Genomic DNA, 113,572 nt, shown 5'->3' with positions numbered 1-113,572 from the left:
TTCGTTGAAGGTCGATGTCGTCGCCTTCTCAGGCACACCGGAGGCGGCGCGCATCGTGCGCAAGGTGATTGCCGAGCGGACCGGGCCGATCGTGCCGCTGGTCAGCGAGGTGCTCAACCCGGCGGCCTATGCGCATGAGCGCGCGGTCTGCGTCGACACGACGGCGGCAGGCGGCAATGCCAGCCTGCTCGCCGCCGCATAGGGCGTATCGATATTCAGGTGATGCCGGTCTGCAAACGATGGCGTCCTGCGCTTCCGGTGCTCACGTACTTTAAGTACGCTCCGCTCCGGTTCTCGGAAGCCACCTTGTTTGGTCGCTTCGCGCCCGTCTTCGACTCCGACTCGGCCTGACCTGAATCTCAACACGCCTTTACCGGTCAGTGGAGATAGACTATGCGCCTTCGACGACCGAAAAGCCCTCGAATTGCGGATGGCCGAGATAGTGGACCTTCGAGCCGCCGGCATTGCGATGGGCGGCGCGGAAGTTTTCCGATTTCGTCCAGGCGACGAAATCCTCCTGGCTTGCCCAGACCGTGTGCGAGGCAAACAGCGTATAGCCCTCGGTCTCGTTGACCGGGCCGCGCAGCAGGTGGAATTCCCTGAAACCCTGCATTTCGGAAAGGCTGGAATCGCGGTTCTTCCAGACGTCCTCGAAGGCTTCCTCGGAGCCGTTCTGGACCTTGAAGCGGTTCATGGCGATGTACATTGGTTTCCTTTCATGGCGATGAGCGGGATTGATGGTCTGAAGGCGGCGGCTCTCAAAACGGGCCGATCGCGCCGGTGAACTCCAGGCGGTTTCCGACCTTCGCTGGGATGGGAGGGAAGGGCGCCGCCTTGCGCACGAAGCCAAGGACGATCTGATCGAAAGTCTCCGAGCCCGAGCTTTCGACGACACGCAGTTCGTCGATGGTGCCCCGCCTGCCGATGACGAAGGTGACGACCGTGTTGCTGCGCGCCGCCGCCTGCAGCGAAGGGGGCACGGCCCGATAGACGCGGCCGAGCTTGCGGATCACATCGCTGCGGTAATTGTCTTCCGCCTTGGTGCCCGCCTCGTTCTGCCTCTTGCCCTGGCTGATTGCTGGCTCGGGCCGGGTTTGACCATCCGCTGCGCCGCTCTTTTCAGCAGCGAGCGGGTTGGGGGTCGCTGGCCTTGCGGCCGGGACCGGCGGCTGCGCGGGCGTTGGCGGATGGCTGGCACTTTCCTGCTGTTGGGCGGGGGCGGGCTCGGGAGATTTCGTGTCCGGCGCTACGCTGTCGGAGTCGTTCCGAGGCGCGTCGGCAACGAGTATGTCCGGATCGACCGGGGGCTTCCTGGGCTCGGCTCGCGTTTTCGCGGCTTCGACCGGCGGTGTCTTTTCGGCCGGCGATGCCGCTTTGGCTGGCGGCGTCGGTTTCGCCGGTGGCCGGGGCGGCGGCACCAAGGCCACATTGATCGCCTGCCGCTCAGGATTGAGCGCGCTGCCGGCGACTTTGGCGCCGGATCGATCGCTGCCTTCCGCTTGCGTCGGATCCTGCAGATCCGACTTTGCCGACGGCGACACAAGCAAGGCTGCCGCCACCGCGCCGTGAACCAGGCATGAGGCCGCGATCGCCACCGTCCACTTGCCATGTTCGCCACGCGGCCGCGGTCCGGCCAACGCCTCGCCGGGAGCGGCCGTCAAAACGCTGTCGGTGTCGGGAATGTCGTCGGTGTGCTGCATGGCGCGGGCCGGAAGCTGCCGCGACAAGCGGGAAATTGTCAAATCAAGATCGGTTGCCGCAAGCGGCGCGACACGGATCCCAGGCAAAGGCCAGGGAACGGCGTTGCGCGCGAGTGCCGGCTCCGTGCCCATGGCCGGTTCAGACGCCGAAAGCGATGCTGGTCCTGGTCGAGGTCTTCAGCGCCCGCATGCAGGCCGCCGGCTCGACACCGTTGCCGGCGCATTCGGTCGCGCTGTTGATCAGCACGCGGCTGAGCTTGCCGCAGTCGGCGCCGGCGAGATCGAAGCGCGTGACCTTGGTCTTGCCGGCCGGCAGGTCCTTGAAATCGAGCACGGTGAGGCGATCGACGACGCCGGTCTCGTTGAACAGCGCGATCTCGAAAGCCGCCTTGGACAGATCGGCGCCGAGCGCGTTGTTGACGACGAAGGTCAGCCGGCAGCCTTTTTCCGAAGGCTGCGCGGCGTTGAGCTCGAGGCTCAATGCCGAACCTGGGGCCGGAGCCGGCGCGGACTGGGCCCACGCCGGCACCATCGCGAACGTCGAGGTCAGCAGACGAAAGGATGCCGTCAAGCGTTTCATATCTCTCTCAACCCCCAAAGCGCATGGTTGCCGCCAGCTTCAGCGTGACGCCGGGTTCGTAGAGGACGGCGGTCGTGCTTCCGTTGAGCGGATTGGCGTATTTGACGTCGAACAAATTGTCGGCGCGGAAGTCGAGCTTGAGATTGTCGGTCGCCTGGTAGCTGGCGAAGGCGTTGACCAGCGTGTAGTCCTTGGCCACCGGATTGCCCTTCGGCTTGCCGTTGTACTGCACCTCGCCGCCGACGGTCAGCTTATCCTCGAGGAAGCGCAGGCCAAGCTGGGCCGTCACCTGCGAGGAGGGGACGGAGGCCAGGTCGGCGCGTTCCCCGTCGTAGGAGATGGTGTGGCCGTTGATGATGGAGGCCGACAAGCCGGCATAGCCCCAGCCGGCGTCGTAGACGCTTTCCAGCTCGAAGCCGTTGATCTTGGCCTTGGCGAAGTTCTGGTACTGGAAGCAGATCGGAATGCCCGGGCCGAACGGGCAGCCGCTGGTCGGATCGAAGGGCGAGAGCGTCACGCCGTCGATATAGTCGTCGACATTGTTGTTGAAATACGCTGCCTTCAAACGGAATGCGTCGCCGCCCTCGATGATGTCGTTCTGCTTGTAGTTGACACCGAACTCGACGGTCTTGCCGGTCTCGGGTTTCAGGTTCGGATTGGGCAGGAACGGGAAGCTGACGCCGGCCGGATGGTTGCCGCTGATCAGCGTCTCGGTCAGCGAGGGCGAGCGATAGCCTTCCGCATAGGTGCCGTAGAACTGCAGGCCGGCCAGACCGGCGCTTTCGAAGGGCGAGACGCCGACGGTGATGCGCGGCGAAACCCTGTCGCCGGAGGTCTCGTTCGTGTCGTCCTTCAGGCTGTAATTGTCGTAGCGCAGGCCGCCAATGACCTCGAGCCACTCCCAGGTCAGCTTGTCCTGGATGTAGGCGCCGGAGACGTTGCGTTTGCCCGACGGCGTGTAGAAGCTGTCGCCACCGGCCGTGCCGCCGGTATCGACATCGTCGCCGACCCAGTCGCCGCCATAGGTCAGTTCGTGTGCGACGCTCGCCGTCTGGAAGCGCGATGTGTTCCAGATATCGATGCCGGTCGTGCCGACATCGAAGGTGGACAGCGATCCGGCCGGCAGCACCACGGGCAGGCCGGTGACCGGGTCGAAGCGGTTCTGCGCGGTAAGCGTCGTCAGGTCGAGCAGGGTCTTGTTGTAGGAGGCGTTGATGTGGAGGTCGAGCCAGCTCTTGGCGTCGTCGGTGATGTTGTAGCGAGCCGTGAAGGTGTTCGACTTCAGGTCGACGTCGTTGGCCGGCACGCCGCCACTGGTTTCCGTCCAGCCGTCGCTCGAGCCGACCCAGCCGAGCTTCAGTTCGCTGTTCTCGGTCGGGCGTATGGTGGTCTTGAGCAGGCCGCTCAGCACATCGAAACCGGTGCCGGCAACGGTGTCGCCGCCGCCGTTCTTGTAGTCGCCATAGTCGCGGTAGACGATGTTGCCGAGAACGTCCCAGTTCTCGTTGATCTTGTAGGCGCCGGTGGCGCTGGTGGTCCAGCCCTTGCCGTTGCTTTCATAACGCCCGGTCAGCGAGCCGGCCCAGGTCTCTTCCGGCTTGAGGAAATCGGCGGCGTCCTTGGTGTCGAAGAAGACGACGCCGCCGATGGCGCCGGAACCGTAGGTGTTGGCGGTCGGGCCGCGGATGACGTCGACCGACTTGATCAGCTCGGGATCGACATAGAAGGTCGACTGCGTGCCGTGGTCCGAGCGCTGGAAGTCCTGCCTGGCGCCGTCGACGATGACCGCGACGCGGCCGAAATCCTGCAGGCCGCGGATGTTGATGCTGGAACTGACGCGGCGCGCGTCGGCCTGCACGGTGACGCCGGGCACGCCGAGCAGCATCTCGTTCGGCGTCGTCGCCATGCGGCGATCGAGCTGTTCCTGGTCGACATGGCTGGCCGAGGCCAGCGACTGGATCGCCGTCTCGCCGGTGCGGCTGATGACGAGGATCTTGTCGAGCAGAGTTCCTTCGGCTGCGGCCTTCTCGTCAGCCTTCTTCTGATCCGCCTGCTGCTGATTGGCCGCCGGCTGCGTGGCCTGCTGCGCTTTGGCCGCGGGCGCGCCAAGCGCGATCGCCGCCGAACCGGTCATCAATATCGCCACTGCCCGCGCCAACGGGCGGAAGCCCGCGCCTGTGCTGTCGCCCGCCAGGCCCGTCCGTCCCCAAATCACCAACCCCATGCCCCAACTCCAGATTTTCAGGCTCGTAGCTGGCTGGCCATTGGCTCGCTCGCATTTTTGATCACGTCCGGCGTCTTAAATGTTGACTCATTTAGTCCGGTAATGCACTGACTAGTAAACATGATTATTCGAGTCAAGAATTTAATCGGCATTTTATGAGGGCTGCGGCCACGGTGGCCGGCAGAGGAAAGGGACCAACCGATGAACACGCACAATCCCAACGATTTCCGCTATCGCGTCCGCCGCCCGGAGGACACGCAGATGCGTTACGAAAGGGTGCCGCTGGCGGTGAGGACGCTCTCCAGCAACACGCTGTTCCAGGGCGAGCACGAGATCGGCATCGAGCATCACGGCGCGCTTTACCGCCTGAAGATCACCCGCCAGGGCAAGCTGATCCTCAACAAGTGACCGCCATCGGCGGGCGATAGACGAACATCAGGCAATACAGGTGAACGACATGGACCAGCGCGTTAAGCCGTCGCCGGAGGAAATCCGGCGGGCAAGGCAAGACAATCCGAAAATACGGGAACGCGATCTCTCGGCGCAACTTGGCATTTCGGAAGCGGAGCTGGTCGCGGCGCAATGCGGCGTCGGCGCTGTCCGCGTCGAGCCGCGCGTCAACGATCTGCTGACCGGCCTCGAGGCGGTCGGCGAGGTGATGGCGCTGACCCGCAACGAAAGCGCCGTGCATGAAAAGATCGGCGTCTACGACAAGGTCGTCACCGGCAACCACAACGCCATGGTGCTTGGCGAGAACATCGACCTGCGCATCTTCCCGAAAGTCTGGGCACATGGCTTTGCCGTCGAGAAGCGCGACGGCGGCGAAATCCGCCGCAGCCTGCAGTTCTTCGATGCGTCGGGCGAGGCGGTGCACAAGGTGCATCTGAAGCCCGCATCCAATCTCTATGCCTACCAGAAACTGGTGGCGAGCCTGGAATCGTCGAACCAGGAACCGGCCGTCGCGATCCTCCCAAGCGCGCCGGAAGGGGAGGATGAGGCGCAGGGATCGGTCGCCTCGACCGACGATCTGCGCGACCGCTGGAGCCGGCTCACCGACGTGCATCAGTTCTTCGGCATGCTGAAGACGCTGAAGCTCAGCCGCCGCCAGGCGGTACGCATGGTCGGACAGGACTATGCCTGGTTGCTCGACAACGACGCGGTCAGCGCCATGTTCCACCACGCGGCGGCGGGCGGGATGCCGATCATGTGCTTCGTGGGCAACCGCGGCTGCATCCAGATCCATTCCGGCCCGATCAAATCGGTCAAGCCGATGGGGCCGTGGATCAACGTGCTCGACGAGACCTTCCACCTGCATCTGAGGACCGACCACATCCACGAGGTCTGGGCGGTGCGCAAGCCGACCAAGGACGGCCATGTCACCTCTCTGGAGGCCTATGACGCCAATGGCGGCATGATCATCCAGTTTTTCGGCAAGCGTCACGAAGGCGAGAACGAACGCGAGGACTGGCGGTTTCTCGCCGAGAACCTGCCCCGCATTCCCAATCCGACCGCTGCATGAGGTAGCACCCAATGCGCTTTGTTCCCAGTTTCCGCACGGCGCTCGCGCCGATGCTCGGCGTCCTGCTCGCCGTCGCCATGCAGCCGGCCAAGGCCGAAGGCACCACTGTCTTTGCGGACACCTCGCGGATCGCCTCGATCGGCGGCTCGATCACCGAGATCGTCTACGCGCTCGGCGAGGAAGGCCGTCTCGTGGCCCGCGATTCGACCAGCAACTATCCCGAGGCGGCGGCGAAGCTGCCCGATGTCGGCTATATGCGCGGGCTCTCGCCCGAGGGCGTCCTGTCGGTCAATCCGAGCGGAATCCTGGCGCTGCATGGCAGTGGCCCGAAGGAAGCGGTCGACGTGCTGAAGAAGTCGAGCGTGCCTTTCATCGAGGTGCCGGACCACTACAACCACGAGGGCATCCTCGAAAAGATCCGTATCGTCGGCAAGGCGCTGGGTGTCGACGCCAAGGCGCAGAAGCTCGCGGCGGAGACGGACGCGAAGCTGACAGCGGCGGAAAAGCAGACGGCTGCGATCAAGGAGCGCAAGCGCGTGCTGTTCGTGCTGTCGACGCAGGGCGGCAAGATCCTTGCCGCGGGCAGCGACACCGCGGCCGACGGCATCATCAGGCTTGCCGGCGCGGTCAACGCGGTCGAGGGTTTCTCCGGCTACAAGGGGATGACGGACGAGGCGATCGTCAGCGCCAAGCCGGATGTGATCCTGACGATGAAGGGCGGCGGACCGCCGATCTCGGAAGAGGAGCTGTTTGCCAACCCAGCCGTGGCTTCGACACCGGCGGGCACGAACCGCAAGATGGTCAGCATGTGGGGCGGCTATCTGCTCGGCTTCGGCCCGCGCACCGCCGAAGCCATCCACGACCTTGCGGTCGAGCTCTATGGCAACCAGGTCGTGGACTGAGCGGCGATGGCCGAACAGTCGATAGCAGGCGCGCCGGGCCGGGCGATGGCAGCCGATGGCGACCGCTCTGCGCGGGCAAGGTTCGTCATCGTGCTCTTGTGCGTGGCGCTGGCCTCTTCCGTATTCCTGTCGCTGACGGCGGGCGCTTCCGACGCATCGGCCGTCCGCGTCGTCCGCGACTGGTTCACCGGCGCCATGCCGGCCGATGCGGCGCTGGCTGCGCGCGACCAACTGATCGTCTGTGACATCCGCATGCCGCGCGTGCTGCTCGGCGTGCTGATCGGCGCAGCGCTCGCCGTCTGCGGCGCGGTGATGCAAGGGCTGTTCCGCAATCCGCTTGCCGATCCCGGCCTGATCGGCGTTTCGGCCGGCTCCAGCCTCGGCGCGGTGGCGATCATCGTGCTCGGCACCACATGGCTTGCGCCGGTCACGCTTGCATTGGGCACGCTCGCGCTGCCGCTGGCGGCATTCTTCGGCGGCCTCTCGGTGACGTTGCTGCTTTACGCCATCGCCACGCGCCAGGGACGGACGTCGGTCGCCACGATGCTGCTTGCCGGCATCGCCATCAGCGCCCTTGCCATGGCGTTGACCGGCGTCCTGATCTTCATGGCCGACGACCGGCAGCTGCGCGACCTGACTTTCTGGCAGCTCGGCTCGCTTGCCGGCGCGACATGGCCGAAGATCGGCACCGTGGGGCCGGTGATCGTGCTGGCGCTGTCGGCGATGCCGTTCCTGTCGCGCGGCCTCAACGCGCTGGCGTTGGGCGAAGCGACGGCTGGCCATCTCGGCATTCCGGTGCAGCGGCTTAAATACACCGCCATCGTGGGCGTGTCGGCGGCGGTCGGCGCCTCGGTCGCGGTCAGTGGCGGCATCGGCTTCATCGGCATCGTCGTGCCGCATGTGCTGCGGCTCGCGATCGGCCCGGACAACCGCTATTTGCTGCCGGCCTCGGCCTTGCTCGGCGCCTCGTTGCTCTTGCTTGCCGACTCGGTCGCCCGCACCATCGTGGCTCCCGCCGAGCTGCCGATCGGCATCGTCACGGCGGTCGCCGGCGCGCCGTTCTTCCTGTGGATACTGCTGCGCAAGCGCGGCGTCATCGATTTGTGAGTTTGCCATGATCGAAGCGCGCGACATCTCGGTGGCGATCGGCGGCAAGCGCATCGTCTCGCATGTCGATTTCGCGGCGCGGCCCGGCGAGGTCTCGGCCATCGTCGGACCGAACGGGTCCGGCAAGACGACGCTGCTCAAGGCACTGACCGGCGAGTTCGCCTATGCCGGCGCCGTCATGCTCAACGGCCGCGACCTGTCGGCCATGAAGCCGGTGGAGGCGGCGACGCTACGCGCGGTGCTGCCGCAATCGACGGCGCTGTCCTTTCCCTTCACCGTGCGCGAGATCGTGCGCCTCGGCCTGATCGGTGGGCGCTCCGGGGTGCTGCCCGGCGAGGATGCGCGTTTGCCCGAGCGGGCGCTGGCGCGCGTCGATCTCGACGGATTTGCCGGCCGTTTCTACCAGGAGCTTTCCGGCGGCGAGCAGCAGCGCGTGCAGCTTGCCCGCGTGCTCTGCCAGGTCTGGGCGCCGGTGCTCGAGGGCAGGCCGCGTTATCTGTTCCTCGACGAGCCGGTCTCCAGCCTCGACGTCAAGCACCAGCTCATCATCATGAACATCGCGCGCGATTTCGCCCGGCGCGGCGGCGGCGTGGTGGCGATCCTGCACGACCTCAATCTGACGGCCATGTATGCCGACCGGATTTTCGTGCTGCGTGACGGCGAGCTTGCCGCTGCCGGCCCCCCGGCGGACGTGCTGAACGACGAGCTGATCGAGAGGGTGTTCGACTGCAGGCTGAAGGTCGGGGCTCTGCCGTCAGGAAATATGCCGTTCGTGTTGCCCCAATCGGCTGCGTAGGGCTTTCCCGCCTTCGTCATCCACGGGCGGAACGGGAGCGAAGCGGACGCCGCCCAGAATGACGAAGTCATGGGCGGCGTCGCACCAGTAAATCGCGGGCGGCGGCGCCGTTCGAGAATCAAGCCGCTAAGGCGAGCTCAAGCCGCCGGGGCGCGCCGCTCCAGAAGGTCGATGCCGAGCAGATGGCGCACATTCGGACGCGCGGCGACGAGATCGGCGATCGTGTAGCGGGAAAGCACCGCGAAGAAGGCGTTGAGCGCCTCGCGCAGCGCCGAATTCAGGGCGCAGCTGTCGACCAGCGGGCATTCGGCGGCGTCGTTCTCGAAGCACTCGGCCATGGCAAAGCTCTCTTCGGTGACGCGCACGACATCGAACAGATTGATCTGCTCGGCCGGACGGCCGAGACGCACGCCGCCATTGCGGCCGCGGACGGTCTCGACAAGACCGGCCTCGACCAGCGGCTGCAGGATCTTGAACAGGAACAATTCGGACACCGAATAGGCGGCGGCGATCTCGGGGATGCGGCTCAGCCTGTCGGTATTCGCGGCGCAATACATCAGGATGCGCATCGCGTAGTTGGTCTGGCGCGTGAGCCGCATGGTATCCTCGCGAAATATTAGCTTGGGCCGAATATGGCCCATAGTTTGGAACAATTCCAGACTGGACCGATACATAGCTGAATAATCGTGTCAACTTTTTGTGCATGCGGCACATCTGACGGCGCGGTACGCCTCACAAGCTTCGAGCGAGCGTTTTGATGGCGCAGCCACTAGATAGATGCGGGTGCAAACAGGAAACGGCCTCTCCATGTCACAATCAGCTCCGGCCCTGGCGCCGGTTCGATTCGACGGCGACGCGCAGGCGAAGCTTGCGGCATTGCGGCGGACCAAATTCATTGCCGCCGCCGCGCTCGCGCTCTGCATCCTCGTCTTTGCGCTCGCCAAGTCCTTCCAGGGCAGACATCCATGGCTCGGTTTCGTCGCCGCCTTCGCCGAGGCGGCGACCATAGGCGGCATCGCCGACTGGTATGCGGTGGTGGCGCTGTTCAGGCGGCCGCTCGGGCTGCCGATCCCGCACACGGCAATCATTCCGGAGAACCAGCACCGTATCGCCGACAATCTCGGCCGCTTCATCGAGGCCAATTTCCTGGCGCCGGAGCCGGTGCGAAAAAAGCTCGCCGAGGTAGACTTCGCCGCTCTGGTCGCCGACTGGCTGGCCGATGCCGAGCGTGCCGCCGGCCTGTCGCGATTCGTCGCGCGGCTGGTGCCGCAGACATTGACGGCGGTGGAGCAGTCCGGCCTGCGCGATTTCGTCACCAGCCGCATGCTGGAGCAGATCGAAAAGGTGCCGCTGGCGCCGCTCGCGGCGGATCTCTTGTCGGCGCTGACCGACGACCGCCGCCACCAGAAGCTGTTCGACGAGTTCACCAGGGTGATCGGGCGTTTCCTCAACGACGAACAGGCGCTTGAGACGATGCGCGAAAAGATCCGCGAGGAACTGCCGTCGCTGTTCAACCTGTTTCGCGCCGATGCCTATCTCTTGAAGAAGATCGTCGCTTCGGCAGGTTCGCTGCTCGATGAGGTGCGGGCCGATCCCGACCATCCGATGCGCGCCGAATTCGACCGTTTCGCGCTCGGCTTCATCGAGCGGCTCAGGATCTCGAAGCAATATGCAAGGCGCGCCGAGAAGCTGAAGCGCGATTTCCTCGGCCGTCCGGAGGTGAGGGTACTGGCCGGCGATGCCTGGACGAGCCTGCGCCTGTTCATCGAGCAGGACGCCAATGCGCTGAATTCGACGATACGCGAGCACCTCGCCAGCATGTTCGTCGAGGTCGGCAGGCATCTGGCCGACGACGCGCAGATCAGGGCCGACATGAACCAGGGTTTTGTCGTGGCGCTGGCCTCGTTCGTGGAAAGCCAGAAAAGCGGGGTGTCGACATTCATCGCCGACCAGGTGAAGCGCTGGGATCTGGCGCAGCTGACGCGGCTCATCGAAATGAACATCGGCAAGGACCTGCAATATATCCGTTTCAACGGCATGATCATCGGTGGGCTTGCCGGCCTGGCGCTCTACACGGCGGAGCGGCTGTTTCTGGTCAATTGACGCGCGCCCAAGGCGCACTATTCTCCTTCGAGGGCGCTGCAGAGGCGGCAAAAGGGAGGCACAGCATGGCAAAACAACCGGATACCGACTCGTTCCTCGACATGTTCAGCAGGTTCGGCCGCGACCTCAAGCTGCCGAATGTCGATGTCCAGGCGATCCTCGATCACCACCGCAAGAACCTCGAAGCGCTGGAAAAGTCGGCGAGGGCAGGCGCGTCAGGCGCATCCTCGGTGCTGGCGAGGCAGCATGAGATGGTGCAGAATGCCATGCATGAGATCACGCGGATGGCGCACAACTACCAGACGCCCGGCAATCCGCAGGAGCTGATGAGCAAGCAGGCGGAATTCGCTCGCAGGTCGTTCGAGACGACGCTGAAGAATGCCAGCGAAGTGGCTGACCTGGTGCGGAAATCCAGCACCGAATCGGTGGAAATCCTGCGCGACCGGATCAGGGATGCGATGTCGGAGATCCGCGCCGGATACGAAAAGAAATAGGCTGTCCGGCGTTTCGGACCCATCATCGATCGACATGCGATGCAACCGGCTAAGGCGTCCGAGCGTTCTCGGCCTGCCGCAAAAGCATCAACTCTACCGGCGAAAATCGCGGAGCGGCGAATTGACAGAGGCCGCCGCTTCATGGTCGGGAGACAGGCAAGAGTGATGGGAAAGCCGGAATGACGGAAACACGGCCGAGAACGCCGCCGACCTTCGAACAGTTGCGCACGATGTCCGGGCAGGAGCTCGGCGTGTCCGACTGGACGACGGTCGACCAGCAGCGCATCGACCAGTTCGCCGAATGCACGGGCGACCACCAGTGGATCCATGTCGATCCCGAACGGGCGAAAAGGCAGAGCCCGTTCCGCACCACGATCGCGCATGGCTACCTGACCTTGTCGATCATCGGCGCGCTGGCGCTGGAGATGGGCATCGTGCCGGAAAACACCCAGGCCGCCTTCAACTACGGCTTCGACAAGGTGCGCTTCCTGGCGCCGGTCAAGGCTGGCGCGCGCATCAGGCTGCGCACCACGCTGCTTTCCATGGAGGACCGCGGTCCCGGCCAGTATCTGATGAAGGCCGCCAACACCGTCGAGATCGAGGGCGAGCAGAAGCCGGCGCTGACCGCCGAAACGCTGGTGATGATGTATGAGCGCCGCAAGCGGGCAGGGGCTTAGAGGCTGTTTGGAAATTCTACTCTGGCGGCCATCTGGTGGCGCTTTCTGCGCTTCCGGTGCTCACGGACGCAGAGTCCGCTCCGCTCCGGTTCTCGAAATCGCCCCCATATGACTCGCCAGAGCGAATTTCGAAACAGCCTCTCGGCCGTAGTCACCCTTGATAGCCGAGGCAGATCGCGCCCAGCGCGACAACGCCGCAGGCCGCAATGCGCTTCGGAGTCAGCGTCTCTCCAAGGAACAGGCGTCCGATCAGCGCCGCGAAAACCACGCTCGTCTCGCGGATTGCCGTGATCGGGCCGGCCGGCCCGAGCGCGAAGGCCGCCACCACGGCGCCATATGCAATCAGGGCGAAAATCCCGCCGCCAAGCGCCTTCAGTGCGTCGGGCGAACGAAAATCAACGGTGAGCTTGCCGCGGCAGACGATAAAAGTGACCGGCAGCAGCGCGCCGTAGATCAGCAGAACCCATGCCGTGTAGGCGCCTGAGCTTCCCGCCGATCGCACGCCGATGGCATCGACCGTCGCATAGGCGGCGATGATTGCGCCGGTAACGAGCGCATAAAGGATCGATGTCGTCGCCGCGCGTCCCTTGCCAAGCGAAAGGCTCATGATGCCGAGCGCGGCAAGAACGACGCCGAGGGTCTGGTGAGTGCTCAAGCGCTCGCCCGCCAGAACGAAACCGCCGAGCGCCACCAGGAGCGGCACGGAGCCGCGGACGATCGGGTAGACCTGGCCCAATTCACCATAACGGTAGGCTGCCACCAGAAAGAGGCTGTAGCCAACCTGAAGGCAGGCTGAGAGCAAGATGTAGGGCCAGGCCGACGCCACCGGCAGCGGATGGAAGATCGCCAGCGGAATGGCGACGATCGTCGCCGAAAAGCTCATGACAGTGACGGTCCAAAGCCTGTCGCTGCCGGTTCGCAGAAAGGCGTTCCAGCCGGCGTGCAGGATCGCGGCGAACAGCGCCAGACCTATGATGGTCGCGCTCATTGCCGTTTCTCCGGCGCGGCAAGAATGGCCATGGCCGCGTTGCGGGCATCGCGAATGGCGGCGCCTGGCTGGCCCATCCGAGCCATTAGCGTCGCCCCCTCGATCAGCATCAGCAGGATGGCGGAAACGCTGTCGGCGTCGTCGGCGGACATCATCTCTTCGAGGATCAGTCGCATGCGCTGCCTCAGGCCGTTTTTTTGCCTGACGGCGACCTGGAACACCGGATGCGCCGGATCGCCGAACTCCGCCAGGGCATGCGCGAACAGACAGCCGTGAAAGTCGGCGCTTTCGAACCAGCGACCGTACCAGTCGAATATCGTGCCTATCTTCTGCGCCGGCGTTGCCGCCTGTTCGGCGAGACGATCCAGCTGGCGGTCGAAGCGCGCGGCCCGGTAGGCCAGGACCTCGACCATCAAATCGTCCTTGCTGGGAAAGTGCCGGTACATCGTCATCTTGGCCACGTCGGCTTCGGCGATGATGCGGTCGATGCCAGTAGCGTGGAAGCCTACGCGCTTGAACAACCTATAGGCGGTTTCCACGATGTGCTGGCGCTTATCGATCCTGGTTGGTTCGGTCATGGCACTATCAGTGATGAGACAGGTCTGTCTATCTATGCCTGCGCGATGACAACATGTCAATTGCCAGCTGCACCGGTGCCGTTAGGCGCTGCAACGGCATTCGGCGACGCCGAGCCGGGCAGAGAAGCCTCACCGAGCGAGGCCTCTCCGCCTGTCATGCGTCAGGCCGCGTTCGCTCGTTTCTTCAGGATACCAAGCGCGGTCAGCGTGATCCCGCCCATGAGCGAGCAATAGCCCGCCAGCGGCCATGCCGTATCGCCACCCAACAAGAAGATGAACAGTGTTCCCGCCGTCGCGACGATCACGCTCTGCGCGCAGAAATAAAGCGCGACCGCCGTCCCTGCTGCCTCGCCGAACGGCGCCAGCGCGCCGTTGGCGGTGACCGACGCAGTCAGGACGATGCCGATGGCGATGATCCACATCGGCATGACGAAGCTCACGAAGGACGGCTCGGCCAATGACTGGCCCATGGCCAGCAACCCCGCGCCCAGGAGCAGCATCGCCATGCCGCGCCTGACGCTGCCTTCGATGCCCCAGCGAGCGACGAAGCTCCTGGCGAAGCGTGTGGCGACGATCATCACCAGTGCCGCGCTGGCGAATGCGAGGCTGAAGCCGAGCTGCGAGAAGCCGGCCTTGTCGATGAGTACTCTCGGCGCGGTCGAAAAGAACACGAAGAACGAGCCCATGGCGGTGGCGAAGGCCAGCGTGTAGGTCCAGAAGGCGAAGCTGCGCAGGATCGGCGCGAAACCAGCCCTGGCAGCGCCGTCGATCAGCGGGCGCGTTTCGCGCCATCTCGGCCAGGCGTTGAGCGTGGCGGCGGCGGCAAGAATGCCGAGCGCGACGAAGATCGTCCGCCAGCCGAAGCTGTTGGCGATCAAAGCGCCGGCGATCGGCCCCAGCGCCGGCACGAAGGAGAGCAGCGAGCCGAGCGTGGCGTAGATGACGGCGCCTTCCGGCCTTTGCGCATAGACGTCCCGGACGGTGGCGAAGACAGCGACGAGCATGGCCGAGGCGCCCACGGCCTGCGCGATGCGCAGGGCAAGGAAGACCGGTGCAAGCGACGTGGCGGCGAGCAGGAAGGAGGCAGCCATGAACGCCAGCGCGCCGCCGATCAGTACCGGGCGCCGGCCGATCCTGTCGGAGATTGGGCCGAAGGCAAGTTGGCCGAGCCCCAGGCAGATCATGTAGAGACTGAGCGTCAGCTGCACCACGGCCGGCGAGGTGCCGAGCGCGCCCGGCATGATCGGCACCACGGGCAAGTAGATATCCATGGCGAGGGAGGCCAGGACGTCGAAGGGAGACAAAAGCAGCAAGGCTGCTGGCATGGACAAGGTCCATGTCGGCTGGTTCGGAGAAGACATGAGGAGAGTTCCGCTCAAATGGTGACATTCGGCGGCGATCTGCCTTGAGTCTTTTCTGACGCAATTCCGGACGGGAGGCTACGGCGAAGCGCCGAGCCTAACCGTTTTACACGTTTCCTGGAATTGCTCACGGGAATGACGGGACAGACTGCCGCAACAACGAAAAGCTGTTGCGGCTTACTTGTCTGCTGACTTGCTGGATCCCATGGCTGTCGGTCCCGATGACGATGCGCATGCCCGCTGGCATGCATGTTCGCGGCTTCACTACCAGCCAAAGACTGCTAGGGCAACCGACGGTAGCGCCTACGCCGCCTTGCGGCGAGATGCCATGACCGCTCTTTCCAGAACGGTGAAAATACGCTCGTCGCCGCACTGGGCGACGTTGAAGCGCATGAAGCGGCCGGCGGTATGCGACAGGCTGAAGGCATTGCCGGGCGCTAGCACGACATCGTCCGAAAGCGCGTGGCGGGCGACATCGGCGGCGTCGATGCCGTCGGGCAGGCGGCACCAGAGGAACATGCCGGCAGGCTGGTCGATCCAGGGCGCGATGCCCATCGCCTTCAGCCTGCCGGCGGTCTCGGCCATGGCGCGCGACAGGCGCGTGCGCAACTGCTCGACATGCTTGCGGTAGCTGCCGTCCTTCAACAGGGTCAGCACCAGTTCGGCGGAGAGCCGCGCGCCGCCGAATGTCGTGGCGATCTTGAGATCGGTCAGGCCTTCCATCCAGTCGAGTGGCGCCGCGATGAAACCGCAGCGCACCGAGGCCGACAGCGTCTTGGAGAAGGAGCCGATCTGGACGACGCGCTGCAGCCCGTCGAAGGCCGCGAGCCTTGGGGCAGGGCTGTGTTCGAAGTCGGCGAAGATATCGTCCTCGACGATGGTGAGGTCCGCCTGGTCGGCGAGCTTCAGCAGCCGATGCGCGGTGACCGGCGACAGGATCGCGCCTGTCGGGTTGTGGATACCGGAATTGGTGATGTAGAGGCGCGGGCGGTGCTCGGCGAGCGCCTCGGCGAAGAGCTCGATGTCCGGCCCCGAAGGCGTGTAGGGGACGCCGACCACCTTGGCTTGATGCGCGCGCAGCAGCGCATGGAAGTTGAAGTAGCAGGGATCGTCGACCAGCACCGCATCGCCCGGCTCGAGCAGGAAACGGCACAGAAGGTCGATCGCCTGGGTGCCGCAATCGGTCAGCATGATCTGGTCCGGCGAGACCTCGACGCCATGCTCGGCCATGCGCCTTGCCAGCAACTGGCGCAGCGGCGGCAGGCCAAGCGGCGTGCCGTAATCGGCAAGCACCACGTCGTCAGCGCGGGCGGCGCTTCGTAGCGCCCGCCGCAAGGCGGCCTGCGGCATCCAGGAGGCGGGCAGCCAGCCGCAGCCGGGCTTCAGCATCTCCTCGCCCGCTTCGAGCGATTGCCGCGACACCCAGAGCGGGTCGACGGCGCGATCGAGCCGAGGGCCGATCTCGGCCAGCGATAACGGTGCAAGCTGGCCGGCGGCGTAGAAACCCGAGCCCGGGCGCGAACGGATCGTGCCCTCCGCCGCGAGGCGCTCATAGGCCTCGACGACGGTCGATTTCGAAACCTGCATGGATTTGGCCATGGCCCGTATCGACGGCAGGCGGGCTCCGGGCGTCAGCGTGCGCGCCGCGATCCGCTGGCGGATAGCCGCCATGACGGTTTCGACGAGGGTGGCGACACTGGCATTTGAGCCTGGTGCGTCCATCTGTACTTCCCTGCGGACCATTACAGTTTTGTAGAATTGTATCTCATTGTATCTGGCAACACCATGGCCTGCGCCGGTACGGAAGCGCAAACGGAGCAGGTCCATGGAAAAGAGTTTCGACGGCTGGCTCAGCGGCTTCATCGGCGTTCTGATCTTCAGCGGATCGCTGCCGGCGACGCGGGTGGCGGTGATGGATTTCGACCCGACCTTCCTGACAGCGGCCAGGGCGGCGATCGCCGGTCTGCTCGGAATCACGATGCTGCTGCTGTTCCGCGAAAAGCGTCCGGAGCGCAGCGACCTGATCTCGCTCGTCGTCGTTGCGCTGGGTGTCGTGGTCGGCTTCCCGTTGCTGACGGCGCTGGCGCTGAAACATGTCACTTCGGCCCATTCCATCATCTTCGTCGGTCTGCTGCCGCTGGCGACCGCGATCTTCGGCGTGCTGCGCGGCGGCGACCGTCCGCGCCCGGCCTTCTGGCTGTTCTCGTGCCTGGGAAGCGCCTTGGTCGCCGGCTTTGCCCTGGCGCAAGGCGTGACCGCCTCGCCGGTTGGCGACGGCCTGATGCTCGGCGCCATCATCGTCTGCGGGCTGGGCTACGCCGAGGGGGCCAAGCTGTCGCGCAAGCTCGGCGGCTGGCAGGTGATCTGCTGGGCCTTGGCGCTGTCGCTGCCGGTGATGCTGGCGTTGAGCTTCGCGACGCTGCCGCCATCCTTCGCGGCCATCGGTTCGGGCGCGTGGATCGGCCTCGCCTATGTCTCGCTGTTCAGCATGCTGATCGGCTTCATCTTCTGGTACCGCGGCCTGGCGCAAGGCGGCATCGCCGCCGTCGGGCAACTGCAGCTGCTGCAGCCCTTCTTCGGCCTGGCGCTTGCGGCGAGCCTGCTGCACGAGCAGGTCAGCCCGATGATGGTGGTCGTGACGCTCGGGGTCGTGGCCTGCGTGTTCGGGGCGAAGAAATTCGCGAAGTAGGAACCCTACTGATTTGTTTTGACGCAATTTCGGACGGAAAACCGTTTCACACTTTTCCTGGAATTGCTCAGAACTTCGTCACCACCCCGATGCCAATCCCCTCGAAGCCGCCCATCGCCATCAGCGCAGCGGGCGCTTCCTCGAGGCTGATCTTCTTCCCGACCAGCAATTCGGGCTTCAGCTTGCCGGTGCGGATCATCTCCATCATCGCGTTGTAGCGGTAGGCCTGCATGCCGTGGCTGCCGAGGATTTCGAGCTCGAAGGCGATCACCTTGTCCATCGGAACCTGCGGGCGTGCGTGCTCGCCCAGCATCAGGCCGACCTGAACATGGCGGCCGCGCCGGCGCAGATTGGCGATCGAGTTGAAGGAGGTGGTCGGGTGTCCGAGCGCGTCCATCGACATATGCGCCCCGCCATTGGTGATCTGCTTGACGGCCTTGACGACGTTTGGCGTCGTCGAGGCGTTGATCGTCGCCACCGCGCCGATCTTCTTGGCGAATTCCAATTTCTCATCCGTCAGGTCGATGGCGATGACATTGGCGCCCATGGCGCTGGCGATCATGATCGCCGACAGGCCGACGCCGCCGCAGCCATGCACCGCCACCCATTCGCCGGGCGTCACCCGGCCCTGGTCGACGATGGCGCGAAACGAGGTGACGAAGCGGCAGCCGAGGCTTGCCGCGGTGGCGTATTCCATCTCTTCGGGCAGGCGCACGAGATTGGTGTCGGCATGCTCGATGCCGACATATTCGGCGAACGAACCCCAGCCGGTGAAACCAGGCTGCGTCTGGTGTTCGCAGACCTGATGGTTGCCGGAGGTGCATTCGAAGCAGCGGCCGCAGCCGACCGCGAAGGGAACCGTGACGCGATCACCTGCCTTCCAGCGGCTGACCTGTTTGCCGGCGGCGACGACGACGCCGGCCAGCTCATGTCCAGGAACATGCGGCAGCGTGATGCCGTCGTCATGGCCCATCCAGCCATGCCAGTCGCTGCGGCAAAGGCCTGTAGCCTCGACCTTGATGATGACGCCGTCGGCGGCCGGCTTCGGGTCGGGAACGGTCTGGATCGTCGGCGCCTGACCGAATTTCTCGAAGACGACGGCTTTCATCGGCAAACTCCCAACATTGCGTATTTGAGCTGACGATAGCCGATTCCACCGCCGGTTGACCGGAAATCGATTCTGCCAGGGCCGCGGCTGGCGGCCTGATCATCTACTCCGGCTGTTGGCGGAAATCGGCGAGCCGCGTTTCGCCGGGCGCAAGCAGGCGTCCGTCCTCCGCATGCACCTCCAGGCGCCGGATCGGCTTGCCGCTCTCGTTGTCGACCATGAAGGTGTAAGGCTCGCCCGGCCCGGAGAAATAGGTCTCGCCCCATTGGCGCAGCGCGACCAGGACATAGAACAGGCCACGGCCCTTTTCGGTCAGCACATATTCATGATGCGCGCTGCCATCCGGCGCCGGAACGGTTTCGAGGATGCCGTGCGCAACCAGATTGCGCAGCCGCGCCGACAGGATGTTCTTCGCCACGCCAAGGCTCTTCTGGAATTCGCCGAAGCGCCGCATGCCGTCGAAGGCGTCGCGCACGATGAGCAGCGACCACCAGTCGCCGATCGCATCAAGCGGCCTGGCGATGAGGCAGTCCGCGCTTTGATGGCTCGTCCGTTTAACCATGCAATTCGTCCAGATTTCCGATTTGTGGTTGCAAGATAAAACCTTGTTCTCTATTCCGCAATGGTTTCAAGTTGAAACCGAACGGAGCCAGCACGATGAACCTGCAGCTGCAAAATGCCGATCTGCGACGGTTGGAAGAAGGCGCGGTAGAGAAGCCAAAGCCAGGATTCCCGCGCGTCACCGCGCTCATCTTTGCAATTGCCTGCGGCCTGAGCGTCGCCAATGTCTATTTCGCGCATCCGCTGCTCGACGCCATCGCGCATGACTTTTCCATCGACCCAGCCTCGGTCGGCGTCGTGGTGACGGTGACGCAGATCGGCTATGCGCTCGGCCTGTTCTTCATCGTGCCGCTCGGCGATCTCTTCGACCGCCGCAAGCTGGTCGCCGCCCAGGCCGTGCTTTCCGCTCTGGCGCTGGTCCTTGTCGGCTTTTCGCCAAGCGCGGCGGTCCTGCTCGCGAGCCTTGCGGCGGTCGGGGTGCTCGCCGTCGTCGTGCAGGTCCTGGTCGCCTATGCCGCCGACCTGGCGGCGCCGGCCGAGCGGGGCCGGGCGGTGGGCACTGTCACCAGCGGCGTCATAACAGGCATCCTGCTGGCGCGCTTCGTCTCGGGACTGGTCGCCGATTTCGCTGGCTGGCGCTCCGTCTATCTCGTCTCGGCGGTGCTGACGCTGGTGATGGCGGCGATCCTGTTCCGGGTCCTGCCTCGCCATGAGGCCGCGCGGCCGCGTACATCCTATGCGGGCCTTCTGGGTTCGGTGCTGCGGCTGTTCGAGGAGGAGCCGCTGCTGCGGGTGCGCGCGGTGCTCGCCATGCTGATCTTCGCCAGCTTCAACGTGCTGTGGGCGCCATTGGTGCTGCCGCTGGCGGCCCCGCCTTTTTCGCTGTCGCATACCGAGATCGGCCTGTTCGGCCTGGCGGGCGTCGCAGGCGCGCTCGGCGCGCGCTGGACCGGTACGCTTGTCGATCGCGGACAGGGCCAATTGGTCACCGGCCTCAGCCTGCTGCTGATGGCCGCCGCCTGGCTGCCGATCGCCTTCATGGGCACGTCCTTGTGGTTGCTGGTGCTGGGCATCGTCATGCTCGATCTCGCCATCCAGGCGGTGCACGTCACCAACCAAAGCCTGATCTTTGCCCGCCGGCCGGACGCCCGCAGCAGGCTGGTCGGCGGCTATATGATCTTCTATTCGCTGGGCAGCGCGCTCGGCTCGATCGCCTCGACCATGACCTATGGCGCCTGGGGTTGGATCGGCGTCTGCCTGCTTGGCGCGGGCATCGGCCTGGCGGCGCTGGCGTTCTGGGCCGCTACGTTGCGGGTAGGGCGCTAAGCCGGGCTACTCCGCATCGATCTGGTTCTGCGGCGCAGCCTTCTGGAATGCCGGCAGCGCCATGCAGGCGGCGTTGATGCGCGCGATAACCGGATAGGGCGCCATGTCCACGCCGAAGCGGGCGTTGCTGGTGACCTGCGCGGCAAGGCAGATATCGGCCAGGCCGGGCGTGTCGCCATGGCAAAACGCGCCAGTCTCGGGCGATGAGGCCAGAATCTTTTCAAGCGGCTGGAAACCTTCGTTCACCCAATGCCTGAACCAGTTGACGACATCCTCGTCGCCGGCGCCGAACAAACTGCGAAGCGAGGTCAGCACGCGCAGATTGTTCACCGGGTGGATGTCGCAGGCGATCATCTGCGCCAGCATCCTGACACGAGCCCGACCGAGCGCATCCTTCGGCAGCAGCGGTGGCTCCGGCTGGATTTCGTCGAGATATTCGATGATCGCCAGCGATTGCGTCAAAAGCCTGCCGTCGTCCAGCACCAGCGCCGGCACCAGACCTTGCGGATTGACCGCGAGATAGGCGGGCTCGAGATGCTCGCCATGGCGCAGATGGTGCGGCACATAGGTGTAGTCCAACCCCTTCATCGCCAGCGCAATCCGCACCCGGTAAGAGGTGGAGGAGCGGTAGTAATTGTGGAGGACGAGGTCGCTCATCACCTCGGCTGCCCGATGCTCACCGCGATCTCGCCGATGCCGTCGACACCGCCGGTGATCCTGTCGCCGGCCTGGACCGCGCCGACGCCGGCCGGCGTGCCGGTGAAGATCAGGTCGCCAGGCCGAAGCTCGACCGCCTCGCTGCAGATCGAGACGATGTCGGCGATTGGCCAGATCAATTCGGCAAGATCGCCGTCCTGTTTCACCGCGCCGTTGACGGCGAGCCAGATGCGGCCTTTCTCCGGATGCCCCGATTTCGCGGCCGGAACCAGCGGGCCGCAAGGCGCGGACTGGTCGAACGCCTTCGACCAGTCCCAGGGCCGCGCAGCTTTCTTGGCCTGATCCTGCAGGTCGCGACGGGTCAGGTCGACGCCGACGCCATAGCCCCAGACATGGGCGAGCGCTTCTGCGCGCGGAATGCGGAAGCCGGCCTTGCCGATGGCGACGACCAGCTCGATCTCGTGATGCAGGTTGGAAGTCAGCGGCGGGTAAGGGATCTCGGCGCCGCTGTCGACCACCGCATCGGCGGGCTTGGTGAAGAAGAAGGGCGGGTCGCGCTCGTCATTGCCGAGCTCGCGCGCATGCGCGGCGTAATTTCGGCCGACGCAGAAGATACGGCGCACGGCAAACCGCTCCGCCGAGCCTGCGACGGCAACCGAAGCAATCGCCGGTGGCGGAAGGACGAATTCTGGCATGAGTTTTCTCTGGGTTGGCATGAATCGTGCGCACCTTCCGCCGATTTTGACGGATGGGCAAGACTCGACCTCCCGGCACATCGGCCTGTCGTTTCAGTGACAATGCGCTGGATCATTGGGCGTATACTATTTGCCAATAATCTGAGCACGGTCACCGGGTTATCCTGTGGCGGCCGAAACCGAACCGATGCCTGAACCCGTGCAATGACCCCCGTCAGCGATCGCGCCCGCTTCCTGATCATCGACGACCACCCGCTGTTTCGCGAGGCGCTGCACAGCGCGGTGCAGATGGCCTATCCGGACGTCGACACGGTCGAGGCGCGGGCGATCGCGGAAGCGATCGAGCTTCTTGCCGACGCCAAGCCGTTCGACCTCGCGCTGCTCGATTTGAGCATGCCCGACGTGCATGGCTTCGAGGGCTTGTTGCAGCTCAGGACCCGCTATCCGCGGCTGCCGGTGGTGATCGTGTCCGGCTATGAGGAGCCGAAGATCATTTCCGAGGCGCTGTCCTACGGCGCCGCCGGCTTCATCCCGAAATCGGCCCGCAAGAGCGATCTCGCCGCCGCCATCCGCTCGGTGATGGACGGCGCCGTCTATGTGCCGGAAAACTACGAGGGCCAGCCGCCCGATCCCGACAGCACCGACCGCGCCGACATGGTGCAGCGCCTGGCCAGGCTGACGCCGCAACAGCTGAGGGTCCTGCAGATGCTGCGCCAGGGCATGCTCAACAAGCAGATCGCCTACGAACTGCAGGTGGGCGAGACCACCGTCAAGGCGCATGTCTCTGAGATCCTGCGCAAGCTCAACGTCTATAGTCGCACGCAAGCGGTGATCGAGGTCTCGAAGCTGGACAATGCGGAGCTGTTCAGGGATCAGGCTGGGTTTTGAGGCCGTTGATGGCCCCGATTTTCATGCAAATTTAGTTCGTTAAGCAATGTGTATGTATGGACTTGTGCCAAAGTCCATGTCTCCCTCCATGCTTAGGCATATGCACCACCTATATTCCAAATCTATGAAATAGTGGTGCTGAGGTATTTCTATGAGGTATGGTATAACATCGACCATGATTTCGATGCGTGACTTGAGTGCAAAATTGGTCAAGCTATCCCCAACATATATGGCGTCTCCAAAAAGTCTGTGTTCTGAGGCGATTTCCTTAAAGAATGACAAAAAATCCGATTCGCGCTCGGTGATTTTCGTTGTCTGTTTTGGGAGCTTTTTCCAATCGATCTTTGATCCGGAGGTAGGGAAATTTCTTTTCAGAAGTTGAAAAAAAGGGGAAGAGTGGCCTAAATCGATCAGTTCTCCTGAAGAAAAAAGATATTCTAATGATTTTCTGATTTTTTCATCATGGGTAGTCAAACGTCTCTCCGATCACTACTGACGATCGATAATTCTTCTCAAATAAATTTCCAGCCAAAGTATATCGGCTAAGCCAGCAGATGCGCGAGCAGCGCGCGCAGTTGCGCCGGCTTCAGCGGCTTGCGCATCAGCTCGATGCCGGCGGAGCGGGCGGCCTTGGCGACGAGCTCGGAGCCGTCGGCGGTGACGATCAGCGCCGGCACGGGGCGGCCGAGATAGTCGCGCACTTCGGCGATCGTCGCGGTGCCGAGGTCGCCGCCGTCGAGATGCTGGTCGGCGATGATGATGTCGGGCACCCAGGCGGTGTCGCCGAGCAGGTCGAGCGCATCGTCGGTCGAGGTGGCGGCGCGCACCAGGCATTGCCAGCGCTCGAGCAGCGAGGTCATGGCGGAGAGCACATCCAGATCGTTCTCGACCAGCAGCACCCTGGTGCCGAACAGGCCGTAGCCGCGCGGCCGCTCCATGTCGGCGGCGGCCATCGCCGGTTCGGCCGTGGCCATGCCGACCGGCACGTCGATATGGAAGATGGTGCCGCGCCCGACCTTCGAGGAAAAGGTGATGGGGTGGCCGAGCGCCGCCGCCATGCGGCGCACGATCGCGAGGCCTAGGCCAAGTCCGCCGGCGATCGCCGTATCGCCAAGCGTCGAGGTGCCGCGGTGGAATTCCTCGAACACCGCCTCGCGCTGATCCTCGGGAATGCCGCAGCCGGTGTCGGCGACGTCGATGCGGATGGTGTCGCCACGATGCCTGGTGCCGACCAGCACGCCGCCCGAGCGGGTGTAACGCAGCGCATTGGAGAGGATGTTCTGCAGGATGCGCCTGAGCAGCGTGCGGTCGGAGCGTACGACCACGTTCACCGGCCTGAATTTGAGCGACAGGCTTTTCTTTTCCGCTTCGGGCAGGAAATCCGAGCGCAGCGAGGAAAACAGCGCTTCCAGGCTGACGTCGACGATTTCCGGCTCCACCACCCCCGCGTCGAGCTTCGAGATGTCGAGCAGCGTGCGCAGCAGGTCTTCCATCGTCTCCAGCGAGCGCTCGACCTGGCGCACCAGTTTCGTGCCTTCCTCGCTGGTCTGCACCTCGGCCAGCGCCGAGACCGACAGATGCGCGGCGTTGAGCGGCTGCAGAACGTCGTGGCTGGCGGCGGCGAGGAACCTGGTCTTGGAGAGGTTCGCCAGTTCGGCGTTCTCCTTCGCCGCGCTGAGATCGATGTTCGACTGCTCGAGCCGGCGCAGCGTCGCGTGCAGTTCCTCGGTGCGGTTGCGTACCCGATTTTCCAGCGAGATGGCGGTCTGGAACAGCGAGAAGGCGTTGCCCTGCTGGTCCATCGAACGCTCGACGCGGCTGACGAGGGCTGCGTTGATCTTCTTCAGCCTTTCGAGGTCGTTGATGTCGCGAAGCGGCATCTCGCTCACTCGGCTGCCTGGCGCTCGCCGAAGGCGATGCCGGTAAAGGTCTGGTTGAGGTGCATCGAGCGATACTGCTCGCCATAGGTGCCGAAGCCGATGACCTTGTTGGTCCGGTAGAGTTCCGAAATCTCGCGGTAGACCTGGCGGTTGCGCGCGTCGAGCCGGCGCAGCACACAGTCGAAGCCCAGGATCATGTCGATGCCGCCGAGCTTGCGTTCGGCATCCTGCAACGCGGCACGCGTCGATTCCACCATGTTCTTCGGCTGGGCGATGGACAGGACGACGCCGTCGTCGATGGCGCAGAAGAACGACAGCGAGCCGTCGACATGCATGCGCTGGATGGAACGGCAGTAATATTCGCCGGCCACCTTCACCACGACGGGATGGGACGCGAAGCTCAGCGGCGTCAGCGCCTGGGGCACGGTGCCGACGGAGGCCGCGTATTCCTCCGCCGCGTTGGTGGCGTTGAATTCGCGCACGATGCGGTGGTCCGGGTCGGACGCCGTCACCACCAGCTTCTCGTCGGTCGGGATGAAATTGTCGGTCTTGAAGACGTGGAAAGGGATTTCTGTCGCAACTAGCACGATGATGGCGCTGTCGGACGTGACCTTGCCGTTCGAGATCAGGCTGGTCGTCTCGAATTTCAGGTCGTCGCCAGCCGAGCCGCCGATCAGCGGGATGTCGTCCAACCCCCAATGGATGGCCGAGGTCACCGCTTCCTCGGCATAGGAAAGCCCGTCGATGAAGCAGAGGGCGAACACGCTCTTCGCCCGCTCCTGGCCGGCGCGGCTGCGCAATAGGCGCCGCAGCTCCACGACCTCGCCGGTGATCCCGTCCATGCTGGAGGAGGAGAGGTTCTCGACGGTGGTGCTGACGGTCGAAAACGACGCCGCCGGCAAAAGCAGGGCAAGGGCATGCCCTTCCTCCAGTCCCTGCGGCGTGATTTCGCCGGCGGTCGAGCAGCCGGCATAGGCGAGCGACGGCGCATGGACTTTCAGCGCTTGCGCGAGCGCAGCCGCGTCGACAAGGCTTTGGGAGAAGAACAGAAGCGCAAAGCCAGCATTGCCCTCCGCCGCTTCGGCCGCGATTGCCCGGGCAAAGGCATTCGGGTCGGGCTCATCCGTGGTGAGCGCCGAAAGGCCCGATGCATAGCGGGTGCTCGAACTGGCCAGCTGCCTTCCTCCGCAATTTCCTCCGACGCTCTTTTGTGCGTGTCTTTTCTTATGCGTGTCAGGCACGCTTCGCGTCGAAGGCATCTTTGCCTTCAATCCCGGTTTTGGCAATGGGGCCGGTTGCTGCGCTGCACATAGCTTTTGCCATGATCGAAAGTACAATGGAACCGGCGCTGGCAGGGCTGTTTTGGCCGTTGTACGGTGCACGAATAACGCATTGCCGAACCACAAGCGCGGCATTCGGCAATGACCAAGGTTGATACCCAGGGAGGTTGCATGTCGGACGTGTCGTTGACTGTGAATGGGAGGCGGGTCAGCGGGAACGCCGAGGACCGAACGCTTCTGGTGCATTTCCTCAGGGAACATCTCGGACTCACCGGCACACATGTCGGTTGTGACACCTCGCAATGCGGCGCCTGCGTCGTGCATGTCGACGGCCGGGCGGTGAAGTCCTGCTCGATGCTGGCCGTGCAGGCCTCGGGCTCGACCGTCGTCACCATCGAGGGGCTCGCCGACGGCGCCGAACTGCATCCGGTGCAGGCCGCGTTCAAGGAGCATCACGGGCTGCAATGCGGCTTCTGCACGCCGGGCATGATCATGACCGCGACCGACATGATCGCGCGCCACCCGCAAGGCCTCGACGAGGCGACGGTGCGCGCCGAGCTCGAAGGCAATATCTGCCGCTGCACGGGCTACCACAACATCGTGAAGGCGATCCTCGCCGCATCGGAGACGATGGCGAAGGGCGCCAAGGGCAAGGCGAAGCAGGCAGCATGAGGAAGCGAATAGCGAATAGGGAGTAGCGAATAGTCGCCGTCTTCACGGCCGACCTTCGCTCCATTCGTTCCCCTACTCACTATTCGCTACTCACTACTCACTAAATTCCGGAGGAATTTCCTATGGGTATCGAAGGCGTCGGCGCCCGCGTGGCGCGCAAGGAAGACAAGAGGTTCATCACCGGCGGTGGCCGCTATGTCGACGACATGGTGGTTCCCGGCATGAAACATGCCGTGTTCGTGCGCAGTCCGCACGCGCATGCGCAGATCAAGAAGATCGACGTGAAAAAGGCGCAAGCGATGCCGGGCGTCGTCGGTGTGCTCACCGGCAAGGAGCTCAAGGCCGACGGCATCGGCAATTTGATCTGCGGCTGGATGATCCACTCCAAGGATGGCACGCCGATGAAGATGGGCGCCTGGTCGCCCTTAGCCGTCGACAAGGTGCGCTATGTCGGCGACGCGGTCGTCATCGTCGTCGCCGACACCAAGGGTCAGGCACGCGACGCCGCAGAGGCGGTCGAGATCACCTACAAGGAACTGAAGGCCGTGGTCGACGCCACGAAGGCGATCCAGTCCGGCGCGCCGCAGATCCATGCCGAGGCGGAGAACAACCTGATCTTCGACTGGGAGCTCGGCGACGGCAAGGCGACCGACGCGGCGATCAAGTCGGCGGCCCATGTCACGCGCATGAAGATCGTCAACAACCGGCTGGTGCCGAATGCGATGGAGCCGCGCGCGGCTCTCGGCCATTACGACAAGGCCGAGGACCACTACACCTGCTGGACGACGTCGCAGAACCCGCATGTCGCGCGGTTGGTGATGAGCGCCTTCTACAACGTCGCGCCGGAAAACAAGCTGCGCGTGATCGCGCCGGATGTCGGCGGCGGCTTCGGCTCCAAGATCTACATCTATCCGGAAGAGATCGTCTGCCTGTGGGCCTCGAAGAAGACCAGTGTACCGGTCAAATGGGTGGCCGACCGCACCGAAAGCTTCCTCTCCGACGCGCATGGCCGCGACCATGTCTCGACGGTGGAGATGGCCTTCGACAAGGACAACCGCATCACCGGCCTCAAGGTCGACACGATCGCCAATCTCGGCGCCTACATGTCGCTGTTCTCGTCCTGCGTGCCGACCTATCTCTACGCGACGCTGCTGTCGGGCCAGTACAATATCCCGGCGATCCACGCCAATGTGCGCACCGTCTACACCAACACCGCGCCCGTCGATGCCTATCGCGGGGCAGGGCGGCCGGAGGCCACCTATGTGCTGGAGCGCATGATGGAGACCGCCGCGCGCGAGCTTGGCGTGTCGCCGGCGGAACTCAGACGCCGCAACTTCATCACGTCCTTCCCGCACCAGACGCCGGTGATCATGGCGTATGACGCGGGCGATTATAACGCTTCGCTCGATGCGGCCATGAAGGCCGCCGACTATGCCGGCTTCACCAAGCGTCGCGCCGACGCCGCCAAGCAGGGCAAGCTGCGCGGCATCGGTATGAGCTGCTACATCGAGGCCTGCGGCCTGGCGCCGTCATCGGCGGTCGGCTCGCTCGGCGCCGGCGTCGGCCTCTGGGAATCGGCGGAGGTGCGCGTCAATGCCGTGGGCACGATCGAGGTGCTCACCGGCTCGCACAGCCATGGCCAAGGCCATGAGACGACCTTCGCGCAATTGGTCACACAGCGCTTCGGCGTGCCGATCGACTCGGTCTCGATCGTGCATGGCGACACCGACAAGGTGCAGATGGGCATGGGCACCTACGGCTCGCGGTCCGGCGCCGTCGGCATGTCGGCCATCGTCAAGGCGCTCGACAAGGTCGAGGCCAAGGCCAAGAAGATCGCCGCGCATCTGCTGGAAGCCGACGAGGGCGACATCGTCATCGAGAATGGCGAGGTCAAGGTCGCGGGCACCGACAAGAGCCTGCCATGGTTCCAGGTGGCGCTTGCCTCCTATACCGCCCACAATTTGCCGGCGGGCATGGAGCCTGGGCTCAAGGAGACGGCCTTCTACGATCCGTCCAACTTCACCTTCCCGGCCGGCTGCTACATCTGCGAGGTCGAGATCGATCCGGAAACCGGCACGACGGAAATCATCCAGTTCGTCGCGGCGGACGATTTCGGCAACATCATCAATCCGATGATCGTCGAGGGGCAGGTGCATGGCGGCATCGCCCAAGGCGTCGGCCAGGCGCTGCTGGAAGGCGCGCATTACGACTCCAGCGGCCAGCTTCTGACCGCAAGCTACATGGATTACACCATGCCGCGCGCGGGCGACCTGCCGTCGTTCAAGGTCTCGACCTCGAACACGCCATGCCCGGGCAATCCGCTCGGCGTCAAAGGCTGCGGCGAAGCCGGCGCCATCGGTTCGCCGCCGGCGGTCATCAACGCCATCACCGATGCGCTCGGCGTCGTCGACATCGCCATGCCGGCGTCGCCCGCGACGGTGTGGGCAACCATCCGCGCGACGAAGCACTGAGGAGGAACGAGCATGTATTCGGTCAATTACCATCGCGCTTCCTCCGTTGCCGACGCCGCCAGGCAGCTCAAGAACGGCGACGCCAAGTTGCTGTCCGGCGGCATGACGCTGATCCCTGCGATGAAGACGCGGCTCGCGTCGCCATCGGACCTTGTCGATGTCTCTCGGCTGAAGGAACTGCAGGGCGTCAAGGTGTCCGGCAAGACAGTGACGATAGGCGCCGCGACGACGCATTACGACGTCTCCACCGACGAGAAGCTGAAGAAGGCATGCCCGGCGCTTGCGCATATGGCATCGCTGATCGGCGATCCGGCGGTGCGCCACAGGGGTACGATCGGCGGCTCGATCGCCAACAACGATCCGGCGGCCGACTATCCGGCGGCACTGCTGGCGCTGGGCGCCACGATCGTCACCAACAAGCGCGAGATCGCGGCGGACAAATTCTTCAAGGGTCTGTTCGAAACGGCGCTGAAGGAAGGCGAGATCGTCACCGCGGTGAGCTTCACCGCTCCGGCCAAGGCGGCCTACCAGAAGTTCCGCAATCCGGCTTCGCGCTACGCCATCGTCGGCGTGTTCGTGACCAAGGGCAAGGACGGGGCGAGGGCGGCAGTGACCGGCGCCGGCGAAGACGGCGTTTTCCGCTCCAAGGAGATCGAGGCGGCGCTGGCGAAGAATTTCGACGCCGCCGCGCTCGGCGGCCTCAAAGTGCCGGCAAAGGGGCTGATGAGCGATATCCATGCCTCCGCCGACTACCGCGCCAATCTGATCGCGGTGATGGCCAAGCGCGCCGTGGCCGCCGCCAACGCCTGAACAGCGACGCCGCGGATGAAAGAAGGGGCCGCCTTGGCCCCTTTTTCTTTAGCCGCGGCAACGGCTTAGCCGGAAACGCCTGTCGAATTGCAGCTTCGCACTTGCACAAAGTTATCCCGCACTGCAAAATAAATCCGGCGGGAATACCAGATGGTCCAAGACGCGGGCAATGCTTCGCATGCGGACCTCGAGTTGCGAAGGCACGGTATGACCGACATCTCCGCAGCGTCCGTTGTCCTGCCACGGGCCACAGCCGACAAAGCGGCGCGGACAAGGCTGGCCTATCTCGACGGCTGGCGCGGCCTGTCAATCGCTCTTGTGCTGATCGGGCATTTTTTTCCCGTTCCCGGCATCAATCTCGGCGTTCTCGGTGTTGAGTTCTTCTTTGTGCTGAGCGGTCGGCTAATGGGCGAAATCCTGTTCATCGAGCGTTTTCCGCTGAAGAAATTCTTCAAGCGCCGCTTCTCGCGCATCTATCCCGCGCTGCTTGTGTTCGTGATTGCCGCGATGATCGGCCTCGCCGGCACCTATATCGCCTTCAAATGGAAGGCGGCGCTGACGGCGCTGACCTTCACCTACAATTACGCCGGCATCTTCATCAACCGGGCCGGCGCGCTCGACCACATCTGGTCGCTCTGCGTCGAGGAGCATTCCTACATCCTGCTCGCGCTGATCAGCGTGGTGGTTACCGGCCGCGCTAATGTCATTCGGCTCCTTCTGGTGCTGGCGCTGCTGGCGATGGCCAACGGCGTCATTTCGTACGGCGTTCTCGGCATGGGCTACGAGACCACCTACTGGCGCACCGACGTGCATATCGCCTCGATCCTGCTTTCGGCCGCGATCTGCCTGCTCAAGGCCGACGCCCGCCTGCCGGCTTTCCTGCAAAGCCAGCATGTGGCTCTCGCGGCCGCGGCCGGCGGCGTTCTGCTGTTCAGCAACCCAATACCGACGAGCCTGCATTACACCCTCGCCGTGCCGCTTCTGGCGCTGGCGGTCAACACGCTCGACTTCGCCGGCGGCACTCTCAGGGGGCTGCTGTCATCGCGGTCGATGGTGATGCTCGGGCTATGGTCCTACTCGCTCTATCTCTGGCAGCAGCCTTTCTACAAATTCGTCGATGAGCGCGGCAGCGCGCCGATCCCGATGCTGGCGGCTGTCTTCGCTTGCGCGCTCTGCAGTTATTACGTGATCGAGAAACCAGCCCGCGGCTGGCTCAACCGCAATTGGTGAGCATCCCTCAGATCGTGTTAGCCGACGGCAGTCTTTCATTTATAAGCTAATTATAGAATTCTAATTTAAGTCGGAGAATATCGCATATCTGCTCGATGATCGCTGCGACAAGCAGCATTAGACATTGGTACTAAGGAAGGAATTCTTTGTTGCCGCTCTCGTTTCTCCTTCTAGGTTTTCCAGATAGGACAACGGGAGGAAGACATGACAACGACCACTGTCGAAGGAGCGGGCGGTTGGCTCGATCGCTCTCACACGGTTGCGGAGCCGGGATTCAGCCGATGGATGGTGCCCCCGGCGGCGCTTTGCATTCATCTGTGCATCGGTCAGGCTTACGCGTTCAGTGTGTTCAACCTGCCGATGTCGAAGCTGATCGGCATCACCGAGTCGGCGCCTGACGACTGGAAGCTGACAGGGCTCGGCTGGATATTCTCGATCGCAATTCTGTTCCTTGGCATTGCAGCTGCCTTCGGTGGTGGCTGGCTCGACCGTGTCGGACCGCGCAAGGCGATGGTCGCGGCCGCCTGCTGTTTTGGTGGCGGCTTCATCATCTCTGCGCTCGGCGTCTATCTGCACCAGCTCTGGATCATCTATCTTGGTTATGGCGTGCTTGGCGGCATCGGTCTCGGCCTCGGCTACATTTCGCCGGTGAAGACGCTGATCACCTGGTTTCCGGATCGGCCAGGGATGGCGACCGGTATGGCGATCATGGGCTTCGGGGGCGGCGCCTTCATAGCCTCGCCGCTCTCGGTTTATCTGATGAACCTGTTCTCGACGCCCGAACATATCGGCGTCGCCGAAACCTTCATCGTGCTCGGCATCACCTATTTCATCTTCATGATGATCGGCGCCACCATGGTAAGAGTGCCCCCGGAAGGCTGGCGGCCCGTCGGCTGGACACCGCCCGCAACGCAAGGCGCGATGGTCACCAGCGCCAATGTCCATCTCGACGATGCGCTGAAGACGCCGCAGTTCTGGCTGTTATGGGGTGTGCTGTGCCTCAACGTTACGGCCGGCATCGGCGTGCTCGGCCAGGCCTCGGCCATGAGCCAGGAGATGTTCCCGGGACGCATCACGGCGGCGGCGGCCGCAGGCTTTGTCGGCCTGCTTTCGATCTTCAACATGCTCGGCCGCTTCTTCTGGGCCTCGGCCAGCGATTATATCGGCCGCAAGATGACCTACGCGATCTTTTTCGTGCTGGGTGTGATCTTGTATGCAGCCGTGCCGTGGACCGGAAAATCCGGCAACGTGTTCCTGTTCGTGCTGTTCTACGGGATCATCCTCAGCATGTATGGCGGCGGTTTTTCCACCGTTCCGGCCTATCTGCGAGATGTCTTCGGTGTGCGCTATGTCGGCGCCATTCATGGCCGGTTGCTGACGGCCTGGTCGGTTGCCGGCGTGCTTGGCCCGGTCCTGGTCAACTATATCCGCCAGTACCAGATCGACGGCGGCGTGGCGAAGGCCGACGCATATACGGTGACCATGTACATCATGGCCGGTCTGCTCGCCGTCGGCTTCCTACTCAATTTGATGATGCGGCCGGTGGCCGAGCGCTTCCACATGAAGCCGGAAGCGGCGAGGGCATAGGAGATCGAGATGGCACAGGACAACGCCAATACCGTCAAGCTGACGCTCGCCTGGCTGCTGGTCGGCATACCTCTGGTCTGGGGCTTCTGGACAACGGTGGTCAGCGCCGTTCCATTGTTCCGGTAGACCAGGCGTCAACCGGCGAGGCCGGTGCGGCTATCTTTCTGCGCCGCGAGATAGCGGCGAAGCCCGGCTTCGCCGCGCGGCGTCGTCCAGCGATGATTCCAGGCGAAGGCGGGTCTGAGCAGCGGCGCGAGCAGCTTGAGGATCGGTCTCTCGACCGTGACCTGCCAGATCAGGTCGACATGCGTGCCGCTTCCCGACGGCGACAGTTCGGCCCGCCAGAGCCCGTCGAAGTCGCCGAAGGTCTTCACGACCACCAGCCATCCGGGATCGAGCTCGGCGGCCTCGATGATGAAGTTCAGCTCATAGGGCAGGGCGCCGCGCGCTCTCGCCCTGGCGCGGGCGCCGACCACGCCCTTGCCCTTCTTGTCGAGCGGCTCGACCTCCTTGTAGGCATCGCCCCACCAGAGCGGCAGAAGCTGAGCGTCCGACAGCACGTCCCACACTTCCTGCGGCGTGCCTTCAGGGATGTCCCAGCTCTCGTCGAAGCGGAGGACATTGCTTGGCATGATGTCGCGCCCCAGCCAACGGAGCGTCTATATTAGCTACGGCTTGTTTTCATGGCCAGCAGCGTTCACGCGGCGATCGGTTTAGCCCAATAGCGCACCGACTTCTTGCCGCCGTGGATCACCGCATCGCCGACCTCGGCGAAGCCGAGTGCTGCGTGGAAGGCGTCGGAAGCCGGATTCGGCGGATCGGCGTTGACCTCACAGGTGACGATCGTGTGGCCGGCGCGCCGGGCCTGCTCGAACAGATCCTCGTAAAGCCGGCGGGCATGGCCGCGGCCGCGGGCGTCCGCGGCGACGACGACGCGATCGACATAGACGAAGCGCGGATAGCGCTCGCGAAACCAGAGGAAGTTCGGGCTGTCGTAGCTTGCGTCCTGGTCGAAGCACATGATGAAGGCTTCGAGCGCGCCGATGCGGCGCGTGTAGAACGCTTCGCCGAGCAGGAACGAAAGCCGTTCCGGCTCGAGCCAGGACAGCTCCGCCGCATGCTCGTTGTTGAGGGCGAGGATCGCGGCCTCGGCGGCGGGCGAGACGTGTTCGATCGGCGGCAATTCCCTGGTCATCGCCTTTGCCATCAGGCCCGCGCGGCCGCGATCGTCGCCGCCACCAGGGCTTGGTCGGTCACGGTGTTGCGGTATTCGCGGTCGAGGTCGGTGCCGCCCATGCCGACATCCGGGTTGCGGTAGCGCATGGCGCTCGGCACGTCCGCGAGTGCCGCGAAATGCATCTCGGTCAATCCGGTCCGCCTGCGTACCTCGCCGATCGTGTCGGGCGCGAGCGCGCCGCAGCCGAGGATGATGATGCGCGAGCCGGCCAGGCGGACGAGCTCCGCCAGAAGCTCGACGCCTTCGACCGCCGTGTCGCGCTGGCCGCTGGTCAGCACGCGGCCGACCTTGCAGCGGATGAGGGCTTCGAGCGCGGCGGCCGGATCGCGCGTCATGTCGAAGGCGCGGTGGCAGGTGACGTTGAGCGGGCCGGCGGCCTCGACCAATGCGCTCATGCGCGCCTCGTCGATGGCGCCGTCGGCGGTCAGGCAGCCGACGACGACGCCGGCGACGCCGAGCTCGCGCAGGGCTTCGACATCGGCCAGCATCGATCGGTATTCGGCCTCGCTGTAAAGGAAGTCGCCGCCGCGCGGCCGCACGATAACATGGAAGGGAATGGTCGCGCTTTCGAGCGCGGCGCGCACCGTGCCCATGCTCGGCGTGATGCCGCCCTCGACCAGGCTGGCGCAGAGCTCGACCCGGTCGGCGCCGGCGGCCTGCGCGGCAAGCAGCCCGTCAATGCCTTCGACGCAGATTTCGATCAGGGGTTTTTGCGTGTCCGCCACCGGTTTCCATCCATGCCTTCGATGAGATGGGCAGCCCTAGCACCGGGCGAGCCGCCGCGAAAGCCGCAACGATCGGTCCAGCCATGGAAGTCGCCAGCCATGCAACTCGCTTGACAACGCATAACTGCAAAGTTATGGGTAACTCATAACTGGAAAGTTATTGATTGACGCGAGCCAGGCGGCCGCAAGAATCCGAGGAGACGAATGATGGAAGCAAGATTGAAAAACCCGGTGATGCTCATTCCCGGCGCGCTGCAGGCGCTTCTGGCGCTCGACAAGTCGACCGAAGCCGGCGAGGTGCCTTATGTGACGCGCAAGCTCGTCCACCTGCGCGCCAGCCAGATCAACGCCTGCGCCGTCTGCGTCGACATGCATGCGCGTGAGCTGAAGAAGGCGGGCGAGAAGGACGAGCGGATCTTCGCTGTGTCGGCTTGGCGCGAAACGCCGTATTTCACCGACGCCGAGCGTGCGGCGCTTGCGCTGACGGAAGCAGCGACGCGGCTGGCCGACCGCTCCGACGCGGTGCCGGACGATGTCTGGGACGAGGCGGCGCGCCATTATGACGACAAGGCGCTCGCTGCCCTGGTGATCCAGATCGCGCTGATCAACGCCTTCAACCGCCTGAACGCCACCACCAGGCAGCCGGTGGGCGCCTGGGGATGAGGCGAGAGGTCCGCTTCGAAGCGGTCGCCCTGCCGGCTACTGCTTCAGGATCGTGTTCTTGGCGCCCTGTTCGACCTGGTCGATCACCAGAAGCTTCACCGGATCAGTGCCGATATTGGTGGCCTGGTGCCATTGGCCGATCATCTCGACGATGAAGTCGCCTGATTTGTAGGTGTTGGCGGCGCCGGTCTCGACATTGGTGACCTTGAGCGTGCCTTGCTCGACATAGGCATAGCGTGGGAAGGGGTGCTTGTGCACGGGCAAGGTCGCCCCCGGCGCGATCTGGTAGGACGAGACCTGAACCTCGACATTCTTTTGCGGCAGGGTGATCGGCTGGCCGGACGCGGTCGTGGTCTTAGACGCCAGCGGCGTGACGACGACCGGCGTGTTCGAGCTGTCCAAGGCGTTGGCCGCGGTCGCATAGACGGTGGCTATCGCCAGCAGCGCCGATATCGTGATGTTGCGCATGATCCCCTCCAAAGTTGGCGCACCATCGCCCGACGGAAATCGACGCGCAAGCACCCTTTTGCACGCGCCTAATCCTGGGGCGCCGCGGTCTAAACTGCTCTGGAAGACGTGAAAGGCCCCGGACATGCCGGGGCCTGAGCACTGTACCGTCGCCTCAGCCGTTCGGCCGGCTGTTTCGCCACGCGATGGGATCAGGAGCGTGCCGGAAGGTGATCCGACGGATCAGCTCGGCGCCTTGCCGCCGTTCTTCTTGCAGGCCGCGCGGAATTTCTCCCGGTCCTTGCCGTGGAGGCCTTTTTGATCCGCGAGGGTCGAGCATTGTTTCGAGATCGCGGTCTTTTCAGGCGTCATGGCGGTTTTCGGCTTCTTCGTGGTTGGCGCCGTGGTCGTTGTCGTGGTGGCGGCGGGCATCGTCGCCGTGGTCGACGTCGCCGCCATGGCACCGGTGGCGACAAAGCCCACGAGAGCGAAAGAGGCAAGAAGACGTGCTGCGGTTTTCATTGCGATCTCCAGTGTTTCGAGTGTCCCCCAAGCGCGGGCTAGCATCTGACTGAGGCTCCACCGTGCCGAGCCGCCCCGCGGGATGGACACTTTGTCGTTACCGGGATGTGGCGCCGGATTCGCACGCCATCGCGCCGCGGTGAAACGCTGCGAGCCGTCACACGGCCGGGCTATCCTGTTGTTTGGCAGGTCCGGGCCTCGGCGGCCTGAGCAGCAAGGCGAACGGCACGAGCAGCGCCGTCGCTATCGCGCAATAGAAGAAGACGTCGACATAGGCGAGCAGCGAAGCCTGGCGGCCGATTTCCTGCCCAATCCATCCGACAGCCTGCTGCCTGGCCTCAGTCAGCGGCGAGCCCTCGGCGACGAAGTGGTCCGTCACCTGGCGGAGCGTCTGCTGATAGGCTTCGCTCGACTGCGCCGTGTGGCCGACCAGCACCGACTGGTGCAGCTGGGCGTTCTGGGCAATGACCGTGTTGGACAGCGACACGCCAATGCTGCCGCCGATGTTGCGGGCGACATTGATGAGCGAGGACGCCTGGTCGGTCTTTTGCGGCGGCAGGCCGACATAGGCGGCGGTCGAGATCGGGATGAACAGGAACGGCAGGCCGATCATCATGTAGATGCGCGCATAGGCGAAGAAGCCGAAGCTGGCGTCGGGCGTCAGCGAGGTCATGTGCCAGAGCGCGACCGCGACCACCGACATGCCCATCATGATGAGGTAGCGCGGCTGGACGACGCCGGCGGCAAAGCCCGAGACCGGCATCAGCATGAGCATGGCGATGCCGCCCGGCATCATCGACAGGCCGGAAAGGGTGGCGGTGTAGTCGAAGGTCGTCTGCTGCAGTTGCGGCAACAATTGCGTGCTGCTGAACAGCACCGCGCCCACCGCCATCATGACGAGGAAAGACATGCCGAACTGCCGGCTGAAAAGCAGGCGGATGTCGACGATCGGTTCGCGCCTCGTCCATTCCCACGGGACAAGCAGCAGGAACGACACAGCCGAGATCACGGCGAAAGCGGTGATGAAGGCCGAGGCGAACCAGTCGTTGCGCTGGCCCTCGTCGAGGAAGACTTCGAGGCAGCCGAGCGCCATCGCCACCAGGATGAAGCCGATCCAGTCGACCTTCAGCCCCTTGCTCAACCGTTCGCGACGCTCGCGTTCGAGAATCTCGGGCTCGATCACCAGCCATTGCACGAGCGCCAGCGACATGATGCCGAACGGCACGTTGATGAAGAAGATCCAGTGCCATGAGAAATTGTCGGTCAGCCAACCGCCGATGGTCGGCCCGACCGTCGGCGCGACGATCACCGCAATGCCGTAGAGGGCAAAGGCCTGCGAACGTTTCTCAGGCGGAAACGTGTCGGCGAGGATCGATTGCTCGCTCGGCGCCATGCCACCGCCGCCGAGCCCCTGCAGGATGCGGAAGGCGATCAGCGTCGGCAGGTTGGGCGCCAGCCCGCAGAGCAGCGAGGCCAGCGTGAAGGTCGCCACGCAGATCATGTAATAGCGCTTGCGGCCGATGACACTGGTGAGCCAGCCGCTGACCGGGATGATGACGGAGTTGGCGACGAGATAGGTGGTGATCACCCATGTGCTCTCGTCCATGCCGGCGGCCAGGCTGCCGGCGATGTTGCGCAGCGCGACATTGGCGATCGAGGTGTCGAGCACCAGCATGAAGGTCGCGATCGAGACGACGATCGCGATCAGCCAGGGGTTGCGCCGACCGGCCGCCGATCGGCTTTGGTCGCCATGGGCTGTTGCGGCATCGCTCATCTGACCTTGACCGTCGGCACCACCGACATGCCGGGGCCGAGATAGATGCCGGGCGGCTGGTCGAAGACAATCTTGACCGGCACGCGCTGCACCACCTTGACGAAATTGCCGGTGGCGTTTTCGGCAGGCAGCAGGCTGAACGCCGTGCCGCTGCCTGCCTGGATGCTGTCGATATGGCCGTGGAAGGTCTTTTCGGGATAGGCGTCGATGGCAATATCGACGGGCTGGCCGGGCCGCATCAGATCGAGCTGCGTCTCCTTGAAATTGGCTTTCACCCAGACATCGTTGGGCACGAACATCATCAACACCTGGCCGGGCTGCGCATAGGTGCCTTTCGCCGCCGTGATGTTGGTGGCATGGCCGGCGACGGGCGCCGTGATCATTGTACGGGCGAGGGTGGTCTTGGCCTGGTCCTCGCTGGCCTCGGCCTGCCGAAGCTTGGCTTGCGCGCTCTTGCCTTGCGCCTGCAGAACCGCAATCTGGCTTTTCGCCGCCTCGGCATTGGCGTTAGCGGCATCCAGCGCCGCCTGGTCCTGGCGCAAGGTCGAAGCGGCCTGCTGCGCCTGTTGTTGCGTCGCCGTGCCCTTGGCCAGGAGCTCGCGGTTGCGCTGGTCCTCAGATCTGGCGAATTCGAACGCTGCCTGCGCCTGCGCCACCTGCTTGCCGGCGGCATCGATCTTGGCGTCCTGCGCCTGGGTCTGGGCCTGCACGTTGGCGATCTCGGCCTGCGCCGCCATCACGCCGGCTTCCGCCTGTTTGAGTGAGGCCTGATAATCGCTGTCGTCGATGCGCAGAAGGACGGCGCCGGCCTCGACCGGCTGGTTGTCGGTGACGGCGACGTCGGTGATGCGCCCGGCAATTTCCGCGCCGATCGTCACGGTGCGCGCGTCGATGAAGGCGTCGTCGGTCCATTCATAATGACGTGCGTTGGTCCACCAGATCACCACGGCCGCGATGACCAACAGGATGAGGATGGCAACGATCGCCGCTACATAGGGGTGACGTCTGAGGAGGCCGGGCTTGCTGCGATCGGACGGATCGTCATTCGCCTGTGTGTCTTGCGCTTGCTTGTCGTCGCTGCGCTTGCCTTCGACGGGCTTTTCTTCGTCCGGGCGGTGCTGATCGGACCGGGGCTCAGCCCGCGCTTCGTCGGCGGGAGCGGCTTCGCGCTCTTTTCTGTCGGTTTTTGCGTCCAAGGCAACGGATCCCAGATATCGTTGGCCCCCTCGCAGCAGGGTCAACGAGTGGTTTCCGCAAAGGTTCCTGTCGCCGGATGCCGGGCAGTGGCCGCCTGTCGGCCGTCAGCCAGCCATCCAGCCGCCATCCACCATCAGGTTGATGCCGGTGACGTAGCTGGCCATGTCGCTGGCGAGAAACAGCGCCGCGCCCGCCACGTCGTTGGGATGGCCGAGCCGCGGCCAGGGCGTGCGGCGGCGCGAATAGTCGAGCGCGTCAGGGTCGTTGGCGACGCCCGGCTTGCCGGTGATGATCTTGCCCGGCGCGATCGCGTTGCAGACGATGAGGTCGTCGGCGTGGTCGACCGCGATCTGGCGCGTCATCTGCACGATGCCGCCCTTGCTCACCGAATAGGGCAGGTCGCCTGGGCAGGCGACCATGCCGTGCTGCGAGGAGATGTTGATGATGCGGCCGCGCACATCGTCGACCGGCGCCTGGGTGAGCATCTGCATGACGGCGCGTTTGTTGCAAAAGAAGAAGCCGGTCAGGTTGACGCCGATGACGCGGTGCCACTGTTCCGGCGTGGTCTCGATAAGGTTGGTGCTTGTGTAGATCGCGGCATTGTTGACCATCACGTCGAGCCGGCCGAACTGCGCGACCGTTGCGCCGACGAGCGCGTCGACGGCGTTCCAGTCCGAGATGTCGGTTCTAATGTAGATGGCGGCGCCGCCGGCCGCGCGGATCATGTCGACCGTGCCCTGGCCGCCCTCGATCGGTTGTTCGACCGTGTCGGCGACGACGATGCTGGCGCCTTCGGCGGCGAATTTCAACGCGATGGCACGACCGATGCCGGAGCTCGCTCCGGTGACGATGGCGGTCTTGTTGACGAGCAAGGCCATGGTGTTCAGCTCTCCTGGGCGACGATCTTTCCCTGCGCCGGGCCGCCCAGCCGCCCGTCGCGCACGATCCCGCGACCGCGCAGGAAGACATTGGTCAGCCGTGCTTTCACGGTCCAGCCGTCGAAAGGCGTGCAGCCGGCCCGCGACACCTGATCGGCATTGGCGATGGTGCTTGACTGGCGCGGGTCGAGGATGAGCAAGTCGGCATCGTATCCGATTGCAATGCGGCCTTTGCGCCGGCCGAGGCCGAAGCGCTCGGCCGGGTTGCGGGAGCACATGCGCACCAGGTCGGGCAGAGCAATCAGCCCTTCGTCGACCAGTCTCAGCATGGCGGGAAGCAGCGTCTGCAGTCCCGGGATGCCGCCCGGTATGTCGGCGAAAGCAGCATAAGTCGCTACCTTCTCGGCCGGCGCGTGCGGGGCATGATCGGTGGCGACGATGTCGATCAGTCCCGCGCTCAGCGCGGCGCGCAGCGCATCGACATCGTGCGGCGAACGCAAAGGCGGCGAGGCCTTCAGATTGGCGCCTTGCGCCTCGTAATCCTGCGCCGTGAAGAACAGGTTCTGTGGTGTGGTTTCGACGCTTGCGTCGGCGATGCCGCGCAACCGGCTCCAGGTCTCGACGCCCAGCTCGGAATTGATCTGCCGGACGTGGACTTTTGCTTCGGTCGAGGCGGCGGCGACCAGCGCGCGGGCGATGCCGTTGGCCTCGGCCAGCGGCGGCCGGCTGTCCAGGAATGCAGCGATGGTGCCGGAACGGTCGCGCTCGGTGCTGCCGGTCAGGATCGACTGGTCGCCGGGCGAGATGCCGATCAGCGTGTCGGCGCCGGCGAACGCCTTCAGCGCTTCGGCAACCGCGTCGAGCGAAGCAAAGAGGAAAGCGTCCGGCACGTCGGCGGTGAACAGCTCGAATGACACCGGCGCGAGGTCGAGCAGGCGAGGGACAAGCGACAGGTCGCGGCTGATCACGGCCTGCAGGCCGACGTCGACATGGATGCGGCCTTCGGCCGTCGCCATCTTGTCGGCGAGTTGCTCGGGCGTGGCCGTCCACGGCTCGTCGGTCGGCATGTCGAGCACCGTCGTCACGCCGCCGAGCGCTGCCGCGTGGGTGCCGGAGGAGAAATCCTCCTTGTGGGTCAGGCCAGGGTCGCGCAGATGCGCGTGCGCATCGACGAGGCCGGGCAGTACGAAGCAGCCGGAGGCGTCGATGACCGTGCCGGCTTCGGCGGCTTCGCCGGAGCCGATAATTGCCGCGACCTTACCCCCGGCAATGCCGATATCGCCTCGGCTGAGACCGTCGGCATTCACCAGCGCTGCACCGCGGATCAGCGTTTCGAACATCTCTCAGCCGCGCTGTTCGAAGCGGGCGTGGTTGGCGAGCCAGAAACGCGCGATATCCTCGCGCCGCATGAAGGCAGCGCCGCTGCTGTTCTGCACGTGCTCGATCACTTCGCGGAGGCCCGAGGCGCGGTTGGGCTGGCCCATCCACCGCGCGTGGATGCCGATGGTCAGCATACGGCCGCCGGTCTCATCCGCCTCGTCGAGCATATAGTCGATCGCCGAGCGGCAGTCCTCGGCGAAATCGCGCGGATTGCTGTAGCCTGGCGCCACCAGATAGCGGCTGTCATTGAGCGCCTTGGAGTACGGCACGACCAGGATCTCGGTGCCCTTGTGGTCGAGGAAATAGGGCAGGTCGTCGTTGCAGGGGTCGGAGTGGTAAAGGAAGCCGCCCTCCTTCACCAAAAGGCCGCGGGTGTTGACGCTCGGCAGCGAGCGACAGTTCCAGCCCAGCGGCCGCTTGCCGAGCAGCTTTTCGTAAAGCGCGATCGCCTCATGCAGATGGCGCTCTTCCTCGCTGCGCTCCATCGTCGTGTAGTCGATCCAGCGCAGGCCGTGGCCCATCAGGTCGTGGCGTCGCGCCTTCATCCACTCGACCAAAGGCGGGTTGCGCTGCAGCGCTACGGCGCAGGCGGAAAAGGTGACCGGGATGTCGTAGCGGTCGAACAGCCTGGCCAGGCGCCAGACGCCGGCGCGGCTGCCATATTCGAAATGCGTCTCGGTGCCGAGGTCGCGCACCGGCATGCTGCCGGTAAGATTGTACTCGCCCCAATTGTCGTTGCGGCCGTCTTCCAGCCAGTTGTATTCCGACCCTTCCTCGTAGTTGAGCACGAGGTTGACGGCGAGCTTGACACCGCCCGGCCAGGTGACGAAGGGCGGATGCGGGCCGTAGCCGATAAAGTCGCGCGGCTGCTGCGCTTGCTGCGGATCGGTCGGCATCTGTCGTCCTCCTTCGGCCTGGTTTGGCTCAGCTTTCGTTGGCTGCAATCCAGTCCATGTAGGCGTGGAAGGTTTCCTTGCCGGGACGCGGCCGCCATGCTGTGTCGCGCATGATGCGGGCGATGTCGTAGGCGCCCCACATGCCGCCTTTCAGCGCCGTATCCTGGACGATATTGGCGTTTTCTCCGGCCGTCACCTCGGCTTTCAAACCGGGCACGCTTTCCTTAGCCCAGCCGATGATCTCGCCGATGGTCTGGCTGGAACCGGAGCCGATATTGTAGTGGCGGTAGTTGAGGTGTGGCGCGTCGATCAGCGCGAGGATCGCGGCGGCAACGTCGGTCGAGGCGATATAATCGCCGGCGGGTTCGAGGCTGTTCGGCCGGATTGTCTCACCTGCGAGCGCCATATGCGCGACGCGGTTGGTAACATGGCGGAAATTGCGGCTCTCGGTCGCGCGGTCCATCGGGCCGTAGACCGAAGCAAGCCGCACCGAGATCGCCGACAGGCCGAACAGGTCGGCATAGCGGTTGGTCACCATCTCGGAGGCGAATTTCGAGATGCCGTAGAGCGTCAGCGGCGCGACATAGCCGTCTTCCGGCAGCGGCTCGCTGCTCCAGTCAGGCCCGTTGTGGCGGTAGACGGAACCGGAACTGACATAGACGAAGCGCTTGAGATCCGGTCTCGTGCGCGCCCAGTCCAGCATCCGCACCGTGCCCATGAGATTGACGTCGACGATGCGGGCCGGGTCCTCGGCCTCCGGCTGGCGTTTCGCCTCCGAGGCGCTGCCGCGCGAGATCGGCGTGATCGTCGCGCCATGAACGATCGCCGTGATGCCTTGCTTGTCGAGCGTGTCGGACCAAGCCTTCTGGTCGAGGATATCGGCGGCGATCACTGTCAGCCGGTCGCGCACCGGGGCGAAATGCCTTTCGGCCGCCGCGTCGAGGCCGGAGCGGTCGAGGATCACGGCGCGGGCTAGCGGATCGCGGTCGAGCCATGCGCGCGCGACCACACTCATGACAAAGCCGGTGCCGCCGGTGACGAGCAGGGTCATGGGAGCTCCTTTGAAAGGGTTTCGGGCTCAGCGCGTCGCATAGCCGCCGTCCACGAGCATATCGGATCCGGTGACGAAGGATGCGTCGGCGGAAAGCAGGAAAGCCGCCGCCGCGGCGATTTCTTCGGGGTCGGCGATGCGGCCGAGCAGATGGGCAGGCCCGAGGCCGGCATTGGCCGCGTCGAAATCGGCGAATCGGCGCAGCAGTCGTGTGGTTGCGACGGCGCCTGGCGAGAGGCTGTTAACGCGGACTTTCTCGGCGGCGTGATCGACGGCCATTGCCTTGGCGAGGTGGACCAGCCCGGCCTTGGCGGCGCAATAGGCGACGGCCCTGGTGGTGGCGACGCGCGCGAATTGCGAGCCGATGAAGACGACCGAACCGCCGCCGCCGGCAGCGATCAGCGGCACGGCGAACTTGCTCATCAGGAAAGCGCCGGTCAGGCCGACATCGATCTCGTGCCGCCACGCGCTTTCGTCGAGATCGACGACGGTGGCGCTGGTCGACGGCGCTGCAGCATTGTGCACCAGCCCGTCGAGCCGGCCGAATCTTTGCCCCGCGAAGTCGACGGCCGCTTCGGCGGAGGGAGCCTTCGTCACATCGCACTGGCAAGCGGCCGCGGAAGGGCCGAGCGCTTCGGCAAGCTTCGTCGCGGGCTCGAGATCGTAATCCGCGCAGACGATGCTTGCGCCTTCGGCAATGCAGCGGCGGGCGATTGCAGCGCCAATGCCGCTGGCGGCGCCGGCGATCAGGATGACTTTGCTCTCGAGACGCTTCATGTCTGTCATCAGACCTGCTCCTCGATCGCCTGCAAGGCCGTGGCGCCGACAGGCCGACGAAGAAGATTGTAGCAGGCAGCCATCGCCACCAGCACGGCGCCGCCACCGAGCAGCAGGAACATGGCCGGCGCGCCCATATGCTCCATTAGGCCGGCGGAAATACCGGGCGTCGCGACATTGCCGATCGAATAGAGCAGGAGCAGCGTGCCGGAAGCGCCGACCATGTGCCGGCTGTGCAGTTGCGAAGCGCCGAACGCCATCGCCACGGGGTAGACGGTGAGGGCCGTGCAGCCATAGAGGAAGAACAGCACGAAGAGCAGCGGCACCGAAAAATTGCCGAGCCAGGCGATCGCGGCGCAGAGCGCTACGGACAGGACGCCCTGGACAAGCAATATGATCCGGCGTTCAAACCGGTCGGACAGCCAGCCGACCGGGGTTTGCGCCAGCATGCCGGCGATGCTGATGGTCGTGACCAGCCCGACGGTCGTTGCCGCCGACAGGCCGATCTGCGTCCCGTAGATCGGCGTCAGTACGAAGATGTTCATGTTGGTTATGCCGCCCTGGAAAATCGCGACCACCGTTACCGGCGCCAGCCGGAAGAGCGCCAGCGGGCCGAGGCGCTTGACCGGCCTCGCCGAACTTGCGTGCTCCGGATCGGTGGCCGGCAGCGCCGGCCAGCGTCCCCCGACGAATTTGGAGACCAGCGCCAGCAGCACCGTCGCGGCGGCGACCGGGAACAGATGGGGCGATTGCGGGCCGACCAGGGCGACCAGAACCTGACCGAGCAGCACGGCGATCGCCGTCGTCAGCATATAGATGGAAAACAGCGCGCCGCGATTGTGATGTTCGGCGTAAAGGTTGATCCAGCTTTCGCAGACGACGAAGAGGGATGCCATCGCCATGCCGCCGAGAAGGCGAAAGCAGATCCAGCTTGGCAGGAAATCGGTGAAGGCGAAGCCGGAAGCCGCCAGCAGCGCCAGCACCAGGATCGCCACGAAGGTTCGCTCATGGCCGTATCGGGCGACTGCTGGGCGCGTGACCAGGCATCCGACGAGGAAGCCCACGGGATAGGCGGTCAGCACGATCTGCACGACCTGGGGAGAAATGCCGGGCTTGCCGAGATGCAGCGACACGGCGGTGGTCAGCATTGCGCTGCCGATACAAGCGAGGCAGATGCCGACCATGATCGGCAGCATGGCACGGGAGCGCTCTGCATTTTGCCAAAGCCTCATCGCGGATTGAGCGATCGACCTCATGAATGCGGCTGCGGCGGCTCCCTGGCGGCACCGTTGACCGACGGCAGCCCGACTGGAAGCTACACTTTATGGTGACTGCCACAAACGAAGATTGACGCGGCTATGGCTTAAATTTTTTTGGCCATGCCAGCAAAGGAAAGCGGCGTCTCGGCGCGGCGCGGGCTTTACAGCGGTTTTGCACCCTCCTTACCATAGGCAAAAACCAGATCTGGAAACCAGCGAAAGGGAACGTCATGACGATCGAACGCCTCGAAAACGGCCAGCGCTTCTGCCGGGTGCTCCGCTACAACGGCACCGTCTATGTGGCCGGCCTGACCGCTGATGACCTTTCCGGCGACACTACCAGCCAGACCAAGCAGATCCTCGCCAAGATCGATGCGCTTCTCGCCAAGGCCGGCAGCGACAAGTCAAAGATCTTGAGCGCGCAGATCTGGCTCCGCGACATCGCCGATTTCGAGATGATGAACACGGCCTGGGATGCGTGGATCGACCGGAGCGCCATGCCGGTGCGCGCCACGGTGGAGGCGCGGCTTGCCGGCGACCAGTATCGCGTCGAGATCATGGTGACGGCGGCGGTCGGCTGAGCGGGCCGGCGAGGCCAATTTGAACAGAAGAGCTGCCCAATGCATGAGCTGGTGATCAAAGGCGGGCGCGTGGCGCTCGACGACGGCTGGGCCGAGTGCGACATCGGCATCGACGACGGCCGGATCGCCGCCATCGGCAAAAGCCTGTCCGGCGAGAAGTCGATCGATGCGGGCGGCCGCTGGGTGATGCCCGGCGGCATCGACGCGCATTGCCATCTCGACCAGCCGGTCTGGGGTGGCGCCGGCAATGCCGACGACTTCTATTCCGGCACGATCTCAGCGGCTTTCGGCGGCACCACCTGCATCGTCCCGTTCGGCATGCCTGAACAGGATATGACGACGATTGGCGCCATCGACCGGGCGCTGGAGCGCGCGGCGGGACGCGCCGTGATCGACTACGGGCTGCATGCCGTGGTGACCATGGGCACCGGCGCGGACGTCGACGCCCAGCTCGACCAGCTTGCCGGGCGCGGCATCGCCTCGGTCAAGCTGTTCATGACCTATCAGGGTTTTGCCGTCGATGACGACCTGTTCTTCAAGGTCCTCGATACAGCTCGACGGTTGGGCTGGATCGTCATGGTCCATGCCGAGAACGATGCCGCGATCCGGCGCACGCGGCAGCGGCTGATCGATCTCGGCCGCACGGATATCCGCTACCATGTCGTCGCCCACAGCGAGACGATGGAGCGCGAGGCGACGCATCGCGCGCTGGCCTTCGCCGAGATGACCGGCGCGCGGATGACCATCGTGCATGTCTCGTCCTGGCAGTCGGCCGAAGAGGTGGCGCGGGCGAAGGTTCGCGGGGTCGACGCCATCGCCGAGACCTGTCCGCAATATCTCTTCCTCGGCGCGGCCGATCTCAATCGGGAGGCAATCGATGCGGCCCGCTTCGTCTTTTCGCCGCCGCCGCGTTCGCCGCGCAGTCACGAGCATCTGTGGCAAGAGCTGATCAATGGCGGCATCGATCTCTGGTCGTCGGACCATTCGCCATATTACTTCGCCGACAAGATCGGCCGCTCCCAAACGCCCGGCTTCACCACGACGCTGAGCGGCATTCCCGGCATCGAGACACGCCTGCCGCTGCTGTTTTCGGAAGGGCTGCTCACCGGCCGGCTGTCGCTCGATCGCTACCTCGACCTCACCGCCCGCAATGCCGCCTCGATCTACGGCTTCGCCGATCGCAAAGGCAGCATCGCCGTCGGGCTCGACGCCGATCTGGCGCTGTGGGATCCGACGGCGCGCTGGACGCTCGGGCACAAGGCGCTGCATTCGCGCGTCGATTTCACGCCCTATGAGGGCAGGGTTGTCACCGGCAAGCCAACCACCGTCCTGGTGCGCGGCGTGCCGGTTGTCACCGATGGCAAGCTGCAGGCCGAACCTGGGTTCGGGCGTTTTGTGACGCGGACCGCTGCCGATCCGGCGCATCTTAGAAAACCAGTCGAGGATTGGACGCCATGGCTCGATGCCTGACTATCGCCGTTTGCCAGACCGGGCCGATCCAGCGCAGTGCCACGCGCGCCGAGACGGTCGGGCGGCTGGTGCACCTACTTGAGAAAGCTGCGGCCGCCGGCGCCGAGATCGCGGTGTTCCCGGAAATGGCGCTCACCACTTTCTTTCCGCGCTGGCGCATCGACGCCCGAGCCGAGATCGATGCCTTCTTCGAAGCCTCGATGCCGGGGCCGGAGACGCAGCGGCTCTATGATGCCGCCGCGCGCCTGAAGGTCGGCTTCGCGCTCGGCTATTGCGAGCTTGCGCACGAAGAAGGTCGCACGCGCCATTTCAACACGATGGATCTGGTCGGGCCGGACGGCGCCTTCATCGGCCGTTACCGCAAGATGCACGTGCCCGGTTCGAGCGAACCGGAAGAAGGCACGACCACGCATCTTGAACGGCGTTACTTCGAACCGGGCAATCTCGGCTTCCCGGTCTTCGATTATCGCGGCGTTCGCGTTGGCATGGCGATCTGCAACGACCGCCGCTGGCCGGAAACCTATCGCATGCTCTGTCTCAACGGCGCCGAGGTGGCGCTGCTTGGCTACAACACGCCGCTCTTGCTCGATGAGGCGCCGGCGCTGGCGCATCTGAGGATGTTCCACAACCATCTGCCGATGCAGGCCGGCGCCTACCAGAACACGCTTTGGGTCGCTGCTGCCGCCAAGGCCGGTCTGGAAGACGGCCAGGCGCTGATCGGCGGCTCCAGCATCATCGCGCCGACCGGTGAGATCGCCGCGCTGGCGATGTCGCTCGACGACGAGGTCATCGTGCATCGCGCCGATCTCGACCTGATCGAGGTCTGCCGGAAGGTGAATTTCAACTTCGCGCTCTATCGTCGGCCGGACCAGTACCGCCTGATCGCGGAACCGGGCTGACGCGGATATCCAAACCAGTGGAACGTAGGGCGATGCGCCAGGCATCGTTCCTTTTGGGCAATGACAACAAAATTCTGACGTGATCTGCTCCCGTGACCACATTAATTTGCTGTCAACGCCGTTGCCGCGGCGACAACAAAAGGGCCGGAACGCGGCCGACAACAGGGGAATTTACAGATGCCGGATAAGGGCAGGGCGGATGCCTTCGACTACGTGATCGTCGGGGCGGGTTCGGCGGGCTCGGTGCTGGCTGCCCGGCTCAGCGAAGATCCGGATTGCCGCGTACTGTTGCTGGAGGCTGGCCCGGCCGACCGCAGTTTTCTATTCGACATGCCATGGGGCTACAGCCTACTGATTTCTTCTGATCGTTACAAATGGGACTATAGCTCCGAGCCCGAACCCTTTCTCGACGGCAGGCGGCTCATTCAGCCGCGCGGTCGCGTGCTCGGCGGCTCCTCCTCGATCAACGGCATGATGTATGTGCGCGGCCATGCCCGTGACTATGACGGCTGGGCCCAGTCGGGCAACAGCGGCTGGAGCTATGCGGACATGCTGCCCTATTTCCGGCGGGCTCAGGGGCATGCCGAGGGCCAGGACGACTATCGCGGCGGCGACGGGCCGCTTGGCGTCTCCTCGCCGAAACTTGGTCCTTTGGCGGAGGCCTTCATCCAGGCCGGCGTCCAGGCGGGATATCCGTTCACGCCCGACAGCAACGGCTATCAGCAGGAAGGCGTTGGCCCCTACGACCGCACGACGCGGAACGGCCGCCGCTCCTCGACAGCGCGGGCCTATCTCGATCCCGCCAAGGGCAGGCCAAACCTCCGCATTGCGACCCAGGCGTTCGTTCAACAGATTCTCCTGACGGGCAATCGCGCCATCGGCGTCGCCTATATCCACAAGGGCAAACGGCTGGAAGCACATGCCGAGCGCGAGGTCATCCTCAGCGGCGGCGCCATCAACAGCCCGCAACTGCTGCAGCTCTCCGGCATTGGTCCGGCCGATTTCCTGGGCAAGCTCGGCATCACGCCGCGCCATGATCTGCCGGGCGTGGGCGCCAATCTGAACGATCATCCCGACATCGCCATCCAGCACAGATGCAAGCAGCCGATCAGCCTCGCGCCTGTTGTCCAGGCGCCGCGCAAATATCTTGCCGGGATGCGCTGGTTCCTGTTTCACGACGGTCCTGCGGCGAGCAACCACTATGAAGTCGGCGGTTTCATCCGCACTCGTGCGGGCGTCGAGCATCCCGACCTGCAGCTGAGCTTCCTGCCGCTGGCCGTTGCGCCCGGCACCGTGGAGCCGATGCGAGGCCATGCCTACCAGGCCCATGTCGACCTGATGCGTCCGAAAAGCCACGGCAGCGTCATGCTGCGCTCGGCCGATCCGCGCGAGCATCCAGCCATCCTGTTCAACTACATGGCCGATCCGCAAGACCGAGCCGACATGCGCGACGGTTTTCGCCTGCTGCGCGAGATCATGGCGCAAAAGGCCTTCGCGCCATATGACGGTGGCGAGCTTTTCCCTGGCCCTTCCGTCAGGACGGACGACGAGATCGATGCCTGGGTGCGTGGTGCGATGAAGACCTGTTTTCATCCCACCGGCACATGCAAGATGGGCATGGGGACGGATGCGAAAGCCGTGGTCGACGACAGATTGCGCGTCCACGGTCTCAAGGGGCTGCGCGTGGTGGATGCCTCGATCATGCCGACGATCGTCAGCGGTAACACCAACGCCGCGACCATTGCCATCGCCGAGAAGGCAAGCGACATGATCCGGGAAAAGGCACCATTGCCGCGCAGTGACGCTCCGGTGTGGATACACCCGCACTGGGAACAGACGCAGCGCTAGAATGACGGGTAGCTCCAAGGGTGCGATGAATGCGCAAAAGCAGTGAGCGCGGCTGACATGACGGAAACCGACGTGATCATCATCGGCGGCGGCATGGCCGGCGCTGGCGCCGCCTTCGAGATTTCGCGCGACAAAAAGGTTGTGCTGCTCGAGCGCGAGAGCCATTGCGGCTATCACACCACGGGACGCTCGGCGGCGAGCTTCACGGAGAATTACGGCAACGGCGTCATCCGCCGCATCGTGCTCTCAAGTCGCGCCTTCCTGACCGAGCCGCCGACGGGTTTTTGCGATTATCCGCTGCTCAGCAAGCGCGGCATGATCACCGTGGCGCGCGCCGACCAGCTCGACCTTTTGCGCGAGGATATGGCGGCGGCGCAGGCGCTCGTTCCCTCGATCGTTGCGATGACGCCGGACGAGGCGATCGCGCGCGTGCCGGTGCTGCGCCGGGATTATCTCGCCGGCGCCTATATCGAACCGCATTCGATGGACATTGATGTCAACGGCCTGCATCAGGGTTTTTTGCGCGGCGCGCGGGCGCATGGCGCGCGCGTCGTCACCAAGGCCGGCGTAAGGACTATCGGCCGGCAGGGCGGTCGATGGCGGGTCGAGACGGAAGCGGGGACATTCCTTGCGCCGCTGGTCGTCAATGCGGCAGGCGCCTGGGGCGACGAGATCGCGGCGATGGCCGGCATGCGCCCGGTCGGCCTGCAGCCGAAGCGCCGCACCGCTTTCAACATTCCGGCACCTGAGGGTGTCGATATCAGCGACTGGCCGCTGGTCAACGATGTCGGCGCGGAATTCTATTTCAAGCCGGATGCCGGGCAGCTGTTTGTCTCGCCGGCAGATGCGACGCCGTCGGAGCCGATGGACGCCTTTGCGGAAGACATCGATGTCGCGATCGGCGCCGAACGTCTCGAACGGGCAACGACGATCGAAGTGCAGCGGGTGTCGCGTTCCTGGGCAGGCTTGAGGACGTTCGTCGCCGACGGGTCGCCGGTGGTTGGGCCCGATGACGAATTTCCGGATTTCGTCTGGCTGGTCGGGCAGGGCGGCTACGGCATCAAGACGTCGCCGGCGCTGTCGCGGGTCTGCGCCAGCCTGATCGCCGGCGGCGGCCTGCCGGACGATGTCGCAAGGCAAGGGGTATCGCTCGAAGAGCTCACGCCGCATCGGCTTCGAGGCGTCAGGAATGAAGCAATGCAGGCTGTTTCATGAGCAGTGCCGTCCTTACGGCCGGCGGTGAACTGGCGGGGCGTGTCCTGGATACGCTCGCTGAAGCCACGACCGATGCGCCGGGGATCACGCGCATTGCTTACGGACCGGGCGAGCGCTTCGCTCATGATCTCGTGCGCAATGAGGCGGAAAAACTCGGTGCCGTCGCGCGCGTCGATGCCGCCGGCAATCTCTATTTGACGCTTAGCGGCCGTAACCCCGAACTGCCGGCGATCGTCATCGGCTCGCATCTCGACAGCGTGGCGCATGGCGGCAATTTCGATGGCGCCGCCGGTGTCGTGGCAGGCCTGGCGGTGATGGCCGAGCTGGTCGGGCAAGGCATCCGATTGCCGCGCGACCTCGTCGTGCTGGCGACACGCGCCGAGGAAGCCGTCTGGTTTCCGCTGTCCTACCCGGGCAGCCAGGCGGCGCTTGGCCTGCTGGAGCCGCAGGCGCTCGAAGCCAGGCGTTCCGACAGCGGCCACACGCTGGCCGAGCACATGCGCGAGGAAAGTTTCGACCCCGACGCCGTGCGGCGTGGTGTGCCCGGCATCGATGCCGCGCAGATCGCGGCGTTTATCGAGGTCCATATCGAGCAGGGACCGCGGCTGGTCGCCGTCGAAGCGCCGGTCGGCATCGTTACCGGGATCGCCGGCGGCTTCCGCTATGTCGATGCCAAGTGCTTCGGCGCCTATGCCCATTCCGGCGCCGAGCCGCGCTTCGCCCGGCGTGATGCCGTGCTTGGCTTTGCCGATCTGATCGCCGGCCTCGAGGCGGAGTGGGACGCGCTCGAACGCGAAGGGCATGAGGCCACCATCACCTTCGGTCGCGTGCAGTCCGATCCCACGCAGCATGGCGGCAGCCGGGTTCTGGGCGAGCTCGGCTTCACGCTGGATGTACGCAGCGCCGAAGCAGCCGTGCTGGATCGCATCGAAAATCGGCTTCATGGCATTCTCGCCGAAGTCGGTAGCAAACGCGGCGTCGCCTTCGAGCATGGGCCGCGCTTTACCTGGGAGCCGGCGACGATGTCGCCGGATCTGATCGGCAGGCTCGACCGCGCCGCTACCGAACTGCAAATGCGAGCGCCACATGTGCCTAGCGGAGCCGGGCACGATGCAGCCACCTTTGCCGGCGCCAACATTCCGACCGCGATGCTGTTCGTGCGCAATGAAAACGGCAGCCACAATCCGCATGAAGCGATGGAGATCGCCGACCTCGACCAGGCGATCCGTCTGCTTTTGCGTTTCGTCACCGACTTCGACACGGACCAGCCATGAACCTTGCCAAGACCGCCTTGCTGGTCATCGACCTGCAGAACGAATACCGCCCCGGGGCTGCATGGTCGGTCGTCGGCTACGACGCGGTGCTCGCCAACGCCGCCGTGCTGATAGAAGCCGCCCGCAAGGCGGGAATGCCGGTCATTCATGCGCAGGCCTGGGTGAAACCGGAAGAACGCGACGGCTATGCGCGGCAGGAAGAAATCCTGACTGAGAAATTCCGCTCCGCCGTCGCCGGCAGCGAGGGCGCGGATATCTGCGCCGAAGTTGCTGCGCTGCCGGGCGACATCGTCATCCACAAGCACTGGCCGAGCGCGTTTCGGCGGACCGATCTTTCGCAACGGCTGGCCGCGCTTGGCATCGAAAACCTTGTCGTCGCCGGCGTGCTGACCGACAGTTGCGTGACCGAAAGCGTCTTCGACGCGGTCTATCAGGGTTTTCGCGTCTGGTTGGTCAAGGAAGCCTGCGGCAGCATGACGGAGGCCATGCACCGCACCGGCATGCTCGACATGGCGAACCGGCTCTATGGCGGCGGCATCCTTCGCCTGCCCGAGGCGCTGAAGGCGCTTGCCGGCCAGCCCTTCGACGGCTGGCGCTGCACACGGCCGGTGGAATTCGCCTACGCGCTGGAGAGCGTCGACCGGATCTATGAGGCGCTGTGATCGGCGCCGCAGTTGTATGCGCCTCTGACCACCGTTTTTGAAGCCGAAGGTTTTAGAACCGCCCCCGGCAGCGCACCGGTCGCCCGGCCGCCGCGCCAGACGGAAACGCCGTTGACGAAGACATGGTCGATGCCGGCAGCCGGCCGGCGCGGCTCCTCGAAGGTCGCGGTGTCGATGATCGTCTCGGGATCGAAGATGACGAGGTCGGCGAAATTGCCTTCGGCCAGTAGTCCGCGCTCTGCGATACCGAATTCCTTCGCGGGCAGACCGGTCATGCGGAACACCGCTTCTTCCAGGCTGAGCAAGCCGACATCGCGCGCGTAGTGTCCGAGCACGCGTGGAAACGTGCCCCAGAGGCGTGGATGCGGGTGGATGTCGTGCGGCAGGCCGTCCGAGCCGATCATGGTGCGCGGATGCGCGATGATGTTGCGCACGTCGTCCTCGTCGAGTTGGAAATAGACGGCGCCCGCCGGCAGCAGACGCTCACCGGCCTCGCGCTCCGTGCAGTTCCATTCGCGAGCAATGTCGGCGATCTCACGCCTTGCCATCTCCGGATGTGGATCGGACCAGGTGACGAGGATCTTGAGCCCGGTGTCGCAGCGCTCCAGCCGAAGCACGGTCGAGCTCGCGGCATAGGGATAGACGTCCATGCCGATGTCCATGGTCTCGCGCGCCCGGTCGATCCGTGCGAGCGAGGGCCGGCTTTTGCCGAAATTGGCGCGGCCGGTGCACTGGTGGTGCGAGATGAACAGCTTGCCGCCGGCGTGATCGACGATGTCGATCGCTTCCTCGATCGCCTCGTCCATCGTCTCGAAATAGTTGCGCGTATGGGTGACATAGGGGCCGCCGAGATGCGCAGCGGTCGCCGCCAGCGCCTTGACCTCCTCGGTCGAGGAGTTGACGGCCGGCGGGTAGTCGAGCCCGGTGCTGAGACCGAACGCGCCCTCGGCCATGGCCTCGGCAACCACCTCCTGCATCGCCGCCGTTTCCGCTTCGTTGGCCGGCCGATCGGTCACCGGCATGCAGCGCTGGCGCAAGGTGGTGTGGCCGACGAGCAGGGCCGCGTTGGTGGCGATGCCGCGCCGCTTCAACTCGGCGACATAGTCGGCAAAACGGTCGAAGCGGAAATTCTCGCGGCCGCCGACCAGGGTGAAGGGCGGCGGCGGTGTCTTGTCGAGCAGCAGCGGCGCCAGGCTGACGCCGCAATTGCCGGCAATCACCGTCGTCACGCCCTGGCTGATCTTCGGGTCCATGCCGCGCGGCGCCAGCAGCGCGCCGTCGTCATGGGTGTGCACGTCGATGAAGCCCGGCGCGACGATCTTGCCCCTGGCGTCGATTTCCTCGATGCCTTGCGCGTCATCCAGCCGGCCGATGGCGGCGATACGGCCCATCGCGACGGCAATGTCTGCCTCGAAGCGGTCAGAACCGTCTCCGGAAATCAGCGTTGCGTGACGGATGAGGAGATCATAGGGCATCAGGCGACTTCCTAGCTTTCCGGATTGGCGGCGATCTCTTCTCGGCGGCGCGCGACATAGGCGTCGAGCTCCTCGCGGATCGCGGTGTCCATGACCGGCTCCTCGTAATCATGCAGCGCCTGCTGCCAGAGCTCGGTCGCACGTTCGAGTGCGTCCTTGCCGCCAGCTTCCTCCCAGGCGCCGTGGTTCTGCCAGTTGGAGAGCATCGGCTGATAGAAGGCGGTGGTGTAGCGCGACATGGTGTGCTCGGCGCCGAAGAAATGGCCGCCGGCCGGCACCGACTTGATCGCCTCGAAGCCTAGGTCGTCCTCCTGGAACGGCAGCGGCCGCAGGAACTCCATCATGTTCTGCAGGATCTCGACGTCCAGCACGAGCTTTTCGTAGGACGCCGTCAGGCCGCCCTCCAGCCAGCCGGCGGCATGGTAGATCAGATTGGCACCGCCGAGCACCGCGCCCCACGTCGCCATCTCGGTCTCGTATGCGGCCTGCAGGTCGACGACATTGGAGGCGTTGGCGTTGGAGGTGCGGTAGGGCAGGTTGTAGCGCCGCGCCAATTGCCCGGCGATGATATTGGCCTTGGCGTTCTCGGGCGTGCCGAAGGCCGGCGCGCCCGACTTCATGTCGACATTGGAAGTGAAGGCGCCGTACATCACCGGCGTGCCCGGATTGACGAGTTGCGTCAGCACGACGCCGAACAGCGCCTCGGCGTTCTGCTGGCAGAGCGCGGCTGCAAGGGTCACCGGCGTCATGGCGCCCATCAGCGTGAAGGGCGTGACGGTCACCGGCTGGCCGTGCTCGGCCATGGCGATCAGGCCCTCCGCCATCGCGTCGTCGAACAGGCGCGGCGAGTTAATCGAGATGATCGTCGTAACACCAGGCGAAGCCCGCATCTCCTCGACGCTGATGCCGCGCGCGATCGCCATCATGTTGATGCCGTCCATCGCCCTCGCGCGGCCGATCGCGGTGCAATGGAAGGAGAGGTCGCTCAGCGTCAGATTGGCGTGATAGGTGTCGAGATGGCGCGCATTGGCCGGCAGTTCCATCGGCGCCACCACCTGGTTGCCGATGATGTGGATGGCGTTGAAGTGATGCGCCAGCCGGATGAAGTTCTGGTAGTCGGGGAGATTGCCTTGGCGGCGGCCATTGATGCGGTCATGCACGTTGGGCGGGCCGGCGACCAGTCCGAAGACCAGCGAATTGCCGCCGAGATGCACCTGCTTGTCGGGGTTGCGGCTGGTCAGCGTGAAGGATGAGGGAATTTTGCGCAGCGCTTCGGTCACCAGGCTTTCATCGATCCTGATGGTCTTTTCCTCGCGATCGACGATGGCGCCGGCCGCGGCGAACAGGTCCATCACCTTCTCGCTCATGACGCGGATGCCGAGCTCCGACAGAATGCGCATCGAGGTCTTGTGCAGCTGTTCCATGCGCTCCTCGTCGAGAAGCTGCATGGGCGGGTAGGGGTTTTTCACGCTCTGCCAAGGCAGTTGCGCGATGCCACCACCGCTGCGCCCGAGTTTCGATCGGCGACCGCCGCCACGCCTGTCCTGTGACATCGGACTACTCCCTCCCGGCGTTCAATAGCCGCGTTCCGGATTGACCACATTCTCCAGCGGCTCACCTTCGCGGTAGCGCGCCAGATTGTCGGCGAACATGCGCACCGACTTGATATCCCAGCCGTCATAGACGGCCGCGCAATGCGGCGTGACGGCGACGTTGTCATAGCCCCATAGCGGGTGCTCGGCCGGCAGCGGCTCGGTGGCGAAGACGTCGAGCGCCGCGCCCTTGATCCGCTTGTTGTCGAGCGCGCTGAGCAGGGCGGCTTCCTCGACGACGCCGCCGCGCGAAATGTCGATCAGCACGGCGGTCGGCTTCATCGCGGCGAAGGCCGCCTCGCCAAGCAGGCCGCGCGTGCTGGGCAGAAGGGGCACGCAGCAGACGATGAATTCGGCCCGGCCGATCAACGCCAGCAGCGCGTCGGGACCATGCACTTCGTCGAGCGATGGCATCGGCTTCGGTCGCGCGCGAATGCCCAGCGTGCGCATGCCCATCGCCTGCGCGCGGCGCGCGACGGCTTCCCCGGTCTTGCCGAGGCCGACGATGAGGACGGTCTTGCCCTCGATTGGCTCGACGCGGCCGCCGCCCCATTGGCGGGCCTGCTGCCGGCGTTCGAAACCACGCAGGTCGAGCGAGAAGGAGAGCATAGCGCCGAGCGCATATTCGGCCAGCATGCCGGCGGCGACGCCGGCCGAATTCGTCACCGTCACATGCGCGGGATCCCAGCGCCCGAGATGATCGGTGCCGGAGCCGCCGATCGACACCCATTTCACCGTCGGGCTCTCGACGAGAGCCTGGCGCGGATAGCGCGGCGTGCCGTCGAAGCGGATCGAATAGACCACCTCCGCGGCGGTCCGCTCGATCAAAGCGGGAAGGCCGGCATAGGTGTCGCAAGCATGGACATCGAGGCCCGGATGGGTCTCGGCGAGCACGGCAAGCGCGCCCCCCGGCTTGTCGGTGTGCAGGATGATTGTTGGGCGCGCCGACATCGCGACCTCAATTGCGGCCGATATGGTCGGCGGCGCTGCCGAGGGTGGCAAGCAGCGCCTGGCCGTTTTCCAGCGTCACATTTTCATGCGGCGCGCGCAGATTCAGCCAGCGCCGGTCGCCGGACTTGACCGCGAGCACCGCCTTCATCGCCGGGATCAGCCCGGCATCCTGGATCACCTTCCGGAACGCCTTGATGGCGGCATTGGCCTCGGCGACGTCTTCGCCCTTGCGGGCCGCGTCATAGAGGCGGCGGATGGCGGCGGCGTTCAGATTGACCGTGGCCGAAATGCAGCCGGCTGCGCCGCTCGCCAGACCCCTGGTGAGTTGCGCCTCGGAGCTCGGAAACACCGAAATATCGGGCGCGGCGGCGATGACGGCGGCGGTGTTGTTCCAGTCGCCGGCGCTGTCCTTGTAGGCGACGACCGTGTCCGGAAAGGCCTTGCTCAGCCTGGCCGTCAGGGCGGGGCTGACCGGCACGCCGGAATTCTGCGGGATGTGATAGAGGATCACGCGCATCGAGGGCTTTGCCACCTTCTCGATCAGTTCGCTGAAATAGCGCGCCTGACCGTTGTCGCCGGCGCCGGTGTAGAAGAAGGACGGCAGCACCATGACCGCGGCGCAGCCGAGGCCAACGGCATGCGCCGACAATTCGACCGTTTCGGGCAGCGCGGTGACGCCGGTGCCAGGCATCAGCCGGTCCGGCGCGATGCCGGCCTCGACCAGCCATTCCAGCGCCTGCATGCGCTCGCTGAGCGAAACCGAAAGCGCTTCGCCCGTCGTGCCAAAGGGCGAGAGGAAATGCGCGCCCTGGCCGAGCACCCATTTGGCGTGGGAAATCCAGAGGTCGCGCGCGATGCGGTCGTCGTCTTCGAACGGCGTCAGGATCGGGGCGATGGTTCCTTGCGGGCGGGTCATGAATATCCTCTACGCGTGATGCTGGTCGATGTGTCCGGCCACCGTCGCCACGGCGCGGGCGAAGTAGGCCGAAGCGGTGATGTCGAAGAGTATGTCGAAACCCGTCGCCGAACGGAACGTCACGGCTTCGATATGGCCGACGCGGGTCTGGGCGATATCTTCGGCGCCGAATTTTTGGGGTCTGAGGTCCAGCGCGCAAAGGCCGCTCATCGCTTCGGCAAGGCAAGGACCGGAAAGGCGCATCCACGCCCAACCCTCCTCTCGCCATGATGAATAGCCTTTCGGCGCCGCCGCGGTCAGCCAGGCGACCTTGAGCTGCGCGAGCGTCTCGCCCGTGCCTTCCGCGAGAAGCAGGATGTCCTCATTGCCGAGGCGCAGGACCCGCATGCCGCGATGCTCACCGATGCGATTGACGATGGGGAGGGGAACGCCTTGTGCGGCGAGCCAGGCGGCGCTGCCGCCGCCTTTCAGGCCGAAGCGCGGCTTGTCCGTGAGATCGCTCAGCACGACCGCGCCGGAAACCAGCTTCGTGCCTTCGGCCGCGCCGCCAGGCATGAAGGGATAGATGCTGGCAGCGGTGGCCATCTAGATCTCCTGCCGCGCGTTGGTCGGGTCGAAGAAGGCGTGGGCGACGACCGGCACCTCGACCAGTTCACCGTCGCGGCACTTCACCGTCACGCGGCTGCCTTCCGCCTGGTCGTCGACATGGACATAGGCGAGCGCGATGTGATGCCCGAGCGATGGCGAATAGCCAACCGACGTGATCTGCCCGACAGGTGCGCCGCCGCGCAGCACCAGGCAGCTTTCGCCGGGGATGTTCCGGGCGCTGGCGGGGAACTGCAAGCCGACCAGCCTGCGGGTCTGCCCGAGCCTCGCGCGCATCTCGATGGAGCGCTTGCCGACGAAGTACGGCTTCTTCTTCGAGACCGCCCAGCCGAAACCCAGCTCGTCCGGCGTGGTGATCGCATCCGTGTCCTGGCCGATCAGGATGTGGCCTTTCTCCAGGCGCAAGATGCGGGATGCTTCCAGTCCATAGGGGCGCAGGCCATGCGGTTTGCCCGCCGCCATCACCGCGTCCCAGAGGCTGGGCGCCAGGCTCGAGGGGCAATGCAATTCGTAGCTGAGCTCGCCGGTGAACCCGATGCGCATCACCCGCACCGGGACGCCTGCGACAGTGCCGTCGCGACCGCTCAGATAGGGGAAGGCATCGCGGCTGAAATCGATGTCGCTGTCCAGCGCCTCCAACACCAGGCGCGCCTTGGGTCCTGTGACGTTGAGGCCGCAGAAGGCGCCGGTCAGGTTGAGCACGTCGACCTTCAGACGCCACTCGGCGTTCCAGAACAGCATGTCGGCATAGACGCGCGCCACGGCGCCGGTGGTCGCCGTCACATAGAACTGATCCTGCGCCATCCGGTAGGCGACGCCATCGTCGATCACCGAGCCCATTTCGTTGAGCGTCAGGCAATAGCGGACACGGCCCACGGGCTGGTTGGCATGCGCCATCGTGTAGAGGCGGTCGAGAAACTCGCCGGCGTCCGGCCCGCGGATCTCCAGCTTGCCCAGCGTCGAGACGTCGAGCAGGCCGACGCCTTCGCGCACGGCGAGGATTTCCTCGCGGATCGCTTCCTCGGCGCTGCTTGCTTCGCCATAGTAATAGGGTCGCCACCATGCGCCGACCGGCTTCATCGCGGCGTTCAGCGCGATGTGCCGCGCATGCAGTGCGGTGCGGCGCTCCAGCACCTCATGGTGGCCGGCGAGCACGCCGAGCGTTTCCGGCCCGACGGGAGGACGCGCCGTGGTGATGCCGATCTCGCCGACCGTTCGGCCAGTTGCCTCGGCGAGGATGCGGGCGGTGGCCAAGGCCGAATGACGACCCTGGCTCGGGCCCATGCCGACGGTGGTGAAGCGCTTGACCAGCTCGATCTCTCGATAGCCCTCCTTGGTCGCATTCTGCAGATCCTTGACCTGCAGGTCTTCGTCGAAGTCGACGAAGTCGCGCCCCTTGGGATCGGCGGCGATCGGCTGCACATAGCGCGGCCGTAAGCTCTTCGGCGTGATTGGAGCTTCTTCTGCAACTGCATGGCCGAGATGCGTAAGGGCGACTGCCGACGCGCGCCGGCCACTGGCGATGGCGTCCTGCAAGTCGTCCGTTCCGGCAACGGCGCCGGCGAGATGGACGGGACCTTTCGGAAGGGTGATCGTCATCGCTTCCGTGCTGGTGTCATAGCCGAGCTTGCCGCCGGCCTGACAAGGTAGTTGCCATGCCGGTGCCTGGCCGATCGAAACGGCGAGCAGGTCGCAGGCAATCCAGCTCCCGCCGACATGGACGCGAGCAAGATGGCGGTTTCCGGCCGTGCCTTCCGCCGCCTCGACGGTCGCGCCTCTGCGGATGGCGATGCCCTTGCCGCGGAGCTCGGCTGCCAACGGGCCGGCCTCGCCAGCCGGTCTCGGATCGACAAGCTCGACCACCGATACGCCTGCATCGAGAAGGTCGAGGGCCGCGCTGTAACCATCGTCATTGGCGGCCAGCACCACGGCGCTCTGACCGGGCCGCACGCCATAGTGGCGGATTAGGCGCTGGGCGGCACCGCCGAGCATGATCCCCGGCAGGTCGTTGTTGCGGAAGACGGCCGGCTGCTCGATGGCGCCGGTCGCCAGGATCACCTCCCGGGCGCGTGTCCGATGGAGGCGGTCGCCCTCAATCAGCGGCAGCCAATTGTCTTCGTACCAGCCATTGCAGACGGTGCCGGTCAGCACCTTGAGATTGGGCAGCGCCGCCAGCCGCGACGACAGGCCGGAGAGGATGGCCGGATCGTAGCGGCCATAGCTCAGCGCGCCGCCGATCTCCGGATTCTCGTCGCACAGCACCACGTCGGCGTCGGCTTCGGCGGCGGCGAGCGCGGCGCTCAAGCCCGCCGGGCCGGCGCCCACGACGAGCACGTCGCAATGCAGGTGCGTCTTGTCGAAATGCCGGTGCGGCGCCTTGGTGTCGACGACGCCCAGGCCCGCCTTGCGGCGGATGATCGGCTCCCAGAATTTCAGCCAGCTGTCGCGGCGCGGACCCACGAAGGTGCGGTAGTAGAAGCCGACCGGCAGGAAGCGGCCGAACCTGTCCATGACGGCGTCGCGGTCCCGCTCGAGCGAGCCATTGACGTTCTGCGCGCTGACCCGCAGCCCTTCGCTGATCGGCGTGCGTTCGGCGGCGGCGTTCGGTTCGGATGGCAATTGCACCAACGCGTTGGCGTCGGCCCCGGTCATCGACAGGATGCCGCGCGGGCGGTGGTATTTGAACGAGCGCGACAGCACCCATTGGCCGGAACCGGCGAGCGCGCTGGCGATGCTGTCGCCTTCATAGCCTTCGAAGGGCTTGCCCTCGAAAGTGAAGCGGATGCGGCGGCTTCGATCGATGCGGCTTCCGAAAGGGGCGGGCAGCCGGTTCATGCGCGGTCCCGCAGTTGCGAAGCGTCGAAGGTGCGGATGATCTCGTTGCTGACGAGATCGCGCTCGGCCAGGAAGAAGTAATTGCTCGGCACATGCCGCCACCACTCGACCACAATGCCTTTGCGGTTTTCGGCGCGGAACAGATGGCGCGACCATTCCCTGTCTGCGGTGCCGTTCGGATCGGGCCGCGCACGCACCGGCCCGAACGACTGGAACTCGTCGATGTTGCGCGGGCCGTTCATCGGGCAGGTCAAAAGCTTCATCGTCAATGGCTCGCGGCGGTCGCGCCCATTTCATTGAGCAGCCGAAAGGTCTCGAAGCGCTCCAATGCAAATGGTTTCAGGATATCGGGCACGCTGCCGTCGGTGATGGTCTGCGCCATGCGCTTGCCAGCGACGGGCGTCGCCTTGAAGCCCCAGGTGCCCCAGCCGCAGTCGAGCCACAGATTGGCAAGCGGGCTCGCGCCCATGATCGGGCTGTAGTCCGGCGTCATGTCGGTGATGCCGGCCCATTGCCTGAGCAGCCGCACGCCCTGCAAGAAGGGGAAGAGGTGGACCGCGCCTTCGGCGAGATGCTCCTTCATGTCGAGCGTCGAGCGCGTCGAATAGAGTTGGTAGGGATCGGAGCCGCCGCCGATGACGACCTCGCCGCGCGACGACTGCACGAGGTAGGTGTGCAGCGACACCGACGAGACCAGTGTGTCGAGCCAGGGTTTCAGGGGCTGGGTCACCATCGCCTGCAGCGGATAGCAGCGGATGGGAAGCTCGACGCCGGCCATCAGCGCCACGTCATAATTCATGCCGCCGGTGGCGATCAGCACCTGGCCGCAGGCGACGCGGCCACGGTTCGTCTTGACCGCCTGGACCCGGTCGCCGACCACCTCGAAGCCCTGCACTTCGGTGCGCTGGTGGATCTCGACGCCACGCCGCGACGCCTGGGCGGCGTAGCCCCAGGCGACGGCATCGTGGCGCGCCGTTCCGCCGTCGGCATGCCAGAGCCCGCCGAGGATTTCGAGCGGGCCGCCATAGTCCATGTTGAGAAACGGACAGAGTTCCTCGACGCCCTTCTGGTCGACGACCTCGGTGCGCGTGCCCATGTGCTTGCCCATCTCGGCGCGCATGTGGAAGCTGCGCATCGTTGCCTCGGTATGCGCCAGCGTGAGCTGGCCGCGCTGCGAGAACATGACGTTGAAGTCGAGCTCCTGCGACAGGCGCTCGAACAGCTCGACGCCTTCCTTGTAGAAGGCGATGCCTTCCGGCGTGATGTAGTTGGAGCGGATCGTGGTGGTGTTGCGCGCCGTGTTGCCGCCGGCGAGGTAGCCTTTCTCCAGCACCGCCACGCTGTTTATGCCGTGATACTTGGCAAGATGGTGCGCGCAGGACAGTCCATGTCCGCCGCCGCCGATGATGACGACGTCGTAGGCCGGCTTCAGGTCAGGTGTGGCGGGAATGTCGCCGCTGACTGGATAGTCCCTGCTGAGACCGTATTTCAGGAGCCTGAGGGGCATTGCGGGCTCAGCTCGAAGTCTTGGGAGGATCGTAGAGCAGCGCCGACAGATCGGAGAAGCGGCTGTCGCGGTCGCCGAGGGAGAGCACCGCGTCGCGGATCGCGGCGGCGCGGTCGGATCCGAGCACCGGCGCGGCGAACTCCATGTATTTGGCCTCGAGGTCCTGCCTCGACATCGGCGCTTCCGGGCCGCCGCGCGCATGCACGTCGCCGGATGCCAGCACACGTCCGTCCGTCGTCGTGATGACGACGTCGGCCCAGCGTCCGGCCGGGAAGCGGGCGCTGTGGCGCTCGCTTTCGGTCACGGTGATGCGGGTGAGCATGTCGGCGACCGCGGCGTCGGCGAGCCCGGCCCCGGAAATATGCTCCAGCCCGATGCGCCCATGAAGGATGAAGGTCGCTACGGCGAAGCGCAGGCTGTACTGCGCCTTCGAGGTGGTATCCGGCATGCCGTCGAACAGCGTCGCCGCATAGTGGAAGCTGTTGACCTGGACGTGGGCGATGTCGGAGGGGCCAAGATTGTGCGCCAGGCTGAGACCGCGCACCGCGTCGATCGCCGCATGCGCCCAGCGGCAGATCGGGTAGGGTTTCACATATTGATGAAGGGACTGCCAGAAGACGCCAAGATCTTGCCAGTGCATCGCGACATCCGGCGCCTCGACGGTGATCGCCGGCGCACCGGTGAAGCCGCGTTCGGCCAGCACCGCCGCCGAGAGGCCGATGAGGGCGCCCGGGCCGGAGCCGTCATGCAGCATGGTCGGGGTGGCGATCTCGCGCATCATCTGGCTGCGCGGGCCGTGATACTCGGCAATGCCGAGCGCCTCGCGCAATTGCGTTTCGTCGAGCCGCCGCAGGCGTGCCGCCACCGCCGCCACGCCCAAAGCGTTCCAGGCGCCGGACGTGTGGTAGTCACTGACCGTCGCATGCAAGGCGATGCCGGCCCGGCCGGCGACTTCGTAGCCGATGACCAGGGACGCTAGCGCTTCCGGGCCGGTAAGGTCCGGCCGTGCCTCCGCGAGCGCGGCAAGCGCCGGTACCACCGCGACGCCGATATGGCCCTTGGTGGGGCTGTAGCCGTCGTGGCCGTCGAGGTTGTCGGTCTGCGTGGCAACGGCGTAGGCCGCGCCGGCGATGCTGGCGCGCCGCCCGTCGAACAGCAGGCGGGCCGAGTATTGCGGATCGTTCGAGCCATAAAGCAGCATGGCGGCATCGCGGGCGATTCGGCCTGCTTCCATCGGTCCGGCGGCAACGGCGATGCCGAGCGTATCGAGCAGGAGGTAACGCGCCTGTTCCAGTACCGGCTGGGGAAAGACGGAGGCGGGACGCCGCAGCACGAAATCGGCAAGGCGGGTGACCGTATCGGAACTGACGACAGGCCCCTCACGCCGGTATGACGGCACAGCCACGCGCTTATCTCCCCTGTCTCTCCACAACATCATTAAATTGGGTTCATCGCGCAGGCACGCGATTAGTTTGGCGGCTTTGGCCAAAAATATTGATGCCATGTCGCTTGTCTGCGATTGAATGGCCGGTTGCCCATGCGATAGCTATGGCGATTACTAGAGCAGTTCACCGTTTCACGGAAACGGCGAACCGCCCTAGCGCTTTGTTTTGACGCAATTCCGGACGGAAGGTTACGGCGAAGGCGCCGAACTTAACCGCTCACACTTTTCCTGGAATTGCTTTTAGGAGACCGGGATGAAGCCGCCGCCCCCCTTGAACTATATCCGCTCGTTCGAGAGCTCGGCCCGTCATTTGAGCTTCACCACGGCGGCCAAGGAACTGGGCTACACGCAAGCGGCGGTCAGCACGCATGTGCGTGCGCTCGAGCAATATATCGGTCGGCAACTGTTCATCCGTTATCCGCGCAGCCTGAAGCTGACCGAGATGGGGGAGGCGTTCCTGCCGACCTTGCGCCAGGCGCTCGACCAGATCGACCAGGCGACCGAGGCGATCGTCGCATCTTCCCGCAACCGAACAGTGGTGGTCTCGTGTCCGATGAGCCTTGCGGAGAACTGGCTGGCGGGCTGCATGGCGGCGTTCCGGAAAAAGCACCCCGAGATCGAGATCGTGCTGCACGGCACGATCTGGGAAGACTTGAGCGAGCAGATCGCCGACATCACCATCTCGACGCGGCGCTTCGACGACAGGCCGCCTTCGGCGATCCCGCTCTGGAACGACGAACTGGTCCTGCTCTGCGCTCCCAGTATGCTCGAGGGCGAGCATGCGCTGAAGACGCCGCAGGACATGCTCAAGGTGGACTGGATCTTCGTGCATGGCCGCCAGGAATACTGGCAGGTGGTGACCGAGGCGCTCGGCGTCGACATGGAGGACCACGACAAGGGCCTGTCGACAAACGCCTCCAACATCGCGCTCGAGCTCGCCGCCATGGGGGCCGGACTCGTCGCCACGCAGCGCTCCCTGTCCCATGCCTACATGGATCGCGGACTGCTCGTCGAGCCGTTCCCCATCCGGCCGCCAAGCCCCTGGAATTACTACCTGACCGAGAGCCAGCTCTCGAAGGGAAACATCGCGCGCACGGTCAAGGAATGGATCCTTTCCAGGGCCAGGGAGGACGCCGCGCGGCCGTAACCTTCAAAAATTTGACGGGCCAATGGCATCGTTTTTTTAGGCCTTCAAGGCCGGTTTTCTGCGGTTCGTGAAGGATCGAGCCCTTCCGGGATTTTTGCATCGCCCCTAACATGCGTAGCCGCAAGGGGAATGTAACGGGCGGAAAGCCCTGAACCGGAGAACAACGATGACAATGTTCAAGAGCAACGGTGACCGCGTCCCGGCGGTCATCGAAAGCTACGCAGCCGAAGTCAAAAGCGGCAAGATGGACCGCCGCGAATTCCTGGCCATGGCGAGCGTGATGGGCGCTTCCACGGCGCTCGCCTATTCGATGGCCGGGGTCGAGCCGGCCAAGGCCGTTACGATCGTGCCCGGCAAGAAGGGCGGGATTCTCAGGATGCAGATGATCATCAAGGACATGAAAGATCCGCGCGCCTGGGACTGGTCGGAAATCGCCAACGTCATGCGTCAGTGCAACGACTACATGATCCGCTACACCACCGACTTCACCTTCGAGGGTCATCTGGTCGAAAGCTGGGAGGTGAGCGACGACGCCACCGAATACACGCTGCATCTGCGCAAGGGCGTGAAATGGTCGAATGGCGACGACTTCAACGCCGACGACATCGTCTACAACATCGCACGCTGGTGCGATAAGGCGGCCGAGGGCAATTCGATGGCCGGGCGCATGAGCTCGCTGATCGATGCCTCCACCAAGAAGGCGGCCGCCGGCGCCATCACCAAGGTCGACGACCATACGGTGAAGCTGAAATGCAATCAGTCCGACGTCACCATCATTCCGGGCTTTTCCGACTATCCGGCGGTCATTGTCCACCGCGACTTCGACAAGAACGGCGCCGACATGCTGAAGACGCCCGGCACCGGCCCGTATGAGCTGATCTCCTACAAGGTCGGCGAGTCCGCCTCGGTGCGGCGGCGCAAGGACTTCACCTGGTTTGGCGGCGAGCCCTATCTCGATGGTGTCGACTGGACCGACTACGGGTCGGACGCATCCAACCCGGCTATCGCCAGTGCCTTCGAGGCAGGCGAGATCGACTGCAACTACCAGACGGTCGGCGGCACGGTGGATCTCTACGACAGCATGGGCCTGGTCAAGGAACCGGTCGTCACCGCCGGCACCATCGTGCTGCGCACCAACGTGACCAACAAGCCTTACGACGACAAGAGGGTGCGCAACGCCATCCAGCTCGCGGTCGACAACGAGACGGTGCTGAAACTCGGCTATAGCGGCCTGGGCCAGGTCGCTGAAAACCACCATGTCTGCCCGATCCACCCGGAATACTACGATCTGCCGAAAGTCCCGCGCGATCTTGCCAAGGCAAAGGCGTTGATGGCCGAGGCCGGGCAGACCGATCACGAGTTCGAGCTCATCTCCTACGACGCCGACTATGTGAAGGACCCGGCCGACGTCGTCGCCGCGCAGATGCGCGACGCCGGATTCAAGGTCAAGCGCACCATCATCCCGGGCTCCTCGTTCTGGAACGACTGGACGAAATACCCATGGTCGACGACCGACTGGGGCATGCGGCCTCTGGGCGTGCAGGTGCTCGCGATCGCCTATCGCAGCGGCGAGGCGTGGAACGAGTCCGGCTACGCCAATCCGGACTTCGACAAGAAGCTCAACGAGGCGATGGCCATCGCCGACCCGGCCAAGCGCAAGGAGCTGATGAAGGACGTGGAGTTCATCCTGCAGGACTCCGGCATCCTCGTCCAAGCGTTCTGGCGCTCGCTCTACCGCCACCATGCCACCTACGTGAAGAACCTCGGCATGCATCAGACATTCGAGCTGCAGTTGGACAAGGTCTGGCTGGACAAGACCTGAACCGGGCGGATCAAAGCAATGGTTCAGGGGCGCAATTTTGCGCCCCTGACTTAGCCGGCGACTGCAATCGATCGGTCAGCTAAATGAAGTCCCAAAGCGCTGCCAGAGAGCGCGAAAACAAGTCGCCGAACCAAGGGAAGAAAGCTCAACTATGCGTACTCATGCACAAGCCGTCGTCATTGGCGGTGGTCTGATCGGCTGCTCGATCCTTTATCATCTCGCCAAGTTCGGCTGGACGGATGTCGTCCTCCTGGAGCGCAGTGAGCTGACCTCCGGCTCGACATGGCACGCGGCGGCCAACATCCATGGCCTGCATGATTCCACCAATATCAGCCGGCTGCAGCACTACACGATGGCGCTCTACAAGGAGCTGGAAGCCGAGACCGGCCAGGGCTGCGGCATCTTCCAGCCGGGCTCGCTCTATCTCGCCCAGACCGAGGCGCGCGAGCACCAGCTCAGGCTCCAGGAAGCCAAGGCGCGGCGCTACAAGATGAATTTCTACGAGGTCGGCCGCGACGAGGCGGAGCGGCTGCATCCGCTGGTCGATTTCGACGGCATACGCTGCATCATGTATGAGCCGGAGGGTGGCAATGTCGATCCGTCGGGCGTCACGGCGGCTTATGCCGCGGGCGCGCGCCAGCGCGGCGCCGAAATCCATCGCTTCACGCCGGTCACGGCGACGGAGGCGCAAGCGGACGGCAGCTGGATCGTGCGCACGCCGAAGGGCGACATCCGCACGCAATGGGTGGTCAATGCCGCCGGCCTGTGGGGCAGGGAGGTCGCCGCCATGGCTGGGCTGCAACTGCCGCTGATCCCGACCGAGCACCAGTATTTCGTCACCGAGACCATTCCCGAGATCGCCTCCATGGGCCGGCGCCTGCCGTCGGTCGCCGACCGCGACGGCGAATATTATCTGCGTCAGGAAGGCCTGGGGCTGCTGATCGGCGCTTACGAGCGCAACATGAAATTCTGGGCCGAGGAAGGCACCCCGCTGGACTTCGGCCACGAGCTGTTCCCCGACGACCTCGACCGCATCGAGGAAAACATGATGCGCGCCGTCCAGCGTGTCCCGGCGGCCGCTACCGCCGGCGTCAAGAAGGTGATCAACGGTCCGATGATCTGGTCTCCCGACAGCGCGGTGCTGTTCGGGCCGGTGCCGGAGCTCAGCAACTATTTCTGCTGCAACGGCATCATCCCCGGCTTCTCGCAGTCGGGCGGCATGGGCAAGCTCGCCGCCGAATGGATGATCGAGGGCGAGCCGACGCTCGACATGTTCGGCTGGGACATGGCGCGCTTCGGTCATTGGGCCGGCAAGGCCTTCACCAAGGCGCGCGTGCAAGACCAGTACAGCCACCGGTTCAAGATACATTTCCCGAACGAGGAGCGCGCTGCCGGGCGTCCGGTGCGGACCCGGCCGGTCTATGAAATGCAGAAGGAAATGGGCGCTGTGTTCGGCCTCAATTTCGGCTGGGAGCACCCGCTGTGGTTCGCGGCCGATGGCGAGCCGCGCGAGGAGACGATCGGCTTCACGCGCCAGAACTGGTGGGCGCCGGTCGGCCGCGAAGCCCGCATGCTGCGCGAGCATGCCGGTATCATCGACATCTCCAATTTCGCCAAATACGAGGTGAAGGGCCCAGGCGCGGAAGCCTGGCTCAACGCGCTCTTCGCCAACCGCATGCCGACCAAAACAGGCAATTCCTGCCTGACACCGCTGATCGGCAAGCGCGGCGGCATTGCCGGCGACTTCACCGTGACGAGGCTGGCGGAAGACGAGTTCATGGTGATCGGCTCGGGCATGGCCGAGCGCTTCCACCAGCGCTTCTTCAAATCGGTGCCGCTGCCGGCAGGCACGACCTTCCGCTCACGCACCGAGGATCTCGGCGGCTTCAATGTCGCCGGGCCGAAATCGCGCGAATTGCTGCAGCGGCTGACCAATGACGATCTGTCGAACGAGGCTTTCCCGTTCATGCGCTCGCGCCAGATCACCGTCGCCGGCGTCGATGTTGTGGCGCTGAGGGTCTCCTTCACCGGCGATCTCGGCTGGGAGCTGCACTGCAAGGCCGCCGAGCAGGTCGAGCTCTATCGTGCGCTGCTCAAGGCCGGCGCGGAAGTCGGCGCCGGGCCGGTCGGCTCGCGGGCGTTGATGTCGCTGCGCGTCGAAAAGGGTTACGGCAGCTGGAGCCGCGAATACTCGCCGGAATACTGGCCGCAGGAGGTCAAGCTCGACCGGCTGATCAAGACGGACAAGGAATTCCTCAACCGCGAAGCCTATCTCGCCGTCGCCGAAAAGCCGGCTCGGGACGAGCTGATCATGCTTTCGGTTTCGGCCAAGGATGCCGACGCCACCGGCGGCGAGCCGATCTTCCTGCCGGACGGCACGCCGATCGGCCAGGTGTCGTCCGGCGCCTATGGCTATTTCGTCGATCAGTCGCTGGCGATGGGCTACGTCAAGGCGGGAACCGCCAAGGCCGGCGACAAGGTGACCGTCGCCATACTGGGCCGGCCGCATGACGCGGTGCTGCTTGCCCACCCGCCCTTCGACCCGGAAGGCAAGCGGCTGCGGTCGTAAGCCGCGAACGCCCGGCGGCTGGAGGCACACGACATTCGAAGAGGACTCAACCAACTAAAAACAAAGGGGAATCGCATGATCAAACGGCATTTGCTGGGCACGATGCTTGCCCTGGTCCTGACGTCCGCAGCGCATGCTGCCGACGTTAAGGTGGTCAACAACGACGCGTGGTTCGCCGAAGGTCCGATCTGGTATCAGGACAAGCTTTTCTATGTCGAATACGGCCGCGGCACGGTTACCGTCTGGGACGGCAAGAAGAATGACATCTTCTGGAAGATGGATGGCTGCGGCCCGTCGGCCGTGCTGCCGACGACGCGTGGTGAGTTCCTCGTCACCTGCTACGACAACAACACGATCGGCCGCATCGCGGCCGACGGCAAGACGCTGCCGGCCTATGACAAGGACACGGACGGCAAGCCGTTCAGCGGACCGAACGATTTCGCGCCCGACACGGACGGCGGCGTCTACTTCACCGGCTCCGGCAAGGGCGGCCCGCTGATCGACGCTTCGGCCTATTACATCGGCAAGGACGGCAGCGTTAGGAAGGTCGCCGGCGACCTGCACAATGCCAATGGCCTCGTCATGTCGAACGACGGCAAGATCCTCTATCTGGTCGAGACCGAGGACAACCGGATCATCGAATTCGACGTTTCGTCCGACCACAGCTTAAGCAATCGCCGCGTTTTCATGCGGCTGGACGATCTCTTCCCGAACCAGCCGCATATCTGGCCCGACGGGATCAAGATGGACAAGGAAGGCGAGATGTATATCGGCCAGAGCCCGCGCTCGCTCGACGCGCCAGGCAAGATCATAGTCGTCGACAAGGACAAGTTGTTGCGCACGCTTTCGGTACCGTCGCCATCGATGCCGAACTTCGCCTTCGGACCGGACGAGAAGATGCTCTACGTGATGGCGCTCGACCAGATCGAGGCAGCACCTTGGCACGGCAAGGTCTACGAGGTGCCGAACAAGTAAGGGGATTTGCCGGCGGCTCGCGCCGCCGGCCCATTCCTTGTGACGCAATTCCGGACGGAAAACCGCTTCATACTTTTCCTGGAATTGCTTCAGCCGCCGAACCGGCTCCGCCAATGCCGGGCGAGGTCGGAGCGGCGGCAGACCCAGATGTCGGGGTTGGCGGTGATCTTGTCGAGGAAGCGCTCCAGCCCGATCATGCGGCCCGGCCGCGCCGCCAGCCGGCAATGCAGCGACACCGTCATCATGCGCGGGGTCGTTCGGCCTTCCTTGAGCAGCCAGTCGACGCCGTCGCTGACATATTCGAAGAACTGGCTGCCCGTCTCCAGCCCCGAGCCGCGCGAAAAACGGCTGTCGTTGTTGTCGAAGCTGTGCGGCACGACGAGGTGCCGCTTGGCGCCAACATCGACGAAATAAGGCAGGTCGTCATTGTAGTCGTCGCAGTCGAACAGGAAGCCGCCATGTTCGACCACCAGCCGCCGCGTGTTGAGGCTCGGCCGACCGGTGTACCAGCCAACCGGATCGATGCCAGTGATCTTCCGCACCGTGTCCACCGTCATGGCGATATGCTGGCGCTCTTCCTCTTCGGTGAGCGGCGCGTAGTCGATCCAGCGCCAGCCATGGCAGACGATGTCGCTGCCAAGTTCGGCGATCGCCTTGCCTGCGGCCGGGTTGAGCTCGAGGGCGCGGCCGACGACGTAGAAGGTGGGAACGACGCCCTTGTCCTGGAACAGCGAGATGAGGCGCCAGACGCCGACGCGCGAGCCGTATTCGTAGAGCGATTCCATATTGCGGTTGCGCAGGCCGGGCACGGCAGGCGACACGGCAAGATCCGACAGGATCGCCTCGGAGACGCCGTCGCCTTCGCCGATCGAGTATTCCGCGCCTTCCTCGTAGTTGACGACGATGTTGAGCGCCAGTTTCGCGCCGCCCGGCCACTCAGCTTGCGGAGGCCGCTCGCCATAGCCGATCAAATCGCGGGCGGGCAAATAAGGCGCGTCTGACGTCATGAAATCCCCTCGGATGAAGCCGTTACCAGGATTGGCGGCCGCGCATGGCGGTCAGGACGCGCAGCGTGCGGTCCATGATCTCCTGCGGCCCGACTGTTATCCTCAGGCAATCGGTCAGGCCATAACCGGCGAGGCCGCGCGCGATGATGTCGGCGCCGCGCAAGGCCTTGTCGGCGGCCGCCGCTGCCGCGGCGTCGGCAAAGCGCACTAGCACGAAATTCGTCCGGCTTTCGGGGACCTCGTATCCGGCGGCGCGCAAGCCTTGCGCGAAGCGATCGCGGATGTCCGATGTGAGCGCCACGATGCCGCGCGTATAGGCCTGGTCCTCGACAGCCGCGACGGCCATGGCGAGGCCAACCGTCGAGACCTGGTTGGAATTCTGCATCTTGCGCACTTCGGCGGCGATCTGGGGCGCGAACAACCCCCAGCCGACGCGCGCGCCGGCCAGCCCGTATGCCTTGGACAAAGTGCGGAGGACGACGGTGTCGCCGCGCCCGGCCAGCGCGAAGACGGCTTGCGGATCCTGGTCGTCGAATTCGCCATAGGCCTGGTCGATCACCAGGAGAACGTCACCGGGCAGGGCCGCGCGAAGGCGCAGGAGCTCAGCGTTCTTGATGCGCGTGCCGGTCGGGTTGCCCGGATTGCAGACGAACACGATGCGCGTCGCGGGCGTGAGAGTCGCCAGGATCGCGTCGATCGAGATCTCATAGCCGCGCTCCGCGGCCTTGACGTAGGCCGCCCCGACGCGCGCGGCCGCCGAGGCCGCGAAATTATAGGCATAGTCCGTGCTGAGCACGTCCGCGCCGGGACCGGCGAAGGCCGCGATGATGCAGGCGATCAGCTCCATCGAGCCCGCGCCGCACAGGACAAGATCGCGCTCGACCCCATAGGCCCTGGCGATCGCATCGCGCAGCAAGGTCCAGTCCGGGTCCGGATAAAGGTGGCTGCGCGCCACTGCGGCCCGACCGGCTTCGATGGCGCTTGGGCTGGGTGGAAACGCGCTCTCGTTCTGAGCCAGCGTCGGCCGGTCGTAGCCGCCGAAATTCGCCAGCGCGAAAGCGGACATGGCCTCGATATGGGCGGTGGCTTTCAGGGGCACGGCATAAAGGTCCGGCTATCGGCTGTCGGCGAGGTTTTCCGCAGCGAGGCTAGGGCATGGTGGCCGAACGGCAAAGCAAAATTCGCCGGCACAATGGGTAAGGGAATCTGGCCCATGCGGGATGGGTGGAGACAATACCGCAGCAACTCCTTGCGCCGCGGTTCCCCCCACACTCTGAAACCCTGATTCAATGCTTCAGCATATCCCGGTTGAAGGTGATTACCGGCGGCTTCCACCCGCCACCACCCGGCATGTCCAAGGAGGCATCATGGAAACTCCGTTCGATTTCGGCGGTATAGGTGCCGTCGTTCTCGAAGCGGTCCCATAGAATGAAGCCAATGATGAGCGCGATGACGAACAACGGCCAACGCATCGGACAGTCCCTCAGATGCCCGATCGATATTATCTGCCTGCGCATCGAGAAATACAAGCCGTTGCTAATATATTGCGACTAAACCTGACATCCGCTTATGACGGGGAACTGCGGTGACGGAGCGAAGCGCGTCCTATGCCGGTCCCCGCCGGGCGTTTCCCGAGTAGATCGGTGCCTAGCCATGTCGGGCACAGGCCGTAGGTCAGCCGATTTTCGGCCGTTCCTGAAAATTCTGTATACCTTGAGAAAATTTTGGCTCCCCGGGCCGGATTCGAACCAGCGACCAACCGGTTAACAGCCGGTTGCTCTACCACTGAGCTACCGGGGAACGGAGGCTCTGACGTGAGTGGCGCAGCCTATAGCAAACACCCTTCGGCTTTGCAAAGCAGCATTTCGCAATTTTTCTCCAGTTTTTGATGCGGCTATTTGTGCCATCGTTCGGCATGCCCACATATGAAGGGCTTCACACCGGCACGGAACAAAGCGGCCGGTATCGCCTTGGACATGAGTTCGGCAGCAGATGGGAACTGGTTTGAATGACCGCAGCGGACGATGACAGCGCCCCGGCGCGGAAGATTTCGATCTTCGGCCGCGAGTTCACGATGCCGCGCTCGCGCGGCTGGCGAATCGCGATCGGCATGCTGCTCACCCTTGGCGGGCTTCTGGGCTTTCTGCCGATTCTCGGCTTCTGGATGATTCCGCTCGGCCTTCTGGTTCTGTCCTATGAATTCGCGATGATCCGGCGCCATCGTCGGCGTTTCATCGTCTGGTGGGAACGCCGGCGCCGGCCCGACTGAGAACCTGCGGCGGCTCCGCCGCAGCGATGCCGGGACCAAGCGACAACCGATTGGTAATCACCACTTTCGCCGTCACATGCGAAAGCGTCGGGAATAACGCGCGGGCGCTTGACGACCTTTAAGCGCCAACATAATGAGTTCGCTCGGAACGCCGGGAGCATTGCGAGGCCTCGTGGCGGAGTGGTTACGCAGAGGACTGCAAATCCTTGCACCCCGGTTCGATTCCGGGCGAGGCCTCCAGATGCTTGCGGGTTCCAGCGCAATCGCGCCGGAGCAGGGGTTCCAGTCGAAGTTTTGGCCGCGCGTCCGGCGCGGGGAGCGGATTGTTGGGACATGAACGCTGATTTCTCCGAACGCCGCGTGAAGATGGTCGACGGCCAGGTCCGCACCACCGATGTGACCAGCGCGCCGCTCATCGAAGCGATGCTTTCTGTCCCGCGCGAGGCCTTTGTCGGCGCCGGACAGCAGGATCTGGCCTATATCGACGAAGACATCCGCATTTCCGATGGCGCCAATGGCGCCGGCGCGCGCTACCTGATGGAGCCGTCGCCGCTCGCCAAGCTTTTGCAACTGGCCGAAATCGATGCCGGCGATTCGGTGCTCGATGTCGGTTGCGGCACCGGCTATTCCGCCGCATTGCTGTCGCGGCTCGCGCGTTCCGTCGTGGCGCTGGAGAGCGATCCCGCGCTGGCGGAAGCGGCAAAATCCACGCTTTCCAGCCTTGGCTGCCAGAACGTCACGGTGCTGAGCGGGCCGTTGCCGCAGGGGCAGGCCGCCAAGGGGCCTTACAACGTCATCTTCATCGGCGGCAGCGTCGAGGAAGTGCCGCCGGCGCTGCTCGACCAGCTTGCGGAAGAAGGACGCCTGGTTGCGGTCGAAGGACAGGGCAACTCTGGCGTGGCCCGGCTGTTTTTCAAAGCCGGGGGGGTTGTAACCGGAAGACGGGCCTTTAATGCGGCAATTAAGCCACTACCGGGCTTCGAACGTGCTCACGCGTTTGAATTCTGAGCGTTTTTGCCTTGCAGCGAGAGTGCTGTCATGATCGCTTGCGCCAGACAATCGTTGCTGATTGGTTAACCGGGTGTTTTCGGGAGGCTGTCAGCGGGGGAACGATAAACAACGCGGCGCTGGCCGATCCGTAAGGGTAGGCCGACGTGGCGTGGTTCCCATGCAAAACGAATGAGGGAAATAACGTGCCGCCTCTACGCAAGAGTGTTTTAGTAGCTATCCTTGTTTCCGCCACGGCGCTTTCGCCGTTGGCCGCTTCCGCCGAAACCATTACGGGCGCTCTCGCCAAGGCCTATCAGTACAATTCGCAGCTCAACGCGGCACGCGCCGGCGTGCGCGTCACCGATGAGGGCGTGGCAATCGCCAAGTCGGGCTGGCGCCCGACCGTCACCGGTTCGAGCAGCATCGACTACACCAGCACCCACGCGCAGGGCTCGACCCAGAACATAACCACCGGCAACTTCGGCGTTCAGATCAACCAGACGCTGTTCGACGGCTTTCAGACCAGGAACAACGTCGCCGCGGCGGAAGCGCAGGTGAAGGCTTCGGTCGAAAGCTTGCGCAACACCGAAGAGAATATCCTGTTCAACGCGGCAAGCGCCTATATGGACGTGATTCGCGATCGCCAGGTCGCGGTGCTGACCGAGCAGAACCTGCAGTTCCTGACCGAGCAGGCGCGCGCCGCAAGGTCGCGCTTCGAGGTCGGCGAGGGCACCCGCACCGACGTCGCCCAGGCCGATGCCTCGCGCGCCACGGCCGTGGCGCAGCTCAGCGCCGCCCGCGCGACGGCGCTGGCGAGCGCCGCCACCTATCATCAGATCGTCGGCGACGAGCCGGGCAAGCTTAAGGCGGCATCGCCTGTGGCCAAGTTGTTGCCGTCGAGTGTGGATTCGGGCCTGGCCATCGCCTCGGCCGAGCATCCGGCCATTCTTGCCACGGAGCATCTTGTCGACGCCGCGGCATTTGTGGTGAAATCATCGGAAGGTGCGCTGCTGCCGCAAGTGACGGCTTCGGCCGGCATTTCGGACAATTACAGCCACTCCGCTCCTGACATCAGGAGCACCAACGGCACCTCGACCTCGGCCAATATCGGCGCCACGCTGACCATTCCGATCTATTCGGGAGGACGGACCTCGGCGCTGGTGCGGCAAAACAAGGAATCACTTTCGGAGGCGCGCATCCAGATCGACGTTACCCGTGATCAGGTGCGCCAGGCTCTGGTCACCGCATGGACGCAGTACACCTCGGCGCGAGAAAGCGTGGATGCCAACAGGCAGGTGATCGATGCCGCGCAACTGGCGCTCAACGGCGTCATCGAGGAGCGCAATGTCGGCCAGCGCACCACGCTGGATGTGCTCAACGCGCAGAACGCGGTTATCACCGCCAAGATCAATCAGGCGAGCTCCGAGCGCGACGTGGTGGTGGCGAGTTATGCCATTCTCCAGGCGATGGGCCGGTTGTCGGTCGATCGCCTTGGCCTGGCGGTCACCAAGTACAGGCCGGAAGAGCATTACAACGCCGTCAAGGACAAGTGGTTCGGACTGCGCACGCCCGACGGGCGCTGATTCCCAACAGCATGCTTCCGGCAAAACGCCGCGTGTCCGATGGACGCGCGGCGTTTGTATTTCCGGGAGGCTCATCGGGTTGCGAGCCGCCTAATCTGTTGAAATCCAAAGAGTCCCCAGATTGGGGATTCTCGGATGACGATCGGTCGGTTACGCTGTCGCCATTGATTCGAATTCCGACCCGGACAGGAACGGAATTCTCGAATGGGTCAGGTTCTTGAACGGGGCAGTTCTTGAACAGGTCTGATTCTTGGACAGGTCACTAGGGCGGCGGATGTGACGATGGCGACGGCAAGCAGCGCGCAGCGCGAACCTTCCATGGAAGAGATACTCGCTTCCATCCGAAGGATCATCGAAGACAGCGACACCGGGCGCAAGCAGCCGGCCGAGGCCGGCGAGCTGCGCCAGGATCTGGAGCCTGCCGCGGTTAGCGCTCCCGCCGTGGAGGTCGACGCCTTTCGTTCCGAATTGCATGCCGACGCCCGCAAGCCGGCGACACTGGCGGAGGTCCAGGCCCAGCTTGCGGCGGCCGATCCGGCGATCGCACGCGTCGAGGCTCGGCCCGAGCCGGTCAAGGCGGCTTCGGTCGATGCCGGGACTGCTGAGCCGAGCGCGCAAGCGGCCACGAGCAGGCCGGCCGCGGCAAATGCGCCGCAGTCGGCCGAGACCATTGTCGCCGATTGGCGGCGCGAAATAGCGGCGGTCGGCGGCAGCACGGTTACCGCGAGACCGGCAGTCCGGGTCCCGGAAGCCGCGCCGAAGGTCGAGATCGAGAAGGAAGAGCCGGCATTTGAAGCTGCCGCGCATGCCGGCGCTGCCCGGGCATCCGAACCGGAGGCGCAGCCGGCCCGGCCCGCGATCCTTTCCGAGCGTACGGGCAGGCAGGTCGCCGCGGCCTTCGGCGAGCTTTCCGACGCCTTTGCCAGCCGCGGCAAGAAGAGTTTCGACGAGATGGCCGAGGAGATGCTGCGGCCGATGCTGCAGGATTGGCTCGACAACAATTTGCCGACGCTGGTCGAAAAGCTGGTGCGCGAGGAGATCGAGCGCGTGGCGCGCGGAGCGCAGTAGGCTGCCGCAACACCCGGGCTGAAAAGCGTCGCCTTCCGGGCGGCGCTTTTGTTTAGGGCTGCCCAGGTGAGCGCGTTGCCCCATTCGGCCGGGATTGCCGCTGGTCGCGGGCAGGCCTATCTGTGGCAGTGATCGCTGCTCTCGCGGTTGACTCGGCCAAGACCTTCCGATTTACACCGGACGCTTGTTCCCGACAGTTCGGACTTCCTCCATGCTTGAAAAGACATACGACGCCAAAGCCGTCGAGCCGAAGATCGCCAAAATCTGGGAAGAGGCCGACGCCTTCCGGGCCGGCGCCGGCGCGGAGGAAGGGGCCGAAGCCTTCACCATCGTCATCCCGCCGCCGAACGTCACCGGCTCGCTGCATATGGGCCATGCGCTCAACAACACGCTGCAGGACATCCTCGTGCGCTTCGAGCGCATGCGCGGCAAGAACGTGCTTTGGCAACCCGGCATGGATCACGCCGGCATCGCCACGCAGATGGTGGTCGAGCGCCAGCTCATGGAAAAGCAGATCCATCGCCGCGATCTGACGCGTGAAGAGTTCATCGAGAAAGTCTGGGAGTGGAAGGCCGAATCCGGCGGCGCGATCTTCAACCAGCTGAAGCGGCTCGGCGCCTCGGCCGACTGGTCGCGCGAACGCTTCACCATGGACGAAGGCCTGTCCAGGGCCGTGCTGGAAGTCTTCGTCACGCTCTACAAGGAGGGCCTCATCTACAAGGACAAGCGCCTTGTGAATTGGGACCCGAAGCTGCTCACCGCCATTTCCGACCTCGAGGTCGAGCAGCATGAGGTGAACGGCAATCTCTGGCACTTCCGCTATCCGATCGAAGGCGAGGCGTTCGACCCTGAGAACCCGAAGACCTTCATCACGGTCGCGACGACGCGTCCCGAGACGATGCTCGGCGATACGGCGGTCGCCGTGCATCCGGGCGACGAGCGCTTCACCGATCTGGTCGGCCGCAACGTCGTGCTGCCGATCGTCGGCCGCAAGATCCCGATCGTCGCGGACGAGTATTCCGACCCGGAAAAAGGCTCCGGCGCGGTCAAGATAACGCCGGCGCATGACTTCAACGATTTCGAGGTCGGCAAGCGCCACAAGCTGCCGGCGATTAACATCCTGACGGTCGAAGCGGACATCAAGCTGAAGGACAATGAGGATTTTCTCGCCGGTCTAGAGGTCACGCCGGAGCGGCAGGCGGTGTGGGACGAGCTCGACGGGCTCGACCGTTTCGCCGCGCGCAAGAAGGTCGTCGAGCTGATGGAAGCCGGCGGGTTCCTCGACAAGATCGAGCCGCACCGGCATGCCGTGCCGCATGGCGACCGCGGCGGGGTGCCGATCGAGCCGTTCCTGACCGACCAGTGGTATGTCAACGCCGCCGAGCTCGCCAAGCCGGCGATCGCCTCGGTGCGCGAGGGCCGCACCAATTTCGTGCCGAAGAACTGGGAAAAGACCTATTTCGACTGGATGGAGAACATCCAGCCCTGGTGCATTTCGCGCCAGCTCTGGTGGGGACACCAGATCCCGGCTTGGTACGGGCCGGACGGGCATGTCTTCGTCGAAAAGACCGAGGAAGAAGCACTCGCTGCCGCAATCGAATATTACCTGGCGCTGGAAGGGCCGTGGAAGGCCTGGGTCGAGGACAAGCTCGAGAATTTTCAGCCGGGCGAGATACTGACCCGCGACGAGGACGTGCTCGACACCTGGTTCTCGTCGGCGCTGTGGCCGTTCTCGACGCTCGGCTGGCCCGACAAGACGCCGGAGCTCAAGACCTATTACCAGACCGACGTGCTGGTGACCGGCTTCGACATCATCTTCTTCTGGGTTGCCCGCATGATGATGATGGGTCTGCACTTCATGGACGAGGAGCCGTTCCACACCGTCTATGTGCACGCGCTGGTGCGCGACAAGAACGGGCAGAAGATGTCGAAGTCGAAAGGCAACGTCATCGATCCGCTCGACCTGATCGACGAATATGGCGCCGATGCGCTGCGCTTTACGCTGACCGTGATGGCGGCTCAAGGGCGCGATGTGAAGCTCGATCCGGCGCGCATCGCCGGCTACCGCAATTTCGGCACCAAGCTGTGGAACGCGACGCGCTTCGCCGAGATGAACGAGGTCGCGCGCAACGACGATTTCTGGCTGAACGACGCCAAGCTGCCGGTCAACCGCTGGATCCTGACCGAGCTGACGCGGGCGGCGCGCGCGGTCACCGAAGGCATCACCAGCTATCGTTTCAACGAGGCGGCAGGCGCCGCCTATCGGTTCGTCTGGAACCTGTTCTGCGATTGGTACCTGGAACTGTTGAAGCCGGTGTTCATGGGTACGGACGAGGCCGCCAAGGCCGAGAGCCGGGCCTGTGTCGCCTTCGTGCTGGACGAGATCTACAAGCTCCTGCATCCGATGATGCCGTTCATGACCGAGGAACTGTGGGCGCAGACCGCGGGCGAGGGCAAGCAGCGCTCATCGCTGCTTTGCCATGCCGCCTGGCCGTCGCCCGATTTCGAGGACGAGGAGGCTGCCGCCGACATCAACTGGCTGGTCGATCTTGTCTCGGGCATCAGGTCAGTGCGTTCGGAAATGAATGTGCCGCCGGCGGCGATCGCGCCGCTGATGGTGATCGGCGCCAACACGCTGACGCAGGAGCGGCTGGAGCGCCACGCCCAGGCGATCAAGCGGCTGTCGCGCGTCGGCGACATCGCGCTCGCCGATGCGCCGCCGAAAGGCTCGGCCCAGATCGTGCTCAACGAGGCGACGGTGAGCCTGCCGCTCGGCAGCCTGATCGACCTCCAGGCCGAGGCCGCGCGGCTGCAGAAGGAACTGGCCAAGGTGACCGAGGAGATCGCGCGCCTGCACAAGAAGCTGTCGAACGAAAAGTTCGTCGCCAACGCGCCGGAAGAAGTGGTCGAGGCCGAGCGCGAGAAACTCGCCGAATATCGCGAGGCGCAGGAGAAGCTTTCGGTGGCTTTGGCGAGGGTCCGCGACGCCGGCTGAGCGGCAAGATTCGCCCTTACTCCGAGGCCCTTTCCTGTACGTTAGCTGCCTCGAAAATGAGCGTGCCGCTACGTTAATTTTGACGTAAACGGAAAGTTTGCGCCCCATTGTTGCCATAATGTAACAATGGGGCCGCCTGGCCCAGAAAATGCCCATTTTTGCCCTGTTTTAGGCAGGTTCTTCAGATTTTTTCGATCATTTGACACTGGTTGGCGCGATTTGGGCGCCAATTGCGGCGCCCCCCGCCATGGCGAAAATACGTGCTGTCAAGATGTACATGTACAGCTCTTGAAAACGTTGTTGCGTCATTAACCCGAATTGGTTCTAGCTTGAGCCACTTGTATTTCGGGGAGGGATTTCCATGAACATCTTGCGGCTCAAAGCTCTGGCGGGGGCTGGCTGCTTTTCGATCGCTTTGATCGGTGCCGCGATGCACCCCGCGCATGCCGGCGGCCTGGAGCGCGGCGGCTACGACATCGACCTGCTTTTCGATCCGGCGCCGGTCGCGACGGAAGCTGAAGCGACCTATGTGATGCCGGATCGCAAGTACAAGAATGCGAAGGGTCCGGGCGGATCCGATTTTGGTCTAGGGACCTCCGCCGATGGAGCCGAGGACTACTGGGTTCCTCGCATTGGAGTGAAGGCTCAAGTTGTCCAGGGCGTCGACTGTATGGTCGACTATTCGCAGCCTTGGGGCGCACATACCGCACCGGGACTTTGGAATGGCGCGGAGTCCAACGTGGAAACCGATATCAAGAGCAACAACTACGCAGGTACCTGCTCTTACAAGTTTGATGTCGGCAAGGGCCAGCTCCGTTTTATTGGCGGCGTGTTCTACCAGGATATTTCTGGCTTCAAAGAGAGCTTGCTGGCGCCAGTTCCGGGCTTGATCGGCCGTGTCGATCTCGAAGCCAACGGCTGGGGCTGGCGCGCTGGTGTTGCGTACGAGATTCCCGACATCGCGTTGCGCGCAAGCTTGGTTTACAATTCGCGGGTCAAGCTCGACAACATCTCGGGCACGCTCGATCTCACCAGCGTTGCCAAGGGCATCACCCCTATCTACGGCGAAAACACCTACATGCCGGATTCAGTCGAACTGAAGTTGCAGTCGGGTATCGCGCCTGGCTGGCTTGCGTTCGGTTCAATCAAGTGGGTCAATTGGAGCCTGTTGCAGAGCGTCGCGATCTGCCCCCAGGGCACGCAAGCCATAGCAGCGTGTTACACGGGCTCGCCGGTCGAGGCGACGTCGCTCGACCTGATGTATCGTGACGGCTGGACCGTTTCGGGCGGTATCGGTCACAAGTTCAACGACCAGTGGAGCGCCGCCGGCCAGTTGACCTGGGACCGCGGCACCTCGCACGGCTACGGCGCGCAGACCGACACCTGGACGATCGGCGGCGGCGTGGCCTACACGCCCCAGCCGAATATCGAAGTTCGTTTGGCGGGCGCGATCGGCGTGATGACCAGCGGCCATTCCGGGACGGTGACGGCCGAAGGCTATACGGCTGGCACCGACGCCAGCTACGACTTCGGCAACGATCTCGTCACGGCGATCTCAGGTGGAATCAAGATCAAGTTCTAAGTTTCTGAAAATTCATCGAAAAGGCCGGGCATTGCCCGGCCTTTTTCGTTGTGTCGATGGCGCTTCAGCCTGGTTCCGCCACCCGCTGTTGTAGATTCGCCGCGCAACCGGCGGCCGATACGATTGTGACGTTTCGGCAACAGTTTATGAACAACCCCCGCGCTAAAAGACTTGCCGAGGGAACTGCCCATTTCCCGCCATAAACCCGGAGCACCCGAGATATGTCCCGGGATGCGTGCCAGGTTGGCGCGGCGAGGGGGCCGGCCGCGGGGTGTGCGGTAAGGACGATGATGGACGCCAAGGCAATCTCGAAGGCCAAGCTTCCCAGCCGCTACGTGACCGTTGGTCCGGCGCGCGCGCCGCATCGTTCGTATCTCTATGCCATGGGCCTCTCGGCGGCCGAGATCGCGCAGCCCTTGGTCGGCGTCGCCAGCTGCTGGAACGAGGCGGCGCCCTGCAACATCTCGCTGATGCGCCAGGCGCAAGTGGTCAAGAAGGGCGTCGCGGCCGCCAACGGCACGCCGCGCGAGTTCTGCACCATCACCGTCACCGACGGCATCGCCATGGGCCACCAGGGCATGAAGTCGTCGCTGGTGTCGCGCGAGGTCATCGCCGATTCGGTCGAGCTCACCATGCGCGGCCATTGCTACGATGCCCTCGTCGGGCTCGCCGGCTGCGACAAGTCGCTGCCCGGCATGATGATGGCGATGGTGCGCCTCAACGTGCCGTCGATCTTCATCTATGGCGGCTCGATCCTGCCCGGCAGCTATCGCGGCCGGCAGATCACGGTGCAGGATGTGTTCGAGGCGGTCGGCCAGCATTCGGTCGGCACGATCAGCGACGCCGATCTGCTCGAGATCGAGCAGGCGGCCTGTCCTTCGGCGGGTTCCTGCGGCGCCCAATTCACCGCCAACACGATGGCGACCGTTGCCGAGGCGATCGGCCTCGCGCTGCCCTATTCCTGCGGCGCGCCGGCGCCCTACGAGATGCGCGACCGCTTCAATTTCGCCTCGGGCGAAAAGGTCATGGAGCTGATCGCCAAGAACATCCGGCCGCGCGACATCGTTACGCTGAAGGCGCTGGAGAACGCGGCGACCGTAGTGTCGGCCACCGGCGGTTCGACCAACGCGGCGCTGCATTTGCCGGCGATCGCGCATGAGGCAGGCATCAAGTTCGACCTGTTCGACGTGGCGGCGATCTTCGAGAAGACACCCTATATCGCCGACCTCAAGCCGGGCGGCAAATATGTCGCCAAGGACATGTTCGAGGCCGGCGGCATTCCGCTGCTGATGAAGACGCTGCTCGACAACGGCTATCTGCATGGCGATTGCATGACGGTCACTGGCCGCACTTTGGCCGAAAATATGGAGCACGTTTCCTGGAATGAGAGCCAGGATGTTGTGCGTCCCGCCGATCGGCCAATCACTGGGACAGGCGGCGTTGTGGGCTTGAAGGGCAACCTTGCCCCCGAAGGCGCGATCGTGAAGGTCGCGGGCATGTCGGAGCTGAAATTCTCAGGCCCGGCGCGCTGCTTCGATTCGGAAGAGGAGTGCTTCGAAGCGGTCACGCAGCGCAATTACCGGGAGGGCGAGGTTCTCGTCATCCGCTATGAGGGGCCGCGCGGCGGTCCGGGCATGCGTGAGATGCTGTCGACGACGGCCGCGCTCTACGGCCAGGGCATGGGCGGCAAGGTGGCGCTGATCACCGACGGGCGCTTCTCCGGCGCCACGCGCGGCTTCTGCATCGGCCATGTCGGGCCGGAGGCGGCGGTCGGCGGGCCGATCGGACTGATCAAGGATGGTGACGTGATCTCGATCGACGCCGTGATAGGCACGATCGACGTGGCCCTGTCGGACGCCGAACTGGCGGCCCGGGCGAAGGGTTGGAAGGCGCGCAAGACCGACTATCAGTCCGGCGCGATCTGGAAATATGCGCAGACCGTAGGGTCGGCCCGCGACGGCGCGGTGACCCATCCGGGTGCGGCAGAAGAAACGCACTGCTATGCGGACATCTGAGGTGTTGAGGTCATCTGTCTTTTCGGCACTGGTCGCGCTTGCGACCTTGGGCGCCGTCGGGCAGGCCATGGCCTTCGACGACAAGGTGTTCGACGACAAGACCGGCGTGAAGCCGCAGTCGAGCCCTTGGGCCGTGTTCCAGTTCGGCTTTTCCGCCTACAAGAACGGCCATAAGGACCAGGCGGTCGAGGCCTATAAATATGCCGCCGAGAACGGCCAGATCGGCGCCACCTGGAAGCTTGCGCGCATGTATGCCGAAGGCGACGGCGTGACGCGCGACGACTACGCCGCCTTCAAGTTCTTCTCGGAAATCGTCGATCAGGACGTCGAGCCCGGCTCGCCGGAAGAAAGCTATGTGTCGGACGCCCTGGTGGCGCTCGGCGACTATCTGCGCAAGGGCATTCCCGGCACCCCGGTCGAGGAGAACGACGTCGCGGCGCAGGAATATTACATGCGCGCCGCCGCCAACTACCGCAATCCGAACGCCCAGTTCGAGATCGGCCGGATGTTCCTCAAGGGCGAGGGCGGCGTGAAGGCCAGCGTCAAGCAGGCCGGGCGCTGGCTGCAGCTGGCGGCCGAGAAGGGTCATGCCGGCGCGCAGGCGACGCTCGGCAACCTCCTGTTCCAGAGCGGCAAGGTCGTGCGCGGCCTGGCGATGATGACGGCCGCACTCGAGCGGGCTCCGGCGGCCGACCAGCCCTGGATCCGCAACATGCAGGAAGAGGCGTTCGCCGCGGCAGGCGAGGCCGATCGCCGGACCGCGATCTCGCTCGCCGACGATATCCTGACCAAGGGCAACAACGGCGACCAGTAAGCGCCGCTCTAACTCTTTTTACGCAATTCCGGACGGAAAACCGCTACGCACTTTTCCTGGAATTGCTCTGGCGGGAAAATTCAAAAAGATGCCAGTCAGTTCTCGGTCGGCTCCGTCGGCGCCGGGCCGGGCGTCGGGGTCGAGATCGACGTCGGGTGCGGCTTTGGCGCTTCCCCCGGACATTCGTCCTTGATCCTGGTCCAGGACGTGTTGTTGAGGACCATATCGCAACGGGCGAGGTGGCTTTCGCCGTCCAGCGTCAGGCACGCCGTCTGGCCGACATTGAAGGAGTTGCCGTTGGCAAGACAGGTTGGCGCCGCCAGCGATGACGTCGGCGCGGCAAGCGCCAAAGCAAGGCCGAGCGGCCAGATAAGATAACGGATCGCCATTCAACCCCCACAGCAATCCGTATCAAAGACCGGATTTGTGGCGATATCTGGTCCAGAAACGTCTCAGGCCGGCTGCAGGCTGAGCTCGATCGCGACCGGCACGTGGTCGGAAGGTTTTTCCCAGGCGCGGACGTGCTTTTCCACCGAGGCCGACGAGAAACGGTTGGCGGCTTCCGGCGAGAGCAGCAGGTGGTCGATGCGGATGCCGTTGTTCTTCTGCCAGGCGCCAGCCTGATAATCCCAGAAGGTGTAGACGCCGGCCGAGTCGGTCACCGTACGCACCGCCTCGGTGAAGCCGAGATTCTTCAGCCGGCGGAAGGCTTGCCTTGTCTGCGGCTGGAACAGGGCGTCGCCCAGCCAGTTTTCGGGAAACCGGGCATCGGCGGGTTCGGGGATGACGTTATAGTCGCCGGCCAGCACCAGTGCCTCTTCGAGGCGCAACCGCTCCTGCGCCCAGCGCTCCAGCCGCGCCATCCAGGCCAGCTTATAGGGAAATTTCCGCTCATCGTCGATCGGGTTGCCGTTAGGCAGATAGAGCGAGACGACGCGCAGGGCGCCCTGGTCGGTGGAAAAGACGCCTTCGATGAAGCGGGCATGGTCGTCCGCGTCGTCGCCCGGCAAGCCGCGGTTGACCTCGTCGAAAGGAAGCTTCGACAGGATCGCGACGCCGTTGAAGCTCTTCTGGCCGTTGGTCTCGACATTATAGCCCAGCGCCTCGATCTCGGCGCGCGGGAACTGCTCATCTACCGTCTTGATCTCCTGCAGGCAGACGATGTCGGGCGCGCTCTCGGTCAGCCAGTGGGTGAGGTTGCCGATGCGGGCGCGAACGCCGTTGATGTTCCAGGTGACGATCTTCATGCAGGCCTCGATGCGGTTCGGACGGAAGGCGGTTCGACGAAGCGGATCGTATTGCCTGCGCGGGTCTTTAGAAAGGCCGTCCGGTCGCATTCCTGCCAATAGCCATGCGCTATCCGGTTCGCACCGATTAGAGGTTTGCGAAGTTTCGGTCGGTCAGATGGAGAAGCTCGTGCCGCAGCCGCAGGAGGCGACCGCGTTGGGATTCCTGATCTGGAAGGACTGGCCCATCAAATCGTCGACGAAGTCGATCACCGAGCCGCCCATATAGACCAGCGACAGGTCGTCGATCAGGACGGTCGCGCCATCCTTCTCGATGGCGACGTCGTCGTCGTTGCGCGTCTCGACCAAATCGAATTTGTAGGAAAAGCCGGAGCAGCCGCCGCCTTCGACGGAAACGCGCAAGGCCGTCTTGCCCGGTTCGCCGGCCACGATCCTGGCGATCCGCTTTGCCGCGGCGTCGGTCATTTCGACCTTCATGGCAGTCTTGGCATCCGCGCCCATAGGCGTCACCTTGCTTTCGGTTTCACATGATAGGTATGAAGCGGGCAGGCCTGAGTCAACTGGTGGGTCAATGGACGAGCGGCAGGGCAAGGATGCGCTCAGCGACATCGGATTCGGCTATCGGCCGCGCGCCGCCTATGCGAGCGACCCGGCGCGCTCGCGCGGGCGCCTGTTCGACGAGCCCGAAAGCCCGACGCGCACGCCGTTCCAGCGCGATCGCGACCGCATCATCCACTCCACCGCCTTCCGCCGGCTGAAGCACAAGACCCAGGTCTTCGTCGCGCATGAGGGCGACCATTTCCGTACGCGGCTGACGCATTCGATCGAGGTGGCGCAGATCGCCCGCGCGCTGGCGCGGGCATTGCGTGGCGACGAGGATCTCGCCGAGGCGGTCGCCCTGGTGCATGATTTCGGCCACACGCCCTTCGGCCACACAGGCGAGGATGCGCTCAACGAGAAGATGGCCGCCTGGGGCGGCTTCGATCACAACGCGCAGTCGCTGCGCGTGGTCACGCGGCTGGAGCGGCGCTATGCCGAATTCGACGGGCTGAACCTCACCTGGGAAACGCTGGAGGGGCTCGTCAAGCACAACGGCCCGTTGACCGACGCGAGCGGGAAGGGGCTCAAGGGTACGGTGCCGCAAGCGATCCGCGACTACTCGGAACTGCACGATCTCGAGCTCGATCGCTTCGCCGGCATCGAGGCGCAGTGCGCCGCGATCGCCGACGACATCGCCTACAACACCCATGACATCGACGACGGCCTGCGCGCCGGCCTGCTGACGCTGGACATGCTGCAAGGCGTAGGCCTGCCGGGCTCGATCCTGAGGGGCGTGCGCGCCAAATATCCTCAGCTGGACGATGTCCGCACCGGACACGAGCTGATGCGCCGGCAGATCACGCTGATGGTCGAGGATGTCATCGCATCGACCGCTGCCAATATCGAGCGTCTGAAACCGGAAAGCGCCGATGCGGTGCGCGCAGCCGGCGAGACCCTGGTGACGTTTTCAGCCGACATGGCTGCGGCCGAAAAAGAATTGAAGGCTTTCCTCTACAAGCATCTCTACCGGCACCCGGAAGTGATGCGGGTGCGAGCCGAGGCCGAGCGGATCGTGCGCGAGCTGTTCGACGTCTATTTCGCCGATCCGCGCGCCATGCCGGATGGCTGGCGCGAGGGGCTCGACCGGGCCGAGGATCGCATCAAGGCGCGCAGCGTCGCCGACTTCCTGGCCGGCATGACTGACACCTATGCGCTCAAGGAACATCGGCGTCTGTTTGACCATACGCCCGATTTGAGCTAGGGCGAGCCTCGATTTTGCCGGCCATCGAGCCGGTTGCCTCTTAAAGCCCAGAGCACTTCCAATGAATATCTTCGCCGATTTCAACGCGCGGATCGTAAAGGCCGTCGAAGCCCTTGATCTCAAGGACAAGGAGGGGGCCGCGCTCGACTTGTCGCGTATCGCGGTCGAGCCGCCGCGCGATGCAAGCCACGGCGACCTCGCCACCAATGCGGCGATGGTGCTGGCCAAGCCCACCGGACAGAACCCGCGCGCGCTTGCCGAAAAACTCGCGGAAGCGCTGCGGAGCGACGCTGATATTGCCTCGGCCGAGATCGCCGGGCCGGGGTTCGTCAATCTCAGGCTCAAGGACGCGTTCTGGCATGCGCATCTGGCGGCGTTGCTCGGCGAGGGGCGCAACTATGGCCGTTCGACCATCGGCGGCGGCCGCAAGGCCAATGTCGAATATGTCTCGGCCAACCCGACCGGCCCCATGCATGTCGGCCATTGCCGCGGCGCCGTCGTCGGCGACGCCTTGGCCAATCTGATGGCCTTCGCCGGCTACGACGTGACCAAGGAATATGTCATCAACGACGCCGGTTCGCAGATCGACGTGCTCGGCCGCTCGGCGTTCCTGCGCTATCGCGAGGCGCTCGGCGACGACATCGGCGAGATCCCGTCCGGTCTCTATCCGGGCGACTACCTGGTTCCCGTCGGCCAGGCGCTGGCCAAGGAATTCGGCCGCGGCCTGCTGCAAATGCCGGAAGATGAAGCGCTGGCGATCGTCAAGGACCGCACCGTCGATGCGATGATGGCGATGATCCGCGAGGATCTGGCGCTGCTCAACGTGCATCACGACGTGTTCTTCTCGGAGCGCACGCTGCATGCCGACAACGCCAAGAAGATCCGGGCGGCGATTGCCGACCTGACGCTGAAGGGGCACATCTACAAGGGCAAGCTGCCGCCGCCCAAGGGCGAGAAGCCGGATGACTGGGAAGATCGCGAGCAGACGCTGTTCCGGTCGACCGCTGTCGGCGACGACATGGATCGGGCGCTGGTCAAGTCCGACGGCTCGTTCACCTATTTCGCCGCCGATGTCGCCTATCTGAAGGACAAGGTCGGGCGCGGCTTCGTCGACCTGATCTATGTGCTCGGCGCCGACCACGGCGGCTACGTGAAGCGGCTGGAAGCGCTGGCGCGGGCAGTTGCCGGCGACAAGGTCAAGCTGACGGTGCTGCTTTGCCAGCTGGTCAAACTGTTCCGCGACGGCGAGCCGGTCAGGATGTCGAAACGGTCGGGCGATTTCATCACTTTGCGCGAAGTGGTGGAGGAGGTCGGCCGCGACCCGATCCGCTTCATGATGCTTTACCGCAAGAACGACGCGCCGCTCGATTTCGACTTCGCCAAGGTGACGGAGCAGTCGAAGGACAATCCGGTGTTTTACGTGCAGTACGCCTCGGCGCGCTGCCATTCCGTCTTCAGGCAGGCGAGCGAGCAGCTCGGCGAGGCGAATTTCGACCGCAACCGGCTCGCGGCTTCCGTGGCTGCGCTGACCGACGAAGGCGAAATCGCGCTGATCCGGAAGCTGGCCGAATATCCGCGGCTGATCGAATCCGCCGCGCTTTCGCTGGAGCCGCACCGGCTGGCTTTCTACCTCTATGACCTGGCTTCCGGCTTCCATGCACAGTGGAATCGCGGCCACGACAACCAGGACTTACGTTTTGTTAAGGTTAACGACCGAGAATCGACCTATGCCAGACTAGGGCTGGTGCAGGCTGTTTCGGATGTTTTGACCTCCGGCCTGACGCTGATCGGGGCAGACGCGCCCACGGAAATGCGTTAGGTTTAACTAAAAAACCTGTCACCTTTTGCCCACATTGCGCTGGTAAGGGCCAACCCTGCGCGACGTCCATGGCGTCCGACTGTGTGCGAGTTCGGGAACAATAATGGCAGACAGAACCCCGCTGAAAGTAGCCGACCACAACGATATCGCCGCCGATGATCCGTTCGCGGAACTGACCCGGATCATGGGTTTCGACCCGCGCCAGCCGGTGAGGCAGCCGGCTCCCGCGGTCGAGAAGGCCATGCCGGCCAATCAGGCCGTGGAGGAGGGCGATTTCGACATCGACCTCGAGAAGGAGTTGATGGGCGAGTTCGACTCCGTCGAGGAAAGCGAGCCGGTCGCTCAGCGGGCTGCCATACACCAGATCAGCCATGAGCCGGCCTTCGAGGCCGCCAGCGTCGCCGCAAACGACGATGAGCTCACCGCTTCCTTCGAGCAGGATTTCGTGTTCGACGACGCGGCGGATCATGCCGACTTCGCAATGGCCCGTGCGTCGGAGCCGGATTTTGCGCCGGAGCCGGATTTCGCCCCAGCGCCGCATGTCGAGCCGGAGCCAGAACTGGCGCCAGAGGTGCATTTTGCACCCGAGCCGCATTTCGCGCCGGAGCCGCAAGAAGCTCCTGAGCCGGAAGTCGCTTTCGACGATGATTTCGACAAGGCGGTCGCCACTTCGCTCGATGTGTCGCCGCTCGAGGATGAGCTTCCGATCGATCAAGAAATGGCGGCTTCGCTGGACCAGGATTTCCAGCTCGACCATCATGAACCCGCCAACCTCGACTATCACGAGCCGGCTGACGCCCGTCAGGGTGCCGTCGAAGCCATGCAGGCAGCGAGCGAAGGGGCGTTCGACGCCGATTTCGACAACGCGGTCCAGATGTCGCTCGAAGACGAACTGTCGTTCGAGAGCCACGAGCCGGAGCAACACGCGCAGGCCGCCGAGCCGGCCGAAACTCAAGCGGCTGCTCCGCTGATTTCCGAGGACGATTTTGCCGGTCATTTCGACCAGGCGATAAGCGATGCCGATATGAATCTCGGCCAGGATCAGGACTTTCAGGAGCCGGAGCTGTCGCTTGACGACGAGCCGGCGCCGATGGTCGAGGTGCCGGTGGAGGCAGCCCATTTTGCCGCTGAGCCAGAACCCGTCGCGCCCGATCCTTCCGCTGCGCTGACGCTCGATGACGATTTCGAGCTGAGCTTTCGCGATGCGCTGAACGAGGAGCCGCAAGCTCCGGCCGTCGAGCCCGCCGCCGTGTTGCGGCCGGTCGTCGCCGAGCCGGTTCCGGTCGTTGCTGCTCCGGTGCCACCGGTCGCGGCTGTGGAACCGGCAAAGCCGGCTGCCAGCGAGCGTAGCCTGGAAGACGAGCTCAATGCGCTGCTCGGCGCCATGGCCGCGCGGCCGATGCCGGCGGTCAAGGAGCCTGCTCCCGCGCCACGGCTGGTTGCGGAACCCGAGAGCCACACGAGCGGGAAGGCGGCAGCCGACGATCTCGACTGGGATATCGACGAGCATCAGCCGGTGCAGAACGGGCAGGGCGTTCAGCCGGTCGACAGCGACCTGGACGACCTGCTCGCCAACGAGCTCGACCGTCAGGATTTTGCTGCCCCGGCCAAGACCGAGCCTTCCAGGGCCCAACCGGGCGTTGATTTCGACGACGACGCCTTCGGCGCCGCTTTCGCCCGGAGCATCGAGGCCGAGCAGGAGGCCGCGGCCAGGGCGAGCTCGACCCACGCCGAGTCGGCAAGGTCTTGGAGTCGTTCGACCCCAACCGCCGCGCCGGCGGTGCAAGCTTCGTTCGCCGCGCAGCCGGCGCCCTCGGCGCCGGTGCAGATGGCTGCGCCTTCAGCGCCAGCGCAGATGGCGGCGCCTGCCTACCGCAGCGAACCGGCCATGGATTATGCCGCCTACGCCAAGCCGGCGCAGTCGCCGGTGTCTCCGCCGCAGCCCCCCCAGCATGACGACGTGCCGGATGTCGAGACGGTGGATGTGCCGGAGCGCGTCGTCGCGCTCGCGGATGACCTCGACATTCCGGAGCTGAGCTTCGAGGAGGATCAGCCGGCGGCACCCGCTTACGACGATCTCGATGCGGAATTCGCCAGCCTGCTCACCGATATGAACGCGACGGAGATCGCGTCGGCGCCCACGCAGAACCGGGGTTATGACGACGAATCCTACAATGCCGGCTTCAATGGCTACGACCGTCGCGACTTGCGTGCCGAGGCTCCGGCGGCTCCGGTGGCCCCGGCTTCGTTTGCCGCCGCGAACGATTACGACGTCGACGACCTGCCCGGCAGCCGGCCGGTTTCGCAGGCGGACGATTTCACCACCGATGAGCTCGACTATGATCCCGAGCTCGAAGAAGCGATGGCGATCCCCGGGCTTGCCGAGCGCGAGGCGGCGCAGCCGCGCCGGCGCAGCATGACGATCGCGGCGCTCGTCGGCGCCGTGGTGGTTCTCGGCGGCCTCGGCGCGCTGGCCTTCTCCTTCGGCGGGAAGGGCGGCAGCGAGGCCCCGGTGATCGTCAAGGCCGATAATTCGCCGATCAAGGTGAAGCCTGAAAATCCGGGCGGCGCGGTGGTGCCGAACCAGGACAACAAGGTTTATGACGCGGTGGCCAAGGGCGGCGGCGCGGCCAAGCCCAACGAGCCGGTGCAGCAGAAGCTGGTGAACACCACCGAACAGCCCGTGGACCTGGCCTCGAAGGAACCGCCGCAGAGCCGCGTGGTCGATCTTTCGCCCAACGACAACGACGCCGCGGCCGGCGCTGACGCCGCCGACGATCCAGCCACGACGTTGCCCGGCGTCGCGCAAGCGGCTGTGCCTGAAAGCGCGCAGCCTGCCGCGCCGGCAAGCACGCAGCCGGCAGCACCGGCGCCCAAGTCGGAGGACCGCATCGCCCAGGTGCTGCAGCAGGATGCCGACAACACCGGCAGCAACGATGTCGTCGCCGTCGCGCCGCGCAAGGTGAAGACCATGATGGTGAAGCCTGACGGCTCGCTGGTGCCGCGTGAGGATCCGGCCCTGGCCGTGTCGAAGGTCGCCGCGGCTGAGCCGAGCGATCCGGCGCCGCAGCATGTCGCGCCGACCTCCGACGGCCAGCAGACGGGAACCGTATCTTCCGATACGGACCAGGCCGATGCGCAGACCCCAAAGCCGGTGAAACCCGCGAAGAAGGCCGAAGCCAAGGCGCAGTCGACCAACACGCCGGCAACGGTGCCGGTGGCGCCGGCGCGTCCGTCCGACCAGCCGGTCGACATCGTCGGCGAGGTCAAGCCGGACCAGGTCGCTTCCATCGATCCGGCGGCGGCTGCCAGCGGCGGCTCGTGGTCGATGCAGATCGCCTCGCAGCCGACGGTTGAAAGCGCGCAGTCGACCTATCAGGATCTGCAGCGCCGCTATGGCAGCGTGCTCTCGGGCCGCACGGCCAACATCGTCAAGGCCGAGGTCGCGGGCAAGGGCACCTTCTACCGCGTCCGCGTCCCGGCCCAGTCGCGCAACGATGCGATCAACCTTTGCACCAGCTACAAGGCGGCCGGCGGCAATTGCTTCGTATCGCGCTAACCCGCTTAACCTTTCAAGCCGGCGCCGCCGAAAGGCCGCGCCGGCTTTTCGTTGTGGACGGTTGTGGGCTTTGGCCGGTCGGAGGGCAGGGGTGATTCCCTTTGCCCGCCCAAAGCCTTAAGCTTCCGTGCATGAGCGAATCAAAATCCATGATCCTCGGCTGCGCCGGGAAATCCCTCACCGAAGACGAAATCCGCTTCTATCGCGATGAATGTCCCTGGGGTTTCATCCTGTTTGCGCGCAATATCGGCGATGCCGGGCAGATCCGCGACCTTGTCGCCTCGATGCGCGACAGCGTCGGCCGGCCGGACGCTCCGATCTTCATCGACCAGGAAGGCGGCCGGGTGCAGCGGCTGCGCCCGCCGCTGGCGCCGAACTACCCGGCTGGCGGCGCGCTTGGCGCATTGTGGCGCGAAAACAAGGAAGCAGGCCGCCGCGCCGCCTGGCTGATGGCGCGGCTGCATGCCTTCGATCTCGCCCGCCTGGGCATAACGGCCGACTGCCTGCCGGTGCTCGACGTTCCGGTCGAGGGCGCCAGCGACGTCATCGGCGCGCGCGCCTATGGCAAGGAGCCCAACGCCGCGATTGAGCTTGGCCGGGCTTCTGCCGAGGGGCTGATGTCGGGCGGCGTGCTGCCGGTGATGAAGCATATTCCCGGCCACGGCCGCGCCTTTGCCGACACGCATTTCGCGCTGCCGACCGTCGATACGCCGCTCGATGAGCTCCGCCGGCATGATTTCGCCCCGTTCATGGCGCTCAGAGAACTGCCGATGGCGATGACGGCGCATGTCGTCTACAGCGCCGTCGATCCCGACAACCCTGCGACGACGTCCGCCAAGGTCGTCAGTCAGGTGATCCGCGGCGAGATCGGCTTCGACGGGCTGCTGATGAGCGACGACACCTCGATGAAGGCACTTTCTGGGGATTTCCCGACAAAGGCGGCCTCGATCCTTGCGGCCGGCTGCGATCTCGTCCTTCACTGCAACGGCGTTTTCGAGGAGATGTCGGGGATCGCGTCGCGCACGACGGCGCTGTCAGGCAAGTCCTTGCAACGCGCGGAGCGGGCGCTGACCTATATAAGGAACCGCGACGTCGCCGACGAAACGGCGATACGCGCAGAATTTGCCACCTATTTCGAAGCGGTGGCCTGAACCGAAGGGACGAAAGGCAAGTGGCGGAGACATTGGAAGGCAAGGCCGCGAAGGCCGCACCGATGGACCGTCTGTGGGCCGAGAACGACGATTCACGCCTGACCGGCGACCCGTCGCTGGTCGTCGACGTGGCGGGTTTCGAAGGCCCGCTCGATCTTCTCTTGCATCTTGCACGGAACCAGAAGGTCGATCTGGCGCGCATTTCGATCCTGGCGCTCGCCGAGCAATATCTGGCCTTCATTGAGAAGGTGCGGGCGCTGAGGCTCGAGCTTGCCGCCGACTATCTGGTGATGGCGGCGTGGCTCGCCTTCCTGAAATCGAAGCTCTTGATCCCGAAGCAGCCGGGCGAAGAGGGCGAAAGCGGCGAGGAACTGGCGGCGGTGCTGCAATTCCGGCTGAAGCGGCTGGAAGCCATGCGCGACGCCGCGGCGCGTCTGGTCAACCGCAATCGTCTCGGCCGTGATGTCTTTTCGCGCGGCATGCCGGAAATGGTGATCATCGAGAAGCGCAACAGCTTTTCGGCCTCGCTTTACGATCTGCTCACCGCCTATGCGCAGCAGCGCCAGAAGCAGGCCATCAACAGTGTGACGATCGCTAGGCGCGCCGTATGGTCGCTGAAGGATGCGCGCGAGGTGTTGGCACGCCTGATCGGCTCGGTCGGCGACTGGACGGCGCTCGACAGCTTCCTGATCGAATATCTGGCGACGCCGGAAGAGAAGCGCACGGCAATGGCCAGTTCCTTCGCGGCGACGCTTGAGATGGTGCGCGAGGGCAAACTGGAGGTGCGGCAGGAACAGGTGTTCGCGCCGATCTATCTGCGCGGCCGCGCGCAAGGGGTAAGGGCAGTCGAGGTGGTATCATGAGCGAACGCGCCAACGCTTCGGTCATCCCGTTCAAGGTCGAGGACGAGCCGGAAGACGATATGGCCGAGCAGGGTTCCATCGAAAACCCAGCCGAGCGGCTGCAATTGTCGGAAGCCGTGCGCATGGCCGAGGCGATCGTTTTCGCCAGCACCGAGCCGGTCAGCGAAAAGCAGCTTGCCGCGCGCCTGCCGGAAGGCGTCAACATCGCCGCTGCGATGGCGGATCTGCAGGAAATCTATGCCAAGCGCGGCGTCAACCTTGTGCGGGTCGGCGATGCCTGGGCTTTCCGCACCGCGGGCGACCTGGCTTTCCTGATGAGCCGGGACTCCGTCCAGCAGAGAAAGCTGTCGCGCGCGGCCCTCGAAGTGCTGGCGATCATCGCCTATCACCAGCCGGTAACGCGCGCCGAGATCGAGGACATCAGAGGCGTCGAAACGTCCAAAGGCACGCTCGACACGCTGCTCGAGACGGAGTGGGTCAGGATGCGCGGCCGCCGCCGCACGCCTGGGCGGCCGGTGACCTACGGCACGACCGACGCGTTCCTCGACCATTTCGCGCTGGAGGAGATCCGCGATCTGCCGGGCATGGAAGAATTGAAGGGCGCTGGCCTGCTCTCGACGCGCATGCCGGCCAATTTCTCGATGCCGGTGCCGCCGGCCGATCCGGATGCGCTCGCCGAGGACGAGGACGCGCTTACCGATATCGACCTCGAGGAGCTCGGGCTGCTGACGCCGCGCGTCACGGAAGAGTGAGCGCGAAACCGGCGCGGATGGTCTATTAGCAAGGCCTGCGCGGATTCGTAGCAAGGCGCTCGCGCCGAAAGTGCGTGACATCCGCTAGCCATTTTATCAACTTCATTGCGGTTGTGTTTGAATCCCCGAGCGAAAACGCATAGATCATCGCCAGGGAAAACATTCGAGAGAGATTAGCAATGGGTTCATTTTCGATTTGGCACTGGATGATCGTGCTGGTCATCGTGCTTCTGGTGTTCGGCCGCGGCAAGATCCCGGAACTGATGGGCGACATGGCCAAGGGCATCAAGAGCTTCAAGAAGGGCATGGCTGACGACGACACCGCCGACGACAAGCGTACCGTCGAGCATCGTGCCGACGAGACTGTTTCGCCGGCCAAGGAAAAGGTCAGCAAGAGCTGATCCCGGTTGTTGGTTTGAGCATGCCGTTGTCCCAAAACCGCTTCGCGCGTTTGAGCGGCAGGCACCCGTCGGAATAGATTGCCATGTTCGAAGTCGGTTGGAGCGAGCTGCTGGTGATCGCGGTCGTCATGATCGTGGTCGTCGGGCCTAAGGATTTGCCCAACATGCTGCGCACCTTCGGTCGCACCGCGGCGAAATTGCGCGCCATGGCCGGCGATTTCCAGAAGCAATTCAACGAAGCGCTGAAGGAAGCCGAACTCGACGACGTGAAGAGTTCGATCGACAGTCTTCGCGGCCTCAATCCGATGAACGAGGTGCGCAAGCAGCTCAATCCGTTCGAGCAGGCTGCGGCCGATGTGCGCGCCGGCGTCGATACGATGATGAAGCCCAAGCCGGCCGCCGATCCGGCCGCGCCGGCAGCGGAAACGCCGCAGGCCGCCGAGCCGTTGAAGAACGGCGCCACGGATATGCCCGGCGCCAGCGGAACCGAGGCCACGCCGGCAGCGCCGATCTTCCCCGCCATGACCGACGCCTCCGTCACGGAATCGGTTTCAGAGGCCCCCGCAGCGGCCAAGCCCGCGAAAAAGGCCACGACCCCCAAGGCCAGCGTCGCGGCGAATACGGCAGCGGCGTCAAAGGTGTCGGCGACGAAGGCACCGGACGCAAAAGCGCCGGCTAAAGCCGCAGCGACTGCCGGAAAGGCCGCGCCCAAGGCCGAGGCAAAGCCCGCCACGGCGAAGAAGCCGGCCGCCAAGAAGACAACTGACGGCAAGAAGACGGCGGGAGCCGCCAAGTGAGCGTTTCGGACAAGGAAAAGGAAGAAATCGAGAAATCGTCCGCGCCGCTGATCGAGCATCTCATCGAACTGCGCCGCCGGCTGATCTGGTCGCTGGGCGGCTTTTTCGTCGCCTTCCTCGTCTGCTTCTTCTTCGCCAAGCGCCTGTTCAACCTTCTGGTCATCCCGTTCAAATGGGCGACGCAATGGGCAGGGCTCGACCCGCACAAGGTCGAGCTCATCTATACCGCGCCGCAGGAGTTCTTCTTCACCCAGGTGAAGCTCGCCATGTTTGGCGGCATGGTGATCGCCTTCCCGCTGATCGCCACGCAGATCTACAAGTTCATCGCGCCTGGGCTCTACAAGAACGAGCGCAGCGCCTTCCTGCCGTTCCTGATCGCTTCGCCGATCCTGTTCCTGATGGGTGCCTCGCTGGTCTATTTCTTCTTCACCCCGATGGTGATGTGGTTCTTCCTGGCCATGCAGCAGACCGGCACCAACGACCAGGTGCAGATATCGCTGCTGCCGAAGGTGTCGGAATATCTCAGCCTGATCATGACGCTGATCTTCTCCTTCGGCCTGGTGTTCCAGCTGCCGGTGGTGACCAGCCTTTTAACGCGTGTCGGCATATTGTCGTCGCAGGCGCTGGCCGAGAAGCGCAAATGGGCGATCGTCCTTTCCTTCGTGGTTGCCGCGGTGCTGACGCCGCCGGATCCGATGAGCCAGTGCGGCCTCGCCATCCCGACCATCATTCTCTACGAGGTGGCCATCTGGTCGTCGCGCATGATCGAGCGCAGCCAGGCGCGCGACCGCCTGGCGCGCGAGCAGCAGCAAGAGGCGGAGAGTAGCTCGGTTTCGAGCAACACACCGGACGCCTCCTCGACCTAGCCAGCCATTCGAGCCGGGAAAATCGCGGCGGTCGGCTCGGCCGCCGTCTTGCATCGATGACGGATGCGGTTTACGCCCTCGATCCTTACCTTGAGGATCGACCATGCTTGACATCAAATGGATTCGCGACAACCCGAAGGCCCTTGTCGAGGCGCTGGTGAAGCGCTCGTGGTCGGCGGGCGAGGCGCAGTCCACGGTCGACGATCTGGTCGCGAAGGACGAGGCGCGGCGCGAGCATCTGACCGAGTTGCAGGTCAAGCAGGAGCGCCGCAACGCCGCCTCGAAGGAGATCGGCAATGCGATGCGTTCGGGCGATGCGGCACTTGCCGAGAAGCTTAAGGGCGAAGTCAGCGACATCAAGGCGTTCATCCAGGACGGCGAGGCGCGCGAGCGCGAGCTCGACAAGGCGCTGAACGACGCGCTCGCGGTGCTGCCCAATGTGCCGCTGGAGGACGTGCCGGTCGGCAAGGACGAGCACGATAATGTCGTCAAGCGCATCGTTGGCGAGGTGCCGACGCGCCCGAACTGGGTGAAGGAGCATTTCGAGATCGGCGAAGCGCTCGGCATGATGGATTTCGAGCGCGCGGCGAAACTGTCCGGCGCCCGCTTCACCGTGCTGAAGAGCCAGCTGGCGCGGCTGGAGCGCGCGCTCGGCCAGTTCATGATCGACCTGCACACCACCGAGCACGGCTATGAAGAGATCATCCCGCCTCTGATGGTGCGCGACGAGGTGCTGTTCGGCACCAACCAGCTGCCGAAATTCGAGCTCGACCTGTTCTTCACGCCGCATGGCGACGGTCGTCTCGGTTTGATCCCCACGGCGGAAGTGCCGCTGACCAACCTGGTGCGCGAGGAGATCACCGCGCATGAAAAGCTGCCGCTGCGCTACACGGCGCTGACACCATGCTTCCGCTCGGAAGCGGGCTCGGCCGGCCGCGACACGCGCGGCATGCTGCGCCAGCACCAGTTCTACAAGGTCGAGCTGGTCTCGATCACCGACCAGGAGAACTCGATCAAAGAACATGAGCGCATGACGGAGTGCGCCGAGGCCGTTTTGAAAAAACTGGACCTGCCGTTCCGCACGATGACGCTCTGCACCGGCGACATGGGTTTCGGCGCGCGCAAGACCTACGACATCGAGGTCTGGCTGCCGGGGCAGAACGCCTATCGCGAAATCTCGTCCTGCTCGGTCTGCGGCGATTTCCAGGCCAGGCGCATGGATGCTCGCTACAAGGACAAGGACGGCAAGGGCAATCGCTTCGTCCATACGTTGAACGGCTCGGGCACCGCGGTCGGCCGCGCTCTCATAGCCGTCATCGAAAACTACCAGAATGAGGATGGCGGCGTAACCATTCCTGAAGTGCTGCGGCCTTACATGGGTGGTCTCGCCAAGATCGAAGCGAAGTGACTCGATGCGCATTCTCCTGACCAATGACGACGGCATCCACGCCGAAGGGCTGGCGTCGCTCGAACGCATCGCGCGAGCGCTGTCGGACGATGTCTGGGTGGTGGCGCCCGAGCAGGACCAGTCCGGCTACGCGCATTCGCTGTCGATCTCGGAGCCGCTCAGGCTGCGCAAGATCGGCGAGAAGCATTACGCCGTGCGCGGCACGCCGACCGACTGCGTCATCATGGGCACGAAGAAGATTCTGCCCGGACCGCCGGACCTGATCCTGTCCGGCGTCAATTCCGGCGCCAACATCGCCGACGACGTCACCTATTCCGGCACCGTGGCGGGCGCCATGGAAGGCGCGCTGCTCGGCGTGCGCTCCATCGCGGTGAGCCAGGCCTATTCCTATGTCGGCGAGGACCGCGTCGTTCCCTACGAGACGACCGAGGCGCTGGCACCGGCGCTGCTCAAGCGGCTGGTGGAAACGCCGCTGCCGGAAGGCGTGCTGCTCAACGTCAATTTCCCGAACTGCGCTCCCGACGAGGTGGAGGGCACCGTCGTCACCTCGCAGGGCAAGCTGGTGCATAGCCTGTGGGTCGACGAGCGGCGCGACGGGCGCGGCCTGCCTTACTACTGGCTGCGCTTCGGCCGCGAGCCGGTCGAGGGCAAAAAGGGCACGGACCTTTATGCGATGCGCAACCGGCTGGTGTCGGTGACGCCGCTGCAGCTCGACCTTACCGCCCATGAACTCCGCGACCAACTGACCAAGGCGTTGTCATGAATAAGGTTTTGGCATGAACACGGCTATCGACGACCGCGAGGGGTTTGCCGCTTTCCTGCTCAGGCTGCGGGGCAGGGGCACGGCGCCGAAGGCGCTGGTCGCGGCCTTCGAGGCGACGCCGCGGCGTGGTTTCCTGTCGGCCCAGTTCCACCCGATCGCATGGTCGGACGGCATGTTGCCGATCGAGTGCGGCGAAGCGATCGAGGGCGCCGATCTGCAGGCTGCGGTGATTGCCGCGCTCCACATCGAGCCGGGCAACCGCGTGCTCGAGATCGGCACCGGCTCGGGCTACACGGCCGCGGTCATGTCGAGGCTCGCGGCGCGCGTCATCACCATCGACCGCTACAAGACGCTCACCGAGCAGGCCAAGCAGCGTTTCGAGGCGCTCGCCATCAGCAACGTCATCGTCCGCCAGGCCGACGGTTCCAACGGCCTGCCCAATGAAGGGCCGTTCGACCGCATCGTCGCCTGGGCGGCTTTCGACAACCTGCCGCGCTTCCTGCTCGACCAGCTGTCGAGCGGCGGCGTCGTCATCGCGCCGATCGGCCCGGAGGAAGGCGAGCAGGTGCTGGCCAAGCTCACCAAGGTCGGCAGCCGCTTCGAGCGCGAGGACATCGGCATGGTCAGGCTGCAGCCGATCCTGCGCAGCGTCGCCGCGGTGATCTAGCTTTTCTCAACCGTTCCAGCGGAAGTTCAGCCGCAAGCCGACTAGGTCGACGTCCTGGCTGATGCGATCCGTGCCGAACGGGAAGGGCAGCCCGACGGTTGCGAAAGTAGTGGTTTTGTCGGGCATGAACAGGTGATCGTATTCGATTGCGAGTGACCAATTCGGGGCGAAGCCGTATTCAAGGCCCGCGCCCAGCACGCCACCCCACCGGGTCTGATCGCCGGTCTTGCCAGCAGGGATGTCTGGAGGAAAGAGGACCTCAAAACGGTCGTGAGTCACGGCCGCACCGCCCTTGACGTAAAAGAGTGCGTTATCGACGCTGTATCCCACCTGGGCCGTCAGCAATCCAAACCAGTCGACGCGGGAACGATCTATAAAAGGGGGAATGAATTCGCTGACATTGGAACCCTTTAGATCGGCCCAGTTACCTTGCGCTTCGAGCCCGAACACCCAGTCGTTGCGCTGCCAGCGATAGCCAAGCTGTGCGCCGACGGTGCCGCCGGTGGCATTGTGACAGCCCTCGTTGAAAGACAGGCCGGCAAGTTGAGCGTCCCAGCATGAGTGGCTCGATCCCCAGCCGCCATTGGCGCCGATGTAGAAACCGCTCCAGTCGTAGCTCGCGGCAACGGGTGTTTCGGTGAGATCGGCGGCGGATACGGGCGCAGTCGCGCCCAAAGCAGCGGCAAACGCCGCGGCGGTGAGAAAACATTTCATTGAAGGACCCTCCCAAGTTCCCTGACGGTATCGGAACTCGCCCCGGAAATCCCGTTACCTGGAAGCAACACCCGGGAATATTTGAATCCAAACTATACTTGGATAGGAAACTGCGGCGTCCGGACCGATCACTTCGATGTTCGGCGATTGAACTTTGTTCCCGGCCTGCAATGAAGCGAAGCCCGCGGTCCCGAGAACCAGCCGCGAATGCGCCGGAAAGCCGGGATGTCCGCGTCGCCGTCGCCCGGATTTTGGCCGCGCCAAAATTTCCGCCAATGTTTTAAGAAAATTTTCGCCGGATTCTAATGGGTTAACCGGCCAGTAACATTAACGCGCTTTAATCATGGCCAGTTTGTACCGGGTCTGTGCGGGTTAGTGCGATGCAATTCAATCACTTGAAGGCAAACAGACGCAATCTGACGCGCGGTTGCGCTGTGCTGATGATTGCCGGCGCGGCGGCCGGGTGCAGTTCCCAGTCGATGCGCTTCAACGGTGTCGACGATGTCTTCACATCATCCACCAACAATCAGCGTGCCATCATCAACAAGCAGAATGTCGACCAGCCCTATCCGGGCGATACGGTCGCGCCTGCGCCGCTCGACGGCACCCACACCCAGTCGGTGAGCCGCTCCAGCCTCGAGCCGGTCACCGCCCAGCAACTGCCGCCTCCGTCGGCGCCGGCTGCGGCAAAGCCGATGCGTACCGCTTCGGCGCCCGCCCTCGCGCCGGCTCCTGCCCTCGCGCCTGCGCCGCATCTCGACAGGACGGCCACCGGCACGGTTGCCGCGGCCAAGCCGTTCAAGACCGCCGAGCCCGACGCCGTGCGCAATGCGAGCGCCGCGCCGCATGCGACGGAAATCGTGGTGCGCGACGGCGAGACGCTTTCGGGCCTTGCGGCGCATTACCATGTGCCGGCCGATGCCATCGCCAAGGTCAACGGGATCGATCCGAAGAAGGGCATCCGCAGCGGTCAGAAGATCGTCATCCCCGCCTATGCCTATTCGAGCAAGGCGGAGCCGAAGGTCGCCGAAGGCAAGCCGACGAACACGCCGAAGCAGCCTGCTCCCGAAAAGGTCGCTGTGCTGCCGCAGCAACCCAAGGTCAAGGACGGCAAATCTGCCGCTCAGGTCGATGCGTCGGCCGCGGCCGCAGGTTCCAAGAACCCGAAGCCCGCGCCCCAAATGGCCGAGGCCAAGCCGGCCGGCGCCGGCGGCACCTACACCGTGCAGCAGGGCGACACGTTGTCGTCGATCGCCAGGAAGACCGGTGTAGGCACCACGGCGCTGAAGCAGGCCAACGGCATGAAGGACGGCCTGCTCAAGATCGGCCAGACACTCAAGGTTCCGGCCGGCGGCACCGTTCAGGTGGCAGCCGCCAAGCCCGCCGCCGCCAAGCCTGGCGTCGATCCCGTGACGACCGCGACCACGACGCCGCCGGCGAAGACCACGCCGTCGCAAACGCTCGCCTCCTATACGCCGCCGAAGAAGGACGCCAAGGTCATCCAGCAGGCCGAGGACGACGATGCGGTGGCGCCCGACGCGACCGGCATCGGCAAGATGCGCTGGCCGGTGCGCGGCCGCGTGATCTCCGGCTTCGGTTCCGGCAAGGACGGCGTCGACATCGCGGTGCCGGAAGGAACGCCGATCAAGGCGGCCGAGAACGGCGTCGTCATCTATGCCGGCGACGGCCTCAAGGAGTTCGGCAACACCGTTCTGGTGCGGCACGAGAACGGCCTGGTGACCGTCTATGGCCATGCGAGCTCGATCGAGGTTCAGCGCGGCCAGAAGGTCAAGCGCGGCCAGGAGATCGCGCTGTCCGGCATGAGCGGCACGACCGACTCGCCCAAGCTGCACTTCGAAGTGCGCAAGAACTCGGCCCCGGTCGATCCGACCGGCTATCTCGAATAGAACAAGAACATTTGCGGGCCGCCTGACCTCCAGTCCGGCCCGCCGTCTTCAGCCCGCTCCGCAAGGGGCGGGCCCTTTTCAGTTGCGGGCGAGGGTGGCCGGTCAGTCCTTCAACGGCTTGCCAAGCCGGCCGGCGAGGTCCTGCGTGAACTGCCAGGCGACGCGGCCGGAACGGCTGCCGCGGGTGGTTGCCCATTCCAGCGCCTCGGCGCGCAGCTGCTCGGGATCGATCGTCAGGCCGTGATAGCGGACATAGCCGTCGATCATGTCGAGATATTCGTCCTGCGAGCATTTGTGGAAGCCGAGCCACAGGCCGAAGCGGTCGGAAAGCGAGACTTTCTCCTCCACCGCTTCCGAAGGGTTGATCGCGGTCGAGCGCTCATTGTCGATCATGTCGCGTGGCAGCAGGTGCCGCCTGTTGGATGTGGCGTAGAAGATGACGTTGGTGGGCCGGCCCTCGACGCCGCCTTCCAGCGCCGCCTTCAGTGACTTGTATGACGTATCGTCATGGTCGAAGGAGAGGTCGTCGCAAAACAGGATGAAGCGGTATAGAGCCGCCTTCAGGAGACCCATCAGCTTGGGCAGCGTGTCGATGTCCTCGCGGTGGATTTCGATCAGCTTCAGCGGCCGGTCGAGCTTGTCGGAGGCGTTGACGGTGGCGTGCACGGCCTTGACCAGGGAGGATTTGCCCATGCCGCGAGCGCCCCACAAGAGCACGTTGTTCGCCGCATAGCCGGACGCGAAGCGCTCGGTGTTGTCGAGCAGGATGTCGCGGACACGGTCGACGCCGCGGATCAGGCCGATGTCGACGCGGTTGACCTTGCGCACCGGTTCCAGAAAACCCGGATCCGCCTGCCACACGAAGCAGTCGGCGACGCCGAGGTCGGTCTGCGGAACCGGCGGCGGGGCGAGGCGGGAAACCGCCTCGATCAGGCGGTCGAGTTTCTTGTTCAAGGCATCCAGGCTGTCGGTCATGTCAGGTCTTTTTGTTGTGGCATGTCGAGATGTGGGAGCAGCTTCCATGGCGTCGCTGCTAGAACCAGGCCCAAGCTTTTGTTGGAGCATGATCTTTTCGGTGGCCTCGAAGCGGCTTCCGCTGCGACGCTCTAGCACGCCGCAAACGGCTGGAAAAGCAACGGATTTGTCCCGCAGCGGAGTTGCATTGGTAAGTTTACCGACTATATTCCGGCCAAATTTTCGCGGGGCCGCCCCGGCGGTATTTCACCATCCAGGAGTTTCTTGATGTTCGTTACACCGGCATACGCCCAGGGCGTCGGCGCCTCGCCAGACATGCTCATCTCGATTTTGCCGTTTGTCCTGATTTTCGTGATCATGTATTTTCTGATCATCCGGCCGCAGCGCGCGCAGCTGAAGAAGCGCCAGGAAATGCTGTCGGCGGTGCGCCGCGGCGACACGGTGGTGACCGGCGGCGGCTTCGTCGGCAAGGTAACCAAGGTGATCGACGACAATGAGCTGGAGATCGACCTTGGCGGCGGCACCAAAGTGACGGCGCTTCGCTCGACGATCTCGGACGTGCGCGTCAAGGGCGAGCCGGTGGCGAACCAGAACGCCAAGAAGTAAGCGAAATCCTGGCGGCGATAGCCGCGGGCAGGGCTCTGACGAACGGCGGCATATGGTCTATCTTTCGCGCCTGAGGGTCATTTTGATCGGGCTTGCCCTGATCTCGATGGTCTTCGGCGCGTCGCATGCTTTCGCCTCGGTGCCCGGTGCGCATATTTTATTTCGCCTGGATACGGACGAGGTAAAAGGCCGCCGGCTCGAAGCAATGCGCGACCAGATCAGGACGCTGCTTCACGACGCCGAACCCAGGATCAGCTACAGCGGCCTTGCCGTATCGAGCCTCACGGTTCAACTGCGCATTGACGATCCTGGGCAAGTCGAGGCCGCCAAAGCGGCGCTTAAGGCGGTGGTCGAGCCCATTGCCGGCAAGGACGGTCCGGTCCAGGAGTTTGCGCTGGACGATAGCGAGCGCGGCCTGCTGAAGTTCGCCATGACCGATGCCGGCGCAAAGTACCGAACCTCCGAGGCGCTCACACAGTCGATCGAGGTCATCAAAAATCGCCTCAACGAACTTGGCGTGGCCGATCCCTCGGTCCAGTTGGCGGATGACGGCTTGCTGGTTCAGGCGCCAGGCGTCGCGGACTTGCACAGCCTGGCGCAAATCCTTGCGCGGCAGGGCCGGCTGAGCTTCCAATTGGTCGATACTTCGATGCCTGTGGACGATGCGGTCAATGGCCAGCCGCCTGTCGGTTCAACGGTGCTTTACACGCAGAACGATCCGCCAGTGCCCTATCTGGTCGAGGACCGGGTGCTTGTCTCGGGCGACAGTGTGCTGGACGCGGAAGCGACCCACGACAGCTCGACAGAACAGTTTGTCGTCGCATTCCGGCTCGATTCCAAGGGTACGCAACGTTTCAAGTGGGCGACCACGCGGAATATCGGCAAGCCATTTGCAGTGATTTTGGACGATCAGGTGATTTCGGCGCCTATCATCCGGGAACCCATCGAGCATGGCACGGTGCAGATATCGGGCAATTTCACGGCCCAAAGCGCCAAGGAACTGGCCCTGTTATTCCGCACCGGCGCGCTGCCGGCGAGATTGACAATCGTCGAGGAAGCACGATAGGGCCGGCCATGGCCGGAATGACAACCATAGTTGACAACGAGCCGATGGCGGAACGCTGCCGCTTGTACGCCTGAACGGATAAGAACGAATGCTCTATTTCTCGCGCCTGAAGATGATCCTGATCTGGCTCGCCGTGGCCATCACAGTGATCCTCGCCGCGCCCAATCTCTTCCCGGCAAGCACGCTGGCGCAACTGCCAAGCTGGGTGCCGAAGCGGCAGATGACGCTCGGCCTCGACCTTCAGGGCGGCTCGCACATCCTGCTCCAGATGGACCAGAACGATCTGGTCAAGGATCAACTGGAGACGACACGCGACGAGATCAGGACGCTGCTGCGCGATGCCAAGATCCAATATACCGGACTTGGTGGAACGGGCCGCACCGTGCAGGTGCGTATCAACGATCCGAGCCAGGTCGAAGCCGCAAAGACAGCGTTGAAGCCGATAACCAATCCAGTCACGGCCGGGCTCTTTAGCGGCGGTTCCGTCCAGTCGATGACCCTGGACGATTCCGAGCCCGGATTGCTGAAGTTCACCGTCACGGATGCGGGCATCAAGTACCGCACATCGACGGCGCTGTCGCAGGCGATCGAGGTCGTGGAGCGGCGCGTCAACGCGCTCGGCACGACGGAACCGATCGTGCAGCGGCAGGGTGACGATCGCATTCTGGTCCAGGTGCCCGGACTGCAAAACCCGCAAAGGCTCAAGGACATCATCGGCCAGACCGCCAAGCTGACGTTCCAGATGGTCGATACGTCGGTGCCGGTCCAGGACGCGATGAAAAATCGACCGCCGCCCGGCGACTCCGTCCTTTACTCGCAGGACGATCCGCCAGTTCCTTACCTGGTCGAGAACCGCGTCATCGTGTCGGGCGAAGACCTGTCGAACGCGACGCCGACTTATAACTCGCAGACCAATGAGCCGGTCGTTTCGTTCACCTTCAATTCCCGTGGGGCGACGCGGTTCGGCCAGGCGACCCAGCAGAATGTAGGCAAGCCATTCGCCATCGTGCTCGACAATCAGGTGATTTCGGCGCCGGTGATCCGCGAACCTATCCTTGGCGGCAGCGGCCAGATCTCCGGCAATTTCACTGCCGATAGCGCCAACGACCTCGCCGTCTTGCTGCGCGCCGGCGCCTTGCCGGCGAAATTGACCATTATCGAAGAACGCACGGTTGGACCGGGCCTCGGCCAGGATTCCATCCACGCCGGTAAAGTGGCGGGCGTGATCGGCTCGATCCTCGTCGTCGGCTTCATGTTCGTCGCCTATGGCTTCCTTGGCTTCCTCGCCAACATCGCTTTGGCCGTCCATGTCGCGATGATTGTCGGGGCGCTGTCGCTGCTCGGCGCCACGCTGACCTTGCCGGGTATCGCGGGTATCGTGCTCACCATCGGCATGGCGGTGGACTCGAACGTTCTGATCTATGAGCGTATTCGCGAAGAGCGGCGAGCCGGCCGTTCCGTCATCCAGGCGATCGACACCGGCTTCTCCAAGGCGCTGGCGACCATCGTCGACTCCAACGTCACCTCGCTGATCGCCACCGTGGTGCTGTTCTGGCTGGGTACCGGTCCGGTCAAGGGCTTCGCCATCACTTATGCCATCGGTATTTTGACCACGGTCTTCACCGCATTCACCTTCACCCGCATGCTGGTGGCGATCTGGCTGCGCCGTGCCCGGCCGAAGGAGCTGCCGCGGGCGCCCGTGACCTTTATTCGGCCTGGCACAAAGATCCCGTTCATGGGCATCCGCCGCTGGACCTTTGCGCTTTCAAGCACGTTGTCCATCCTCTCGGTTGTCGGATTCCTGACCCTCGGCATCAACTACGGCATCGACTTCAGGGGCGGTTCGCTGATCGAGGTGCAGTCCAAGCAGGGCGACGCGAATCTTGGTGACATCCGCTCGCGACTTTCGGACCTCAACATCGGCGAGATCCAGGTGCAGCAATTCGGCGCGCCGAACGACGTGCTGATCCGCGTCGGAACGCAGGACGCCGGCGAGAATGCCGAGCAGAGTGTTATCGACAAGGTGCGGGGCGAATTGCAGGACCAGTACGACTTCCGTCGCGTTGAAGTCGTGGGGCCGACGGTTTCCGGCGAGTTGGCCAAGCAGGGCACGATCGCCATGCTGATCGCGTTGGCCGGCATCCTGCTCTATGTCTGGTTCCGTTTCGAATGGCAGTTCGCGGTCGGCGCCATCGTGGCGACGGTCCACGACGTGGTGATGACGATCGGCTTCTTTGTCCTGACGGGGTTGGAGTTCAACCAGTCGTCGCTGGCGGCGATCCTCACCATCATCGGCTACTCGCTGAACGATACGATCGTGGTCTATGACCGTGTCCGCGAGGATCTACGAAAATACAAGAAGATGCCGCTGCCGCAGCTCTTGAACAACGCCATCAACGAGACGTTGTCTCGAACCACACTCACCTCAGTGACGACATCGCTCGCGCTGTTGGCGCTGGTGCTGTTCGGCGGCGAGGTCATCCGCTCCTTCACGATGGCCATGCTGTTCGGCGTGGTGTTCGGCACCTACTCGTCGATCTTCATCGCCGCGCCGCTGCTGATCCTGTTCCGGTTGCGGCCGCAGGCCTCGACCGCCGACGAGGAAAAGCCGGTGAACGGCAAGGCCGTGACGACCTGACGTCGCCAGGGCCGGATGGTAAAGAGATAGAGCATGATGTCGTCCGAAAACCGCTTCACACTTTTCGGCATCATGCTCTAGACCCATGGCCCAAGGCATCATCATCCGCGAGGCGCATTTCCCCGGCAAGGCGCCGATCGAAGCCTATGGCAATGGCGGCTTCCGCTTTGCCGACATGTCGCATCGCGGCTCGCTGCTCGTCCTGCCGTCGGGCATCCATGGCTGGGAGCCGGCCGATCCGCTGGCGCTGAAGGCCTCGGATTTCGACAGACTGTTCGCCGAGGCCGGCAGGGTGGAGATCCTGCTGGTCGGCATGGGCAAGGAATTGCGGCCGCTGCCGGCGGCACTGCGCGCCGCGCTCAAGGAGGCCGGCATCTCGGCCGACCCGATGTCGACCGGGGCGGCGGTGCGGACCTACAATGTGTTGCTCGCCGAAGACCGCGCCGTGGCCGCGGCGCTGATCGCCGTCGATTGAATGGCCGGCACGTCCAACATCAAAAATGGCGACATCGTCATAGATGCGGTGCGCGCCGCCGACCATGACCGGTACCTGTCAGCACTCTACGCGCCGGCCGACAAGCGCGGCGCGCTGCTTGCGCTCTATGCCTTCAACGCCGAAATCGCCGGGGTGCGCGACCGCATCCACGAGCCGTTGCCGGGCGAGGTCAGGCTGCAATGGTGGCGCGACGTCATCGCGGCCGATGGAGATGCCGAGACAGGCCACCCGACCGCCGATGCGCTGCGCGCGACGATCGCCGCCCACCATTTGCCGAAGACTGCTTTCGACAACATGCTCGAGGCCCGCATCTTCGATCTCTATGACGATCCGATGCCGTCGAGGACCGACCTCGAGGGCTATTGCGGCGAAACGGCCGCAGCCCTTATCCAGCTTGCGGCGATGGTGCTCGATCCGGTCGCGGCGCCGGGTTTCGCCGAGTTGGCGGGCAGGGCCGGTTGCGCCCAGGCCATCACCGGGCTGCTGCTTCTATTGCCGCTGCATCGCCGGCGCGGCCAGTGTTTCATGCCCGCGGACATCCTGGCGGCCGCCGGCACGACGCCGGAAGAGTTCGTCAAAGGAGAGGGCGGGGCCGCCGCGGAACGCACGGTCGCTGCGATGATCGCGCTGGCGCGGGAGCATCTCAGCGCCTTCGAGAAAGGCGCGCCAAGGCTTCCCGTTGCGTTGCGGCCGGCCTTCCTGCCGTTGGCGCTGACCCGCGCCTATCTCGACAGGACGGAGAAGACGGGCAGGTCGCCGCTCGCTGCGACAGCGACGCTTTCCATCCTGCGCAGGCACTGGCTGCTCCTGCGTCACGCGATGCGAGGCTGGACACCCCTTTGACGTAAACGTCAATCGTGCTAGGGGTTCCGTCGCGTGGACTCGCATCAAAGAAATGCGGGCCACCGGAGGAGCCGCCCTTCCATGAGCCTGCCAGTCCTGGTCGTCCTAGTCGTGTTCGGCATCGCGCTGTCGGTCGCCGCCGTGCATTTCACAGGCGGCACGACCACCGCAACGCTTGCCGGCGAGGATCAGGCGCTTGCACGCTTCGCCGAGGATTTTCCCGACGAAAAGCCAGGCGCTGTGCGGCTGACGGCCGACAGCCATGCCGCGTTTCTCGAGCTCGGTTCGAAGCGCTGTGGCATCGTCCAGAGCATGGGCGATTGCTTTCTGACGCGTATCGTCATGCCGCACGACATTCTGGCGCTGACCAGGGAAGGCAATGCGGTGTCGCTGCGGCTCAATGATTTCACCTGGAAAGGCGGCAATTTCGTCTTTGCCGACGAAGCAGGCGCGCTGGCCGTGGCGGCGGCATTGCATGGCCATGATCGGATCCGGGAGGCGGCGTGATGGATCAGTATAATTTCCCGCAGGTCACCCAGCTTGCGATCCCGTTCTTCGTCGCGGCGATACTGATCGAGCTTTGGCTGGTGCGCACCGGCCGCGCCAAGGGATCGTTCGAAACGCGCGACACGCTGACCAGCCTGATGATGGGGACCGGCAATGTCGTTGCAGGCCTGCTGCTCGGCGTCGTGTCCTACTGGGCGCTGCTGTGGCTCTGGCAGTTCCGCTTCTTCAATCTCGGCCTGTCGATCTGGGTGTTCGTCGCCGCCTTCCTGCTCGATGATCTGCGCTACTACGTCTATCACCGCATCGCGCACCGGGTGCGCTGGGTGTGGGCCGAACACGTCAACCATCATTCCAGCCAGCACTACAACCTCTCGACGGCGCTCAGACAGAGCTGGACCGGCCTGTTCACCTTTACCTTCATCCTGCAGGCGCCGCTGGTGCTGCTCGGCTTTCATCCGGCGGTTATCGCCTTCGTCTTCGGCTTCAACCTTGTCTGGCAGTTCTGGATCCACACTGAAACGATCGGCAAGACGTGGGGCTGGTTCGAATTCATCCTCAACACGCCCTCGCATCACCGCGTCCATCACGCCACCAATCCGCGCTATCTCGACGCCAATTTTGCCGGCACGCTGATCATCTGGGACCGCATGTTCGGCACCTTCGTCGAGGAGCTGGAGGAGGACCGGCCGCGCTACGGCATCGTCAAGAACATCGGCACCTTCAACCCGTTGAAGGTGGCCTTCCACGAATGGATCGGTATGTTCAAGGATGCGCTGGCGCCCGGGCTGACGGTTGGCGAGCGGTTGAACTATCTCATCCAGCCCCCCGGCTGGAGCCATGACGGCTCGCGCGATACGTCGGAGACGCTGAAGGCGGCTTATGTTCGGAGGAATCCGGGAGAGGCGGGCAAGCCGGGGTTGCCCCAGGCGAGTGCCGAGCCGGCGGAATAGTTGGAAATGACTAGCTGATACGCTGACCGGAGCCGAGATACAGCCCGGATTCTCCACCCATGGCGTCTGTGAAATTGGCCTCCAATTCAACCATAGCGTCGACGACCGCCGGTGTCTCTGAGGGCGCAGTTTCGGATTTGAAGCTGGCGCACACATACACACCGCGGGGGTGCGACGGGTCCAGCCGCGCTTGAATTGTCCAATACGAAGAGAGCGAATAAAGTGTCTTCATGAAATCGACGAGGATCTGATCGGTGTAAGGGCCTGGGAGGCGCTTTAAGGCAATAATCCTCTTCAGGCTCCGGTCCCGGTTCTTGATGTAGCGTTCGTTGTCGTACTGCCAGCCTTTGCCGCCATGTGGCTGGCCGATCAGCGCTTCGAGTGCAGGGATATGAACCTCGCGCAATTTTTGGAGGCTCTTGCAGCGAATATAGAGGCTCCAGATAATCTCGTAGTCACCCGCAAAGGGCTCTTCACTTGCCGGCAGACCCGGCGGCAGAAGCTGAGGCAACCTGGAGACGTCAGCCATAAGCTACTCCGCCGCCTGCGCCTGCGCGGGCAGGCCCATCCATTGCCTGCAATCGGCCAGCGCCCTCGACGTGATGGCGTGGCGCTTGGCGATAGTCTTATCCTTGCCGCGCAGGCGCTTGCCTTCGGCTTTCGGCGCTTCCGCCGGCGGAAACAGGCCGAAATTGACGTTCATCGGCTGGAAGGAGCGCTTGCCCGGCTCGTCGTCGGAGACGATGTGGCCGCCGGTGATGTGGTTGAGGAGCGCACCGAAGGCCGTCGTCGCAGGCGGCAAAGATGGCGTCTGGCCGAGTCGCTCGGCGGCGGCAAAGCGGCCGGCGAGCAGGCCGATGGCGGCGCTTTCGACATAGCCTTCGCAGCCGGTGATCTGGCCGGCGAAGCGCAGGCCCGGCCGTGACCTCAGCTGGAGCGAGGGATCGAGCAGCGTCGGCGAGTTGATGTAGGTGTT

The 113,572-nt window shown here is 64.4% G+C and carries 104 protein-coding genes and 2 tRNA genes (2 of these 106 cut by a window edge); 58 read left to right on the top strand and 48 right to left on the bottom strand.

The genetic code is table 11. The annotated features are described in order from the left end of the window. On the top strand, positions 1-202 hold the end of the coding sequence (putA, locus tag LB572_RS09060; RefSeq protein ID WP_224667490.1) for a bifunctional proline dehydrogenase/L-glutamate gamma-semialdehyde dehydrogenase PutA. 3,407 nt of this gene lie to the left of the window's left edge; 202 of the gene's 3,609 nt are visible here — the last part of the coding sequence; the start codon falls outside the window, past its left edge; it ends in the stop codon at positions 200-202. A gap of 189 nt (positions 203-391) precedes the next feature. On the opposite strand, the gene LB572_RS09055 is transcribed toward putA, so the two are convergent. From LB572_RS09055 to LB572_RS09040, 4 genes are read right to left on the bottom strand one after another with little or no spacing between them, the layout of a single operon-like run. Next, positions 392-706, bottom strand: coding sequence for an antibiotic biosynthesis monooxygenase family protein (locus tag LB572_RS09055; protein WP_140647668.1), 315 nt, complete (start codon positions 704-706; stop codon positions 392-394). 52 nt (positions 707-758) lie between these two features. Further along, positions 759-1,832, bottom strand: coding sequence for a TonB family protein (locus LB572_RS09050; protein ID WP_224667489.1), 1,074 nt, complete (start codon positions 1,830-1,832; stop codon positions 759-761). 7 nt (positions 1,833-1,839) lie between these two features. Beyond that, positions 1,840-2,280: a hypothetical protein gene (locus tag LB572_RS09045; RefSeq protein ID WP_224667488.1), complete on the bottom strand. Its 441-nt coding sequence runs from the start codon at positions 2,278-2,280 to the stop codon at positions 1,840-1,842. Between the two features lie 7 nt (positions 2,281-2,287). Next, positions 2,288-4,504, bottom strand: coding sequence for a TonB-dependent hemoglobin/transferrin/lactoferrin family receptor (locus LB572_RS09040; RefSeq protein ID WP_412033546.1), 2,217 nt, complete (start codon positions 4,502-4,504; stop codon positions 2,288-2,290). Positions 4,505-4,705: 201 nt separating this feature from the next. On the opposite strand from LB572_RS09040, the gene hemP reads away from it, so the two are divergent. From hemP to LB572_RS09015, 5 genes are read left to right on the top strand one after another with little or no spacing between them, the layout of a single operon-like run. Continuing rightward, entirely contained in the window at positions 4,706-4,912 is a 207-nt protein-coding gene (hemP, locus tag LB572_RS09035; RefSeq protein ID WP_040981784.1) for a hemin uptake protein HemP, read from the top strand. Positions 4,913-4,961: 49 nt separating this feature from the next. Then, a complete protein-coding gene (locus tag LB572_RS09030) occupies positions 4,962-6,023 on the top strand; it encodes a hemin-degrading factor (protein ID WP_224667487.1) in 1,062 nt (353 codons plus the stop codon). An 11-nt stretch (positions 6,024-6,034) separates the two neighbouring features. Continuing rightward, positions 6,035-6,925 carry a heme/hemin ABC transporter substrate-binding protein gene (locus LB572_RS09025; RefSeq protein ID WP_224667486.1) on the top strand — a complete coding sequence of 297 codons (891 nt, stop codon included), beginning with the start codon at positions 6,035-6,037 and terminating at the stop codon, positions 6,923-6,925. A gap of 6 nt (positions 6,926-6,931) precedes the next feature. Then, the gene (locus tag LB572_RS09020) at positions 6,932-8,032 is read left to right on the top strand and encodes a FecCD family ABC transporter permease (RefSeq protein WP_224667485.1); all 1,101 of its coding nucleotides are present in this window, start codon (positions 6,932-6,934) and stop codon (positions 8,030-8,032) included. Positions 8,033-8,039: 7 nt separating this feature from the next. Beyond that, positions 8,040-8,828, top strand: coding sequence for a heme ABC transporter ATP-binding protein (locus LB572_RS09015; protein WP_224667484.1), 789 nt, complete (start codon positions 8,040-8,042; stop codon positions 8,826-8,828). A 137-nt stretch (positions 8,829-8,965) separates the two neighbouring features. Here LB572_RS09015 and rirA read toward each other — a convergent pair whose 3' ends face one another. Next, positions 8,966-9,427: an iron-responsive transcriptional regulator RirA gene (rirA, locus tag LB572_RS09010; RefSeq protein ID WP_140808259.1), complete on the bottom strand. Its 462-nt coding sequence runs from the start codon at positions 9,425-9,427 to the stop codon at positions 8,966-8,968. Between the two features lie 208 nt (positions 9,428-9,635). On the opposite strand from rirA, the gene LB572_RS09005 reads away from it, so the two are divergent. The 3 genes from LB572_RS09005 (at position 9,636) to LB572_RS08995 (ending at position 12,102) form a co-directional block, all read left to right on the top strand. Next, complete coding sequence (locus tag LB572_RS09005; protein ID WP_224667483.1) at positions 9,636-10,931, top strand: DUF445 domain-containing protein; 1,296 nt, start codon at positions 9,636-9,638, stop codon at positions 10,929-10,931. A 65-nt stretch (positions 10,932-10,996) separates the two neighbouring features. Then, positions 10,997-11,425: a phasin family protein gene (locus tag LB572_RS09000; RefSeq protein WP_224667482.1), complete on the top strand. Its 429-nt coding sequence runs from the start codon at positions 10,997-10,999 to the stop codon at positions 11,423-11,425. A 179-nt stretch (positions 11,426-11,604) separates the two neighbouring features. Next, positions 11,605-12,102 carry a MaoC family dehydratase gene (locus LB572_RS08995; protein ID WP_095764985.1) on the top strand — a complete coding sequence of 166 codons (498 nt, stop codon included), beginning with the start codon at positions 11,605-11,607 and terminating at the stop codon, positions 12,100-12,102. 151 nt (positions 12,103-12,253) lie between these two features. On the opposite strand, the gene LB572_RS08990 is transcribed toward LB572_RS08995, so the two are convergent. The 4 genes from LB572_RS08990 to LB572_RS08975 all read right to left on the bottom strand — a co-directional run bounded on the left by LB572_RS08990 (position 12,254) and on the right by LB572_RS08975 (position 16,751). Continuing rightward, positions 12,254-13,090 (bottom strand): EamA family transporter, encoded by an 837-nt coding sequence (locus tag LB572_RS08990; RefSeq protein ID WP_224667481.1) that lies wholly within the window; start codon positions 13,088-13,090, stop codon positions 12,254-12,256. Further along, on the bottom strand, positions 13,087-13,668 hold the full coding sequence (locus LB572_RS08985) for a TetR/AcrR family transcriptional regulator (RefSeq protein ID WP_224667480.1): 582 nt from the start codon (positions 13,666-13,668) through the stop codon (positions 13,087-13,089). The genes LB572_RS08990 and LB572_RS08985 overlap by 4 nt, the downstream gene beginning before the upstream one ends. Before the next feature lie 161 nt (positions 13,669-13,829). Next, positions 13,830-15,029: a CmlA/FloR family chloramphenicol efflux MFS transporter gene (gene cml / locus LB572_RS08980; RefSeq protein ID WP_224667479.1), complete on the bottom strand. Its 1,200-nt coding sequence runs from the start codon at positions 15,027-15,029 to the stop codon at positions 13,830-13,832. A gap of 303 nt (positions 15,030-15,332) precedes the next feature. Beyond that, complete coding sequence (locus LB572_RS08975; protein WP_224667478.1) at positions 15,333-16,751, bottom strand: PLP-dependent aminotransferase family protein; 1,419 nt, start codon at positions 16,749-16,751, stop codon at positions 15,333-15,335. Positions 16,752-16,854: 103 nt separating this feature from the next. Here LB572_RS08975 and LB572_RS08970 point away from each other — a divergent pair, with 103 nt between their 5' ends. Further along, positions 16,855-17,718, top strand: coding sequence for a DMT family transporter (locus LB572_RS08970; protein WP_224667477.1), 864 nt, complete (start codon positions 16,855-16,857; stop codon positions 17,716-17,718). Positions 17,719-17,785: 67 nt separating this feature from the next. Here the strand turns inward: LB572_RS08970 and LB572_RS08965 are convergent, their stop codons facing one another. Both LB572_RS08965 and LB572_RS08960 read right to left on the bottom strand, forming a co-directional pair. Further along, entirely contained in the window at positions 17,786-18,826 is a 1,041-nt protein-coding gene (locus LB572_RS08965; protein WP_140808245.1) for a zinc-dependent alcohol dehydrogenase family protein, read from the bottom strand. Positions 18,827-18,929: 103 nt separating this feature from the next. Beyond that, the gene (locus tag LB572_RS08960) at positions 18,930-19,388 is read right to left on the bottom strand and encodes a winged helix-turn-helix transcriptional regulator (protein WP_224667476.1); all 459 of its coding nucleotides are present in this window, start codon (positions 19,386-19,388) and stop codon (positions 18,930-18,932) included. A gap of 95 nt (positions 19,389-19,483) precedes the next feature. Between LB572_RS08960 and LB572_RS08955 the strand changes: the two genes are divergently transcribed. Continuing rightward, on the top strand, positions 19,484-20,713 hold the full coding sequence (locus LB572_RS08955) for an MFS transporter (RefSeq protein ID WP_224667475.1): 1,230 nt from the start codon (positions 19,484-19,486) through the stop codon (positions 20,711-20,713). Positions 20,714-20,719: 6 nt separating this feature from the next. On the opposite strand, the gene maiA is transcribed toward LB572_RS08955, so the two are convergent. Together maiA and LB572_RS08945 are read right to left on the bottom strand one after the other, a co-directional pair. Then, on the bottom strand, positions 20,720-21,370 hold the full coding sequence (gene maiA, locus LB572_RS08950; protein WP_224667474.1) for a maleylacetoacetate isomerase: 651 nt from the start codon (positions 21,368-21,370) through the stop codon (positions 20,720-20,722). Continuing rightward, positions 21,370-22,065 carry a fumarylacetoacetate hydrolase family protein gene (locus LB572_RS08945; protein ID WP_224667473.1) on the bottom strand — a complete coding sequence of 232 codons (696 nt, stop codon included), beginning with the start codon at positions 22,063-22,065 and terminating at the stop codon, positions 21,370-21,372. The genes maiA and LB572_RS08945 overlap by 1 nt, the downstream gene beginning before the upstream one ends. A gap of 204 nt (positions 22,066-22,269) precedes the next feature. Between LB572_RS08945 and LB572_RS08940 the strand changes: the two genes are divergently transcribed. Next, positions 22,270-22,953, top strand: a complete 684-nt coding sequence (locus LB572_RS08940) for a response regulator (RefSeq protein WP_224667472.1) — start codon at positions 22,270-22,272, stop codon at positions 22,951-22,953. Between the two features lie 542 nt (positions 22,954-23,495). On the opposite strand, the gene LB572_RS08935 is transcribed toward LB572_RS08940, so the two are convergent. Next, positions 23,496-24,833: a hybrid sensor histidine kinase/response regulator gene (locus LB572_RS08935; RefSeq protein ID WP_140808837.1), complete on the bottom strand. Its 1,338-nt coding sequence runs from the start codon at positions 24,831-24,833 to the stop codon at positions 23,496-23,498. A 5-nt stretch (positions 24,834-24,838) separates the two neighbouring features. After that, the gene (locus tag LB572_RS08930) at positions 24,839-26,092 is read right to left on the bottom strand and encodes an FIST N-terminal domain-containing protein (protein WP_224667471.1); all 1,254 of its coding nucleotides are present in this window, start codon (positions 26,090-26,092) and stop codon (positions 24,839-24,841) included. A 192-nt stretch (positions 26,093-26,284) separates the two neighbouring features. On the opposite strand from LB572_RS08930, the gene LB572_RS08925 reads away from it, so the two are divergent. The 5 genes from LB572_RS08925 (at position 26,285) to LB572_RS08905 (ending at position 32,883) form a co-directional block, all read left to right on the top strand. Continuing rightward, positions 26,285-26,785: a (2Fe-2S)-binding protein gene (locus LB572_RS08925; protein WP_140808829.1), complete on the top strand. Its 501-nt coding sequence runs from the start codon at positions 26,285-26,287 to the stop codon at positions 26,783-26,785. A 122-nt stretch (positions 26,786-26,907) separates the two neighbouring features. Then, a complete protein-coding gene (locus LB572_RS08920) occupies positions 26,908-29,256 on the top strand; it encodes a xanthine dehydrogenase family protein molybdopterin-binding subunit (protein WP_224667470.1) in 2,349 nt (782 codons plus the stop codon). A 12-nt stretch (positions 29,257-29,268) separates the two neighbouring features. Continuing rightward, entirely contained in the window at positions 29,269-30,066 is a 798-nt protein-coding gene (locus LB572_RS08915) for an FAD binding domain-containing protein (protein ID WP_224667469.1), read from the top strand. Positions 30,067-30,273: 207 nt separating this feature from the next. Beyond that, positions 30,274-31,296 carry an acyltransferase family protein gene (locus LB572_RS08910; RefSeq protein WP_224667468.1) on the top strand — a complete coding sequence of 341 codons (1,023 nt, stop codon included), beginning with the start codon at positions 30,274-30,276 and terminating at the stop codon, positions 31,294-31,296. 204 nt (positions 31,297-31,500) lie between these two features. Further along, entirely contained in the window at positions 31,501-32,883 is a 1,383-nt protein-coding gene (locus tag LB572_RS08905; protein WP_224667467.1) for an OFA family MFS transporter, read from the top strand. A 134-nt stretch (positions 32,884-33,017) separates the two neighbouring features. On the opposite strand, the gene LB572_RS08900 is transcribed toward LB572_RS08905, so the two are convergent. The 3 genes from LB572_RS08900 to LB572_RS08890 all read right to left on the bottom strand — a co-directional run bounded on the left by LB572_RS08900 (position 33,018) and on the right by LB572_RS08890 (position 34,845). Further along, a complete protein-coding gene (locus LB572_RS08900; RefSeq protein ID WP_224667466.1) occupies positions 33,018-33,515 on the bottom strand; it encodes an SRPBCC family protein in 498 nt (165 codons plus the stop codon). A 65-nt stretch (positions 33,516-33,580) separates the two neighbouring features. Beyond that, a complete protein-coding gene (locus LB572_RS08895; protein ID WP_140808835.1) occupies positions 33,581-34,078 on the bottom strand; it encodes a GNAT family N-acetyltransferase in 498 nt (165 codons plus the stop codon). Between the two features lie 11 nt (positions 34,079-34,089). Next, positions 34,090-34,845 (bottom strand): copper homeostasis protein CutC, encoded by a 756-nt coding sequence (locus LB572_RS08890; protein ID WP_224667464.1) that lies wholly within the window; start codon positions 34,843-34,845, stop codon positions 34,090-34,092. A 207-nt stretch (positions 34,846-35,052) separates the two neighbouring features. On the opposite strand from LB572_RS08890, the gene LB572_RS08885 reads away from it, so the two are divergent. After that, positions 35,053-35,508 (top strand): carboxymuconolactone decarboxylase family protein, encoded by a 456-nt coding sequence (locus tag LB572_RS08885; RefSeq protein ID WP_140808813.1) that lies wholly within the window; start codon positions 35,053-35,055, stop codon positions 35,506-35,508. Between the two features lie 36 nt (positions 35,509-35,544). Here LB572_RS08885 and LB572_RS08880 read toward each other — a convergent pair whose 3' ends face one another. From LB572_RS08880 to LB572_RS08835, 10 genes are all read right to left on the bottom strand, one after another. Next, a complete protein-coding gene (locus tag LB572_RS08880) occupies positions 35,545-35,976 on the bottom strand; it encodes a cupin domain-containing protein (RefSeq protein ID WP_140808811.1) in 432 nt (143 codons plus the stop codon). Between the two features lie 222 nt (positions 35,977-36,198). Continuing rightward, positions 36,199-36,477 (bottom strand): hypothetical protein, encoded by a 279-nt coding sequence (locus LB572_RS08875; protein ID WP_224667463.1) that lies wholly within the window; start codon positions 36,475-36,477, stop codon positions 36,199-36,201. 157 nt (positions 36,478-36,634) lie between these two features. Next, complete coding sequence (locus tag LB572_RS08870) at positions 36,635-38,251, bottom strand: DHA2 family efflux MFS transporter permease subunit (protein ID WP_224667462.1); 1,617 nt, start codon at positions 38,249-38,251, stop codon at positions 36,635-36,637. After that, positions 38,248-39,447, bottom strand: coding sequence for an HlyD family secretion protein (locus LB572_RS08865; RefSeq protein WP_140808805.1), 1,200 nt, complete (start codon positions 39,445-39,447; stop codon positions 38,248-38,250). Before LB572_RS08865 ends, LB572_RS08870 begins: the two co-directional genes overlap by 4 nt. A gap of 105 nt (positions 39,448-39,552) precedes the next feature. Further along, on the bottom strand, positions 39,553-40,326 hold the full coding sequence (locus LB572_RS08860; protein WP_224667461.1) for an SDR family NAD(P)-dependent oxidoreductase: 774 nt from the start codon (positions 40,324-40,326) through the stop codon (positions 39,553-39,555). Positions 40,327-40,331: 5 nt separating this feature from the next. Next, positions 40,332-41,666 carry a dihydroorotase gene (locus tag LB572_RS08855; RefSeq protein WP_224667460.1) on the bottom strand — a complete coding sequence of 445 codons (1,335 nt, stop codon included), beginning with the start codon at positions 41,664-41,666 and terminating at the stop codon, positions 40,332-40,334. A 3-nt stretch (positions 41,667-41,669) separates the two neighbouring features. Then, the gene (locus LB572_RS08850) at positions 41,670-42,602 is read right to left on the bottom strand and encodes a polysaccharide deacetylase family protein (RefSeq protein ID WP_224667459.1); all 933 of its coding nucleotides are present in this window, start codon (positions 42,600-42,602) and stop codon (positions 41,670-41,672) included. 28 nt (positions 42,603-42,630) lie between these two features. Next, the gene (locus LB572_RS08845) at positions 42,631-43,653 is read right to left on the bottom strand and encodes an NAD-dependent epimerase/dehydratase family protein (RefSeq protein WP_224667458.1); all 1,023 of its coding nucleotides are present in this window, start codon (positions 43,651-43,653) and stop codon (positions 42,631-42,633) included. A 27-nt stretch (positions 43,654-43,680) separates the two neighbouring features. Beyond that, on the bottom strand, positions 43,681-44,439 hold the full coding sequence (locus LB572_RS08840) for an SDR family NAD(P)-dependent oxidoreductase (protein WP_224667457.1): 759 nt from the start codon (positions 44,437-44,439) through the stop codon (positions 43,681-43,683). Beyond that, positions 44,439-45,626 (bottom strand): MFS transporter, encoded by a 1,188-nt coding sequence (locus tag LB572_RS08835; protein ID WP_224667456.1) that lies wholly within the window; start codon positions 45,624-45,626, stop codon positions 44,439-44,441. Before LB572_RS08835 ends, LB572_RS08840 begins: the two co-directional genes overlap by 1 nt. Before the next feature lie 293 nt (positions 45,627-45,919). Here LB572_RS08835 and LB572_RS08830 point away from each other — a divergent pair, with 293 nt between their 5' ends. From LB572_RS08830 to LB572_RS08800, 7 genes are all read left to right on the top strand, one after another. Next, the gene (locus LB572_RS08830; RefSeq protein WP_181061031.1) at positions 45,920-46,270 is read left to right on the top strand and encodes a RidA family protein; all 351 of its coding nucleotides are present in this window, start codon (positions 45,920-45,922) and stop codon (positions 46,268-46,270) included. A gap of 39 nt (positions 46,271-46,309) precedes the next feature. Then, the gene (gene hydA / locus LB572_RS08825) at positions 46,310-47,740 is read left to right on the top strand and encodes a dihydropyrimidinase (RefSeq protein ID WP_224667455.1); all 1,431 of its coding nucleotides are present in this window, start codon (positions 46,310-46,312) and stop codon (positions 47,738-47,740) included. Then, a complete protein-coding gene (locus LB572_RS08820) occupies positions 47,725-48,639 on the top strand; it encodes a nitrilase-related carbon-nitrogen hydrolase (protein WP_140807431.1) in 915 nt (304 codons plus the stop codon). The genes hydA and LB572_RS08820 overlap by 16 nt, the downstream gene beginning before the upstream one ends. Before the next feature lie 177 nt (positions 48,640-48,816). Beyond that, a complete protein-coding gene (locus LB572_RS08815) occupies positions 48,817-50,487 on the top strand; it encodes a choline dehydrogenase (protein WP_224667454.1) in 1,671 nt (556 codons plus the stop codon). A gap of 57 nt (positions 50,488-50,544) precedes the next feature. Then, a complete protein-coding gene (locus LB572_RS08810; RefSeq protein ID WP_224667453.1) occupies positions 50,545-51,702 on the top strand; it encodes an NAD(P)/FAD-dependent oxidoreductase in 1,158 nt (385 codons plus the stop codon). Beyond that, a complete protein-coding gene (locus LB572_RS08805) occupies positions 51,699-52,976 on the top strand; it encodes a Zn-dependent hydrolase (protein WP_224667452.1) in 1,278 nt (425 codons plus the stop codon). Before LB572_RS08810 ends, LB572_RS08805 begins: the two co-directional genes overlap by 4 nt. After that, positions 52,973-53,638, top strand: a complete 666-nt coding sequence (locus LB572_RS08800) for a cysteine hydrolase family protein (protein ID WP_224667451.1) — start codon at positions 52,973-52,975, stop codon at positions 53,636-53,638. The genes LB572_RS08805 and LB572_RS08800 overlap by 4 nt, the downstream gene beginning before the upstream one ends. Here LB572_RS08800 and LB572_RS08795 read toward each other — a convergent pair. Genes LB572_RS08795 through LB572_RS08755 form a run of 9 tightly spaced genes read right to left on the bottom strand, consistent with a single transcriptional unit; the run spans position 53,623 to position 64,925 of the window. Then, positions 53,623-55,113, bottom strand: a complete 1,491-nt coding sequence (locus tag LB572_RS08795; protein WP_224667450.1) for an N-acyl-D-amino-acid deacylase family protein — start codon at positions 55,111-55,113, stop codon at positions 53,623-53,625. The genes LB572_RS08800 and LB572_RS08795 overlap by 16 nt on opposite strands. Positions 55,114-55,124: 11 nt before the next feature. Beyond that, positions 55,125-56,666, bottom strand: coding sequence for a trimethylamine methyltransferase family protein (locus LB572_RS08790; protein ID WP_224667449.1), 1,542 nt, complete (start codon positions 56,664-56,666; stop codon positions 55,125-55,127). Positions 56,667-56,687: 21 nt separating this feature from the next. Beyond that, positions 56,688-57,656, bottom strand: a complete 969-nt coding sequence (locus LB572_RS08785) for a D-2-hydroxyacid dehydrogenase (protein ID WP_224667448.1) — start codon at positions 57,654-57,656, stop codon at positions 56,688-56,690. Between the two features lie 7 nt (positions 57,657-57,663). After that, complete coding sequence (locus tag LB572_RS08780; protein WP_224667447.1) at positions 57,664-58,572, bottom strand: dihydrodipicolinate synthase family protein; 909 nt, start codon at positions 58,570-58,572, stop codon at positions 57,664-57,666. 9 nt (positions 58,573-58,581) lie between these two features. Further along, entirely contained in the window at positions 58,582-59,157 is a 576-nt protein-coding gene (locus LB572_RS08775) for a hypothetical protein (RefSeq protein WP_224667446.1), read from the bottom strand. Continuing rightward, a complete protein-coding gene (locus LB572_RS08770; protein WP_224667445.1) occupies positions 59,158-62,013 on the bottom strand; it encodes a 2Fe-2S iron-sulfur cluster-binding protein in 2,856 nt (951 codons plus the stop codon). It abuts the gene before it with no gap. Then, on the bottom strand, positions 62,010-62,276 hold the full coding sequence (locus LB572_RS08765; RefSeq protein ID WP_224667444.1) for a sarcosine oxidase subunit delta: 267 nt from the start codon (positions 62,274-62,276) through the stop codon (positions 62,010-62,012). The genes LB572_RS08770 and LB572_RS08765 overlap by 4 nt, the downstream gene beginning before the upstream one ends. 2 nt (positions 62,277-62,278) lie before the next feature. Continuing rightward, on the bottom strand, positions 62,279-63,520 hold the full coding sequence (locus tag LB572_RS08760) for an FAD-dependent oxidoreductase (protein ID WP_224667443.1): 1,242 nt from the start codon (positions 63,518-63,520) through the stop codon (positions 62,279-62,281). Positions 63,521-63,527: 7 nt separating this feature from the next. Continuing rightward, on the bottom strand, positions 63,528-64,925 hold the full coding sequence (locus LB572_RS08755; RefSeq protein ID WP_224667442.1) for an MmgE/PrpD family protein: 1,398 nt from the start codon (positions 64,923-64,925) through the stop codon (positions 63,528-63,530). A 292-nt stretch (positions 64,926-65,217) separates the two neighbouring features. Between LB572_RS08755 and LB572_RS08750 the strand changes: the two genes are divergently transcribed. The 4 genes from LB572_RS08750 to LB572_RS08735 all read left to right on the top strand — a co-directional run bounded on the left by LB572_RS08750 (position 65,218) and on the right by LB572_RS08735 (position 71,477). Beyond that, positions 65,218-66,111 carry a LysR substrate-binding domain-containing protein gene (locus tag LB572_RS08750; protein WP_140807418.1) on the top strand — a complete coding sequence of 298 codons (894 nt, stop codon included), beginning with the start codon at positions 65,218-65,220 and terminating at the stop codon, positions 66,109-66,111. Positions 66,112-66,277: 166 nt separating this feature from the next. After that, the gene (locus LB572_RS08745; protein ID WP_224667441.1) at positions 66,278-67,933 is read left to right on the top strand and encodes an ABC transporter substrate-binding protein; all 1,656 of its coding nucleotides are present in this window, start codon (positions 66,278-66,280) and stop codon (positions 67,931-67,933) included. A 151-nt stretch (positions 67,934-68,084) separates the two neighbouring features. Then, positions 68,085-70,502 (top strand): GcvT family protein, encoded by a 2,418-nt coding sequence (locus LB572_RS08740; protein WP_224667440.1) that lies wholly within the window; start codon positions 68,085-68,087, stop codon positions 70,500-70,502. 75 nt (positions 70,503-70,577) lie between these two features. Then, positions 70,578-71,477 (top strand): SMP-30/gluconolactonase/LRE family protein, encoded by a 900-nt coding sequence (locus tag LB572_RS08735; protein WP_224667439.1) that lies wholly within the window; start codon positions 70,578-70,580, stop codon positions 71,475-71,477. 89 nt (positions 71,478-71,566) lie between these two features. Here the strand turns inward: LB572_RS08735 and LB572_RS08730 are convergent, their stop codons facing one another. The 4 genes from LB572_RS08730 to LB572_RS08715 form a co-directional block, all read right to left on the bottom strand. Further along, the gene (locus LB572_RS08730; RefSeq protein ID WP_224667438.1) at positions 71,567-72,484 is read right to left on the bottom strand and encodes an allantoinase PuuE; all 918 of its coding nucleotides are present in this window, start codon (positions 72,482-72,484) and stop codon (positions 71,567-71,569) included. Between the two features lie 22 nt (positions 72,485-72,506). Then, positions 72,507-73,583: a pyridoxal phosphate-dependent aminotransferase gene (locus LB572_RS08725; protein WP_224667437.1), complete on the bottom strand. Its 1,077-nt coding sequence runs from the start codon at positions 73,581-73,583 to the stop codon at positions 72,507-72,509. Between the two features lie 187 nt (positions 73,584-73,770). Then, positions 73,771-73,956 carry a hypothetical protein gene (locus LB572_RS08720; RefSeq protein WP_224667436.1) on the bottom strand — a complete coding sequence of 62 codons (186 nt, stop codon included), beginning with the start codon at positions 73,954-73,956 and terminating at the stop codon, positions 73,771-73,773. Positions 73,957-74,209: 253 nt separating this feature from the next. Then, positions 74,210-74,284, bottom strand: a tRNA-Asn gene (locus LB572_RS08715). 208 nt (positions 74,285-74,492) lie between these two features. Here LB572_RS08715 and LB572_RS08710 point away from each other — a divergent pair. The 9 genes from LB572_RS08710 (at position 74,493) to LB572_RS08670 (ending at position 85,800) form a co-directional block, all read left to right on the top strand. Continuing rightward, complete coding sequence (locus LB572_RS08710) at positions 74,493-74,753, top strand: hypothetical protein (RefSeq protein ID WP_201410433.1); 261 nt, start codon at positions 74,493-74,495, stop codon at positions 74,751-74,753. Between the two features lie 166 nt (positions 74,754-74,919). Beyond that, positions 74,920-74,993, top strand: a tRNA-Cys gene (locus LB572_RS08705). 93 nt (positions 74,994-75,086) lie between these two features. Then, a complete protein-coding gene (locus LB572_RS08700; RefSeq protein ID WP_224667435.1) occupies positions 75,087-75,761 on the top strand; it encodes a protein-L-isoaspartate O-methyltransferase family protein in 675 nt (224 codons plus the stop codon). 185 nt (positions 75,762-75,946) lie between these two features. Further along, complete coding sequence (locus tag LB572_RS08695) at positions 75,947-77,326, top strand: TolC family outer membrane protein (RefSeq protein WP_140809629.1); 1,380 nt, start codon at positions 75,947-75,949, stop codon at positions 77,324-77,326. A 282-nt stretch (positions 77,327-77,608) separates the two neighbouring features. Continuing rightward, positions 77,609-78,394, top strand: coding sequence for a PopZ family protein (locus LB572_RS08690; RefSeq protein WP_224667434.1), 786 nt, complete (start codon positions 77,609-77,611; stop codon positions 78,392-78,394). 211 nt (positions 78,395-78,605) lie between these two features. Beyond that, the gene (locus LB572_RS08685) at positions 78,606-81,389 is read left to right on the top strand and encodes a valine--tRNA ligase (protein WP_224667433.1); all 2,784 of its coding nucleotides are present in this window, start codon (positions 78,606-78,608) and stop codon (positions 81,387-81,389) included. Between the two features lie 361 nt (positions 81,390-81,750). Continuing rightward, positions 81,751-82,971 (top strand): OmpP1/FadL family transporter, encoded by a 1,221-nt coding sequence (locus LB572_RS08680; RefSeq protein ID WP_224667432.1) that lies wholly within the window; start codon positions 81,751-81,753, stop codon positions 82,969-82,971. A 290-nt stretch (positions 82,972-83,261) separates the two neighbouring features. Beyond that, on the top strand, positions 83,262-84,986 hold the full coding sequence (gene ilvD, locus LB572_RS08675; RefSeq protein WP_224667554.1) for a dihydroxy-acid dehydratase: 1,725 nt from the start codon (positions 83,262-83,264) through the stop codon (positions 84,984-84,986). Further along, positions 84,973-85,800, top strand: coding sequence for a tetratricopeptide repeat protein (locus LB572_RS08670; protein ID WP_140809621.1), 828 nt, complete (start codon positions 84,973-84,975; stop codon positions 85,798-85,800). The genes ilvD and LB572_RS08670 overlap by 14 nt, the downstream gene beginning before the upstream one ends. A gap of 95 nt (positions 85,801-85,895) precedes the next feature. Here LB572_RS08670 and LB572_RS08665 read toward each other — a convergent pair whose 3' ends face one another. The 3 genes from LB572_RS08665 to erpA all read right to left on the bottom strand — a co-directional run bounded on the left by LB572_RS08665 (position 85,896) and on the right by erpA (position 87,548). Further along, a complete protein-coding gene (locus LB572_RS08665; protein WP_140807781.1) occupies positions 85,896-86,189 on the bottom strand; it encodes a hypothetical protein in 294 nt (97 codons plus the stop codon). A gap of 63 nt (positions 86,190-86,252) precedes the next feature. Continuing rightward, positions 86,253-87,047, bottom strand: coding sequence for an exodeoxyribonuclease III (xth, locus tag LB572_RS08660; protein WP_224667431.1), 795 nt, complete (start codon positions 87,045-87,047; stop codon positions 86,253-86,255). 153 nt (positions 87,048-87,200) lie between these two features. Next, positions 87,201-87,548 carry an iron-sulfur cluster insertion protein ErpA gene (gene erpA, locus LB572_RS08655; RefSeq protein ID WP_140807779.1) on the bottom strand — a complete coding sequence of 116 codons (348 nt, stop codon included), beginning with the start codon at positions 87,546-87,548 and terminating at the stop codon, positions 87,201-87,203. Between the two features lie 70 nt (positions 87,549-87,618). Between erpA and LB572_RS08650 the strand changes: the two genes are divergently transcribed. From LB572_RS08650 to LB572_RS08595, 12 genes are all read left to right on the top strand, one after another. Beyond that, positions 87,619-88,848, top strand: a complete 1,230-nt coding sequence (locus tag LB572_RS08650) for a deoxyguanosinetriphosphate triphosphohydrolase (protein WP_224667430.1) — start codon at positions 87,619-87,621, stop codon at positions 88,846-88,848. Between the two features lie 61 nt (positions 88,849-88,909). Continuing rightward, positions 88,910-90,667, top strand: coding sequence for an arginine--tRNA ligase (gene argS, locus LB572_RS08645; protein WP_140807777.1), 1,758 nt, complete (start codon positions 88,910-88,912; stop codon positions 90,665-90,667). A gap of 103 nt (positions 90,668-90,770) precedes the next feature. Beyond that, positions 90,771-94,226: an SPOR domain-containing protein gene (locus LB572_RS08640; protein ID WP_224667429.1), complete on the top strand. Its 3,456-nt coding sequence runs from the start codon at positions 90,771-90,773 to the stop codon at positions 94,224-94,226. 131 nt (positions 94,227-94,357) lie between these two features. Continuing rightward, positions 94,358-95,377, top strand: coding sequence for a beta-N-acetylhexosaminidase (nagZ, locus tag LB572_RS08635; RefSeq protein WP_224667428.1), 1,020 nt, complete (start codon positions 94,358-94,360; stop codon positions 95,375-95,377). A 62-nt stretch (positions 95,378-95,439) separates the two neighbouring features. Further along, the gene (locus LB572_RS08630) at positions 95,440-96,240 is read left to right on the top strand and encodes a segregation and condensation protein A (protein WP_140807783.1); all 801 of its coding nucleotides are present in this window, start codon (positions 95,440-95,442) and stop codon (positions 96,238-96,240) included. Further along, entirely contained in the window at positions 96,237-96,992 is a 756-nt protein-coding gene (gene scpB / locus LB572_RS08625) for an SMC-Scp complex subunit ScpB (protein WP_140807774.1), read from the top strand. The genes LB572_RS08630 and scpB overlap by 4 nt, the downstream gene beginning before the upstream one ends. Before the next feature lie 179 nt (positions 96,993-97,171). Then, a complete protein-coding gene (locus LB572_RS08620) occupies positions 97,172-97,393 on the top strand; it encodes a twin-arginine translocase TatA/TatE family subunit (RefSeq protein ID WP_140807773.1) in 222 nt (73 codons plus the stop codon). Positions 97,394-97,476: 83 nt separating this feature from the next. Continuing rightward, complete coding sequence (tatB, locus tag LB572_RS08615; protein ID WP_224667427.1) at positions 97,477-98,190, top strand: Sec-independent protein translocase protein TatB; 714 nt, start codon at positions 97,477-97,479, stop codon at positions 98,188-98,190. Next, entirely contained in the window at positions 98,187-99,056 is an 870-nt protein-coding gene (gene tatC / locus LB572_RS08610; RefSeq protein WP_140807771.1) for a twin-arginine translocase subunit TatC, read from the top strand. The genes tatB and tatC overlap by 4 nt, the downstream gene beginning before the upstream one ends. Before the next feature lie 103 nt (positions 99,057-99,159). After that, positions 99,160-100,464 (top strand): serine--tRNA ligase, encoded by a 1,305-nt coding sequence (gene serS, locus LB572_RS08605; RefSeq protein WP_224667426.1) that lies wholly within the window; start codon positions 99,160-99,162, stop codon positions 100,462-100,464. Positions 100,465-100,468: 4 nt separating this feature from the next. Then, positions 100,469-101,227 (top strand): 5'/3'-nucleotidase SurE, encoded by a 759-nt coding sequence (surE, locus tag LB572_RS08600; protein ID WP_224667425.1) that lies wholly within the window; start codon positions 100,469-100,471, stop codon positions 101,225-101,227. Between the two features lie 13 nt (positions 101,228-101,240). Next, entirely contained in the window at positions 101,241-101,894 is a 654-nt protein-coding gene (locus LB572_RS08595; RefSeq protein ID WP_140807769.1) for a protein-L-isoaspartate(D-aspartate) O-methyltransferase, read from the top strand. Between the two features lie 6 nt (positions 101,895-101,900). Here the strand turns inward: LB572_RS08595 and LB572_RS08590 are convergent, their stop codons facing one another. Next, complete coding sequence (locus LB572_RS08590) at positions 101,901-102,608, bottom strand: outer membrane protein (protein WP_224667424.1); 708 nt, start codon at positions 102,606-102,608, stop codon at positions 101,901-101,903. A gap of 380 nt (positions 102,609-102,988) precedes the next feature. Between LB572_RS08590 and LB572_RS08585 the strand changes: the two genes are divergently transcribed. Continuing rightward, on the top strand, positions 102,989-104,515 hold the full coding sequence (locus tag LB572_RS08585) for a peptidoglycan DD-metalloendopeptidase family protein (RefSeq protein WP_224667423.1): 1,527 nt from the start codon (positions 102,989-102,991) through the stop codon (positions 104,513-104,515). A gap of 102 nt (positions 104,516-104,617) precedes the next feature. Here the strand turns inward: LB572_RS08585 and LB572_RS08580 are convergent, their stop codons facing one another. After that, complete coding sequence (locus LB572_RS08580; protein ID WP_140807766.1) at positions 104,618-105,490, bottom strand: ATP-binding protein; 873 nt, start codon at positions 105,488-105,490, stop codon at positions 104,618-104,620. A gap of 267 nt (positions 105,491-105,757) precedes the next feature. Between LB572_RS08580 and yajC the strand changes: the two genes are divergently transcribed. The 7 genes from yajC (at position 105,758) to LB572_RS08545 (ending at position 112,596) form a co-directional block, all read left to right on the top strand. Beyond that, positions 105,758-106,096 (top strand): preprotein translocase subunit YajC, encoded by a 339-nt coding sequence (yajC, locus tag LB572_RS08575; protein WP_095765024.1) that lies wholly within the window; start codon positions 105,758-105,760, stop codon positions 106,094-106,096. A 52-nt stretch (positions 106,097-106,148) separates the two neighbouring features. After that, a complete protein-coding gene (locus LB572_RS08570) occupies positions 106,149-107,162 on the top strand; it encodes a SecDF P1 head subdomain-containing protein (protein WP_224667422.1) in 1,014 nt (337 codons plus the stop codon). Positions 107,163-107,250: 88 nt separating this feature from the next. Then, entirely contained in the window at positions 107,251-109,800 is a 2,550-nt protein-coding gene (secDF, locus tag LB572_RS08565; protein ID WP_224667421.1) for a protein translocase subunit SecDF, read from the top strand. An 85-nt stretch (positions 109,801-109,885) separates the two neighbouring features. After that, positions 109,886-110,275 carry an Mth938-like domain-containing protein gene (locus tag LB572_RS08560; protein ID WP_224667420.1) on the top strand — a complete coding sequence of 130 codons (390 nt, stop codon included), beginning with the start codon at positions 109,886-109,888 and terminating at the stop codon, positions 110,273-110,275. Further along, the gene (locus LB572_RS08555) at positions 110,276-111,139 is read left to right on the top strand and encodes a phytoene/squalene synthase family protein (RefSeq protein ID WP_224667419.1); all 864 of its coding nucleotides are present in this window, start codon (positions 110,276-110,278) and stop codon (positions 111,137-111,139) included. Between the two features lie 81 nt (positions 111,140-111,220). Next, on the top strand, positions 111,221-111,646 hold the full coding sequence (locus tag LB572_RS08550; protein WP_224667418.1) for a hypothetical protein: 426 nt from the start codon (positions 111,221-111,223) through the stop codon (positions 111,644-111,646). Next, positions 111,646-112,596, top strand: a complete 951-nt coding sequence (locus LB572_RS08545; RefSeq protein WP_224667417.1) for a sterol desaturase family protein — start codon at positions 111,646-111,648, stop codon at positions 112,594-112,596. Before LB572_RS08550 ends, LB572_RS08545 begins: the two co-directional genes overlap by 1 nt. Positions 112,597-112,606: 10 nt before the next feature. On the opposite strand, the gene LB572_RS08540 is transcribed toward LB572_RS08545, so the two are convergent. Beyond that, positions 112,607-113,125, bottom strand: a complete 519-nt coding sequence (locus LB572_RS08540; protein ID WP_140807067.1) for a hypothetical protein — start codon at positions 113,123-113,125, stop codon at positions 112,607-112,609. A gap of 3 nt (positions 113,126-113,128) precedes the next feature. Next, positions 113,129-113,572, bottom strand: partial view of a methylenetetrahydrofolate--tRNA-(uracil(54)-C(5))-methyltransferase (FADH(2)-oxidizing) TrmFO gene (gene trmFO, locus LB572_RS08535; protein WP_224667416.1) — the 3' portion only. Its footprint extends 966 nt past the window's final position; only the last 444 of its 1,410 coding nucleotides appear in the window; its start codon lies off the right edge, out of view — the gene reads right to left on this strand; the stop codon is at positions 113,129-113,131.

The sequence above is a fragment of the Mesorhizobium sp. BH1-1-5 genome, from assembly GCF_020165615.1.
Taxonomy (GTDB): Bacteria; Pseudomonadota; Alphaproteobacteria; order Rhizobiales; family Rhizobiaceae; genus Mesorhizobium.
The sequence above is the reverse complement of the archived record's forward strand: the minus strand, read 5'-3'. Positions and strand labels throughout refer to the sequence as shown.

Coding starts and splice junctions, on each gene's coding strand:
- LB572_RS08955 (WP_224667475.1), top strand. CDS start 19,484: ATGAACCTGCAGCTGCAAAATGCCGATCTGCGACGGTTGGAAGAAGGC.
- LB572_RS08975 (WP_224667478.1), bottom strand. CDS start 16,751: ATGGACGCACCAGGCTCAAATGCCAGTGTCGCCACCCTCGTCGAAACC.
- LB572_RS08545 (WP_224667417.1), top strand. CDS start 111,646: ATGGATCAGTATAATTTCCCGCAGGTCACCCAGCTTGCGATCCCGTTC.
- LB572_RS08540 (WP_140807067.1), bottom strand. CDS start 113,125: ATGGCTGACGTCTCCAGGTTGCCTCAGCTTCTGCCGCCGGGTCTGCCG.
- hemP (WP_040981784.1), top strand. CDS start 4,706: ATGAACACGCACAATCCCAACGATTTCCGCTATCGCGTCCGCCGCCCG.
- LB572_RS08560 (WP_224667420.1), top strand. CDS start 109,886: ATGGCCCAAGGCATCATCATCCGCGAGGCGCATTTCCCCGGCAAGGCG.
- LB572_RS08880 (WP_140808811.1), bottom strand. CDS start 35,976: ATGCGCAACATCACGATATCGGCGCTGCTGGCGATAGCCACCGTCTAT.
- hydA (WP_224667455.1), top strand. CDS start 46,310: ATGCATGAGCTGGTGATCAAAGGCGGGCGCGTGGCGCTCGACGACGGC.
- LB572_RS08700 (WP_224667435.1), top strand. CDS start 75,087: ATGAACGCTGATTTCTCCGAACGCCGCGTGAAGATGGTCGACGGCCAG.
- LB572_RS08740 (WP_224667440.1), top strand. CDS start 68,085: ATGCGTACTCATGCACAAGCCGTCGTCATTGGCGGTGGTCTGATCGGC.
- LB572_RS08780 (WP_224667447.1), bottom strand. CDS start 58,572: ATGACCCGCCCGCAAGGAACCATCGCCCCGATCCTGACGCCGTTCGAA.
- LB572_RS08790 (WP_224667449.1), bottom strand. CDS start 56,666: ATGTCACAGGACAGGCGTGGCGGCGGTCGCCGATCGAAACTCGGGCGC.
- LB572_RS08860 (WP_224667461.1), bottom strand. CDS start 40,326: ATGGCCTTGCTCGTCAACAAGACCGCCATCGTCACCGGAGCGAGCTCC.
- LB572_RS08990 (WP_224667481.1), bottom strand. CDS start 13,090: ATGAGCGCGACCATCATAGGTCTGGCGCTGTTCGCCGCGATCCTGCAC.
- serS (WP_224667426.1), top strand. CDS start 99,160: ATGCTTGACATCAAATGGATTCGCGACAACCCGAAGGCCCTTGTCGAG.
- scpB (WP_140807774.1), top strand. CDS start 96,237: ATGAGCGAACGCGCCAACGCTTCGGTCATCCCGTTCAAGGTCGAGGAC.
- LB572_RS08595 (WP_140807769.1), top strand. CDS start 101,241: ATGAACACGGCTATCGACGACCGCGAGGGGTTTGCCGCTTTCCTGCTC.
- ilvD (WP_224667554.1), top strand. CDS start 83,262: ATGGACGCCAAGGCAATCTCGAAGGCCAAGCTTCCCAGCCGCTACGTG.
- LB572_RS09000 (WP_224667482.1), top strand. CDS start 10,997: ATGGCAAAACAACCGGATACCGACTCGTTCCTCGACATGTTCAGCAGG.
- LB572_RS08920 (WP_224667470.1), top strand. CDS start 26,908: ATGGGTATCGAAGGCGTCGGCGCCCGCGTGGCGCGCAAGGAAGACAAG.
- LB572_RS08580 (WP_140807766.1), bottom strand. CDS start 105,490: ATGACCGACAGCCTGGATGCCTTGAACAAGAAACTCGACCGCCTGATC.
- LB572_RS08815 (WP_224667454.1), top strand. CDS start 48,817: ATGCCGGATAAGGGCAGGGCGGATGCCTTCGACTACGTGATCGTCGGG.
- LB572_RS08670 (WP_140809621.1), top strand. CDS start 84,973: ATGCGGACATCTGAGGTGTTGAGGTCATCTGTCTTTTCGGCACTGGTC.
- LB572_RS08775 (WP_224667446.1), bottom strand. CDS start 59,157: ATGGCCACCGCTGCCAGCATCTATCCCTTCATGCCTGGCGGCGCGGCC.
- LB572_RS09040 (WP_412033546.1), bottom strand. CDS start 4,504: ATGGGGTTGGTGATTTGGGGACGGACGGGCCTGGCGGGCGACAGCACA.
- LB572_RS09050 (WP_224667489.1), bottom strand. CDS start 1,832: ATGGGCACGGAGCCGGCACTCGCGCGCAACGCCGTTCCCTGGCCTTTG.
- tatB (WP_224667427.1), top strand. CDS start 97,477: ATGTTCGAAGTCGGTTGGAGCGAGCTGCTGGTGATCGCGGTCGTCATG.
- LB572_RS08935 (WP_140808837.1), bottom strand. CDS start 24,833: ATGCCGCTTCGCGACATCAACGACCTCGAAAGGCTGAAGAAGATCAAC.
- xth (WP_224667431.1), bottom strand. CDS start 87,047: ATGAAGATCGTCACCTGGAACATCAACGGCGTTCGCGCCCGCATCGGC.
- LB572_RS08735 (WP_224667439.1), top strand. CDS start 70,578: ATGATCAAACGGCATTTGCTGGGCACGATGCTTGCCCTGGTCCTGACG.
- LB572_RS08925 (WP_140808829.1), top strand. CDS start 26,285: ATGTCGGACGTGTCGTTGACTGTGAATGGGAGGCGGGTCAGCGGGAAC.
- LB572_RS08760 (WP_224667443.1), bottom strand. CDS start 63,520: ATGCCCCTCAGGCTCCTGAAATACGGTCTCAGCAGGGACTATCCAGTC.
- LB572_RS09055 (WP_140647668.1), bottom strand. CDS start 706: ATGTACATCGCCATGAACCGCTTCAAGGTCCAGAACGGCTCCGAGGAA.
- LB572_RS08995 (WP_095764985.1), top strand. CDS start 11,605: ATGACGGAAACACGGCCGAGAACGCCGCCGACCTTCGAACAGTTGCGC.
- LB572_RS08590 (WP_224667424.1), bottom strand. CDS start 102,608: ATGAAATGTTTTCTCACCGCCGCGGCGTTTGCCGCTGCTTTGGGCGCG.
- LB572_RS08970 (WP_224667477.1), top strand. CDS start 16,855: ATGGAAAAGAGTTTCGACGGCTGGCTCAGCGGCTTCATCGGCGTTCTG.
- LB572_RS08585 (WP_224667423.1), top strand. CDS start 102,989: ATGCAATTCAATCACTTGAAGGCAAACAGACGCAATCTGACGCGCGGT.
- yajC (WP_095765024.1), top strand. CDS start 105,758: ATGTTCGTTACACCGGCATACGCCCAGGGCGTCGGCGCCTCGCCAGAC.
- LB572_RS08570 (WP_224667422.1), top strand. CDS start 106,149: ATGGTCTATCTTTCGCGCCTGAGGGTCATTTTGATCGGGCTTGCCCTG.
- LB572_RS08805 (WP_224667452.1), top strand. CDS start 51,699: ATGAGCAGTGCCGTCCTTACGGCCGGCGGTGAACTGGCGGGGCGTGTC.
- LB572_RS08945 (WP_224667473.1), bottom strand. CDS start 22,065: ATGCCAGAATTCGTCCTTCCGCCACCGGCGATTGCTTCGGTTGCCGTC.
- rirA (WP_140808259.1), bottom strand. CDS start 9,427: ATGCGGCTCACGCGCCAGACCAACTACGCGATGCGCATCCTGATGTAT.
- nagZ (WP_224667428.1), top strand. CDS start 94,358: ATGAGCGAATCAAAATCCATGATCCTCGGCTGCGCCGGGAAATCCCTC.
- LB572_RS08905 (WP_224667467.1), top strand. CDS start 31,501: ATGACAACGACCACTGTCGAAGGAGCGGGCGGTTGGCTCGATCGCTCT.
- LB572_RS08820 (WP_140807431.1), top strand. CDS start 47,725: ATGGCTCGATGCCTGACTATCGCCGTTTGCCAGACCGGGCCGATCCAG.
- LB572_RS08930 (WP_224667471.1), bottom strand. CDS start 26,092: ATGCCTTCGACGCGAAGCGTGCCTGACACGCATAAGAAAAGACACGCA.
- LB572_RS08770 (WP_224667445.1), bottom strand. CDS start 62,013: ATGAACCGGCTGCCCGCCCCTTTCGGAAGCCGCATCGATCGAAGCCGC.
- LB572_RS08750 (WP_140807418.1), top strand. CDS start 65,218: ATGAAGCCGCCGCCCCCCTTGAACTATATCCGCTCGTTCGAGAGCTCG.
- LB572_RS08745 (WP_224667441.1), top strand. CDS start 66,278: ATGACAATGTTCAAGAGCAACGGTGACCGCGTCCCGGCGGTCATCGAA.
- LB572_RS08855 (WP_224667460.1), bottom strand. CDS start 41,666: ATGTTCGAAACGCTGATCCGCGGTGCAGCGCTGGTGAATGCCGACGGT.
- surE (WP_224667425.1), top strand. CDS start 100,469: ATGCGCATTCTCCTGACCAATGACGACGGCATCCACGCCGAAGGGCTG.
- LB572_RS08835 (WP_224667456.1), bottom strand. CDS start 45,626: ATGCTGCCGATCATGGTCGGCATCTGCCTCGCTTGTATCGGCAGCGCA.
- LB572_RS08630 (WP_140807783.1), top strand. CDS start 95,440: ATGGACCGTCTGTGGGCCGAGAACGACGATTCACGCCTGACCGGCGAC.
- LB572_RS08650 (WP_224667430.1), top strand. CDS start 87,619: ATGGACGAGCGGCAGGGCAAGGATGCGCTCAGCGACATCGGATTCGGC.
- LB572_RS08965 (WP_140808245.1), bottom strand. CDS start 18,826: ATGAAAGCCGTCGTCTTCGAGAAATTCGGTCAGGCGCCGACGATCCAG.
- LB572_RS08915 (WP_224667469.1), top strand. CDS start 29,269: ATGTATTCGGTCAATTACCATCGCGCTTCCTCCGTTGCCGACGCCGCC.
- LB572_RS08690 (WP_224667434.1), top strand. CDS start 77,609: ATGGCGACGGCAAGCAGCGCGCAGCGCGAACCTTCCATGGAAGAGATA.
- LB572_RS08840 (WP_224667457.1), bottom strand. CDS start 44,439: ATGACAGACATGAAGCGTCTCGAGAGCAAAGTCATCCTGATCGCCGGC.
- argS (WP_140807777.1), top strand. CDS start 88,910: ATGAATATCTTCGCCGATTTCAACGCGCGGATCGTAAAGGCCGTCGAA.
- LB572_RS08885 (WP_140808813.1), top strand. CDS start 35,053: ATGGAAGCAAGATTGAAAAACCCGGTGATGCTCATTCCCGGCGCGCTG.
- LB572_RS08830 (WP_181061031.1), top strand. CDS start 45,920: ATGACGATCGAACGCCTCGAAAACGGCCAGCGCTTCTGCCGGGTGCTC.
- LB572_RS08765 (WP_224667444.1), bottom strand. CDS start 62,276: ATGAAGCTTTTGACCTGCCCGATGAACGGCCCGCGCAACATCGACGAG.
- LB572_RS08850 (WP_224667459.1), bottom strand. CDS start 42,602: ATGCCGACCGATCCGCAGCAAGCGCAGCAGCCGCGCGACTTTATCGGC.
- LB572_RS09005 (WP_224667483.1), top strand. CDS start 9,636: ATGTCACAATCAGCTCCGGCCCTGGCGCCGGTTCGATTCGACGGCGAC.
- LB572_RS08985 (WP_224667480.1), bottom strand. CDS start 13,668: ATGACCGAACCAACCAGGATCGATAAGCGCCAGCACATCGTGGAAACC.
- LB572_RS08620 (WP_140807773.1), top strand. CDS start 97,172: ATGGGTTCATTTTCGATTTGGCACTGGATGATCGTGCTGGTCATCGTG.
- LB572_RS08910 (WP_224667468.1), top strand. CDS start 30,274: ATGACCGACATCTCCGCAGCGTCCGTTGTCCTGCCACGGGCCACAGCC.
- LB572_RS09030 (WP_224667487.1), top strand. CDS start 4,962: ATGGACCAGCGCGTTAAGCCGTCGCCGGAGGAAATCCGGCGGGCAAGG.
- LB572_RS08900 (WP_224667466.1), bottom strand. CDS start 33,515: ATGCCAAGCAATGTCCTCCGCTTCGACGAGAGCTGGGACATCCCTGAA.
- LB572_RS08730 (WP_224667438.1), bottom strand. CDS start 72,484: ATGACGTCAGACGCGCCTTATTTGCCCGCCCGCGATTTGATCGGCTAT.
- LB572_RS08685 (WP_224667433.1), top strand. CDS start 78,606: ATGCTTGAAAAGACATACGACGCCAAAGCCGTCGAGCCGAAGATCGCC.
- maiA (WP_224667474.1), bottom strand. CDS start 21,370: ATGAGCGACCTCGTCCTCCACAATTACTACCGCTCCTCCACCTCTTAC.
- LB572_RS08940 (WP_224667472.1), top strand. CDS start 22,270: ATGACCCCCGTCAGCGATCGCGCCCGCTTCCTGATCATCGACGACCAC.
- LB572_RS08795 (WP_224667450.1), bottom strand. CDS start 55,113: ATGCCCTATGATCTCCTCATCCGTCACGCAACGCTGATTTCCGGAGAC.
- LB572_RS08870 (WP_224667462.1), bottom strand. CDS start 38,251: ATGAGCGATGCCGCAACAGCCCATGGCGACCAAAGCCGATCGGCGGCC.
- LB572_RS08960 (WP_224667476.1), bottom strand. CDS start 19,388: ATGGTTAAACGGACGAGCCATCAAAGCGCGGACTGCCTCATCGCCAGG.
- LB572_RS09045 (WP_224667488.1), bottom strand. CDS start 2,280: ATGAAACGCTTGACGGCATCCTTTCGTCTGCTGACCTCGACGTTCGCG.
- cml (WP_224667479.1), bottom strand. CDS start 15,029: ATGTCTTCTCCGAACCAGCCGACATGGACCTTGTCCATGCCAGCAGCC.
- erpA (WP_140807779.1), bottom strand. CDS start 87,548: ATGGGCGCGGATGCCAAGACTGCCATGAAGGTCGAAATGACCGACGCC.
- LB572_RS08710 (WP_201410433.1), top strand. CDS start 74,493: ATGACCGCAGCGGACGATGACAGCGCCCCGGCGCGGAAGATTTCGATC.
- LB572_RS08555 (WP_224667419.1), top strand. CDS start 110,276: ATGGCCGGCACGTCCAACATCAAAAATGGCGACATCGTCATAGATGCG.
- LB572_RS08845 (WP_224667458.1), bottom strand. CDS start 43,653: ATGACCCTGCTCGTCACCGGCGGCACCGGCTTTGTCATGAGTGTGGTC.
- LB572_RS08680 (WP_224667432.1), top strand. CDS start 81,751: ATGAACATCTTGCGGCTCAAAGCTCTGGCGGGGGCTGGCTGCTTTTCG.
- LB572_RS08720 (WP_224667436.1), bottom strand. CDS start 73,956: ATGCGTTGGCCGTTGTTCGTCATCGCGCTCATCATTGGCTTCATTCTA.
- LB572_RS08665 (WP_140807781.1), bottom strand. CDS start 86,189: ATGGCGATCCGTTATCTTATCTGGCCGCTCGGCCTTGCTTTGGCGCTT.
- LB572_RS08800 (WP_224667451.1), top strand. CDS start 52,973: ATGAACCTTGCCAAGACCGCCTTGCTGGTCATCGACCTGCAGAACGAA.
- LB572_RS08875 (WP_224667463.1), bottom strand. CDS start 36,477: ATGAAAACCGCAGCACGTCTTCTTGCCTCTTTCGCTCTCGTGGGCTTT.
- LB572_RS08550 (WP_224667418.1), top strand. CDS start 111,221: ATGAGCCTGCCAGTCCTGGTCGTCCTAGTCGTGTTCGGCATCGCGCTG.
- LB572_RS09020 (WP_224667485.1), top strand. CDS start 6,932: ATGGCCGAACAGTCGATAGCAGGCGCGCCGGGCCGGGCGATGGCAGCC.
- LB572_RS08785 (WP_224667448.1), bottom strand. CDS start 57,656: ATGTCGGCGCGCCCAACAATCATCCTGCACACCGACAAGCCGGGGGGC.
- LB572_RS08895 (WP_140808835.1), bottom strand. CDS start 34,078: ATGACCAGGGAATTGCCGCCGATCGAACACGTCTCGCCCGCCGCCGAG.
- LB572_RS08810 (WP_224667453.1), top strand. CDS start 50,545: ATGACGGAAACCGACGTGATCATCATCGGCGGCGGCATGGCCGGCGCT.
- LB572_RS09025 (WP_224667486.1), top strand. CDS start 6,035: ATGCGCTTTGTTCCCAGTTTCCGCACGGCGCTCGCGCCGATGCTCGGC.
- LB572_RS09015 (WP_224667484.1), top strand. CDS start 8,040: ATGATCGAAGCGCGCGACATCTCGGTGGCGATCGGCGGCAAGCGCATC.
- secDF (WP_224667421.1), top strand. CDS start 107,251: ATGCTCTATTTCTCGCGCCTGAAGATGATCCTGATCTGGCTCGCCGTG.
- LB572_RS08640 (WP_224667429.1), top strand. CDS start 90,771: ATGGCAGACAGAACCCCGCTGAAAGTAGCCGACCACAACGATATCGCC.